This is a genomic window from Burkholderia sp. AU39826 (assembly GCF_020419965.1).
Lineage (GTDB): Bacteria > Pseudomonadota > Gammaproteobacteria > Burkholderiales > Burkholderiaceae > Burkholderia > Burkholderia semiarida.
In genome coordinates, this window is the sequence record NZ_JAIZQG010000005.1 from 170,730 (window position 1) to 283,815 (window position 113,086).

General features: G+C 68.9%; 99 protein-coding genes, 1 tRNA gene and 2 pseudogenes (2 of these 102 only partly in view). 52 read left to right on the forward strand and 50 right to left on the reverse strand.

The genetic code is table 11. The features are described from left to right. The 3 genes from LGM42_RS13410 to LGM42_RS13420 all read left to right on the forward strand — a co-directional run. On the forward strand, positions 1–839 hold the 3' portion of the coding sequence (locus LGM42_RS13410) for an MFS transporter (protein WP_226232421.1). 472 nt of this gene lie to the left of the window's left edge; only the last 839 of its 1,311 coding nucleotides appear in the window; its start codon lies off the left edge, out of view; it ends in the stop codon at positions 837–839. A 98-nt stretch (positions 840–937) separates the two neighbouring features. Beyond that, entirely contained in the window at positions 938–1,213 is a 276-nt protein-coding gene (locus LGM42_RS13415; protein ID WP_059580322.1) for a YlcI/YnfO family protein, read from the forward strand. Beyond that, positions 1,210–1,509, forward strand: coding sequence for a type II toxin-antitoxin system RelE/ParE family toxin (locus LGM42_RS13420; RefSeq protein WP_060967920.1), 300 nt, complete (start codon positions 1,210–1,212; stop codon positions 1,507–1,509). Before LGM42_RS13415 ends, LGM42_RS13420 begins: the two co-directional genes overlap by 4 nt. 40 nt (positions 1,510–1,549) lie before the next feature. Here the strand turns inward: LGM42_RS13420 and LGM42_RS13425 are convergent, their stop codons facing one another. After that, a complete protein-coding gene (locus LGM42_RS13425; protein ID WP_226232422.1) occupies positions 1,550–3,349 on the reverse strand; it encodes a sensor histidine kinase in 1,800 nt (599 codons plus the stop codon). Continuing rightward, positions 3,346–3,993, reverse strand: a complete 648-nt coding sequence (locus tag LGM42_RS13430; RefSeq protein WP_059580324.1) for a response regulator transcription factor — start codon at positions 3,991–3,993, stop codon at positions 3,346–3,348. The genes LGM42_RS13425 and LGM42_RS13430 overlap by 4 nt, the downstream gene beginning before the upstream one ends. 332 nt (positions 3,994–4,325) lie before the next feature. Between LGM42_RS13430 and LGM42_RS13435 the strand changes: the two genes are divergently transcribed. Both LGM42_RS13435 and LGM42_RS13440 read left to right on the forward strand, forming a co-directional pair. Next, positions 4,326–4,778 carry a hypothetical protein gene (locus LGM42_RS13435; protein ID WP_099317114.1) on the forward strand — a complete coding sequence of 151 codons (453 nt, stop codon included), beginning with the start codon at positions 4,326–4,328 and terminating at the stop codon, positions 4,776–4,778. Between the two features lie 122 nt (positions 4,779–4,900). Beyond that, positions 4,901–6,919 (forward strand): VTT domain-containing protein, encoded by a 2,019-nt coding sequence (locus LGM42_RS13440; protein WP_060315777.1) that lies wholly within the window; start codon positions 4,901–4,903, stop codon positions 6,917–6,919. Between the two features lie 24 nt (positions 6,920–6,943). Here LGM42_RS13440 and LGM42_RS13445 read toward each other — a convergent pair whose 3' ends face one another. Beyond that, a complete protein-coding gene (locus tag LGM42_RS13445) occupies positions 6,944–7,273 on the reverse strand; it encodes a DNA-binding protein (protein WP_006479699.1) in 330 nt (109 codons plus the stop codon). After that, positions 7,270–7,602, reverse strand: coding sequence for a type II toxin-antitoxin system RelE/ParE family toxin (locus LGM42_RS13450; protein ID WP_060315771.1), 333 nt, complete (start codon positions 7,600–7,602; stop codon positions 7,270–7,272). Before LGM42_RS13450 ends, LGM42_RS13445 begins: the two co-directional genes overlap by 4 nt. Positions 7,603–7,901: 299 nt before the next feature. Between LGM42_RS13450 and LGM42_RS13455 the strand changes: the two genes are divergently transcribed. After that, positions 7,902–8,411: a GNAT family N-acetyltransferase gene (locus LGM42_RS13455; protein WP_060315768.1), complete on the forward strand. Its 510-nt coding sequence runs from the start codon at positions 7,902–7,904 to the stop codon at positions 8,409–8,411. Between the two features lie 19 nt (positions 8,412–8,430). On the opposite strand, the gene LGM42_RS13460 is transcribed toward LGM42_RS13455, so the two are convergent. From LGM42_RS13460 to LGM42_RS13465, 3 genes are all read right to left on the reverse strand, one after another. Then, positions 8,431–9,384, reverse strand: coding sequence for a leucyl aminopeptidase (locus LGM42_RS13460; RefSeq protein ID WP_226232423.1), 954 nt, complete (start codon positions 9,382–9,384; stop codon positions 8,431–8,433). 58 nt (positions 9,385–9,442) lie between these two features. Continuing rightward, a complete protein-coding gene (locus LGM42_RS33035; protein ID WP_006479692.1) occupies positions 9,443–9,565 on the reverse strand; it encodes a hypothetical protein in 123 nt (40 codons plus the stop codon). A gap of 342 nt (positions 9,566–9,907) precedes the next feature. Beyond that, complete coding sequence (locus LGM42_RS13465; RefSeq protein ID WP_059580088.1) at positions 9,908–10,363, reverse strand: Lrp/AsnC family transcriptional regulator; 456 nt, start codon at positions 10,361–10,363, stop codon at positions 9,908–9,910. A 116-nt stretch (positions 10,364–10,479) separates the two neighbouring features. Between LGM42_RS13465 and LGM42_RS13470 the strand changes: the two genes are divergently transcribed. Next, positions 10,480–11,025, forward strand: coding sequence for an RBBP9/YdeN family alpha/beta hydrolase (locus LGM42_RS13470; RefSeq protein ID WP_226232424.1), 546 nt, complete (start codon positions 10,480–10,482; stop codon positions 11,023–11,025). A gap of 178 nt (positions 11,026–11,203) precedes the next feature. After that, on the forward strand, positions 11,204–12,463 hold the full coding sequence (locus LGM42_RS13475) for a YbfB/YjiJ family MFS transporter (RefSeq protein ID WP_226232425.1): 1,260 nt from the start codon (positions 11,204–11,206) through the stop codon (positions 12,461–12,463). Between the two features lie 11 nt (positions 12,464–12,474). Here the strand turns inward: LGM42_RS13475 and hpaC are convergent, their stop codons facing one another. Further along, the gene (gene hpaC, locus LGM42_RS13480; protein WP_059580098.1) at positions 12,475–13,020 is read right to left on the reverse strand and encodes a 4-hydroxyphenylacetate 3-monooxygenase, reductase component; all 546 of its coding nucleotides are present in this window, start codon (positions 13,018–13,020) and stop codon (positions 12,475–12,477) included. Positions 13,021–13,374: 354 nt separating this feature from the next. Here hpaC and LGM42_RS13485 point away from each other — a divergent pair, with 354 nt between their 5' ends. After that, on the forward strand, positions 13,375–14,007 hold the full coding sequence (locus LGM42_RS13485; RefSeq protein WP_060315760.1) for a response regulator transcription factor: 633 nt from the start codon (positions 13,375–13,377) through the stop codon (positions 14,005–14,007). A 12-nt stretch (positions 14,008–14,019) separates the two neighbouring features. Here LGM42_RS13485 and LGM42_RS13490 read toward each other — a convergent pair whose 3' ends face one another. From LGM42_RS13490 to LGM42_RS13510, 5 genes are all read right to left on the reverse strand, one after another. After that, positions 14,020–14,763, reverse strand: coding sequence for an SDR family NAD(P)-dependent oxidoreductase (locus LGM42_RS13490; RefSeq protein WP_060316172.1), 744 nt, complete (start codon positions 14,761–14,763; stop codon positions 14,020–14,022). Between the two features lie 59 nt (positions 14,764–14,822). Then, positions 14,823–15,947 carry an amidase gene (locus LGM42_RS13495; protein WP_226232426.1) on the reverse strand — a complete coding sequence of 375 codons (1,125 nt, stop codon included), beginning with the start codon at positions 15,945–15,947 and terminating at the stop codon, positions 14,823–14,825. A 31-nt stretch (positions 15,948–15,978) separates the two neighbouring features. Then, on the reverse strand, positions 15,979–16,500 hold the full coding sequence (locus tag LGM42_RS13500) for a nuclear transport factor 2 family protein (protein WP_226232427.1): 522 nt from the start codon (positions 16,498–16,500) through the stop codon (positions 15,979–15,981). 8 nt (positions 16,501–16,508) lie between these two features. After that, complete coding sequence (locus LGM42_RS13505) at positions 16,509–16,886, reverse strand: hypothetical protein (RefSeq protein WP_059580110.1); 378 nt, start codon at positions 16,884–16,886, stop codon at positions 16,509–16,511. Between the two features lie 101 nt (positions 16,887–16,987). Next, positions 16,988–18,181, reverse strand: coding sequence for an acyl-CoA dehydrogenase family protein (locus tag LGM42_RS13510; protein WP_226232428.1), 1,194 nt, complete (start codon positions 18,179–18,181; stop codon positions 16,988–16,990). 148 nt (positions 18,182–18,329) lie between these two features. Between LGM42_RS13510 and LGM42_RS13515 the strand changes: the two genes are divergently transcribed. Further along, positions 18,330–19,877, forward strand: coding sequence for a sensor histidine kinase (locus LGM42_RS13515; RefSeq protein ID WP_226232429.1), 1,548 nt, complete (start codon positions 18,330–18,332; stop codon positions 19,875–19,877). 50 nt (positions 19,878–19,927) lie between these two features. On the opposite strand, the gene LGM42_RS13520 is transcribed toward LGM42_RS13515, so the two are convergent. The 3 genes from LGM42_RS13520 to LGM42_RS13530 all read right to left on the reverse strand — a co-directional run bounded on the left by LGM42_RS13520 (position 19,928) and on the right by LGM42_RS13530 (position 22,163). Then, the gene (locus LGM42_RS13520) at positions 19,928–20,314 is read right to left on the reverse strand and encodes a 2-hydroxymuconate tautomerase family protein (protein ID WP_174429285.1); all 387 of its coding nucleotides are present in this window, start codon (positions 20,312–20,314) and stop codon (positions 19,928–19,930) included. Positions 20,315–20,379: 65 nt separating this feature from the next. Then, positions 20,380–20,883, reverse strand: coding sequence for an aromatic-ring-hydroxylating dioxygenase subunit beta (locus LGM42_RS13525; RefSeq protein ID WP_226232430.1), 504 nt, complete (start codon positions 20,881–20,883; stop codon positions 20,380–20,382). Next, positions 20,880–22,163, reverse strand: coding sequence for an aromatic ring-hydroxylating oxygenase subunit alpha (locus LGM42_RS13530; RefSeq protein WP_226232431.1), 1,284 nt, complete (start codon positions 22,161–22,163; stop codon positions 20,880–20,882). The genes LGM42_RS13525 and LGM42_RS13530 overlap by 4 nt, the downstream gene beginning before the upstream one ends. A gap of 140 nt (positions 22,164–22,303) precedes the next feature. On the opposite strand from LGM42_RS13530, the gene LGM42_RS13535 reads away from it, so the two are divergent. After that, positions 22,304–23,221 (forward strand): LysR family transcriptional regulator, encoded by a 918-nt coding sequence (locus LGM42_RS13535; protein WP_059640556.1) that lies wholly within the window; start codon positions 22,304–22,306, stop codon positions 23,219–23,221. 122 nt (positions 23,222–23,343) lie between these two features. Here the strand turns inward: LGM42_RS13535 and LGM42_RS13540 are convergent, their stop codons facing one another. Together LGM42_RS13540 and LGM42_RS13545 are read right to left on the reverse strand one after the other, a co-directional pair. Then, on the reverse strand, positions 23,344–24,324 hold the full coding sequence (locus LGM42_RS13540; protein ID WP_226232432.1) for a PDR/VanB family oxidoreductase: 981 nt from the start codon (positions 24,322–24,324) through the stop codon (positions 23,344–23,346). 214 nt (positions 24,325–24,538) lie between these two features. Beyond that, a complete protein-coding gene (locus LGM42_RS13545) occupies positions 24,539–25,942 on the reverse strand; it encodes a spinster family MFS transporter (protein ID WP_226232433.1) in 1,404 nt (467 codons plus the stop codon). A gap of 410 nt (positions 25,943–26,352) precedes the next feature. Between LGM42_RS13545 and LGM42_RS13550 the strand changes: the two genes are divergently transcribed. Continuing rightward, positions 26,353–27,471, forward strand: coding sequence for a porin (locus tag LGM42_RS13550; protein ID WP_226232434.1), 1,119 nt, complete (start codon positions 26,353–26,355; stop codon positions 27,469–27,471). 44 nt (positions 27,472–27,515) lie between these two features. Here LGM42_RS13550 and LGM42_RS13555 read toward each other — a convergent pair whose 3' ends face one another. Then, the gene (locus tag LGM42_RS13555) at positions 27,516–28,553 is read right to left on the reverse strand and encodes a LysR family transcriptional regulator (protein ID WP_226232435.1); all 1,038 of its coding nucleotides are present in this window, start codon (positions 28,551–28,553) and stop codon (positions 27,516–27,518) included. Beyond that, the gene (locus tag LGM42_RS13560; RefSeq protein ID WP_099317124.1) at positions 28,550–29,524 is read right to left on the reverse strand and encodes an AraC family transcriptional regulator; all 975 of its coding nucleotides are present in this window, start codon (positions 29,522–29,524) and stop codon (positions 28,550–28,552) included. The genes LGM42_RS13555 and LGM42_RS13560 overlap by 4 nt, the downstream gene beginning before the upstream one ends. Positions 29,525–29,673: 149 nt before the next feature. On the opposite strand from LGM42_RS13560, the gene LGM42_RS13565 reads away from it, so the two are divergent. Next, positions 29,674–30,780, forward strand: coding sequence for an NAD/NADP-dependent octopine/nopaline dehydrogenase family protein (locus LGM42_RS13565; protein WP_226232436.1), 1,107 nt, complete (start codon positions 29,674–29,676; stop codon positions 30,778–30,780). Beyond that, positions 30,777–31,787 carry a 3-hydroxybutyryl-CoA dehydrogenase gene (locus LGM42_RS13570; RefSeq protein WP_226232437.1) on the forward strand — a complete coding sequence of 337 codons (1,011 nt, stop codon included), beginning with the start codon at positions 30,777–30,779 and terminating at the stop codon, positions 31,785–31,787. The genes LGM42_RS13565 and LGM42_RS13570 overlap by 4 nt, the downstream gene beginning before the upstream one ends. Before the next feature lie 119 nt (positions 31,788–31,906). Here the strand turns inward: LGM42_RS13570 and LGM42_RS13575 are convergent, their stop codons facing one another. The 8 genes from LGM42_RS13575 to LGM42_RS13610 all read right to left on the reverse strand — a co-directional run bounded on the left by LGM42_RS13575 (position 31,907) and on the right by LGM42_RS13610 (position 40,259). Then, positions 31,907–33,244, reverse strand: a complete 1,338-nt coding sequence (locus LGM42_RS13575) for an MFS transporter (protein WP_060315706.1) — start codon at positions 33,242–33,244, stop codon at positions 31,907–31,909. A 169-nt stretch (positions 33,245–33,413) separates the two neighbouring features. Next, entirely contained in the window at positions 33,414–34,460 is a 1,047-nt protein-coding gene (locus LGM42_RS13580; RefSeq protein ID WP_124863837.1) for an ABC transporter substrate-binding protein, read from the reverse strand. Then, entirely contained in the window at positions 34,457–35,608 is a 1,152-nt protein-coding gene (locus tag LGM42_RS13585; protein WP_226232438.1) for an NAD(P)/FAD-dependent oxidoreductase, read from the reverse strand. Before LGM42_RS13585 ends, LGM42_RS13580 begins: the two co-directional genes overlap by 4 nt. Then, positions 35,601–37,043 (reverse strand): NAD(P)/FAD-dependent oxidoreductase, encoded by a 1,443-nt coding sequence (locus tag LGM42_RS13590; RefSeq protein WP_226232439.1) that lies wholly within the window; start codon positions 37,041–37,043, stop codon positions 35,601–35,603. Before LGM42_RS13590 ends, LGM42_RS13585 begins: the two co-directional genes overlap by 8 nt. Further along, positions 37,040–37,387: a (2Fe-2S)-binding protein gene (locus LGM42_RS13595; protein ID WP_059580162.1), complete on the reverse strand. Its 348-nt coding sequence runs from the start codon at positions 37,385–37,387 to the stop codon at positions 37,040–37,042. The genes LGM42_RS13590 and LGM42_RS13595 overlap by 4 nt, the downstream gene beginning before the upstream one ends. Next, the gene (locus LGM42_RS13600) at positions 37,387–38,181 is read right to left on the reverse strand and encodes an ABC transporter permease (RefSeq protein ID WP_059580164.1); all 795 of its coding nucleotides are present in this window, start codon (positions 38,179–38,181) and stop codon (positions 37,387–37,389) included. The genes LGM42_RS13595 and LGM42_RS13600 overlap by 1 nt, the downstream gene beginning before the upstream one ends. Continuing rightward, a complete protein-coding gene (locus LGM42_RS13605) occupies positions 38,178–39,176 on the reverse strand; it encodes an ABC transporter permease (protein WP_060315689.1) in 999 nt (332 codons plus the stop codon). Before LGM42_RS13605 ends, LGM42_RS13600 begins: the two co-directional genes overlap by 4 nt. Continuing rightward, the gene (locus tag LGM42_RS13610; protein WP_059580170.1) at positions 39,177–40,259 is read right to left on the reverse strand and encodes an ABC transporter ATP-binding protein; all 1,083 of its coding nucleotides are present in this window, start codon (positions 40,257–40,259) and stop codon (positions 39,177–39,179) included. Between the two features lie 294 nt (positions 40,260–40,553). Between LGM42_RS13610 and LGM42_RS13615 the strand changes: the two genes are divergently transcribed. From LGM42_RS13615 to LGM42_RS13630, 4 genes are all read left to right on the forward strand, one after another. Next, positions 40,554–41,459, forward strand: coding sequence for an IclR family transcriptional regulator (locus LGM42_RS13615; protein WP_059640271.1), 906 nt, complete (start codon positions 40,554–40,556; stop codon positions 41,457–41,459). Between the two features lie 227 nt (positions 41,460–41,686). Next, a complete protein-coding gene (locus LGM42_RS13620) occupies positions 41,687–42,433 on the forward strand; it encodes an SDR family oxidoreductase (protein WP_060315685.1) in 747 nt (248 codons plus the stop codon). A 141-nt stretch (positions 42,434–42,574) separates the two neighbouring features. Continuing rightward, a complete protein-coding gene (locus LGM42_RS13625) occupies positions 42,575–43,429 on the forward strand; it encodes a DJ-1/PfpI family protein (RefSeq protein WP_226232440.1) in 855 nt (284 codons plus the stop codon). A 67-nt stretch (positions 43,430–43,496) separates the two neighbouring features. Then, positions 43,497–43,970 carry a YybH family protein gene (locus LGM42_RS13630; RefSeq protein ID WP_226232441.1) on the forward strand — a complete coding sequence of 158 codons (474 nt, stop codon included), beginning with the start codon at positions 43,497–43,499 and terminating at the stop codon, positions 43,968–43,970. Between the two features lie 104 nt (positions 43,971–44,074). On the opposite strand, the gene LGM42_RS13635 is transcribed toward LGM42_RS13630, so the two are convergent. Then, entirely contained in the window at positions 44,075–45,022 is a 948-nt protein-coding gene (locus LGM42_RS13635; protein ID WP_059580180.1) for a GlxA family transcriptional regulator, read from the reverse strand. A gap of 376 nt (positions 45,023–45,398) precedes the next feature. Between LGM42_RS13635 and LGM42_RS13640 the strand changes: the two genes are divergently transcribed. Continuing rightward, the gene (locus LGM42_RS13640) at positions 45,399–45,782 is read left to right on the forward strand and encodes a hypothetical protein (protein WP_059580183.1); all 384 of its coding nucleotides are present in this window, start codon (positions 45,399–45,401) and stop codon (positions 45,780–45,782) included. Positions 45,783–45,949: 167 nt separating this feature from the next. Here the strand turns inward: LGM42_RS13640 and LGM42_RS13645 are convergent, their stop codons facing one another. Next, complete coding sequence (locus tag LGM42_RS13645; RefSeq protein ID WP_226232442.1) at positions 45,950–46,807, reverse strand: helix-turn-helix transcriptional regulator; 858 nt, start codon at positions 46,805–46,807, stop codon at positions 45,950–45,952. A 95-nt stretch (positions 46,808–46,902) separates the two neighbouring features. Here LGM42_RS13645 and LGM42_RS13650 point away from each other — a divergent pair, with 95 nt between their 5' ends. Further along, positions 46,903–47,796: an SDR family oxidoreductase gene (locus LGM42_RS13650; protein ID WP_060316169.1), complete on the forward strand. Its 894-nt coding sequence runs from the start codon at positions 46,903–46,905 to the stop codon at positions 47,794–47,796. 80 nt (positions 47,797–47,876) lie between these two features. Here the strand turns inward: LGM42_RS13650 and LGM42_RS13655 are convergent, their stop codons facing one another. Next, positions 47,877–49,256 carry an FAD-containing oxidoreductase gene (locus LGM42_RS13655; protein WP_226232443.1) on the reverse strand — a complete coding sequence of 460 codons (1,380 nt, stop codon included), beginning with the start codon at positions 49,254–49,256 and terminating at the stop codon, positions 47,877–47,879. Between the two features lie 179 nt (positions 49,257–49,435). After that, positions 49,436–50,014 (reverse strand): hypothetical protein, encoded by a 579-nt coding sequence (locus tag LGM42_RS13660; protein WP_226232444.1) that lies wholly within the window; start codon positions 50,012–50,014, stop codon positions 49,436–49,438. Positions 50,015–50,373: 359 nt separating this feature from the next. Here LGM42_RS13660 and LGM42_RS13665 point away from each other — a divergent pair, with 359 nt between their 5' ends. The 5 genes from LGM42_RS13665 (at position 50,374) to LGM42_RS13685 (ending at position 56,378) form a co-directional block, all read left to right on the forward strand. Beyond that, entirely contained in the window at positions 50,374–51,012 is a 639-nt protein-coding gene (locus tag LGM42_RS13665) for a LysE family translocator (protein WP_059580193.1), read from the forward strand. Between the two features lie 254 nt (positions 51,013–51,266). Beyond that, the gene (locus tag LGM42_RS13670) at positions 51,267–52,049 is read left to right on the forward strand and encodes a DUF3348 domain-containing protein (RefSeq protein ID WP_124863857.1); all 783 of its coding nucleotides are present in this window, start codon (positions 51,267–51,269) and stop codon (positions 52,047–52,049) included. Positions 52,050–52,059: 10 nt separating this feature from the next. Further along, positions 52,060–55,107 (forward strand): DUF802 domain-containing protein, encoded by a 3,048-nt coding sequence (locus LGM42_RS13675; RefSeq protein ID WP_226232445.1) that lies wholly within the window; start codon positions 52,060–52,062, stop codon positions 55,105–55,107. 3 nt (positions 55,108–55,110) lie between these two features. After that, positions 55,111–55,755 (forward strand): OmpA family protein, encoded by a 645-nt coding sequence (locus tag LGM42_RS13680; protein ID WP_059640250.1) that lies wholly within the window; start codon positions 55,111–55,113, stop codon positions 55,753–55,755. Then, positions 55,752–56,378: a DUF2894 domain-containing protein gene (locus tag LGM42_RS13685; RefSeq protein ID WP_226232446.1), complete on the forward strand. Its 627-nt coding sequence runs from the start codon at positions 55,752–55,754 to the stop codon at positions 56,376–56,378. The genes LGM42_RS13680 and LGM42_RS13685 overlap by 4 nt, the downstream gene beginning before the upstream one ends. A gap of 157 nt (positions 56,379–56,535) precedes the next feature. Here the strand turns inward: LGM42_RS13685 and LGM42_RS13690 are convergent, their stop codons facing one another. From LGM42_RS13690 to LGM42_RS33220, 3 genes are all read right to left on the reverse strand, one after another. Then, positions 56,536–57,186: a histone acetyltransferase gene (locus LGM42_RS13690; protein ID WP_226232447.1), complete on the reverse strand. Its 651-nt coding sequence runs from the start codon at positions 57,184–57,186 to the stop codon at positions 56,536–56,538. A 576-nt stretch (positions 57,187–57,762) separates the two neighbouring features. Beyond that, on the reverse strand, positions 57,763–59,046 hold the full coding sequence (locus tag LGM42_RS13695; protein ID WP_226232448.1) for an isoprenylcysteine carboxylmethyltransferase family protein: 1,284 nt from the start codon (positions 59,044–59,046) through the stop codon (positions 57,763–57,765). 127 nt (positions 59,047–59,173) lie between these two features. Continuing rightward, on the reverse strand, positions 59,174–60,448 hold the full coding sequence (locus LGM42_RS33220; RefSeq protein WP_226232449.1) for a collagen-like triple helix repeat-containing protein: 1,275 nt from the start codon (positions 60,446–60,448) through the stop codon (positions 59,174–59,176). Here LGM42_RS33220 and LGM42_RS33225 point away from each other — a divergent pair. Then, positions 60,342–61,361, forward strand: coding sequence for a highly repetitive protein (locus tag LGM42_RS33225; protein WP_226232481.1), 1,020 nt, complete (start codon positions 60,342–60,344; stop codon positions 61,359–61,361). The two genes, LGM42_RS33220 and LGM42_RS33225, sit on opposite strands and share 107 nt — an antisense overlap. A gap of 243 nt (positions 61,362–61,604) precedes the next feature. After that, the gene (locus LGM42_RS13710; RefSeq protein WP_059580213.1) at positions 61,605–62,003 is read left to right on the forward strand and encodes a carboxymuconolactone decarboxylase family protein; all 399 of its coding nucleotides are present in this window, start codon (positions 61,605–61,607) and stop codon (positions 62,001–62,003) included. Positions 62,004–62,066: 63 nt separating this feature from the next. On the opposite strand, the gene LGM42_RS13715 is transcribed toward LGM42_RS13710, so the two are convergent. The 3 genes from LGM42_RS13715 to LGM42_RS13725 are packed head-to-tail and all read right to left on the reverse strand — an operon-like array spanning position 62,067 to position 65,540. After that, a complete protein-coding gene (locus LGM42_RS13715) occupies positions 62,067–63,050 on the reverse strand; it encodes an alpha/beta fold hydrolase (protein ID WP_226232450.1) in 984 nt (327 codons plus the stop codon). Positions 63,051–63,057: 7 nt separating this feature from the next. Then, positions 63,058–64,641 carry a flavin-containing monooxygenase gene (locus tag LGM42_RS13720; RefSeq protein WP_226232451.1) on the reverse strand — a complete coding sequence of 528 codons (1,584 nt, stop codon included), beginning with the start codon at positions 64,639–64,641 and terminating at the stop codon, positions 63,058–63,060. After that, entirely contained in the window at positions 64,638–65,540 is a 903-nt protein-coding gene (locus LGM42_RS13725) for an SDR family NAD(P)-dependent oxidoreductase (protein WP_226232452.1), read from the reverse strand. Before LGM42_RS13725 ends, LGM42_RS13720 begins: the two co-directional genes overlap by 4 nt. A gap of 88 nt (positions 65,541–65,628) precedes the next feature. On the opposite strand from LGM42_RS13725, the gene LGM42_RS13730 reads away from it, so the two are divergent. The 3 genes from LGM42_RS13730 (at position 65,629) to LGM42_RS13740 (ending at position 66,974) form a co-directional block, all read left to right on the forward strand. Beyond that, complete coding sequence (locus LGM42_RS13730; protein WP_226232453.1) at positions 65,629–66,285, forward strand: TetR/AcrR family transcriptional regulator; 657 nt, start codon at positions 65,629–65,631, stop codon at positions 66,283–66,285. 90 nt (positions 66,286–66,375) lie between these two features. Beyond that, complete coding sequence (locus tag LGM42_RS13735) at positions 66,376–66,648, forward strand: type II toxin-antitoxin system Phd/YefM family antitoxin (RefSeq protein ID WP_050014516.1); 273 nt, start codon at positions 66,376–66,378, stop codon at positions 66,646–66,648. Further along, positions 66,645–66,974 (forward strand): type II toxin-antitoxin system RelE/ParE family toxin, encoded by a 330-nt coding sequence (locus tag LGM42_RS13740; RefSeq protein WP_050014473.1) that lies wholly within the window; start codon positions 66,645–66,647, stop codon positions 66,972–66,974. The genes LGM42_RS13735 and LGM42_RS13740 overlap by 4 nt, the downstream gene beginning before the upstream one ends. 24 nt (positions 66,975–66,998) lie before the next feature. Here the strand turns inward: LGM42_RS13740 and LGM42_RS13745 are convergent, their stop codons facing one another. After that, positions 66,999–67,958 (reverse strand): LysR family transcriptional regulator, encoded by a 960-nt coding sequence (locus LGM42_RS13745; RefSeq protein ID WP_226232454.1) that lies wholly within the window; start codon positions 67,956–67,958, stop codon positions 66,999–67,001. A 126-nt stretch (positions 67,959–68,084) separates the two neighbouring features. Between LGM42_RS13745 and LGM42_RS13750 the strand changes: the two genes are divergently transcribed. The 11 genes from LGM42_RS13750 to LGM42_RS13800 all read left to right on the forward strand — a co-directional run bounded on the left by LGM42_RS13750 (position 68,085) and on the right by LGM42_RS13800 (position 84,414). After that, positions 68,085–68,729: a glutathione S-transferase family protein gene (locus LGM42_RS13750; protein WP_059580227.1), complete on the forward strand. Its 645-nt coding sequence runs from the start codon at positions 68,085–68,087 to the stop codon at positions 68,727–68,729. A gap of 36 nt (positions 68,730–68,765) precedes the next feature. After that, entirely contained in the window at positions 68,766–70,838 is a 2,073-nt protein-coding gene (locus LGM42_RS13755; RefSeq protein ID WP_226232455.1) for a pyridoxamine 5'-phosphate oxidase family protein, read from the forward strand. A 121-nt stretch (positions 70,839–70,959) separates the two neighbouring features. Beyond that, complete coding sequence (locus LGM42_RS13760) at positions 70,960–71,163, forward strand: DUF2970 domain-containing protein (protein WP_006486164.1); 204 nt, start codon at positions 70,960–70,962, stop codon at positions 71,161–71,163. A gap of 610 nt (positions 71,164–71,773) precedes the next feature. Next, positions 71,774–73,999: a TonB-dependent siderophore receptor gene (locus tag LGM42_RS13765; RefSeq protein WP_226232456.1), complete on the forward strand. Its 2,226-nt coding sequence runs from the start codon at positions 71,774–71,776 to the stop codon at positions 73,997–73,999. A 59-nt stretch (positions 74,000–74,058) separates the two neighbouring features. Continuing rightward, positions 74,059–74,670, forward strand: a complete 612-nt coding sequence (pnuC, locus tag LGM42_RS13770; protein ID WP_226232457.1) for a nicotinamide riboside transporter PnuC — start codon at positions 74,059–74,061, stop codon at positions 74,668–74,670. A 35-nt stretch (positions 74,671–74,705) separates the two neighbouring features. Next, the gene (locus tag LGM42_RS13775; RefSeq protein WP_226232458.1) at positions 74,706–75,914 is read left to right on the forward strand and encodes a phosphotransferase enzyme family protein; all 1,209 of its coding nucleotides are present in this window, start codon (positions 74,706–74,708) and stop codon (positions 75,912–75,914) included. Between the two features lie 242 nt (positions 75,915–76,156). After that, positions 76,157–77,467 carry a TolC family protein gene (locus LGM42_RS13780; protein WP_226232459.1) on the forward strand — a complete coding sequence of 437 codons (1,311 nt, stop codon included), beginning with the start codon at positions 76,157–76,159 and terminating at the stop codon, positions 77,465–77,467. Between the two features lie 26 nt (positions 77,468–77,493). Further along, entirely contained in the window at positions 77,494–78,969 is a 1,476-nt protein-coding gene (locus LGM42_RS13785; protein WP_226232460.1) for an efflux RND transporter periplasmic adaptor subunit, read from the forward strand. Between the two features lie 128 nt (positions 78,970–79,097). After that, positions 79,098–82,310, forward strand: coding sequence for an efflux RND transporter permease subunit (locus LGM42_RS13790; protein WP_226232461.1), 3,213 nt, complete (start codon positions 79,098–79,100; stop codon positions 82,308–82,310). After that, complete coding sequence (gene irlR / locus LGM42_RS13795; protein ID WP_006490455.1) at positions 82,310–82,993, forward strand: heavy metal response regulator transcription factor IrlR; 684 nt, start codon at positions 82,310–82,312, stop codon at positions 82,991–82,993. The genes LGM42_RS13790 and irlR overlap by 1 nt, the downstream gene beginning before the upstream one ends. Continuing rightward, the gene (locus tag LGM42_RS13800) at positions 82,990–84,414 is read left to right on the forward strand and encodes a heavy metal sensor histidine kinase (RefSeq protein WP_226232462.1); all 1,425 of its coding nucleotides are present in this window, start codon (positions 82,990–82,992) and stop codon (positions 84,412–84,414) included. Before irlR ends, LGM42_RS13800 begins: the two co-directional genes overlap by 4 nt. Before the next feature lie 79 nt (positions 84,415–84,493). Here LGM42_RS13800 and LGM42_RS13805 read toward each other — a convergent pair whose 3' ends face one another. Continuing rightward, complete coding sequence (locus tag LGM42_RS13805) at positions 84,494–84,781, reverse strand: DUF4148 domain-containing protein (protein WP_060311576.1); 288 nt, start codon at positions 84,779–84,781, stop codon at positions 84,494–84,496. Positions 84,782–84,923: 142 nt separating this feature from the next. Between LGM42_RS13805 and LGM42_RS13810 the strand changes: the two genes are divergently transcribed. Together LGM42_RS13810 and LGM42_RS13815 are read left to right on the forward strand one after the other, a co-directional pair. Beyond that, a complete protein-coding gene (locus LGM42_RS13810) occupies positions 84,924–85,319 on the forward strand; it encodes a hypothetical protein (RefSeq protein WP_226232463.1) in 396 nt (131 codons plus the stop codon). 220 nt (positions 85,320–85,539) lie between these two features. After that, positions 85,540–86,043 carry a hypothetical protein gene (locus LGM42_RS13815; RefSeq protein WP_226232464.1) on the forward strand — a complete coding sequence of 168 codons (504 nt, stop codon included), beginning with the start codon at positions 85,540–85,542 and terminating at the stop codon, positions 86,041–86,043. Between the two features lie 22 nt (positions 86,044–86,065). Here the strand turns inward: LGM42_RS13815 and LGM42_RS13820 are convergent, their stop codons facing one another. The 7 genes and pseudogenes from LGM42_RS13820 to LGM42_RS13850 form a co-directional block, all read right to left on the reverse strand. Further along, on the reverse strand, positions 86,066–86,791 hold the full coding sequence (locus LGM42_RS13820; protein WP_226232465.1) for a hypothetical protein: 726 nt from the start codon (positions 86,789–86,791) through the stop codon (positions 86,066–86,068). Between the two features lie 163 nt (positions 86,792–86,954). Continuing rightward, positions 86,955–87,091, reverse strand: a pseudogene (locus LGM42_RS13825) (PLP-dependent transferase); the annotation flags it as partial. 88 nt (positions 87,092–87,179) lie between these two features. Beyond that, complete coding sequence (locus tag LGM42_RS13830) at positions 87,180–88,331, reverse strand: DUF1176 domain-containing protein (protein ID WP_226232466.1); 1,152 nt, start codon at positions 88,329–88,331, stop codon at positions 87,180–87,182. A 257-nt stretch (positions 88,332–88,588) separates the two neighbouring features. After that, positions 88,589–89,401 (reverse strand): nucleotidyltransferase domain-containing protein, encoded by an 813-nt coding sequence (locus tag LGM42_RS13835; RefSeq protein ID WP_226232467.1) that lies wholly within the window; start codon positions 89,399–89,401, stop codon positions 88,589–88,591. Positions 89,402–89,453: 52 nt separating this feature from the next. Next, positions 89,454–90,677: an RtcB family protein gene (locus tag LGM42_RS13840; protein WP_226232468.1), complete on the reverse strand. Its 1,224-nt coding sequence runs from the start codon at positions 90,675–90,677 to the stop codon at positions 89,454–89,456. A 62-nt stretch (positions 90,678–90,739) separates the two neighbouring features. Further along, on the reverse strand, positions 90,740–91,879 hold the full coding sequence (locus LGM42_RS13845; RefSeq protein WP_226232469.1) for a slipin family protein: 1,140 nt from the start codon (positions 91,877–91,879) through the stop codon (positions 90,740–90,742). A gap of 259 nt (positions 91,880–92,138) precedes the next feature. After that, positions 92,139–92,211 (reverse strand) — tRNA-Phe (locus tag LGM42_RS13850). A 338-nt stretch (positions 92,212–92,549) separates the two neighbouring features. On the opposite strand from LGM42_RS13850, the gene rtcR reads away from it, so the two are divergent. Further along, on the forward strand, positions 92,550–94,166 hold the full coding sequence (gene rtcR, locus LGM42_RS13855) for an RNA repair transcriptional activator RtcR (protein ID WP_226232470.1): 1,617 nt from the start codon (positions 92,550–92,552) through the stop codon (positions 94,164–94,166). Positions 94,167–94,209: 43 nt separating this feature from the next. On the opposite strand, the gene LGM42_RS13860 is transcribed toward rtcR, so the two are convergent. Both LGM42_RS13860 and LGM42_RS13865 read right to left on the reverse strand, forming a co-directional pair. Further along, on the reverse strand, positions 94,210–94,962 hold the full coding sequence (locus tag LGM42_RS13860; protein WP_124657298.1) for a class I SAM-dependent methyltransferase: 753 nt from the start codon (positions 94,960–94,962) through the stop codon (positions 94,210–94,212). 13 nt (positions 94,963–94,975) lie between these two features. After that, a complete protein-coding gene (locus tag LGM42_RS13865; RefSeq protein ID WP_059580281.1) occupies positions 94,976–95,602 on the reverse strand; it encodes a LysE family translocator in 627 nt (208 codons plus the stop codon). A gap of 164 nt (positions 95,603–95,766) precedes the next feature. Here LGM42_RS13865 and LGM42_RS13870 point away from each other — a divergent pair, with 164 nt between their 5' ends. The 4 genes and pseudogenes from LGM42_RS13870 to LGM42_RS13885 all read left to right on the forward strand — a co-directional run. Beyond that, on the forward strand, positions 95,767–96,567 hold the full coding sequence (locus tag LGM42_RS13870) for an AraC family transcriptional regulator (protein WP_060311554.1): 801 nt from the start codon (positions 95,767–95,769) through the stop codon (positions 96,565–96,567). Positions 96,568–96,683: 116 nt separating this feature from the next. Next, a complete protein-coding gene (locus LGM42_RS13875) occupies positions 96,684–97,103 on the forward strand; it encodes a hypothetical protein (RefSeq protein WP_060311551.1) in 420 nt (139 codons plus the stop codon). 103 nt (positions 97,104–97,206) lie between these two features. After that, positions 97,207–98,208: a LysR family transcriptional regulator gene (locus LGM42_RS13880; protein WP_060311549.1), complete on the forward strand. Its 1,002-nt coding sequence runs from the start codon at positions 97,207–97,209 to the stop codon at positions 98,206–98,208. A 393-nt stretch (positions 98,209–98,601) separates the two neighbouring features. Then, positions 98,602–98,926, forward strand: a pseudogene (locus tag LGM42_RS13885) (MFS transporter); the annotation flags it as partial. A 79-nt stretch (positions 98,927–99,005) separates the two neighbouring features. Here LGM42_RS13885 and LGM42_RS13890 read toward each other — a convergent pair. After that, complete coding sequence (locus tag LGM42_RS13890; RefSeq protein WP_226232471.1) at positions 99,006–99,521, reverse strand: shikimate kinase; 516 nt, start codon at positions 99,519–99,521, stop codon at positions 99,006–99,008. A 244-nt stretch (positions 99,522–99,765) separates the two neighbouring features. Here LGM42_RS13890 and LGM42_RS13895 point away from each other — a divergent pair, with 244 nt between their 5' ends. The 4 genes from LGM42_RS13895 to LGM42_RS13910 form a co-directional block, all read left to right on the forward strand. Further along, positions 99,766–101,904, forward strand: a complete 2,139-nt coding sequence (locus LGM42_RS13895) for a filamentous hemagglutinin N-terminal domain-containing protein (RefSeq protein WP_226232472.1) — start codon at positions 99,766–99,768, stop codon at positions 101,902–101,904. Beyond that, positions 101,904–103,715 (forward strand): ShlB/FhaC/HecB family hemolysin secretion/activation protein, encoded by a 1,812-nt coding sequence (locus tag LGM42_RS13900; protein ID WP_226232473.1) that lies wholly within the window; start codon positions 101,904–101,906, stop codon positions 103,713–103,715. The genes LGM42_RS13895 and LGM42_RS13900 overlap by 1 nt, the downstream gene beginning before the upstream one ends. An 11-nt stretch (positions 103,716–103,726) precedes the next feature. After that, positions 103,727–104,647: a peptidyl-prolyl cis-trans isomerase gene (locus LGM42_RS13905; protein ID WP_124860827.1), complete on the forward strand. Its 921-nt coding sequence runs from the start codon at positions 103,727–103,729 to the stop codon at positions 104,645–104,647. 163 nt (positions 104,648–104,810) lie between these two features. Then, positions 104,811–113,086 carry the 5' portion of a filamentous hemagglutinin N-terminal domain-containing protein gene (locus LGM42_RS13910; RefSeq protein ID WP_226232474.1) on the forward strand. 3,784 nt of this gene lie beyond the right edge of the window, so only the first 8,276 of its 12,060 coding nucleotides appear in the window; its start codon is at positions 104,811–104,813; its stop codon lies off the right edge, out of view.

A 113,086-nucleotide genomic window follows, 5' to 3' on the forward strand; every position in this document is an offset into this window, starting at 1 on the left:
CGCTGGCGAACATGCTCGGCTCGCTGGTCGGCGGCGTGTTGCTGAGCCTGAACGGCGTATGGGGGCTCGCGGGCTGGCAGTGGGTGTTCGTCGCGACGGGCATTCCGGCCGTGATCGTCGCGATCGTCGTGTTCCGCGTGCTGCCCGCGTCGTTCCGCGAAGCGCCGTTCCTCGACGAGCGCGAGAAGCAGATCGTCGCGGCCGCGCTGGAGCGCGAGAAGCCGGCGCAGGCCGAGCACGGGCAGCCGTGGAAGGCGCTGCTCGATCCGCGCGTGATGCTGTTCGCGGCAACCTACATGCTGATGTCGACGTCGCTGTACGGCGTCACGTACTGGCTGCCGACGCTCGTGAAATCGTTCGGCGTGTCGAGCGCGACGAACGGCTTTCTGAGCATGCTGCCGTGGGCGCTCGCGGTGGTGCTGCTGGTGTGGCTGCCGGCGAAGCTGCGCCGCGCGAAGAGCATCCTGCGCACGATCGCGATCGTCGCGGCGCTCGGTGCGCTCGGCTTCCTGCTGAGCCTCGTGCTGCCGTCGACGCCGCTGCGCTTCATCGCGCTGGTGCTCGGCGGCGCGTGCATCCCGTTGCTGTATCCGTGCTTCTGGTCGATGCCGCCGCGTTACTTCACCGGCGCGCGGGCGGCCGCGAGCGTCGCGGCGATCAACTCGATCGGCAACCTCGGCGGCTTCTTCAGCCAGAACCTGATGCCGTTCGCGGGCAAGATGACGGGCACCGCGTTCGGGCCAATGATCGTGCCGATCGTGTGCCTCGCGCTGCTCGGCGTCGGCGCGCTGGTCGCGTGGACGCGCTCGGAGCGGGGGATGGTGGCGGCACGGGCGTGAGCGTTCCGTCGACAGCTCGACTAGAACGAACGGTCGACTGTCGTCGATTCGGGCCGATGTGCTACCATGTATTACATATGTAATGCATGGAGGGTGCGATGAAAACGGCCACGATGCCCGCGCTGCGAGTCGATCCGCAGTTGCGCGAGGAAGCGGAATCAGTTCTTGCGGAAAACGAGACGCTGTCTGCGTTCATGGAGTCGGCGTTGCGTGATGGCATCGCTCGGCGACGCTTGCAGCGCGAGTTCGTCGCACGAGGTTTGGCGTCTCGCGACGAGGCGCGACGCACGGGCGAATACATCGATGCCGCCGACGTTCAGCGCGAGCTCGAGTCCATGCTGAAAGCGGCTCGTTCGAAGAAGGCGGCGGATTGAGTTACCAAGTCAGATATACGCGTGCGGCGCGCGAAGACTTGGTGCGACTGTATCGATATCTCGTCGAACGTGATGAGGAAGCGGCAGCGAGGGCGTTGGAAGCGATCGAACGAGGTGTGGCCATGTTGCGATTGTTTCCGTTTACCTGCCGCAAGCTGGATGGGAGCAATCCCTTCCTGCGTGAACTCATCGTTTCCTTCGGCACGTCAGGCTATGTGCTCCTGTTCGAGATCGAAAGTGCAGAACAAGTCACGGTCTTGGCCGTTCGGCATCAGCGCGAAGAGGACTACCACTGACCCCTCGCGGCAGCATCCCGCTACCGTTGCTTTGACCGCTTTAGCCTTGCGTCCGCAACGCGCCGGGTCCTTCATGCACAATCGCCGCATGCACGGACGCCACCGGAATATCCACCTCCACCGTCGTGCCTTCGCCGAGCGTCGTCGCGATCCGCAGCGTGCCGCCGACCAGATACGCGCGCTCGCGCAACCCCACCAGCCCGAACGAACTCGACTTGCGCGGCACCGCGGGATCGAACCCCGCGCCGTCGTCGCGTATCGTCAGCGCGATCGCTTCGCCGCCGCACACGAGCTCGACGGCCGCGTGCGTCGCGGCCGCGTGCCGCGCGACATTCGCGAGCGCTTCCTGCGCGATGCGGAACACGGCCGTCGCATACGGCTCGTCGAGTTGCAGCTCGGGCGGCTCGACGTGCAGCGAACAGGTAATCCCGTGACGGTGCCGGAAATCCTCCACGAGCCATTGCATCGCCGCCGCGAAGCCGAGATCGTCGAGCATCAGCGGGCGCAGGTCGGACGCGATGCGGCGCGTCGCAGCCACCGCGCCGCGTGCGAGCGTATGCATCGCCGCGATCTTGCGTGCGAGCGACGCGTCGTCCTGCGGCACGCGGTCGATCAGCCATTCGAGGTCGTTCTTCAGCGCCGCGAGTGACTGCGCCAGTTCGTCGTGCAGTTCGCGCGCGATGCGGCGCTGCTCGGCTTCGCGCGCGCTGGCGCTGATCGCCGCGATCTCGCGCAGCTCCTCGCGCGACGCCTGCAGCGCCCGCTCGGCACGCACGCGCTCCTCGACTTCGCGCCGCAGGTCGCGGTTCGACGCGCTCAGTTGCGCGGTGCGCGCGGCGACGCGCTGTTCGAGCCGTTCGTTCGCGTCGTTCAACTGCGCGCTTTTCTGCGCGACGAGCAGATGCTGGTAGCGGGCGCCGGCCAGTGCGCGTACCGTCTGCGCATGCAGCCGGCCGTTTTCGAACAGCATCGCGAACAGCACGACGCCCGATGCAACGAGACCGTACGCGCGCCCCGCATAGAAACCGAGATCGAAGCGCCCGTGGTTCAGCATCGACGACAGCGCGATGTCGAACAGCCACGCGACGAGCACCGTCATCACCCACAGGTCGAGCACGGAATGGCGCCGCCGCTGCCGCCACATCAGCATCAGCGCGACCAGGTTCAACCCCCAGACGGCCGTGATCGCTTTCGTCATCGTCGCGGTCATCCGGTTGCCGCTCATGATGCGCGGCAGCAGGTCGTGGCCGGCGGTCGCGAGCACCGCGAGCGCGACCGTCGCGCCGCCTGCGGCCGCGATGCAGAGGACGACCGGAATCGCCGCGCGACGCTGCGGGGCCGGGACCGCACGGCCGCGCGAGGTCGCGCGCAGCAATGCGTACGCGGCGACCGACAGCGGAAAGCCGCCATGCCAGAACAGGTACAGCCACGCGGTGGTCTGTTCGCCGGCGCCGAGCAGGCCGGTGGGCGCGAACAGGCCGGGGAAGGTCAGCATGTGCGTGCCGGCCATGAACGCCGTGAACAGGTAACCGCCCGCCAGCACGAGCAGCGGCTTCTCGCGCAGGATCGCGTACTGGCCGAGCAGCAGGCCGGCCGTCACCATGTCGTTGACGACGATCGCCGACTGGTACACGGGAATGAACGCCCAGCCCGGCGCGAGCGGGATCGCTGCGAACGGCGCGAGCGCGGCGAAGATCACGGCCGAGACGAGCACCGTCGCGAGCGCGAGCCGCCGCTCGCGTCGGCCCGGCGGCAGCGACGACATGAACAGGCGCGACGTATCCGGACCGTCGTCGTCCGACGGCGGCGGGGTGGGCGGGAGGGGGAAGGCGGCCGTCATGCGTCGTCGGTGCCGAGGTCGAGATCGTGGCGCACCGCGTAGCGGATCAGCGCGGCTTCGTGCGGCAGCGCCATCTTCTCGAGGATCCGCGTCTTGTACGTGCTGACCGTCTTCGCGCTCAGCGCGAGTTCGCACGCGATCTGCGTGACGGTCCGGCCCGTGACGATGCGGCGCATCACGTCGAGCTCGCGCGCGGACAGTCGCTCGTGCGGCAGGGCATGAGCCGGCGCCCGCAACGTGCGAGCGAGGCTTTCGGCCGCGGACGGGCTCACGTAGACGCCGCCCGCCGCCACCTTGCCGACGGCCTCGACGAGCTCGGCGGTTGCGCTGTCCTTCGTCAGATAGCCGATGGCGCCGGCCTTGAATGCGCGTGCCGCGTACTGCGTTTCCGCGTGCATCGTCAGCACGAGCGTGCGCAGCGACGGCGCCTGGCGCTTGACCAGCCGGATCAGCTCGATGCCGGTGGGGGCGGGCATCGACAGGTCGAGCAGCAGCACGTCGGCGGCGGCGCGCTCGGCCAGCGCGAGCGTGCCCGAGCCGTCGCTCGCCTCGCCGACGATCTCGAAACCGCCGGCCGTTTCCAGGATGTGACGCAGTCCGTCCCGCATGACTGCGTGATCGTCAGCCAGAATTACCCTGATCATCTTCCAGCGGTCCTCTTCGGGATGACGCCGCGCGCTGCTGTCGTTGCTGTCCGGGTGTTGCCGCGGCCGTTCTTCTGACCAATATATGCCCCCGAACCCGAAAACGGTACTCGTTCGCGAAATTTTCAGGATGGTGGGTCGCGAAATGCCCACTGACACGAAATAATTCACGCGGAATGGCACGGCGCCAGCCCGGGCGAATCAGGGTATTCCCGGAGGAATCGTGACGTCCGACGCGGCCCGGCGCGCCGTCGCCGCAACCGCCCCGCGAACCGTGCCGAATCGGGACTAAACTGGTGCGCGATGCCACTGCGCGAACCGGGGAGCCCGCGATGATCGACCTGGCCGATATCCTGCCGTCCGCGCTGCCCGCCGCGCTCGCCTGGGCCGAAGCCGAGGCGGCGAGCGGGCTCGCGCGGGGCGCGCCGCTGACGCCGGCGCAAGCCGACGATGCGCGCGCGGTGGGCGTCGTGCAGCCGGACCTCATTCGCGTGGTGGCGGTCGATCGCATGCCGTTTCCCGATACGCCAACGCTTGCCGAGATCGCCCGCGAGGCCGGGCTGCTGTCGCCCGGGACGATCGGCCTCACGCTCGGTCATGCGGTGTACGTGCTGCGCGGGCACGACACGCGCCGCCTGCTGACCCATGAATTCCGTCACGTACATCAATACGAGGCCGCCGGCTCGATCGGCGCGTTTCTTGCGCGCTACCTGCGCGAGATCGCGACGGTCGGCTACCACGATGCGCCGCTCGAGGCCGACGCGCGGCAGCACGAGTTCGATTGAGCCGCGACCCTGCCCCCTGAACCCCGCCGGCGGCGCGAGCGTGTACATGTTGCGATGAACGTATCCAATGCCCCTGCCGGCCCGGCGTTTGCACACCGGGCCGGCCCGCTCGGGAGTGTGCGATGAGCGACACGATCCATGCGTGGATCGGCGCGATCGGCGCGCATCCGCTGCTCGTGCTGGCCATCGTATTCGTGGCCGCGTGCGCCGAGGCGATCGCGCTGATCGGCACGGTCGTGCCGGCCGGCGCCGTGATGTTCGCGGCCGGCGCGCTGATCGGCGCGGGCGCGCTCGATGCATGGGCGACGATCGGCGTCGCGGCCGTCGGCGCGGTGATCGGCGACGGGATCAGCTACGAACTCGGGCGACGTTACCGCGGGATGATCCGCAACGCATGGGTGCGCTTCGGCTACGCGAGCGCGTACGCGCGCGGCGAGGAATTCGTGTTGCGTCACGGCATGAAGAGCATCGTGCTCGCGCGCTTTCTCGCGCCGGTGCGGGCGGTGGTGCCGGTCGTCGTCGGCTGCGCGACGCTGCCGCGCCGGTCGTTCTATCCGGTCAACGTGATCTCGGCACTCGTGTGGGCGCCCGTGCACGTCGCGCCCGGCATTCTGTTCGGCGCATCGGCCGCACTGGCCGCGGCGATCAGCGTGCGGGTCGCCGCCATCCTGCTGGTCGTGGCCGCGCTGGTCGCGCTGGTATGGATCGGCGTGCGCGTCGCGCTGCGGCGCGGCTGGCCGCTGCTGCGCCGTGCGCTCGCCGACGCCGTGCACGCAGGCGCGCACCGCTGGCCGCGGGTCGGCGCGCGATTGCACGGCGCGATCGCCCGCTTGCGCGCGTTGCCGGGCGCGGTGCCCGTGCTCGTGCTGCTGTTCATCGGCTGCGTGTGGCTGTTCGCGGGAATCGTGCGGGACGTCGTCGCGAACGACCCGCTGATGCATGCGGACATCGCGCTGTACGCGTTCCTGCAGAACCTGCGCACGCCGCCCGTCGACGCCGCGATGAGCGCGCTCGCCGTGCTGCACGGGCACGACACGGGGCTGATCGTCGCGGCCGCGTTTCTCGTCTGGCTGATGATCCATCGCTGCTGGCTGACGGCTGCATGGTGGCTCGCGACGGTCGGCGTCGCCGTCGTGCTCGTGCCGGTGTTCGGCGCGAGCGTGCCCGGCGCGACGCCGGCGAGCCTGCCGCCCGGCGCGCCGCACGTGCCGCTGCCCGATGCCGACGCCGCGTTCGCGATCCTCGCGAGCAGCGGCCTCGGCTGGGTGCTGACGCGCGACCGGCCCGCGCCGTGGCGCATTCCGGTCGTGACGGCGGTCGTGCTGTGGATCGTGCTCGGCGGTTTTGCGCGGCTGTACGTGGGCGATACCTGGTTGTCGGGTTTGCTGGGCGGCTGGAGCCTCGGGCTCGCGTGGTTCGCGTTGCTCGCCGGCGCCTACGCGTACTGGCGCGTGCGCGAGCACGTGCAGCCGAGAGGCGCGCTCGTCGCGATGGTGGTCGTGCTCGCGACGGCCGGCGTATGGACGGTTCCCGCGCAATGGCAGATCGATCGCGCATCGCGCCCGCATACCGGCGACGTGGTCGCGATGACGGTCGACCAGTGGCGGCGCGGCGGGTGGCAGCGCGTGCCGACGCGGCGCACCGAGATCGGCGGCGACCGCGAGGAGTATCTGCCGCTGCAATGGAGCGTGACGTCGGACACGCTCGACCGCCATCTCGCGCAGGCTGGCTGGCAGCGTGCGACGCCTTGGTCGCCGGCCACCGCGCTGCGTTGGCTGTTGCCGCAGGCGCCGGCCGACGCGCTGCCGGTGCTGCCGCGCTATACGCACGGCGAAAGCACGCGGCGCGTGTTCGTCCGCGTCGATCCGGCCCACCCGGACAGCCGCTTCGTGCTGCGGCTCTGGCGTTATCCGTACGTGCTGCAGGACGCGCTCGGCATGCGCCCGCTGTGGTACGGCGCGCTGTATCGCGAGATGTTGCGCCGGCCGGCGCGGCTGATGACGTTCGTGCGCACGACGACGATCGACGATGCGGCGGCGATCGCGCAAGCTTTGGCGGTCGAGCCGACGATCGAGCATCGCCCGGCGGGGATGACGGCCGCGCCGGGCGAGATGCTGCTCGTATGGATGGTCAGGCCGTGAGCGGGCAGGCGTGACGTGCGCCCGTTACGCGTGCGACGGCTGCGCGGGAACGACGGACAGGCGCAGGCCGACCGTCTTGAGCACCGCGAGCAGGGTCTTCAGCGTCGGGTTGCCGTTCGGGGACAGCGTGCGATACAGCGATTCGCGGCTGATGCCGGCCTCGGCCGCGACCGCGCCGAGCCCGCCGTACGCTTCCGCGACCGTGCGCAGCGCGAGCAGGCCGGCCGCGCGGTTGTCGGGGTCGTCGAGCGACTCCATTGCGACGCGCAGATAGGCCACCGCGAGTTCGCGGTCGGCGCCGAGTTCGGCGACTTCCGCGTCGTGGTGCGATACCGCGCCTTTGAGCTTGTTCATGTTTGCCTCCGTTTCCAGTTCGACCGGTGTTCCTTCGCGCGCCTGATGTCGTCGGGTTGGCTACCCTTGTCGCCGCCGGACAACAGCAGGATCAGCGCACCGCCGTACCGGCCGAAGTACACGCGATAGCCGGCACCGACGTGGATGCGCAGTTCGATCACGCCTTCGCCGACCGGTTCGCAATCGCCGAAATTGCCGGTCTGCACGCGGCGCAGGCGTTCGCGAATCCGTGCCTGCGCAAGCTTGTCGCGCACGGCGTTCAGCCATTCGGTGAAAGGCTCGCGACCGTCGTCGCACTGATAGCGAAGCAGTTCGAACCTGGAAATCATTGTAATTTATAAGCTACAAGAAAGCTGGCTGGAACGAGGCGGTCCGTATCGCGACGGCGCTGCGGTCGACACGCACGCGGTGTCTTCATGGCTCGAGGTTTCAGGCAGTGATGCCGGCTTCACGGACGAAGATCATTCTTTCATTCGGTTCGAGGCGTGGCGATTCGGCCGAATGGCCACGGTCGATGGTGTGATGAGGGGCGCGTATCGCAGCGCGGCGTTGCGCGCCGGCGAGCGTCGATGAATCGCGGTACGATCGCTGGCCTGCCTGTCGACATCACCCGCACGAGAGAACCCGCATGATCACGATCCGCCCGATGACCGACGACGATTTCGCACGCTTCTGGCCGACCTACCGCGCCATCGTCGCTGCTCAGGAAACCTACGCATTCGATCCGGAGCCGACGCCGGACGCGGCGCGCGCACAGTGGCTCGACGCGCCGCTCTGCACGTGGATCGCCGAGGAGGACGGCGTGCTGCTCGGCTCGTACTACCTGAAGGCGAACGCGGCCGGGCCGGGCAAGCACGTGTGCAACTGCGGCTACATGGTGAGCGAGGCCGCGCGCGGACGCGGCGTCGCGCGCCTGATGTGCGAACACTCGCAGCAGGTCGCACGCGAGCGCGGTTTCCTCGCGATGCAGTTCAATTCGGTGGTGGCGACGAACGAGGTCGCGGTCGCGCTGTGGCAGAAGCTCGGATTCGAGATCGTCGGCCGGCTGCCGCGCGCATACCGTCACGCGCGGCTCGGCTTCGTCGACTGCTTCGTGATGTTCAAATGGCTCGGCGACGCGGCGGCCGCCGAAGCCTGAGCCGGCAATCGCCGCCGCGTCAGACGGCGAACGCGCCGTCGAACACGATCCGCTCGTCGAGCGCGAGCGTGCCGCGCGCGAAGATCAGGTCGAGATGGTGGCTGCCGTTTTCGCCGCCGCCGAGCCCGAGATGCAGCCCGGGGTGGCGTTCCTCGAACCCCGCGTTGCGGCCGTACAGTCCGCGAATCCCGAGGTTCGTGCCGATGCCGAATTCCTCGATCCGCCGGTGATTCGCGTGCCGGTCGAGATAGGTCGAGAAATCGCGGCGGAAGCCTGCGTCGTCGGTGTCGAAATCGACGATCGTGCTGCGCTCGACGTGCAGCGTCGCGAGCCGCTCGGCCACCTTGTACTTGATCGCGAACGGCACGGTGCCGAGAAACGTGCCGCTGAACACGACCGAGCCGTTCAGGTCGGTCACGTGCGTCGCGATCTCGCCGGGCACGACGTCGAGATTGCCCATGCCGTCCACGCTCGTCCATTTCTGGTCCGGCGCGAGCGAGCCCGTCAGCGTGTTGCCGGCTTCGTCGATGAAGCGGATCTGCGACGCGCGCGCGGCCGCCTCGATCAGCCGGGCGTTGCGTGCGGCGATGTCGTCGAGCGATTCGGCGAACGCCTCGTCGAGATGCGGGCCGTAATCCTTGAATAAAACCGATTTGCTCCAGTGCTCGACGATCGCGGGGCGGATCGCGGCGAGGAACGGCGGCCCGCTCGGAGAAGGCGTCGGCAGGCACGACGAGTCGTACAGCAGCACGAACAGGTCGGCGTCGCCGAGTGCGGCGGCGATGTCGGCGGGTGGGGTGCTTTCGAGGCAGAGGGTGGTCGCGTCAAGCGAATCGGGCAGGGCGGAAAAGGCGCGCAACGCGATGTCGCGATTGCGGGCGTCGTAGCCGACCAGCAGTTTTCCCGATTCGCCGCGTGCCAGCTTGTCGCGCAGCGCCGGGTGAAAGCCGAGCGCGCGGTGCAGGTTCAGCATGCGTATCTCCGGAAGCGGCGGAAGGGCCGCGGCCCTTCCGCGAGAACGGGTGGCCCGCTCAGACCGGCCAGAGCGCGGTGCCGAACGGCACCACGGCGTCCTCGACCATCATGTCGACGGCCTCGGGGTGCGTGTCTTCCTGCATCCAGTCAAGCAATTCGATTTGCTGGGTTTCCTGCATGTCAATTCTCCTGTGGTGAACATGAGTGATTCAACATGAAAGCGCGGAAAAAACAATCCCGCTCCTCGTTCGATATTTTGTGAATGCCGGACGAGTGGCGTCGATATTAGTCGGATGAATTTACGAAAGCAATGCGTTGCAATGTTTTTAGCGGAAGCGTGCTAAACAAGGGTGTTTCCGGTTCAAATATTGGAAAAGACCGGATAAAACGTCCGGCGGGTCACGCATCTTTTTTTAGTGAATCGAATTCGGATCGCCGAAATGAATTCGATCATTTTTAATTTGGATTCAATTGCCGGAATTGCTGCGCTTTATGTCATTGACGAAGGCCGCATGCGAGCGTCATCCGAGCAACGCCTTGCCGATCGCCTTCGTCGGCTCGGAGCGCAGCACCAGCGAAGTCGTGACCGCGCCGAAGCGGGCAATCGCATCGATGAGGGTTTCGAGCTGGCCCGGTGTCGGCACCAGCACCTTCAGCAGAAAGCAATCCTCGCCGGTCATGCGATGGACTTCGATCACATGCGGCATCTCGGCAAACGTGCGCAGCGCCGGCTTGATGTGCTCGTGGGTCGTTTTCAGCCGGATGATGGCCATCATGCCCAAGCCCAGTGCCGCCGGATCGATCCGTGCGCCGTAGCCGGCGATGATGCCGCGTTCTTCCAGCCGCTTGACGCGCTCCGACGTCGCGGGCTGCGACAGCCCGATACGCCTGCCCACTTCCGACAGCGGCGTCCGCGCGTTCTCCTGCAGCGCTTCGAGGATCGCAAGATCCAGGCGATCGAGTGCTTCGTCCGGCATGACGGGCCTCCAGTACCGTTGATTCATCGGCATTCTGGCTCAATAACCGATGACTTGCCATTCCATGCCCACCGGCGCACCGCCACACTGCGGGCTTTGCGTTGACGGAGGGCGTGATGGAGCAAGCGATCGTGATCGTGCCGGGTATCGGTAATTCGGGACCGGATCATTGGCAGAGCCACTGGGAGGCGGCGTTGCCCGGCGCCGCGCGCATCGCGCCGGCTTCGTGGGAGGCACCCGACCTGGCCGACTGGACGGCGGCGCTGGACGCGGCCGTCGCGAACGCCGGGGCGCCGCCGCTCGTGGTTTGTCACTCGCTGGGTTGTCTGTTGTTCGCACATTGGCATGCCGCATCGGCGCGCGCGGTGCGCGGCGCGTTTCTCGTGGCCGTGCCCGACCCGCAAGGGCCGCGCTTTCCGGTTGCCGCCGCCGCGTTCGCGAACCTGCCGAAGCGTTCGTTCGGGCGCGTGCCGGTGCTGGCGATCGCGAGCGCGGACGATCCTTACGATCCATCCGGGCGCGCGCTCGAATGGGCAACGCAACAGGGCGCGACGCCGCTTCTGCTCGGCGCACGCGGCCATCTGAACGCGGCGTCCGGGTTGGGCGGATGGTCGGAAGGGCGCGCCCTGCTTGCGGCTTTTGCGGCCGGACTCGGGCGGTAGTGCGGGTCAGCGCCGGCCGACCTTCGGCTTATTCACGCCGTTGCGCCGGACCAACGGGAGCGGGCGCACCGGCCGTCGCGATTTTGCCGCGTGCGCGCGCCGGTTTCACGGCGGCTCCAGTATGATCGACCGATGGCGGCGGAAGCCCCGGAATCGAACAACGAAGGAGACACCCCCGATGCGTGCAGTGCCGCAACCGGAGCGTGCCGGCCCCTCGCGGCCGGACGCCGGCGCAACCGATCCGGGCCGCATGGCCGCGTGGCGGCTCGCGATCGGCCTGTCGCTCGGCAGCGCGATCGCGCTTGGCCTCGCACGCTTTTCGTACGCGCTGCTGCTGCCGCCGATGAAGGCCGATCTCGGCTGGACGTTCGCGCAGGCCGGCGCGCTGAACACGGCGAACGCGGCCGGCTACCTGATCGGCGCGCTGGCATTCCCGCTGCTGTCGCGGCGCTGGCGCGCGGGCACGCTGCTCGCGGCCGGCTGCGCGTTGACCGCCGTGCTGATGGCCGCGGGCGGGCTCACGTCGGACATGCACGCGCTGCTGGCGCAGCGGCTGGCAACGGGCGTCGGCAGCGCATCGATCTTCATCAGCGGCGGCGTGCTGGCCGCGCGGCTCGCATCCGCGTCGCCGCGCGACGCGGGGCTGCTGCTCGGCCTTTATTACGGCGGCACGGGATGGGGCATCGTCGCGTCGTCGCTGCTCGTGCCGGCCACGCTCGTGCCGCGCATGCACGGCTGGCAACCCGCGTGGTTCGCGCTCGCGACGGCATGCGTGCTGTTTTCGGCGGTGGCCGTGTCGGCGGCACGCCGCATCGAGCAGGCACATGCGGCACCGGTCACGCAGGCCGACGCCGACGGCGCGAAACCGGCGGTGACCGCGAGCCCGGCCCGCTTCGCGCTCGCGCTGGCCGGCTACGGCCTGTTCGGCGTCGGCTATATCGGCTACATGACGTTCATCGTCGCGCTGCTGCGCGGCGCGGGGATGAGCGGCACGGTGGTCGCCGCGTTCTACGTGATGCTCGGGATCGCGACCGTCGTGTCCGCGCGGTTGTGGTCGGGCTTGCTCGACCGGATGCGCGGCGGCCAGGCGCTCGCCGTGCTCAACGCGCTGCTCGGCGTCGCGACGCTGATGCCCGCGCTGTTCGTGCATCCGGCTGCCGCGTTCGCGTCGGGCTTGCTGTTCGGCGCGACGTTCCTGTCGGCGGTCGCGTCGACGACGGCCTTCGTGCGGCACAACCTGCCGCCCGACGGCTGGGCGAAGGGCATCAGCGCGTTCACGACGGTCTTCGCATTCGGGCAGATCGCGGGGCCGGTCGCGATCGGGTGGGTGTCGGACAGCGCGGGCCTTGCGCGCGGGCTCGTGTATTCGGCACTGACGCTGTTCGCGGGCGCCGCGCTCGCGGCCGGGCAGCGCGCGCTGCACAGCAGGTCCGCGTAGTCGCGCGAACGTCACCGCACACACGCGGCGCGCGACACGCGATGAAACGCACGGCTGAAGTAGATGAGGCTGTCGCCGTCGTCGCGCACGCGAATCGACGTCGCCTCGATGAACATCACCGAGTGCGAGCCGACTTCCTTCATCTCGGCGATCGTGCCCTGCAGGCTCGCGAGCGCATCGCGCAGCACCGGCACGTCCTGTTCGCCGCGATCCCATACGGGCAGCTGGAAGCGTTGTTCCATCGGCAGGTCGGTGAGCCCCGCGAAGTGTCGCGCGAGCAGTTCGTGCTCGGCCGGCAGCACGTTGATGCACACCTGACGGTTGCGCTCGAAGGTCGCGTGCATCGCGCTCGACCGGTTCAGGCACACGAGCAGCGTCGGCGGCGCATCGGTGACGGAACACACGGCGCTCGCGGTGATCCCGCAGCGGCCGTGCGGCCCCGCGGTGGTGATCACGTTGACGGCCGCGCCGAGGTGGGCCATCGCCTGGCGGAAGGCCTTCTGCGCGTCGGTCGGCTCGACGCGCGGCGGTCGCTGGATATCGGTCGTGGAAGACATGGGCGCTCCTGATTGGACGAAAGCGGCGAACCGCGCGGCGCTGCGAGGGCAGCGCCGGATCGCCGACGATGACCCAAGCGTACGTCGCGAAAAGGCGGCCGACCATTCGCACGATTGACGATCGGGATGGCGTTCCTGCCAACGCGTCTAAAGGTTCTACCTAGACGCGCGCCGCCGCGTGCAAAAAAAGCCGCGATTGTGCGTTCGCGCGGCACGTCCAGGGGTTTGCAGCGGGTTTTCGGCTCGTTATGATGTGCCGCACACCCCCAGCGAACGACGCTTGCGCCACGCCGGCCACCGGCGTTGCGCGCCGCGCGTGCGATACCGATACCGATATTCAGCGAGACCCCCGCGATGACGTCACCCGCACCGATCGTATACATCGTCGACGACGACAGCGGCATGCGGACGTCGCTCGCCTGGTTGCTCGAATCGGTCGGCATCGCGTCCGAGGGATTCGCGAGCGCCGCCGATTTTCTCGCGCGCTTCGACGTGAACCTGCCTGCGTGTCTCGTGCTCGACGTGCGGATGCCGGAGAAAAGCGGCTTCGACGTGCAGGCCGAACTGAACGCGCGCGGCGCGACGCTGCCGGTGATCTTCGTCAGCGGGCACGGCGACATTCCGATGTCGGTGCGCGCGCTGCAGAACGGGGCGATCGATTTCGTCGAGAAGCCGTACAACTCGCAGCAGATGCTCGAGCGCGTGCAGCGTGCGTTGCGGCTCGCGCAGCAGCGGCATGCGGTGAGCCAGCGCCACCGTGAACTGCGCCAGCGGCTCGATGCGCTGACCGCGCGCGAGAAGGAAGTGCTGCGCGGCGTCGTGGACGGCAAGGGCAGCAAGCAGATCGCATCCGATCTGTCGATCAGCGTGAAGACGGTCGACGTGCATCGCGCGAGCATCAAGGAGAAGCTCGGCGCGACGTCGATCGCCGCGCTCGTGCGCGACGTGATGGTCGTGTGGGGCGACGACGGGGAGTCGTCGCGATGAGGTTCGGCGCGTTCAGCGCATGTACAGCCCGCCGTTGATGTCCCAGCATGCGCCGTTCGCGAAATGCGCGTCGCCCGACGCGAGCAATACGGCTGCATCCGCAACGAAAGCGGCCGACCCGAGCTTGCCGCCCGGCAGGCTCGCGAGCACCTGACGCAGCTTGTCGGGCGCGACGCTTTCGTACACGATCGGCAGATCGAGCGGGCCCGGCGAGATCGCGTTGACGGTGACGCCCTGCGCGGCGAGATCGCGCGCGAACACCTTGGTCAGCGTCAGCGTGCCGCCTTTCGCGGCCGCATAGTGCGCGCCCGTGGCCGAGCCGCCGTTCTGCCCGGCGAGCGACGCGATGTTGACGATGCGGCCCGCGCCGCGCCGCGCGAAATACTGGCCGAACACCTGGCAGCCGAACAGCACGCTGCGCAGGTTCACGTCGATTACGTGGTCGAACTGCTCGGCCGTGATCTCCATCGCCGGCACGACCTTCGATGCGCCCGCGTTGTTGACGAGCACGTCGATCGCGCCCCAGCGCGCGACGAGCACATCGCGCGCCGCTTCGAAATCGCGTTTCGACGTGACGTCGAGCGGCAGCGCGATCGCGCGTTCGCCGCCCGGATCGAGCTCGCGCGCATGCGCATGAACGGCATCGGCCGCGATGTCGGCCAGCGCGACGCGGTAGCCGGCCGCATGGAAGCGTTCGGCGATGACGGCGCCGAGCCCGCGCGCGGCGCCGGTGACGAGGACGACTCGGTCTGACATGGTGTGGTGTTCCGTGGTTCGTGGGCGCACGCCGGTGAAGGCGGCCCCCGCATCGTGGTTCATGCGGCCAGCGCCGCTTCGAAGTGTGCCGCGATCGCGCAGACCCGTTCGTCCGCGCCCTTGCGCCCGACGATCTGCAAGCCGGCCTTCAATGGCGAACCGGCGAGCGGCAGCGGCAGGCTGAGCGCGGGATGGCCGCTCAGGTTGAACGGCCGGATCAGCGACGACATCGCGATCACCGATACGCCGTCGCGGGCCTGCTGCAGCGTGATCGGCAGCGCGGGCAGCGTCGGCAGCACCAGCACGTCCGCGTGTTCGAGCGCGGCATCGACCTGCGCGGCGAAGCGTGCGCGCACGGCCTCGGCTTCCTTCAATGCCGCAGGCGCGGTCGTTGCGGCCGCACGCAATCGTGCATCGAGATCGGCGCCGAGTTTGCCGGTCGCGACCAGATGGCCGAACGCGCGCGACGTTTCCCCGTTGATCACGGTGAGCCCCGCAGCGAACGCGGCCGGCATTGCATCGAGCACGACGGTGTGCGAGCGCAGGCCCGATGCACGAACGGCCGCGTCGAGCGCGGCGGCGATCGCCGGATCGGCTTCCACGGCGAGTCGAGCGACCGTGCAGCCTTCAACGGAGGCGGTCGCCTGCGCGCGATCGAAGCCCGGTGCGATCGCGGCCATCACATCGACGAGCGTGCGGATGTCGCGGGCGAACGGCCCGACGCAATCGAGCGTGGTTTCCGCAGGCGCGACGCCGCGCCGCGACACACGCCCGAACGTGGGCTTGAGCCCAGCCACGCCGCAGCAGGCGGCCGGCCCGCGAATCGAGCCGCCGGTATCGGTGCCGAGCGCCGCATCGACAGTGCGCAGCCCGACGAGCGACGCGGAGCCGCTCGACGAGCCGCCCGGAATGCGTGAGGCGTCCTGCGGATTGACGGGCGTGCCCGTGTAGTCGTTGATGCCGGTCATGCCGAACGCGAGCTCGTGCATGTTCGCCTTGCCGGCGATCTGCCAGCCGGCGTCGAGCAGCAGGCGGACCACGTCCGCGTGGCGTACGGCGGGCGGCGCGTCGGCGAGCGCGCGGCTCGCCGCGCGGGTCGGATGGCCAGCGATATCGATCGTGTCCTTGATCGCGATCGTCGGGCCCGGGCCGCCGAGCGTGAAAGTGTCGATGAAGCCTGTCATGGTCGGTATCGTGCGAAAGCGGCGGGAAACATCAGGACCGTGGCGCGGCGGCGAGCGGCCACGGGCCGTCGAGCACGCGTTCGGTGCGGAAATGGCGGATCAGCCAGGCGGAGCCGCTGGCGGCCGGCGCGAAATCGACGGTCAGCCGCGCGGCGATCAGCTCGGCCGAGCCGTCCGCGTAGCGCGACGCCTGCAGCATCACCCAGCGGCCGCGTGCGCTTGCATGGCCGGCGCCGATCTCGATCGACTCCGACGTCAGGAAGTGCAGATTCGCCGCGAAATGCGGATCGGGCGGCAGATAGCGGCCGAGCATCGCGACGATCGCGGCGGTGCCTTCGACGCGGCCGAATTTCTTTGCATACTGCGGGCCGATGCCTTCCCACACGGCGTCGGTCGTGAACAGTTCGGCCAGTGACGGGCCCGCGCCCGCATCGCCGGGTACGTCGCACAGCGCCATGTACCGCGTGATCGTCGCGCGCACCGCGCGCTCGGCGTCGAGCGCCGCGACGCGCCGCGCGAGCGAGTCGATCGCGGCGGGTGTCAGGTCGCTCATCGCGCGCCTCACGCCGCCGGCTTCGCGGCCGGCGGCACGCTCAGCGCGCGGCCGACGCGCGCCTCGATCTTGCCGTAGCGCCACAGGTTGTATTCGCCGACGGGCGTCGTGCGGTACAGGTTGCACACCGCGACCGCCGTGTCGAAATCGGCGACGTCGGCCATGATGTAGAACGTCCATGGCGCGCCGTCGGCCTGGCCGACCACGAGGCGGTCGTCGTCCATCACGCCGAGCACGCGCACGCCGGGCATCGCCTCGACGGCCGCGAGCATCGCGCCGTACGCCTGCCACACTTCGCCGATCCGCTCGCGCGGCAGGTCGAAGAAATTCTGCGACACGCCGCAGCAGAACAGCACGCGCAGCGGCAGCGGATTCGAATCGGACATATCGGGTTCTCCAGAGGAATCGGTTGGATGCATGATCCGGCCGGCGAGCGCGCTCCGGATCCGGTTTCATGCGTATGCATCGAGGTTGCGGTCGATGCCGGTCACAGATAGCCGGGAAACGGCGTGACGCCGGTGAACACCGCGCCCGCGCCGTCGAAGTTGCCTTCGCCGAGAAACGCGTGCTGCGTGACGACCATCGCATCGCGCAGCAGCCGCTGTAACGGATGCGTGCGATAGATCGCCGCCGTGCCGCCGAGGCGGTACGCGCGTTCGACGACGCTCGCGCCTTCGCGCGCGATCTGCGTGGCCGCGAGCCGCAGCAGGCTGACCTGGTCGGGCGTCACCGGATTGCCGGCAAGGATCGATTGCCACACGGTATCGGTCGCGTCGTAGAAGAACGCGCGTGCCGAGCGCAGTTGCGCTTCGGCCTTCGCGAGCTCGATGCGGAAGTACGCGCGATCGGCGAGACGCGGCGCGCCGGTCGTCGTCTGGCGGCCGCCCGACATCCGGTTCACGACGTCGAGCGCCGCGCGCGCGAGGCCGAGGTTGACGACGGCCAGCACCTGCGCCGCATACGCGACGGTCGGGTAGCGGTACAGCGGCTCGTCGACCGTCGCCTCGCCGCCGCGCACGAAGGTCCACGCCTCGGGCACGAAGCGGTCGTTCACGCGCAGGTCGTGGCTGCCGGTGCCCTGCATGCCGACCACGCTCCAGTTCTCGACGATCTCGACGTCGGCGGCGCGGAACACGGCCGTGCGCGGCTTGTTGGGCGCCGCGTCCCGCACGCCCGGCACGGCGATGCCGACGCCGAGCCAGTCGGCGCCCTTGCAGCCGCTCGCGAATTTCCACGTGCCGTCCACGCGCCAGCCGCCCGGAGCGTCCTGCGCGGGCTGCACCGGAAACAGGCCGCCCGCGAACACCTGATCGGGGCCGCTCGCGTACAGCTCGGCCTGCGTGTCGAGCGGCAGCGCGGCGAGGTAGACGTTCGCGGAGCCGAAGCTCGCGACCCACGCGGCCGAGCCGTCGGCGGTCGCGATCCGTTCGATCATGTCGAGGAACGCGGTCGGCGCGAGCGCGTCGCCGCCGAAGCGGCGCGGCGTGCCCGCGCGATAGATGCCGGCCTGCTTGAACAGCGCGATCACGTCGCGCGGCACGTGCGACAGCCGGTCGAATTCGTCGCGGCGGGCGGCGACGGTTTCGATCACCGCGTCGAGCGGCGACAACTGCCCGGCCGCGGGACGGGCCGCGGGCGGCGAAGGCGGCGCGGATTCGATGGCGAGGGCGGCTTGCGGCATGAAAGTCTCCTGGGGATGGGGGCGATGTCGGCGTCGGTTGCTGGAGCAAGACGATGCAACCAGTCTAGAAACGCCGAAAACACGCAGCAATTGGTGCGTTGGGCCGCCTGACCGGTGACGCTCCGTGCCGGCCTAAAGAAATCTTCAGATGCGATCGGCGCGCGCCGGTGCTATGTTGGGTTTCCCGTCGCGCGATGCGGCGCGCCTTTCTTCGAATCCGATCATGAGTTTTCCCGACGAAGACGATTTCCACCGGCTGCTCGACGCGCTGACCACGTGCGTGCTGCTGCACGACGCGCAGACCAAGGCGATCGTGTGGGCGAATCGCGCCGCGTGCATCGCGCTCGGTTTTTCCGTCGAGGAATTGCTGCCGCTGAAGGCGCCGGACATGACGCGCCCCGAGCCGAAGTACCGGCGCGAGATCGCGGTGAGCGCGTGGGATCGCGCGCTCGTCGACGGGCCGCAGGTGTACGAATGGTGTTATCGATCGCGTACGGGCGTCGACATGCTGTCCGAGGCCACCGCGACCTACGTGCCGCTGCGCGGGCGCGACGTCGTGATGGTGCAGTTTCGCGACATCAGCGCGGAAGAGGCGGTGCGCCAGCAATTGCGCCGCTACGAGGCGCGGCTGCGCGAGTTCATGCAGGATCTCGACGAAGGGATCGCGGTCGTGACGCCGCACGGCGGCGTGCAGTTCATCAGCGAGTCGGGCCGCCGCGTGCTCGGGCTCGCGCCCGGCGAACCGCTCGGCGAGGTGCTCGACTACTGCGCCGAAGCCGATCGCGACCGGCTCGTAGCGCAGTTGCGCGATGCACCGTCGGCGCATCCGTCCGCGCCGCAGCGCTACCGGATCGTGCGGCGCGACGGCTCGGCATGCTGGCTGCGCATCCTGTGCCGGCAGGTCGAGATCGAAGGCGATCTCGACGGGCTGCTCGTGCAGTTCCGCGACGTGAGCGACGAAGTCGCGATCGAGGACGCGCGGCGCGCCGAGGCGCGGATGCTCGAATACGCGGGCCGTTACAACGCGATGGGCGAGATGGCGACCGTGATCGCGCACGAGTTGAGCCAGCCGCTCGCGGCCGTGCGCAATTTCATCGAAGGCGCGCTGCGACGGCTGAACGGCAACGGCGCCGTCGACGACGCGATCTGGGGGCTGCGCAGCGCGGACCGACAGGCCGAGCACGCGGCGCTGATCATCAAGAGCGTGCGCGAGTTCATCGTGAAGCGCGAGCCGGTCGTCGCGCGGGCCGACCTGCGCGACATCCTCGCGGACGTCGCGTACTTCATCGAGCTGCGCGCGAAGGAGGCCGGCGTGACGGTCGCGATCGTGCAGGCCGACACACCGCTGCCGATCCGTTGCGAGCGCGTGCTGATCGGGCAGGTGATCCTGAATCTCGCGTTCAATGCGATCGAGGCATTCGCCAGTTGCGAGCGCGTGCCGCGCACGCTGACGCTCGGCACCGCGAACGTGGCCGGCCAGGCGGAGTTGCGTGCGGTCGACAATGGCCCGGGCATCGAGGCCGGCGCGCACGAGCGGCTGTTCGACGGCTTCTCGTCGTCGAAGGCCGGCGGCAACGGAATCGGGTTGTCGCTGTGCAAGAGCATCGTCACGCGCCACGGCGGGCGGATCGCCGCGAGCGCGGCCGCGGGCGGCGGGCTCGACTGCCGCGTCACGTTGCCGCTCGCCGATGGTTGAGCGCAACCGCGGCGGCGCGTCGTGGCGGGGCGGCGGCGCACGGCGCATCGTCAACGCCCCAGCGCCCGCGCGGTCTGGCCGCCGATGCCGAAGTCGGTGTTCGGAATGTCCTTGATGATCACGCGCGTCGCCTGCAGCGGCGCGTCGAGCACGTTCGCGCCCGCGTCGGACAGCGCGGCGATCAGCGCGCGCTTCTGCTCGTCGGTTCGGCCGGCGATCAGGATCGCGACGATCACCGGCAGCGACGGCGGCGCGCCGTCCGCGGCGCTGCGGCCGCCGAGGCCGATATGCGTCGCGGGCAGTTCGGTGAGCAGCACGCGCACCGATTCGATCGGTGCGCCGATCGCGTCGACGGTCGCACCGGTCAGTCTCGCGATCAGCTCGGCCTTGCGCGCATCGTCATGGCCGGCCGGCAGGAAAACTTCGAGTGTGGGCATGATGGCTCGGAAAGGTGAAGGTGACCGGTTCACCTTTGCGCGTGCAGCGGTGAACCGGCCACGGCTTACAGCAGGAAGCCGATCGCGCTGAGCGCTTCGGTCGAGTCGATCAGGCGCACGACCTTCTCCGCGATCCGCATCTCGCCGTCGGCATCGACGTGCAGTTTGTGCGTGACGTCGGCCGCGAACAGCGTCGCGGCACCGCGCTTGTACGCGACGACGACCTGCGCCGATTTCAGTTCGACGGTGTCGGCGCTGCCGCTTTCCAGCGTGAAGCGCGATACGGTGCGCACGGTGCGCGCCGCGTCGGTGGCCGACGCCGAATAGCCGGACACCATCCGCTGCACGCGCTTCTCGCGCATGTCGTGGTCGTCGAACACGTAGTTCAGCGTCGCCGCGAAATCGGTCGTGTCGGGATCGATCGGCACCACGTAGTGGCCGGCCGGGTCCCACAGGTCGAGCCATGCGCGATAGTCGCGGCGGTCGAGCATCTCGGCTTCGCGCCACACGAATTCGACCGCGCGGGCGAAGGTCTGCTCGGAAAAGAGGGCGTTGCGGTCGTCCATCACTGTTGCTCCATCATCTTGCGCCACTGCTGGTAGGCCTCGCGCATGCCGGTTTCGTCGGTCGCATGCGCGGTCTTTTCGCCGTTCGCGGCGGTAATTTCACGGTTCAGCCCGCGATTCACGAGGATCGGCACGTCGGGGCCCGCATGCGCGCCGCGCTGCACGCGCTCCCAGGCTTCCGCGTCGTCGGGGCTGCCGAAGCCGAACGGGCCCTGGAAGTGTTCGTGAATGCGCAGGCGCTCGCGGTTCGCTTCGTCGGGGCCGCCGTCCATCGCGAGCGCGACGTGGCGGATCTCGGTTTCGTTCGCGGAGATCGGCCGCAGCACGCGGAAGAACGCCATCGACAGCGCGAGGTTCGGGAACAGGTTCAGGTTGAAGCCGACGCCCATCAGCGAGCGCACGATGCGGCGCACTTCGTCCGGCGCGTGGCGCTCGGCGAGCTTCGCCGCGAGCGGCGCGAAGCGTTCGGGCAGCGGGGCGCCGTCGTCCGCGTCGAGATCGATCAGATCGGGCATCAGCACCGCGAGGCTGTGGCCGTTGCCGAGCGCGCGGCAGAACGCGTCCTCGCTCGTCATGAAGCGCGTGATCGCGGCGGCCGTTTCGTCGTCGATCGATTTCATCCACGACTTGTGCACGACCGGGAAGTGGTAGAGGTCGGTGGTGTTCTCGAGCTGGATCTTCCAGTTGCCCTTGAACCTGAACTTGTGCTCGCCGTTCGCCTTGATCGGGTAGCCGGCGCCCTGTTTCATGAACAGGTCGATCCACGGCTTCGCGCCGCCGAGGAAATCCTCGAGCGGCTCGATCGCGTCGTTGAAGCTCGCGAAGATCAACCCCTGGTACACGCCGACGCGCAGCTTCACGAGCGGCAGGTCGCCCTTGTCGCACACGCCTTCGTAGCCGTCGCCGTACGGCAGCGCGCGCAGCGTGCCGTCGAGCGCGTACGACCAGCTGTGATACGGGCACGTGAAGCCCTTCGCGTTGCCCTTGTGCGCTTCGCACACGGTCGCGCCGCGATGGCGGCAGCGGTTCTGCAGCACGTTGATCTCGCCGGTCTTGTCGCGCACGACGATCACCGGCTGGCGGCCGATCGTCGTCGTGATGAAGTCGCCCGGGTTCGGCAGTTCGCTTTCGTGCGCGACCCAGATCCAGGTGCGGTAGAAGATCCGGTCGAGCTCGGCTTCGAACAGCGCGGGGTCGTGGTACATCGCGGGCGCGATGCGGTCGGGCTGCGCGAGACCGTGCAACGCACGGGTGTCGATCGTCTGGTAGGCAATGTCGCTCATCGTCGTCGTGGGGAAAGAGTCGCGAAAATCGGGCCGCGCCGGGCGCAGCGTCCGGAGATCAGTCTCGTCTTCTGCTACATATCGGTCAAATTGATCTAAAATCGATGATCAAATAAATACGGCAAATGATGGAGGTCACGATGACATCGGTCGATCATCTCGATCTGAACCTGTTGCGCGTATTCCAGGCGATCGTCGAGGAACGCAGCCTGACGAAGGCCGGCGAGCGGCTTGCGCTGTCGCAGCCGGCCGTCAGCTATTCGCTCGGCCGGCTGCGCACGCTGTTCGACGATCCGCTGTTCGTGCGCACGCGCGCCGGCATGCAGCCGACGCCGGTCGCGCTGGAGCTCGCCGGCATCGTCGGCAAGGCGCTCGACATGGTGCGCGTCGCGCTGCGCTACGCGGAGCGCTTCGATCCGGCCACCAGCACGCGCACGTTCCGGCTGTCGCTGTCGGATGCGGGCGAGATGGCGTACCTGCCGGCGATCTGCCGGGCGCTGCGCGAGCGCGCGCCCCGCGTGACGCTCAGCGTGCAGCCGCTGCCGGTGGAGGAGATCGAGGAAGCGCTGCGCGCGAGCCGGCTCGACTTCGCGATCGGCAACCTGCCGGAGTTGATGCCGCGCACGCGTCATCAGGTGCTGTTCGAGGAAACCTACGTGTGCATGACGGGGCGCAGGCGCGGGCTGCCGACGGCCGCCGCGCTGAGTCTCGAGCAGTTCGTGCGCGCCGCGCACGTGAACGTGAAATCGGTCGAGCACAGCCACCACGCGCTCGACGATGCGTTGCGCGCGCAAGGCGTGGGCCGCAACATCGCGCTCGAGGTGCCGCACTTCGTCGCGCTGCCGAGCGTGCTGTCGGTCACCGATCTGTATGCGACGCTGCCGAAGCGGCTCGCGCGGATCCTGAACCGCGACAACGCGTTCCGGCTGTATGAGCTGCCGGTCACGCTGCCGCCCGCGCCGGTGACGATGCACTGGCACGAGCACTTCCACGAGGACGAGGGCAACGCATGGATGCGCGCGCTGCTCGCCGAGATCGTCGAGCGTTTCGACGAATGACGATCGGGCCGGTGCGAGATGGGCGGCGGCCGCGTGTCGCCGGCGCCGGCCTATCCCGACCTGCAGCGCATCGGTGCGTCAGCCGATCGGCAGATCGCGATGCGCCAGCGCGCCCCCGCGCATCAGAGATCGAGCACGAGCACGGGCGAGCGCGCACGCGACACGCAGCAGCAGATCACCGTGTTGCTCGCGCGCTCGGCCTTGCTCAGGCAGTGATCGCGATGATCGGGTTCGCCGTCGAGCACCGGCACCATGCAGGTGCCGCATACGCCTTCGCCGCATGACGTATCGACCTCGATGCCGATCTTCGCGAGTGCGTCGACGATCGACGTATCGGGTGCGACGCGCACCGATTGGCCGCTGCGTTGCAGGCGCACTTCGAAGCCCTCCGCCGCGGCGTCATCCGCGGCGGTGACGGCCGCCGACGGTTCCGCCGCGAAGCGTTCGAGATGAATCGCGTCTTCCGGAACGCGCGTGACCGCGGCGGCGACGACCGCATCCATGAACGGCCCGGGGCCGCACGTATAGACATGCGCGCTCGAGTCGATCGACTCCATGCAGCGGCCGAGTTCGGCCGCGAGCGTATCGGGCTCGACGCCGTAGTGGAACGTCACGTGCGATGCGAACGGCTCGGCCGACAATTCATCGACGAAGGCCGCGTGGTCGCGGCTGCGCGCGAAGTAATGCAACCGGTAGCGTGCGCCGCGCCGGTTCAGCGCATACGCCATCGACAGAAGCGGCGTGATGCCGATGCCGGCTGCGACCAGCACGTGCTCGCTCGCGGCATCGGTCAAGCGAAACAGGTTGCGCGGCGTGCCGATCGACAACTCGGCGCCGACGCTCACGTCGTCGTGCAGCGAACGCGAGCCGCCGCGCGAGTGCGTTTCCTTCTTCACCGCGAACAGGTAGCTGCGGCGCTCGTCGGGGTTGCCGCACAGCGAGTATTGCCGCGTGATGCCGGACGGCGCGGTGACGTCGATATGGGCGCCGGGTTCGTACGCGTCGAACGGCTGGCCGTCGACGCGCGAGATCCGGAAACAGCGGATGTCCTGCGCCGCGTCGATCAGCGCGTCGATCCGGACCTGGTGGCGGTTCGCTTGCATGGGAAATTCCGTGGGGTAGAGAAAAGCGGCGCGGCCGAGCCCGCGCCGGCATGCAATCGAGAATAGGGATGGGCATCGCATAAATCAAATCGATTAAAAATCGATGTTGGAATAAGCGGGATGGATGATGGTGGGCGTGCCGATTGTCGCCGGTCGGCGTGGCGGCGCTCGCGCGGCCGGTACACCGACCATGCGATCGGTGAACCGCGTGGCTTCAGCGAACGGCGATGACGTTGCCGCCGTCGACGGCCGCGTCAGCCGAAGCCGATGTCGCCGCATGACCGCGTTCGCGTTCGAGGCTGCGGCGATAGCGGCGGCACCCTGCGGCGAGCAGCAGCGCGGCCAGCGTGGCTGCCGCGACGTTGACGATCGACATCGAATGGCCGACCGCGGCCGGCGCGCCGAACACGCGATCGGTGAACAGCGCGACGACGGTCGTGCCGATCCCGAGCGCGATCAGGTTCGACACGAGCAGGAACAGCGCGGAGATCTGCGCGCGCATCTGGTTCGGCGCGAGCGTTTGCATCGCGGCGGTCGACGTCGGCATCGGGAACGATGCGAAGAACATCGCGACGACCAGCATCGCGAGCGACGCGGGCAGGCTGTCGATCTGCGTGAACAGCGTCGCGGGAATCACCATGCACGCGGCGCCGATCGCGCCGGCACGCATCGGCGCATCGCTTCGGCCGCGCCGCAGCAGCCAGTCGTTGAGCCAGCCGCCGCAGAACACGCCGGCCGTGTTCGCGGCCAGCAGCACGATGCCGAGCGTGTAGCCGGCTTCGACGGCCGTCATCCCGAAGTGGCGGATATAGAACGCGGGCGTCCAGCTCAGCAGGCAGTACAGCGTCATCGCATAGAACGAGAAGCCGAGGTAGTGGCACGCGAAGGTCGCGCGATGCGCGCCGACGAAGCGCAGCGAATCGCGCATCGACACGCGCCGCACGGCGCCCGAGCGATCCTGCGCGAGCCCCTTGCGCTGCGGATCGCGCACGGTCGCGGCGAACAGCAGCGCAACGAGGATCCCCGGCAGCCCGACGATCAGGAACGTGACCTGCCAGGCATGCACCTGCCCGACGATCGGCAGCGTGAACGCGCTCGCATGCTTGAGCAGCGCGATCACGTAGCCGCCGATCAGGAACGCGATGCCGCCGCCGATGAACGAGCCGAGCGAATACACGGCGATCGCGCGGCCGAGCTTCTCCTTCGGGAAGTAGTCGGCGAGCATCGAATACGCGCCGGGCGACAGCGCGGCCTCGCCGACACCGACGCCCATCCGCGCGACGAACATCTGCACGAAATGCTGGCTGAGCCCGCATGCGGCGGTCGCGACGCTCCACAGCGCGATGCCGAGCGAGATGATGCGCGGGCGCGCATAGCGGTCGGCGAGATACGCGACGGGCAGCCCCATCACCGCATAGAACAGCGAAAACGCGAAGCCGTTGAGCAGGCTGAACTGCGTATCGGACAGGTGCAGGTCGCGCTTGATCGGTTCGATCATCAGCACGAGGACCTGGCGGTCGACGAACGAAAAGATGTACGCGAGCATGCAGATGACGACGACATACCATTCGTACGTATAGCGCTTGCCGTCGGCAGCGCGGGCCGTGGATGCGGACATGCGGGTTCTCCAGGAGCGGGCGGTGGAAACGCGCGGCATCGGCCTCGCGGGCCGGGCGCCGTCGCGGCGCGAACGCGTGCGGGTGACACGATCGGTGACGCAGCGTAGTCGGCCAAATTCGGCCGCCATAGCCGGAGTGACAGCCGCGCCACACGGACATTTACCGACGCGGATAAAGAAAACACCGAGGCCTTGCTCGCGAGCCGCCCCGCAGCGTACGTGCGACGGGGCGCGCGCGCATCATGCGGCGCGTCTATAAGCGTTATAGAGCGCATTGCGTCGACGTCCGAAATTGTCGTTCCTAGACTCGGCCGGGTTTTGATCGGCGGCGTTCGCGTCTCAAGGCGAACGCGCTTCACACCGAGCGGCGCGATGCCGACAGGCGCCGCAACTTCTACGGGACGACGCAGATGAACCAACCGAACGGGCGGGCCGACCGGCTTGCCGTACTGCTTGCCGCGCTGCTCGCGTGCATGACGCTGCCGGCCGCCGCGCAATCGAGCGTGACGCTCTACGGCCGCATCGACACCGCGATCGAATACGCGAACGCCGGGCCGAACCACGTGACACGCATGGGCAGCGGCAACCTGTGGGCGTCGCAGTGGGGGCTGAAGGGTGTCGAGGATCTCGGCGGCGGCTACGCGACGATCTTCAAGCTCGAGGACGGCTTCAACGCGGCGAACGGTGCGTTGTCGAACAGCAGCGCGCTGTTCGGCCGCGAAGCGTGGGTCGGCATCACGGGGCCGTTCGGCGGCGTGCAGTTCGGCGAGCTCTACACGATCCTGCATACGACGCTCGTCACGTACAGCCTGCCCGGCCTCGGCGCGGGGCTCGCCTGGGGCAACGCGACCAACAACTTCGTCGGGCCCGCGTTCCTGCGCGTGCGCAACTCGATGCGCTACACGTCGCCGCGCTATGCGGGCTTCATGCTGCGCGCGATGGCCGCGCGCGGCGCCAATGGCGCGGCCGGGCAGCCGGCGACGCTCGGCGATACGTACGGCGCGGGCATCAACTACGTGCGCGGCGGGCTGTCGGTCGACGTCGACTACATGCAGCAGAAGTTCAGCCCGGTAGCCGCATCGACGCTCGGCAACACGAGCCCGGCCGCGAACGGCAGCTACGCGCTCGGCGCGATTTCGTACGACTTCAAGGTCGTGAAGGTGGCCGCGCTGTATATGCGCCATCGCGGCGGCCCCGATGTGGCGACCGCGGTCGACAGCCAGAGCGCGTATCCGCACAGCGACATCATGGAGCTCAGCGCGACGGTGCCGATCGGACGCGCGTCGCTGCTGCTGAGCGTCGGCCATTACCGGAAGGTCGCCGACAGCGACGGCAACGCCGATTCGTACGGCATCCGCTTCGACTATCCGCTGTCGAAGCGCACGGTGCTGTACACGGGCGCCGCGATGGTGCGCAACGGCGCGCATGCGCGCTTCGTCGTCAACGGCGCGGCGGGCGGCGGCGTCGCGGTCGCGAAGCCTGGCGCGACCGCGAGCTCGCTCGTCGCGGGCATCCTCACGTCGTTCTGAGCGTTTTGGCGGACCCGCGCCCTGGTGCGGGCCCGCTCGCGCCGCTACGCGCAGGCGGGCGGCTGCGGCGCGAGCCATGCGTCGAACGGCGCCTGCTCGCCGATATTGAACAGTTCGAGCAGCAGCGCGCGCAGCCAGCGATGGCCGGGGTCCGCGTCGAAGCGGCGATGCCAGTACGCGTTGACGGCCCACTCGCCGGCGCCGGCGACTTCGTACAGCACGCACGGCTGGCGCGCCGCGAACGTGATCGCGATCGTCTCCGGCAGGATCAGCGCATAGTCGCCGCCTTGCAGCAATGCCGGCACCACCATGAAATCGGGCAGCGCCGCGCGCACGCGCGGCATCAGTTCGTGCCGTTCGAGCAATTGCATCGATTGCGGATGCGACGTGATCGCGACGAAGCGCAGCGCGTCGGGCGCCGCGCCGTCGAGCACGAAATCGTCGGGCAGGCCGACGCGCCGGGCGGTGCGGCGCGGCATCAGCAGCACGCAGCGCTCGTGCAGCAGCGCGGTGCGCTGGAAATGGCTCGACGCATCGGCGAAATGGCCGAGCGCGAAGTCGATGCGCCCCGATTCGAGCGCGACGTTGAGCTGGCACTCGTCGACGTGCAGCGTCTCGATCACGGCGCCCGGCGCGCGCCGGTCGAACGCGGCGAGCAGCGTCGGCAGGAACGCGCTCGCCGCGAAATCGCTCATGTGCAGGCGGAACACGCGCTGCGTGCTGTCGGGCGCGAAGCGCGAGCCTTCGTCGAGCACGCCCTGCAGGATCGCGAGCGCCTTGTCGACCGAGATCGCGAGCCGTTGCGCGCGCGGGGTCGGCTCGACGCCGGTGCCGGTGCGCACGAACAGCGCGTCGCGGAACATCAGCCGCAGCCGGCCGAGCGCGTGGCTGACGGACGGCTGCGTGACGCCGAGCCGCAGCGCCGCGCGGCCGACGTTCCGCTCTTCATACACCGCGCGAAACGTCTTCAACAGGTTGAGATCGAGATCCTGCACGCGCAGGCCGTCGGGCGAGTCGCCGTCGTGCGGCGCGGCTTCGGGGCGGGCGGGGGCCGTCGCGCGGCCGGGAGTGGAGAGCGTCAACGTGTCTGCCTCGCGGTGACGGAAGGCGCGTGGCCGTAACGCCGCGCATATGCCTTCGCGAAATGGCCGAAGCCATGGATGCCGTGCGCGATCAGCACGTCGGTCACGCTGCGCGCGTCGCCGCGTTGCAGCGCCGCGTGCACGGCGGCGAGCCGGCGCTCGCGCACGTACGCGGCCGGCGTGGTGTGCAGGAACGCGCGGAACGCATGCTGCAGCGTGCGCGGCGCGACGCCCGCGACGGCCGCCAGCACGGCGAGCGCGAGCGGTTCGCCGAGGTGCGCATCGACGTGAGCGCACGCGCGCCGCACGTGCGCGGGCAGCGGTGGCGTGCCGCGCAGCAGCGCGTCGCTGTACGCGTGCGGCAGGTGCGTGAGCAGCAGCGACATCAGCCACGCGGTGAGGTCCGCGCCGAACACCGGCGACGCCGTGCCGATGCGCGGCTGCGCGCCGAGCCGGCACAGGTATTCGAAGGTCGACAGCACGAGCGCGGCGCCCGCGCCCGCGCCGCTCGTCGCGAGGTCGAATTGCAGCGGCCGCGTGAGCGGCGCGCGCAGCATGTCCTGCAACTTGCGTTCGAGCGCGCCGCGTTCGAGCCGCAGCACGAGATTGCGGCAATCGCGGCTCGTGCGCAGGCGGCTCGCGAGCGCGGGCGACGACACGGTCAGCGCGCCGGGGCCGGCGCGCGCGACGACGCTGCCGGCCTGCAGTTCGCACGCGCCCGCGAGCGTCAGCCGGAACAGGAAGTGATCGGCGTCGTCGCCGAAATCGATGCGCGTTTCACGGCCGTAGCAGAGTTCGAGCAGCGCGCCGTGATGCAGCGGCACCTCGTACAGCTCCGCATGAAACGGATCGCGGCCGGACGCGGCCATCCGATGCGGCCCGAGACGATGCGCGACCGCGCGTTCGACTTCGTCGGGCGCCTGCAGCGTGCCGAGCCGGTTCGGCGCATGACGGGAAAGGGCGATGTCCATTCCTAGACCTCGAAGCGGAGGCGGGCGTGCAGCGTCGTGCACGGCGCCGCGATTGCGTTGCGCGAACGGGCGCGTCGTTGCGCGTTTTGAAGCGACGCGGCGCAGGCGGCCGCGTAGTCTCGGACAGACTCGATCACCGGGAGAAAACGATGAAGGTATGTGTTCTGGGCGGCGGCCACGGCTGCCATGCGGCGGCCATCGACCTGCTCGAAAAAGGCCACGACGTGACGTGGTGGCGGCGCGACCGCGCGCCGCATGCGCGGCTGCGCGAGCTCGGCGTGCTGAACGTCACCGACTATCGCGGCAAGCGCACGGTGCCGCTCGGCGACGCGCCCGGCGCGATTCGCCTGACCGACGATCTCGCCGCCGCGTTGAGCGGCGCGCGGCTCGTCGTGGTGCCGCTGCCGGCCACGTCGCACGACGCGCTCGCCGCGCAGGTCGCGCCGCTGCTGGAGGACGGCCAGGTCGTGTTTTTGCCGCCCGGCACGTTCGGCAGCGTCGTGTTTGCCCGCGCGGCGGCCGATGCCGGCAATCGTGCGCGCGTCGCGTTCGCCGAAACGGGCACGCTGCCGTACCTCGTGCGCAAGCATGGCGACAACGACGTCGTGATCAGCGCGTACGCGACGCGCCTGCCGACCGGCGTGTGGCCGGCGAACGCGGCCGGCCGGGCGTTCGACGTGCTGCGTGCGGGCTATCCGTCGGTCGAGCCGGTCGAGGATGCGTTGTCCGGCGCGCTGATGAACGCGGGCCCGGTGATCCATCCGCCGCTGATCCTGATGAACGCCGGGCCGCTCGAACACTTCGACGCGTGGGACATCCACAACGAAGGCACGCAGCCGTCGATCCGCCGCGTGACGAGCGCGCTCGACGCCGAACGTATCGCGGTGCGCGAAGCGCTCGGCTACCGCGCGCCGCATTTTCCGCTCGCCGATCACTACGCGACCGAAGGCGACGAGTGGATGTACGGGCGCGGCGCGCACGGCAAGCTGACCGATAGCGGCGACTGGCGCGAGAAGATCGATCTGCGCACGCATCGCTACATGCTCGAGGACACCCGGCTCGGGCTGTCGTTCATCGTGTCGTGCGGGCGTTGGGCCGGCGTGCCGACGCCCGTCGCGCAGGGGCTGCTGAGCATCGCGAGCGCGGTGGCGGTGCGCGACCTGTACGCGGAAGGCCGCACGCTGGAACGGCTCGGGCTCGTGGCGCTGTCACGCGACGCGCTGCGCGTGCTGCTCGGCGCGGGGTACACGGCATGAAGGCGGCCGCGGAAGTGACGCGCATCCACGTGCTCGGCGCGGGGCGCATGGGGCAGGGCATCGCGCTCGTGTTCGCGTTCGCGGGCCTCGACGTGACGCTGATCGACTTCAAGCCGCGCGATGCGGCCGGCCGTCGCGCATTCGACGATCGCACGCGCGACGAGATCGCCCGGCCGCTGCATGCGCAGGTCGCGCTGGGCCGCATCGATGCCGCACAGGCGGATGCCGTCGTCGCGCGCGTCGCGATCGTCGCGCGGGACGGCGCGGCCGACGCGGTGCGCGATGCCGATATCGTGTTCGAAGCGCTGCCCGAAGTGCTCGATGCCAAGGCGGACGCGCTGCGCTGGCTCGGCGAACACGTCGATGCGCACGCAACGATCGCGTCCACCACGTCGACGTTCGTCGTCACCGAATTGCAGCGCTACGTCGCGCACCCGGCGCGGATGCTGAACGCACACTGGCTCAATCCCGCGCTGCTGATGCCGCTCGTCGAGGTCAGCCGCAGCGATGTAACGGATCGGTCCGTCGTCGACGCGCTCGCGGCGCTGCTCGAACGCGTGGGCAAGAAGCCGGTGATCTGCGGGCCGGCGCCCGGCTATATCGTGCCGCGCATCCAGGCGCTCGCGATGAACGAGGCCGCGCGGATGGTCGAGGAAGGCGTCGCAAGCGCGGAGGATATCGACACGGCCATCCGCACCGGCTTCGGCCCGCGCTTCGCGGTGCTCGGGCTGCTCGAATTCATCGACTGGGGCGGCTGCGACATCCTGTATTACGCGTCGGCGTACCTGGCCGGCGAGATCGGGCCGCGCTTCGCGCCGGCCGAGAGCGTCGTGCGCAACATGGAAGCCGGCCGCGACGGCGTGCGCACGGGCGCCGGCTTCCACGACTATGCGAACGTGGATGTACCCGCGTACATGCGCCGGCGGCTCGGCGAATTCGCGCGGCTGCTCGACCATCTCGGGCTGGCGCCGGCGTTCGACAGCGCGCGGCGCGGCCGGGACGCGTAGCCTCGACGTTGCGGCTGCGTGCGCTTGCGGCGCCGCGCCAGCGCGCACGTGGCGCCGTGAACCGGTGCGCCAATCGTTTACCGGCAACGCGGGTGCGGCGGCCGGCGCGGGCCGCGCGCTCATGCCGCGTCGCCGCGCGTGCCGGCCGCCGGTACGGCACGCGTCTCGCGCATCACGCACAGCGTCGCGACGGTCACGAGGCCGAGCGCGACGAGGAACAGCGATACGGGCCACGACGCGTGATAGCGCGCGAGCAGCGCGGTCGCGATCAGCGGCGACATCCCGCCCGCGAAGATCGACGCGACTTCATGGCCGAGCGCGACGCCCGAGTAACGCACTTCGGTGCTGAACAGCTCGCCGACGAGCGCCGGCAGCGTGCCGATCATCGCACCGTGGCTCACCGCCGTGCCGACCGTCAGCGCGAGCCACACGAGCGGCGTCACGCGCGTATCGAGCAGCCAGAAGAACGGAAACGCGCACGCGATCAGGCTCAGCGCGCCGATCAGGTACACGGGCTTGCGGCCGATCCGGTCGGACAGGCGACCCCACGCGAGCATTGCGCCCATCTCGACGATCATCGCGATCATCACGCCGGTCAGCATCGTGCCGCTCGGAATCCCGACGTACTTGCCGTAGACGAGCGAGAACGCGAGGAAGATGTACGCACCGCCGTTCTCGGCCACGCGCAGCCCCATCGCGAGCAGGATTTCCTTCGGATGGCGGCGGATGCACTCGACGATCGGCAAATGCGTGCGCGCACCGCGCTTGCCGGCCTGCTCGAAGTCGCGGCTTTCCGGCAGATGGCGGCGGATATAGATGCCGATCGCGAAGATCGCGATGCTCGCGAGGAACGGCAGCCGCCAGCCCCACGTGCGGAACATGTCGTCCGGCAGCGCCTGCGCGGCGAGAAACGCGGCCGACGACAGCACGAAGCCGCCGCCCACGCCGAGCTGGCTCCACGCCGCGTAATAGCCGCGCTGCTCGGGCGGCGCGTTCTCGCTGATCATCAGCACGCCGCCGCCCCATTCGCCGCCGGACGCGATGCCCTGCAGCAGCCGCAGCACGACGAGCGCGGCCGGCGCCCACAGGCCGACCTGCGCGTAGGTCGGCAGCAGGCCGATCGCGAAGGTCGATGCGCCCATGATCAGCAGCGTCCACACGAGCGACGCCTTGCGTCCGTAGCGATCGCCGACGTGGCCGAACACGATTCCGCCGAGCGGCCGCGCGACGAAACCGAGCGCGAATGCGGCGAACGCGGCGAGGCTGCCGGCCAGTGGCGATGCGCCGGGCGGAAAGAACACGTGGCCGAACACCAGCGCTGCGGCCGTGCCGTAGACGAAAAAGTCATACCATTCCATCGCGTTGCCGGCGACGGAGGCGATGACGATCCGGCGTAGTTGCCGGTCGGCGAGCGGCCGGGCGGCGCTCGGGGATTGCACGGTGTCGGTCGGGTACATGGCGGACTCTGAAGGGGAGGCGGGCGCGTGCCGTCTTTTGCAGCACTGCGGGCTAGTGTTGTCGGCCCCGCCGGCCCCGGTCAAATCCGCAGAAAAAGGGGAGTGTCATCACTCCGGTTGATGATGGTCGCCGCGCCCGTTGCTGCGTGCCACGCGCGCGGCGGGGCCCTCACCGCTCGATCTGCCGATTCCACCGCGTATCCCACTGCGCACGGCGTGCGTTGATCGCGGTCCAGTCGACCACCGTCACCTTGCGCACCAGATCGTCGACGTTGCCGAGGCTTTGCTGCATCGTGGCAGGCATCTTCGCGAGACGGTTGGTCGGAATCTGCTTGCCGGCCTCGGCCGCCTTCGTCTGCGCGGGCGCGGACAGCAAAAACTGCGCGAGCTTCTGCGCGAGTTGTGGATCGGGATTGTTCGCGACCACGCACAGGTCGACGAGCAGCAGCACCGGGCCTTCCTTCGGATTCGCATACGCAACGGGGATGCCCTTGTCCTGCAGGTCGCCGACGCCGGTCGGCGTCAGCGGGAACAGGCCGGCTTCGCCCGTCTGCACCATCTCCGAGATCTTCGCCGAGTTCGGGATGTACTCGACGACGTTCGGCCCGACCGTGCTCGCCCACTTGCTGAAGCCCGGCTCGACGTTCTGTTCGTTGCCGCCGAGCAGCCGGTTGATCGCGAGGAAGCCGTGCAGCCCGAACGTGCTGCTCGACGCCGACTGGAACACGACCTTGCCCTTGTATTTCGGATCGGCGAAATCCATCCACGACGTCGGCGGCGCCCAGCCTTTCTCGGTGAACAGCTTCTTGTTGTACGCGATGCCGGTCATCCCGAGCTGCACGCCCGCGCCGACGTCGTCCTTCATCCGCGCGAACGGGTACAACTCCTTCAATACCGGCGAATCGTCGAGTTTCTGGCATACGCCGAGGCTCACCGCGCGCGCCATCACGCCGTCGTCGAGGAACGCGACGTGGATCTGCGGTTTGTTGCGGTTCGCGAGCAACTTCGCGAGCACGTCCGACGACGTGCCGGGCACGATCACCACCTTCACGTTGTTGGCCTTCTCGAAGTCGGGCAGCACCTGGCTCGTATAGGCCTTTTCCATCGGCCCGCCGTTCATGCCGACGTAGATCGTCTTCGTTTGCGCGCACGCGGGCGCGCCGGCGCCTGCGATGCAAAGGGCGGCGGCCGCCGCGATCGTGCCGAGCAGTTTCATTTTTGGATCTCCTCTTGACGGAAAGGGGCGGTCGGCGCGGCTTGCGGGAAGAAGCGGCCGATCGAGAATGCGTCGAGTGGCGTGACGGTTTCGCCGGTCGTGACGAGATCGGCGAGTACTTCGCCGACTCCCGGCGCGAGCAGGAAGCCGCCGCCTGAAAAGCCGAATGCATGCAGCAGGTGCGGCGTCGTGCGGCTCGCGCCGATGATCGGGTTGTGGTCGGGCGTGCAGCCTTCGACGCCGCTCCACGTACGGATCAGCAGCGCGTCGCGCAGCGCGGGCAGCAGCGCGCACGCGTCGCGCATCACCGCGCGCGTCGTATCGACCGACGGCTGGCCGAATTCGCCGTCGCCGCGGCCGCGGCCGCCGCCGATCACGCAGTTGCCGCGCGCGACCTGGCGCGCGTACACGCCGCCGCCGTACACGCCGAGGTTGTGCGCGATGAACGGCGGCAGCGGTTCGGTCACCCACATGTTCGGGTAGATCGGCTCCATCGGCACGGCTTCGCCGAAGCGCTCGGCGATCGTGTTCGCCCATGCGCCGGCCGAATTGATCAGCCATGTCGCCGTGTGCGCGCGGCCGCCGGCCTGCACGTGAAAGCGCGTGCCGTCGTGGTGAACCTCGTCGACCGGGGTGTGCTCGAACACGTCCGCGCCCGCCGCGCGAGCCGCGCGCGCGAACGCGGGCGACACGAGGCGCGGGTTCGCATGGCCATCGGTCTCGCACAGCGAGCCGCCGAGCGCCGCGCGGCCGAGCCACGGGTAGCGGCGGCGGAACGCGTCGCCGCGTATCACCTGCAGCGGCAAGCCGTGTTCGCCGGCGAGAGCGGCGTACGCGTCGAGCGCGTCGAGATCGGCGCCGCTGCGCGCAAGCCGCAAGTGGCCGGACACGACGAATTCGCCGTCGATGCCGATCAGTTCGGGCAGGCGATCCCAGATACGCCGCGCGCGCAGCGCGAGCGGCAATTGCTCGGCCGGGCGGCCCTGGCAGCGCACACCGCCGTAGTTCACGCCGCTCGCCTGCGCACCGCAGTCGCGCCGCTCGAACAGCCCGACGCGCAAGCCGCGTCGCGTGAGCGCGAGTGCGGCCGACGCGCCGACGAGGCCGCCGCCGACGATCGCGACGTCGTAATGTCGACGCTCACTCATCGCGCGCCTCGTCGGGAATCGCCGCGACGTCGTCGCCCGCGAGCGCGGCCGAGATCGGGAACGGCTTCACCGGCGGTTGCGCACGCAACCGGCCGACGTCGGCGAGCGGAAGGCCGGTTTCGGCGGCCAGCACGAGCGCGGCCGCGTCGCCGCACATGCGGCCCTGGCAGCGACCCATGCCGACGCGCGTCAGCGCTTTCAGCCGGTTCATTTCGGTCGCTGCGCCCGCGCGAATGCAGCGGCGCAGCGTGCCCGCGTCGACTTCCTCGCAGCGGCACACGATCGTGTCGTCGGGGCAGCGCGCGGCTTGGTCGGCCGGCGGCGCGAATGCCGCTTCGAGGCCCACGCGGAACGAGCCGATGCGTGCGAGCGTGCGGTCGAGCGCCGCCGTGTCGGGTTTGCCGGACGGCGAGCGAGATGCGATGCCGGCATCGTCGAGCAACGCGAGCGCCGCACGTCGGCCCGACGCTTCGGCCGCGTCGGCGCCCGCGATGCCCGCGCCGTCGCCGGCGACGTAGATACCGCGCACCGACGTGCGCCCGGCTGCGTCGCGCTCCGGCAGCCATGCGCGATCGAGCGGGTCGAAGCCGAACCGGCAGCCGGCCAGATCGGCGAGCTGCGTTTCGGAACGCAGGCCGAAGCCGAGGCCGAGCGCATCGCAGTCGAGCACGCGCGGCGACGCGGTGCGCTCGTCGTCGCCGGCGGCGCGCCATGCGAGCCCCGTCACGTGTCGGGCGCCGAGCACGCGCTCGAGCGTGACGCCCGTTTCGATCGCGACGCCGTGCGCGCGCAGCCAGCCGATGGTGTAGAGCCCCTTCGCGAAGATCGACGGCATGCGCAGCAGCGCGGGCGCGGCGGCGGCCTGGCGGCGCAGCGGGCTCGTATCGAGCACGGCCGCGACCTGCGCGCCGGCCTTCGCATACTGGTAAGCGACGAGGTAAAGCAGCGGCCCCGTGCCCGCGAAAACGATGCGCCGGCCGATCGCGCAGCCCTGCGCCTTCAGCGCGACCTGTGCGCCGCCGAGCGTATAGACGCCCGCGAGCGTCCAGCCCGGCACGGGCAGCACGCGGTCGGTGGCGCCGCTCGCGACGATCAGGTGCGCGTACGGCACCGTCACTTCACGGCCGTCCTGCAGCGTGTCGACGCGGCCCGCGCCGCATGACCACGCCAGCGTGTTCGGCCGGTAGTCGACGTGCGGCAGCAGCGCGGCCATCGTCCGGTGCAGCGCGTCGGCCTTCGCGGCCTCGAAGCCGTACAGCGTGCGCTTGTCGCGCGCGAACGCGGCGCCGGCCGGCGGTTGACGATAGATCTGTCCGCCCCAGCGCGCGTTCTCGTCGATCACGACCGGCCGCAGTCCCGCGTCGACCAGTGCCTCGGCCGCGCGCACGCCGGCCGGCCCCGCGCCGACGATCACCGGCTGCAGCGCGGCGCTCATGCTGCGTCTCCGGCTGCGATCGGCCGGGCGATCGTGAGAATACGCATGCCTTCGACGATCGGCGTCGAGCATGCGCGCACGCGCGCGCCGGCCTCGGTGCGCACCCAGCAGTCCTGGCACGCGCCGATCAGGCAGAAGCCCGCGCGCGGCTGCCCGCTGAATTCGCTGATGCGCACGCGACGCTGCGCGACCAGAATCGCGGTGAGCACGGTGTCGCCAGCAAGCGCCTGCGCAGGGCGGCCGTCGAGCGTGAATGCGACGGACGCGCGCTCGCGTTCGGCGACGCGCACGAACTGCGCGCCGTCGTCCGCGATGTCGTTGGTACGGGAAACGGGAGTCGTCATCAATGTTGGCCGATCAGGATGCGGTTCAGGCCGTACACGCGATCGAGCAGCAGCATCGCGCCGGCGGTGATGAAGATGACGAGCGCCGACACCGACGCCATCATCGGGTCGATCGATTCGGTCGCGTACATGTACATGCGCACGGGCAGCGTGACCGTCTGCGGCGACGTGACGAAGATCGACATCGTCAGCTCGTCGAAGCTGTTGATGAACGCGAGCAGCCAGCCGCCCGTGATGCCGGGCACGATCATCGGCAGCGTGATGCGGCGGAAGGTCGTCCACGGGTCCGCGCCGAGCGAGCATGCGGCCTGCTCGATGCTGCGGTCGAGGCCCGCGACGGACGCGAGCACGAGCCGCATCACGAACGGCGTGATGACGATCATGTGCGCGAGCACGAGCCATGCGAACGAACCGGTCGCGCCGATCAGCGCGAAAAAGCGCAGCAGCGCGATGCCGAGCACGAGGCCGGGAATCACGAGCGGCGACAGCAGCAGCCCGTTGAGGAACGCGCGGCCCGGAAACGTCGCGCGGCCGATCGCGAGGCCGGCCGGCAACGCGATCGCGAGCGACAGCGTCGCCGACGCGAACGCGAGCTTCACGCTGTTGAGGAACGCGGTGACGAAGTCGGGATAGTCGAGGATCGCGCGGAACCAGCGCAGCGACACGCCGCGGGTCGGCAGCGTCAGCGTTTCGTCGGGCGTGAACGCGACGAGCACGACGATCACGAGCGGCGCGAGCACGAACAGGATCACGAGCGTGTGGAACGCCAGCGCAAAGGGGCCGTTCTTTCTCATCGGGAGGCGCCTCCGAGGCTGCGCGCGTAGCGGCGTTCGAGCACGCGGTAGTAGGTGAGCATCACGACGAGGTTCGCCGCGAGCAGCAGCACCGCGATCGTCGCGCCGAGCGGCCAGTTCAGCGAGCCGAGGAATTCGTCGTAGACGGCCGTGGCCGCGACCTTCAGGCGGCGCCCGCCGAGCAGGCCCGGAATCGCGAACGCGCTCGCCGACAGCCCGAACACCATCAGGCTGCCCGACAGCACGCCGGGCATCAGTTGCGGCACGACGATGCGGCGCAGCGTCGTGAACGGCGACGCGCCGAGCGACAACGCCGCGTGCTCGGTCTGCGGATCGAGCCGTTGCAGCGCGGTCCACACCGGGATCACCATGAACGGCAGCATCACGTGCACCAGCGCGATCACGATCGCGAAGGTCGTGTATTCGAGCTTGTACGGCCCGAGGCCGACGAGCGCGAGCGCCTGGTTCACGAGCCCGCTCGTGTTCAGCAGCATGCTCCAGCCGAACGCGCGCACGACCACCGACACGAGCAGCGGCGCGAGGATCGCGAGCAGGAACAGCGAGCGCCACGGGTCGCGCATTTTCGACAGCACGTAGGCTTCCGGCGTGCCGATCGCGACGCAGATCGCGGTGGTCAGCGCGGCAATGCCGAACGTGCGCGCGAAGATCGTGTGGAAGTACGACGAGCCGAGCACTTCCGCGTAGTTGCCGAACTGGAACGCGGCGGTGGGGCCGGTGGCCGGGTCGAAGCGGTAGAACGTCAGCACGAACGTCATCGCGAGCGGCACGAGCACGAGCGCGGCGAACAGCGCGAATGCAGGTGCGCACATCAGCCACAGCGGCGCATGCGCGCGCCAGCGCGCGCGCGGCGCGCCGCCGCCGACGGCACGGGGCGTCACCGCGTCCGCCGCGTCCGTGGCGGCCACGGTCGCGCCCGATTGCGCGAGCCCGGCCGGTGCGCCTTCGGTCGAGAGCGGGCGGGAAGGCTGTCGCATTCAGGCCTCCCGGCGCATCACGCGCACCGCGTCGCTGTGCCAGTCGATGCCGACCGGCGCGCCTTCCGCGAGCGGCTCCGCGCCTTCGTTCTGGCAGCACACGAGCACCTCGCCGAGCGCGCTGTCGACGCGGTACAGCCACTGGCTGCCGAGGAAGAAGCGGCTCGTGACGGTCGCCGCGAAGCGGCCGGCCTCGGGCGCGCACAGCCGCAGCTTTTCGGGGCGGATGCAGACCGATACCGCGTCGCCCACGCGCACGTCGCGCTCGCGCGGGGGCAGATGCGCGGTGCGGCCCGTCTCGGCGAGATCGTGCCCGAGGTCGATGCGGATCGCGTCGCCGTCGTGCGCGACGATCGTGCCGGGCAGCAGGTTCGCCTTGCCGATGAATTGCGACACGAAATGATTTTCGGGGCGCTCGTATGCGCGATACGGCGTATCGGTCTGCGTGATGCGGCCGGCTTCCATCACGACCACGCGGTCGCTGATCGACAGCGCTTCCGACTGATCGTGCGTGACCATGATCGTCGTCGTGCCGATCTTGCGCTGGATCGCGCGCAGCTCGAACTGCATGTCCTCGCGCAGCTTCGCGTCGAGGTTCGACATCGGCTCGTCGAGCAGCAGCACGGGCGGCTCGATCACGACCGCGCGCGCGATCGCCACGCGCTGCCGCTGGCCGCCGGACAATTCGCGCGGAAAGCGGTGCGCGAGCGCGTCGAGCCGCACGAGCGCCAGCGCCGCGCGAATGCGCTCCGCGCGCTCGGCCTTGTCGACGCCGCGCATGTCGAGGCCGAAGCCGACGTTCTCCGCGACGCTCATGTGCGGAAACAGCGCATAGCTCTGGAACACGATGCCGAGCCCGCGGCGGTTCGGCTTCAGGTGCGTGATGTCCTGCCCGTCGAGCGCGATGCGGCCGCGCGTGACGTCGACGAAGCCGGCGATCATCTGCAGCGTGGTGGTCTTGCCGCAGCCGGACGGCCCGAGCAGCGACACGAATTCGCCTTGCTCGACCGACAGGTTGACGTCCGCGACGGCGGTGAGCTCGCCGAAGGTTTTCGTCAGATCCGTAAGCGTGAGAAACGACATGGAGAGCTCCGGGTTCGCACACCGCATGGCCGGTGCGCCGATGACGCGGACTCTAGCCAGCCATATTTCGGCGCGTCAATTTCGAATTCTGCTGAACGGGATGAATTTCGGAAAAATTCCATTGAACGGAACGAATCGGAAAATCGCCTGCGAATCGTTCCGTTGTATGACGGGCGGCCGAGCCGTGAAATGCCCGCGTCAATCCCGTGCACACCCGGATGCCCGCGGATTTTCGGCCGGACGACAATGGCGGCTACCGTATTCCATTCACTGAAATCGTGGAGGAGAGCCGACATGCAGGAACCTCGTTCGCGCGGAACGTCGCCGTCCGCCCGCGCGCCGCGCCCGGACGAGCACGCCGCCGATGCGGCAGATCCCGTCGATTCAGCCGGTGCGCCCGGCACCGGCATGCTGCAGCGTGCGTTCGCGATCCTGCGCGCGCTGGCCGGCATGCAGCAGGACGGCGTGCGCGTCACGCATCTGGCGAAGGCCGTCGGCCTGACGCAGGGCACCGCGCACCGCATCCTGCAATCGTTGATCGCCGAAGGGATGGTCGAACAGGACGAGCAGTCGAAGCTGTACCGGCTGAGCGTCGACTTTTTCGCGCTCGCCGCGCAGGCCGGCAACCCGAGCAGCATGCGCACGCTGTGCCGTCCCGCGCTACTGCGGCTGTGCGCGAGCCTCGGCGAAACCATCTTCCTGCTGGTGAAGAGCGGCTTCGACGCCGTGTGTCTAGACCTGTGCGAAGGGCCGTTTCCGATCCGCTCGTTTACCGGCGATATCGGCGGGCGCATCGCGCTCGGCGTCGGGCAGGGCAGCCTTGCGATCCTCGCCTTCCTGCCCGAAGCCGAGCGCGAGGAGGTGATCCGCTTCAACGTGCCGCGCATCCGCGGCTACGGCGTGCTCGACGAGGTGTATCTGCGCACCGAGATCGAACGCGTGCGGCAACTCGGCTACGCGGGCCGCAACAGCGGCGTGCTCGACGGGATGGCCGGCGTCGCGGTACCGATTCTCGATCGCACCGGTTATCCGGTGGGTGCGCTGAGCGTCGGCACGCTCGCGTCGCGGCTCGGCGACGACCGGATGCCGATGGTCGTCGAACTGCTGCGACGCCAGGCCGACGCGATCGGCCCGCGCACCAATCCGTTCGACGCCGCGTTGCGGCGGCCGATGCACGGGCTGTCGGGGAAAACCGTCTAGCCGCGTCGCGCGTGGCCGTTTCATCGGCTTGCTCGGCCGAGGCGCCATGCCGTTCGCCGGTGCGGATCGAACGCCTCGAATGACGTTTTTCGAGGGTTATACGACCTTTGAGCCATCCGCGTCACGTTCCATACTGCACGTGAACGATCAAGCAGGAACCCGCACGCAAGCGCCATCGCGTGTCGCGTAGCCGGCCTGGTCAATCACGACACGAAAAGGAACGGAAGATGCGACTCAAAAATAAATCGGTGTTGATCACGGGCGGCACCAGCGGCATCGGTCTGGCCACCGCGAAGCTGTTCATGGCGGAAGGTGCGCGCGTCGCGGTGACGGGGCGCGACGAGGCCGCATTCGAGCGCGTGAAGGCGGAACTCGGCGAGCATGCGCTCGTGCTCAAGGGCGACGTCAGGTCGCTGGACGACATGCGCGCGATTGCCGCCGCGGCCGACGAGACGTTCGGCGGCCTCGATGTCGTGTTCGCCAACGCGGGCTGGGCGTTCCCGTCCGCCGTGAACGACATCGACGACACGCTCTACAACGACATCATGGACGTCAACGTCAAGGGTGTGGTGTTCACGCTTCAAGCAGCGCTGCCTTACCTGCGCGAAGGTTCGTCGGTGGTCCTCAATACCTCGTTCGTCGATCGGACCGGCAAGCACGGCATCTCGTTGACCGCGGCGGCAAAAGCCGCCGTGCGTTCGTTGGCCCGCAGCTGGTCGTACGAATTCCTCGACCGGAAAATCCGTTTCAACGCGATCGCACCCGGCCCGATCGATACGCCGCTGCTGTCCAGGTGGGGCAAGCCCGACGAATGGGTGCGCGAGCGCAAGGCCGAATTCGCGCACGCGATTCCGGTGGGCCGCATGGGCAAGGCCGACGACATCGCGTACGCGGCGCTCTATCTCGCCAGCGACGAATCCTCGTACGTCGTCGGTACCGAGCTGGTCGTCGACGGCGGTGCGTCGCAGCTTTAAGCCCGCGCTTCGCGATCGCCGGGCCCGGCATGTCACCCCGGCTCATCCTCATCCCGATTTCACGTCCGCCGCGGCGGTTCTTCGATCCGGCCCGGCGCGGTTGCGCGCGCTCATGGGCTGAAGTTGCAAGGAGCAATCATCTTGACCGACAGTAGCGATAACCATGCGTCCGCCGGGCCGCTCACGCGGGCAGGCCGTTCGCGCCGCGATGTCCTGAAGTTCGGCAGCGCGGCCACCCTCGGCGCCGTGCTGGGTGGCGGCGCGGTGCTCGGGCACGCCACGCCGGCGCCGGCGCCTGCGGGCAGTACGGGGCTGCTCGCGCCGAACGAGCCGCTCGATATCCTGATCGTCAATTACGACGGCGGCACGCTGCTCGACTTCGCGGGCCCCAGCGAGGTCTTCCACCGCTTGCCGAATACGAACGTGCGCTATGCGAGCCTCGACGGCGGCAGCGTGACGCTCGAATTCGGCGTCGTGTACGGCAAGACCGAACGGCTGGCCGATATCGACAGGACCGACGTGATCCTCGTGCCCGGCGGGTCGAATTTGTCGGTGCCGATGCGGCCGGCGTATCAGGCGCAGATCCGCCGTCTGGCGGAGAGCGCCAAACACGTGACGTCAGTATGCAACGGGTCGCTCGTGCTCGCCGCGACGGGCGCGCTCCAGGGCAAGCGCAGCGCCTGCCATTGGGCGTTCGTCAACAAGCTGGCCGAATATGGTGCGATTCCCGTTCCCGATCGCTTCGTCGAAGACGACAACGGCCGCTTCATGAGCGGCGGCGGCGTGACGGCGGGCATCGACTTCGCGCTGCGCGTGGCGGCGAAGCTGCGCGGCCAGCAGGCCGCCGAATACACGCAGCTCGTGATCGAATACGATCCCGATCCGCCGTTCCACGCCGGTCATCCGAGAGAGGCGCGGCCCGAACTCGTCGCGATGGTCGACAAGAAGCTGCCCGGTGCATCAAAGGGGCTCGCACGCATTCCCGGCGTGCGCTGAAACGCTTGCCGGCACCGCGAGCAGCGTTGCCGCCTCTTCAATTCAAACCCGATTCGGAAATCATTCGATGCGACGGATTCATCTTTGTACTGCCGCGCTTGCGGCGTGCGTGTCCTTTGTTTCATTCGCGGCGCCGGCTGTCGCCGCTGGTGCGCAACGCCTGCCCGAAGCGGCCATCAAGGCCGAAAACGCGCGATGGGCGGACGCCTTTGCGCGAGGGGATTACGACGCGATCGGCCGTCTCTATACCGACGACGGCGCGCTCTTGCCGCCGGGCGGCGACAAGGTCACGGGGCGCCGCGCGATCACCGAGTACTTCACCAACGGGTATGCCGGATCAAAACCCGGCACCGTGTCGTTCGACAACTACGAGTTCTACGGTAACGACCACGCCGTGACGGAAGTATCGGATGTGGAGGTTCGCGATCACGACGGAGTGCTGAAGATCCGCGCGAAGCAGACGCTCGTGTTCCTGAAGCAGGGCGGCACGTGGAAGCTGCATCGCGACATGTGGAACGCTTACCCGCCGGTCAAGGATTGACGGCGGCTATCGACGTCCGGCGAAATGGCGCGTTGGGTACCCACGCGCCAATCACCCATTGGCGAGACGTCGACCCGGCCGCGCGCTGACCGGCAGGCGGCCGATCAGCGCGCGGCGTTCGACCTGCTCTCGCGTCGAACCGCTTGCGGCGGGTGCCCGAGCAGCTTGATGAAGGCACGGCGCATCCGTTCCGGATCGGTGAATCCCACCGCCAGCGCGATCTGTTCGATCGGTTCGCTGCCGCTCTGCAGGCGCAGCCTTGCCGCTTCTACTCGTAGACGCTCGACCGCCCTCGCGGGCGTTTCCCCGGTTTCCCGGCGAAAGGCGCGCCCGAACTGTCGCACGCTCAAGCTCGCCGCATCGGCGAGCCGTTCGACCGGCAATGCTTCGGCTAGATGTTCGCGAGCGAAATTCAGTGCGATACGGATGCGATCCGATTCCGGCTCCATCTGCGACATCGCGGAGAATTGCGACTGCCCGCCGGGCCGCCGATACGGAACGACGAGAAGCCGCGACACCTCGCGCGCGATCTCCGCGCTCATGTCCCGTTCGATCATGCCGAGCGCGAGGTCGATGCCGGACGCGATGCCCGCCGACGTCCAGACGCGGCCGTCGACGACATAGATGCTGTCGCCGTCGACCCGTGTGCGAGGAAAGCGCGACTGCAATTGCGCGGCGTATCGCCAGTGCGTCGCCGCTCTCAACCCGTCCAGCGAGCCGGTTTCCGCAAGCAGGAATGCGCCGGTACACACGCTTGCCACTCGCGACGCCCTGGTGGCCAGCTTGCTGGCCGCGACGATATTCTCCGACGTTTGCATCGGCGCGATATCGCCGCCGACGAATACGACGGTGTCGAACGCGCGCCGTCCGATCGGCTTCGTGTCGATCGAAAGGCCGGTATTGCCGGGAATCGGGCCGCCGAATGGCGAGATGACGTGAAGATCGTATGGCGTGCGGCCGGCGGCCGTGGCCACCTGATTGAAGGCCGATAGCGGCCCGCCAAGATCGAGCGCGTCGTAGCCGCGGCAGACGAAAAATCCAATTCGATGCATGACGAAGCAATGAGTCGATAACCCCGGAATGGCGAATTTTACGGGGGAACCCTCGAATCATGTCATTTGGCTTGAAACGAGGGAAAAGCGTCCTTTACGTCTTCATCGATCGACTGTATGGGTTTGCGCCGCGCGGATGCGATGCCGACAGGAAGCAACGAACAGCGACGGTAGGTGAATGCCGGTTGATCTCGCGCAGCGGGCGTCCCGATCCGGGAAAAAGCACCGGTATTGCAGCGCAGCGAAAGACGGCGACGCCCGCCCGGTCGAGCCTCCGTCACGAACCGGAACCGCCGCCGCGGCCATCATGCGGATGCCGATGGTTGACCGCCGGCGGTCATGCTAGGATTTCCGTCAAACAACTCCGGAGACTGCGATGCCGTTCATCTGCGAAAACGTCGAATGTCGTGCCGTGCTGGCTCGCGGGCAGGTCAGGCACCATCAGGAGGGCGCGGGCTGGTGCTTCTACTGCCCCGACTGCAACACCCGAAACGAGTTGATGAATATCGGCACGGCCAGCGGTCCTGTCGAACTGGTTCAGCCGGAACGAGCGAGCCCGCCGCACAAGGTCGTCGCGACGGCACGGCCGCTGGACGACGGCCGCTACGCGGCGCAGTTGAGCGTTCAGCGAGCGCTCGCCGTGAAGGGCACGTACGCGGCCGAAGAGCACTGGGACGAGCTCGGCGTATTCGGCGACGCGCAGGAAGCCGTCGCGCATGCGAAGTCGTTCGCCACGGACCTGCTGCAGCGCGCCGCGTAATCGGCATTTTTCCGTGAATGAACAAGAGGCGTCGCGCATTCGTGCGCGACGCCTCTTTGCATTTTCCGCCTGCGTTTTTCAATCGCGGATATCGAACGCGAAGGACTGCTGCGCGATCCGTCGAACCATGCCGTCCCGAACCAGGCTCGCGAGAAGGCCATGCGTGGTCACGCAGCCGGCGCCTGTGCCGCGCGACCCCGTTCGCGGGCCGCGACGAGTTCCCGGATCCGCTCGCGGTCGGCCGGCGTCACCGGCGTGAAGGTCACGAGGCTCAGGTCCGGACTGCCGGTGACCGAGAACGCCGAATAGTCGAGCGCGATCCGGCCGACTTCCGGATGGCGGATCTCCTTCGTGCCTTCGTCGTGCGTTCGGATATCGTGGTCGCGCCACATCGCGTCGAATTCGGCGCTGGTCGCGCGCATCTCGTCGACGAACGCCTGCACGGCCCGCGTCGCGCCGCCGCGCGCGACGTCCGCACGAAACGCGCCGACCGCGAACCGCGCGACGCGCTCCCAGTTCGGCTGCGCATCGCGCACGCGCGCATCGACGAAGATCAGCCGCAGGATGTTGCGCGCGGCGGGCGGCAGCGTCGCATAGTCGGTCAGCGTCGCGGCCGCGGCGTCGTTCCATGCGACGACGTCCCACGTCGCGGTGCGGATGATCGCGGGGCTCGCGTCGAGCGAATCGAGCACGCGTTGCAGCCGCGGCGTCACGCTGGCCGGCGCGTGATAACGCACCTCGGGCGGATGGCCGACGCCGAGCAGGAACAGGTGTTCGCGTTCGGCGTCGTTGAGCAACAGCGCGCGGGCGAGTCGGTCGAGCACGTCGGCCGACGGTGCGCCGCCGCGCCCCTGTTCGAGCCACGTGTACCACGCGGCGCTCACGTGCGCGCGCTGCGCGACTTCCTCGCGCCGCAGGCCCGGCGTGCGGCGGCGCGTGGCCGGCAGCCCGAGCGCGGCCGGGTCGAGTTTTTCGCGGCGGTCCCGCAGGTACGCGCCGAGCAGGTTGTCGGGGGCGTCAGCCATATCCTGTTAGTTCGTTTACCGGTAAACCGTCACGGCTTCACCGCGAGCGGCGCTCGGCAGATAGTAAGCCTCCATTTCATCCGGAGGTGCTGAACATGCGTGTCTTTGTTACGGGAGCGTCGGGATTCGTCGGCTCGGCCGTCGTCGCCGAACTCTTGGCCGCCGGGCACTCGGTGCTCGGGCTCGCGCGGTCGGATGCAGCGGCGGCATCGGTTGCCGCGGCCGGCGCCGACGTCCATCGCGGGTCGCTCGAGGATCTCGAGAGCCTGACGCGCGGCGCCGACGCCGCCGACGCGGTGATCCACACGGGATTCAATCACGACTTCTCGCGCTTCGCGCAGAACTGCGAACTCGACCGCCGCGCGATCGAGACGATCGGCGCGGCGCTCGCCGGTTCGGCGCGGCCGCTGATCGTCACGTCGGGCCTCGCGCTCGTCGCGCCCGGCCGCGCGGCGACGGAGGACGATCCGCATGTGCCGGTGTCGGCGAACTATCCGCGTGCGTCCGAAGCGAGCGCGGTCGCGCTCGAAGCGCGCGGCGTGCACGTGTCGGTCGTCCGCCTGCCGCCGTCCGTGCACGGCGACGGCGACCACGCGTTCGTGCCGCGCCTGATTGCGTTCGCGCGGGAGAAAGGGGTGGCGGCGTACATCGGCGACGGCGCGAACCGCTGGCCGGCCGTGCACCGGCTCGACGCGGCGCGCGTGTACCGGCTCGCGATCGAGCGCGGCGCGGCCGGTGCGCGCTATCACGCGGTCGACGACACGGGCGTGCCGTTTCGCGAAATCGCGGAGGTGATCGGCCGCCGGCTGAACGTGCCGGTCGTCGCGAAGTCGGCGGCGGAAGCCGGCGAGCACTTCGGCTGGTTCGCGATGTTCGCGGGGATGGATGCGCCCGCAACGAGCGAGCGCACGCGGGCGTCGCTCGGTTGGGCGCCGACGCAGCCGGGGCTGCTGGCCGACATCGACCGGCCGGCGTATTTCGAAAGCTGACGAGCGTCGGGCGCCGCGCGTCATGCGCGGCTTGGGCCGTGACGAAAACGCGTACGTCGCGGCCGCCCGCCTGCCGTGCGTCATTCGACCGGATGCAGATCCTGCAGCAGCGTCGGCACCAGCTCCGATACGGTCGGGTGGATATGCATCGCGCGGCTGATCGTCGTGTACGGCGCGCCGGCGGTCATCACGTCGAGTATCCCGTGCACGACTTCGTCGCCGGTCACGCCGAGGATCGACGCGCCGAGGATCGCGTGGCTATCCGCGTCGACGATCACCTTCATGAAGCCCTGGCTTTCGCCTTTCTCGACCGCCCGGCCGACGCGCGTCATCGGGCGCGTGCCGACCAGCAGCCGGCGGCCCGTCTGCTTCGCTTCCTCGAGCGTCATGCCGACGCGGCCGAGCGGCGGATCGATGTACATCGCGTAGGCCATGATGCGGTCGGACACCTTGCGCGGATCGTCGTCGAGCAGGTTGGCCGCGACGATCTCGTAGTCGTTGTACGCGGTGTGCGTGAACGCGCCGCGCCCGTTGCAGTCGCCGAGCGCCCAGATGCCGGGCACGTTGGTGCGCAACTGATCGTCGACGGTGATGTAGCCGCGCGCGTCGGTATCGACGCCCGCGCGGTCGAGCCCGAGATCGTCGGTGTTCGGCACGCGCCCGACCGCGAGCAGCAGGTGCGAGCCCGCCACCTCGCGGCCGCCGCCCGCGCAGTCGAGGCCGACCACGATGGCGTCGCCGTCGCGGCGCGCGCTCAGGCAATTCGCGTCGAGCTGCACGTCGATCCCTTCTTTTTCGAGGATCTCGCGCACGGCCTGCGACACGTCCTCGTCCTCGCGGCGGATCAGGCGCGGGCCTTTCTCGACGATCGTGACCTTCGAGCCGAAGCGGCGGTACATCTGGCCGAATTCGAGCCCGACGTAGCTGCCGCCGACGATCACGAGATGGTCGGGCAGGAAGTCGACGTCCATCATCGTCGAGTTGGTCAGGTACGGCACCGAGTCGAGGCCCGGCATCGCGGGCACCTGCGCGCGTCCGCCGACGTTGATGAAGATGCGTTCGGCTTCGAGCACGTCATCGCCCACGCGCACCGCGTTCGCGCGTTCGAAGCGGGCATGACCCTGAAAGACGGTCGTGTTGTCGAGGCCGCGCACCCATTGCTCGACGCCGTGGTTCGAGCGGCCCGAGATCTGGTCCTTGCGCGCCTTCACGGCTTTCATGTCGACGGTGACGGGGCCGCCAATCGACACGCCGTATTCGCTGGCGCGTCGGGCGAGCTGCGCGGCGTATGCGCTCGCGATCAGCGTCTTGGTGGGGATGCAGCCGGTATTTACGCAGGTGCCGCCGAAGCGGCCGCGCTCGACGATCGCGACTTTCATGCCGGCGCCTGCGAGCCGCGCGGCGAGCGGCGGCCCGGCCTGGCCGGTGCCGATGACGATCGCATCGAAGTGTTGCGTCATGACGTCCTCCTGGGCGGGGACAACGGGGAAAGGGGCAGGCGCAAGCCGCATGCCGTGCCGGCGGTCGCGCGGGCGACGAGCGCCTATGGTAGACCTGTTGGCCCGGTGTCGCGAGCGTCGGGCGGGCGACGCGCCGTATTGAAAAACGGCGCCGCCGCGTGCGGCGCGGCGTGCGGCGTCTAGTCCTTGCGCTGCCACTGCCCGAACGACACCGGCCGGTGCGCGTCGGCGCGCGTGACGGTGACGTGGTCGGGCTGGTCGTCGAGCGGAAACGATTCGGTGACGATCCGGTTCGAAAACAGCCAGCCGTGCGTGCGCGGGTCGTAGCGGAACGTGATGTAGTCGGTCCAGTGCTGCCCGCACGCGACGGCGTTCTGCACGGTGAAATAGCGGCCCTTCACCGACAAGCCGTTGCCGGCCGCATCGTCGGGATCGAACGGGTCGCACTGGCCGCCTTCGTTCGCGCGCAGCACGACCTGGTCGTTGCGGGCGGCGAGCCGGTACGTGTGATCGGCCTGTTCCTCGTAGATCAGCAGCGGGCGCGGCGACGGCTGCTCGCGCGTGTCCACTGCACGATGCACGACGACGAGAAAGCTGTGCCGCCCGTTGTCGAGATCGGGGCCGGCCTGCGCGGTCAGCGGCTGGTAGCCGGGCGGCAGTTGTGCGGCGATCGATTTCGGCAGGGGGGCGGCGCGGGCGTTGAGCGAGAGGGCGGCGAACAGCGGGAGCAGCAGGGCGGAAAGGCGAAGGGCGCGCATGACGGGCGGTCCGGTCGAAAGGAGGAAAGGGAGATGAGTCGCGCGGCGCGTGACAGATCACGTCCGGACAACTCGCCGCCCGGCGCCGGATTTCCGGGCTCGTCGCTCGGGAAGGCGAGGCTGACGGTCGGGCTCGCGATGGACTCGCGAAAGATCGGATCGGCGACGGCGGCATCGTCGGGATAGCGGGCGGCGCGGATCTCGATCATGGGGCGGCGCGGGATCACGGGAAAGAGGGCCAGCATAGCAGCGCACAGCCGCTTTCGGCCATCCGCGAAGCGTGCCAGAATCGACCGCTCGACCGTCGGAAACGACACGCAGGCGCCGGCGCAGCGGCGTCGCTGACCAAGGAGACTTCGATGACCGCATCGGCTGCCGTACTCGCCATCCTGGCTGCGCTGTTTCTCGGCGCGATGATCCCGGGCCCGAGCTTCGTGCTGGTTGCCCGCAATTCGATCGGGCTGTCGCGCCGCGACGGGCTCGCCACCGCACTCGGCATGGGCATCGGCGGCATCGTGTTCGGCGGCGTCGCGCTGGCCGGGCTCTACACGCTGCTGCAGGCCGTCGAATGGCTGTACGTGGGCCTCAAGGTCGCGGGTGGCGCGTACCTGATCTACATGGCGTCGAAGATCTGGCGCGGCGCCGACCGACCGATCGCGATGGACGATCCGCAGGCGATGGCCGGCGGCAGCGCGCGCAAGTCGTTCTGGACCGGCCTCACGACCCAGCTCAGCAACCCGAAGACGGCGATCTGGTACGGCAGCATCTTCGCGGCGCTGCTTCCGCAGCATCCGCCGCTGTGGTGCTATCTCGTGCTGCCGCCGCTCGTGTTCGCGGTCGAATTCGGCTGGTACACGCTCGTCGCGCTGTGTTTCTCGACGCGCCGGCCGCGCGAGCTCTACCTGCGCGCGAAGAAGTGGGTCGACCGCATCGCGGCCGGCGCGATCACGCTGCTCGGGCTGCGGCTGATCCTGAATGCGCCGAAAGCGGGGATCTGAGCCCTTTCATTTCTGATCGGTACCGGCGCGAACCGGCGAGTCGGCCGGTTCGCAAACGTATGACTTCCTCGTGGCGCGGCCGCTCGCCGGCTGCCGCCGATCCTGCTTCCCCACCCGGCACCGCCGCCCGCCCAGCCTTGCGCGACGGGCGTTCGCATGGGTTGACCGGCGCGCCGAACGGCGCCGCTTCCCCGATTCTGGCGGTCGACTGCCCGACGACGTGTAAACTGCTGCCTTTTTTGACGGTTTGCAGCATGGTGCAAGCATCTCCGCGCCCGGCGTTGAGCGGTCCGACGCTCGTCCGGCTGCTCGCGCGCCTGGCCGATGCCGACGTCGCGGAATCCCGGCAGACGCTGTCCGACCGGCTGAGCCAGTGGCTCGGCTGGACCGACGCGATCACGCTGTCGTCCGCGCTGAATGCGAGCCCGCCGGGCGTCGCGGCCGGCGTGCGCGGCTACGACGCCGAGCGCGATTGCGCGCGCGTGCGCCACGATCTCGCGCAGGCGATCACGGCCGCCAGCCGGCCGCGGGCGCGGCGCCGGCCGGGCGATCCGCCGCCGCCGGCCGCCGACACGGCCGATTTCGCGGATTTTCGTCAACGTTATCTGACCCTGCAGCAGGACATGGAAACGGCGATCGGCCAGTTGCGCGGCCGCCTGCGCGTCGCGCTCGCCGCACGCTCGTCCGGGATGGCGCGGCTCGCGACGCTCGACACGATCATGGAGCGCGTGCTCGGCGCGCGCGAGCGCAGCCTGTTGTCGGCCGTGCCCGCGCTGCTCGGCACGCGCTTCGCGCGGCTGCGTGAAGCGGAGCGGCAAGCGCTGGCTGACGCCGAATCCGCGGCCGCACTCGACGCCGCCGCCCCATCCGCTCCGGCCGATGAAGGCCCGGTGGCCGATACCCCGACCGTCGCGGCGATCGTGCCCGGCGCATGGCTCGATACGTTTCGCGACGAGATGCAAAGCATCCTGCTTGCCGAACTCGAAGTCCGGTTTCAAACGGTAGACGGGCTGCTCGCGGCCCTTCGCACCTGCTAATCAACACGCTATGTCCAGAATTCGCCTTGATCTCGTTGTCTTCGTCGCCGGTCTGCTCGCAGTGGGCTGGATCGGTGCCGGCTATGTCGCATCGAACCCGCTGGCGGCGGCCGTCACGCTGCTGATTGGCGCGTGCTACGTCGCCGGCGCATGGGAGCTGCTGCGCTACCGGCAGGCGACCGCCACGCTGTCGCGCGCGGTCACCGGCCTGACCGAGCCGCCCGCGAAGCTCGATACGTGGCTCGACACGCTGCATCCGGGCCTGCGCGGCGCGGTGCGCGCCCGGGTCGAAGGCGCGCGCGTCGCGCTGCCGGGCCCGGCGCTCGCGCCTTACCTCGTCGGCCTGCTGGTGCTGCTCGGCATGCTCGGCACGCTGCTCGGGATGGTCGTCACGCTGAAGGGCACGGGCGCCGCGCTCGAGAGCGCGACCGATCTCGACGCGATCCGCGCGTCGCTGATCGCGCCGGTGAAAGGGCTCGGGTTCGCGTTCGGCACGTCGATCGCCGGCGTCGCGACGTCCGCGATGCTCGGGCTGCTGTCCGCGCTCGTGCGCCGCGAACGGATCGATGCGGCCCAGCAGCTCGACGCGAAGATCGCGACGACGCTGCGCGTGCATTCGTCCGCGCACCAGCGCGACGAATCGTTCCGGCTGCTGCAGCGCCAGGCCGACGTCATGCCGGCCCTGGTCGACCGGTTGCAGACGATGATGACGACGCTCGAAGCGCGCAGCGTGGCGTTGCACGATCGTCAGCTCGAAAGCCAGCAGGCGTTTTTCGACCGGACCGAGCGGGCGTACGCGGGCCTGGCGTCGAACGTCGGCGACGCGCTGAAGGAAAGCGCCGCCGAAAGCGCGCGCGTGGCCGGCGCCGCGTTGCAGCCGGTCGTCGCCGCGACGATGACGGGGCTCGCGCAGGAGATGGCCGCGCTGCGCGACACCGTGACGGGCGCGGTGCAGCGTCAGCTCGACGGGCTGACGGACGGCTTCGAGAAGACCACCGGCAACGTGACGGCTGTGTGGAACCGCGCGATCGACGAACAACGTCAGGCGGGCAACGCCGTCGCGCAGCAGTTGCAGACGACGCTCGGCCAGTTCACCGACACGTTCGCGCAGTGTTCGTCGGATTTGCTCGACGGCGTCGCGACGCGCCTCGAATCGACCGAAGGCCGCCTGTCGGACGCCTGGCGCGATGCGCTGGCGCGCCAGGAGCAGGCCGGCGAGGCGCTGGCCGGCCAGCATGCGCGTGCGCTCGGCGAAGCGGCCGCGACGTTCGAACGCCATTCGGCCGCGACGCTCGCCGCGATGCGCGAGTCGCACGCGGGTTTGCAGACGCAACTGGCCGCACGCGATGAAGAACGTCTCGTGGCGTGGAACGACTCGCTGGCGGCGATGGCCGCGAAGCTCGGCGACGAATGGCAGCGTGCGGGCGCGCATAGTGCCGGTCGTCAACAGGAAATCTGCGATGCACTCGCTCAGACGACGCGTGATCTGGCCGCACAGGCGTCGACGTTCGAACACCGCTCGAACGATCTGCTATCGACGATCCGCGAGTCGCACACGGGCTTGCAATCGCAACTGGCGGCGCGTGACGAAGAACGCCTCGCTGCGTGGAACGATTCACTGACCGCAATGGCCGCGAAGCTGGGCGAAGAGTGGCAGCGTGCTGGCGTGCACAGCGCCGGCCGTCAGCAGGAAATCTGCGACGCACTTGCACAAACGACGCGCGATCTGGCCGCACAGGCGTCGACGTTCGAACAACGCTCGACCGATCTGCTGTCGACGATCCGCGAGTCGCACACGGGCTTGCAATCGCAACTGGCGGCGCGTGACGAAGAGCGCCTCGCTGCGTGGAACGATTCGCTGGCCGCAATGGCCGCGAAGCTCGGCGAAGAATGGCAGCGTGCCGGCGTGCACAGCGCCGGCCGTCAGCAGGAAATCTGCGACGCCCTCGCACAAACGACGCGCGACCTTGCCGCACAGGCATCGGCGTTCGAACAACGCACGAACGATTTGCTATCGACGGTCCGCGAATCGCACACGGGCCTGCAATCGCAACTGGCTGCACGCGATGAAGAACGCCTGTCAGCGTGGAACGACTCACTGGCGGCAATGGCCGCGAAGCTCGGCGAAGAATGGCAGCGTGCCGGCGTGCACAGCGCCGGCCGTCAGCAGGAAATCTGCGACGCCCTCGCTCAAACGACGCGCGACCTCGCCGCACAGGCATCGACGTTCGAACAACGCACGAACGATCTGCTGTCGACGGTCCGCGAATCGCACACCGGCCTCCAATCGCAACTGGCCGCACGCGACGAAGAACGTCTCGCTGCATGGAACGATTCGCTCGCCGCGATGGCGGCCGCGCTGCGCGACGAATGGGCGCAGACGAGCGCGCAGGCCGCGGCGCGCCAGCAGGACATCTGCGACACGCTCGCCCGCACCGCGAACGACATCACCGCGCAGGCGCAGGTTCACGCGAGCGACACGATCAACGAAATCGCACGTCTCGTGCAGGCCGCGTCGGAGGCGCCGAAGGCCGCGGCGGACGTCGTCGCCGAGTTGCGCCAGCGCCTGTCCGACAGCATGGTGCGCGACACCGCGACGCTCGAGGAACGCAGCCGCCTGCTCGCGACGTTGGAGACGCTGCTCGGCGCGGTCAACCATGCATCGACCGAACAGCGTGCCGCGATCGACGCGCTCGTCAGCACGTCGGCCGATCTGCTCGATCGCGTTGGTGCGCGCTTCAACGACACCGTCGATGCCGAAACGCGCAAGCTCGATTCGGTGGCCGCGCAGGTCACGGCCGGCGCTGTCGAGGTGGCGAGCCTCGGCGACGCGTTCGGGATGGCCGTGCAGGTGTTCGGCGAATCGAACGACAAGCTGCTCGCGCATCTGCAGCGCATCGAGGCCGCGCTCGAGAAATCGCTCGCGCGCAGCGACGAACAGCTCGAGTACTACGTCGCGCAGGCGCGCGAGGTGATCGACCTGAGCGTGATGTCGCAAAAGCAGATCGTCGAAGACCTGCAGCAGCTCGCCGGCCGGCGGGCGCCCGTCGGAGCGTAACGCATGCACGACGAAATCGACGGCGGCGCGCAATCGGCGCCGGTATGGCCCGCGTTCGCCGACTTGATGTCGGTGCTGCTCGGCGCGTTCGTGCTGATCCTCGTCGGCGTGATCGGCATGCAGCTCCAGCTCACGTCGAAGCTCGAGGAAGCGGTGCGCGCGCGCCAGCTCGAGGCACGGCAGCGCAAGTCGCTCGAACAGGCGCTCGCCGGGCCGCTCGCGGCCGGCCGCGTGACGCTCGTGAACGGGCGCATCGGCATCAGCGGCAACGTGCTGTTCGCGCTGAATTCCGACCAGTTGCAGCCCGCTGGCCGCGACCTGCTGAAGACGCTCGCCAGCCCGCTGGCCACGTACCTGAAGACGCGCGACGAGATCCTGATGGTCAGCGGCTTCGCGGACGACCAGCAGGTGCACGCCGGCAACCGCCTGTTCGCGGACAACTGGGAACTGTCGGCCAAGCGCGCGTTGACGGTCACGCGCGCGCTGATCGATGCCGGCGTGCCGGCCTCGTCGGTGTTCGCGGCCGCGTTCGGCTCCGAACAGCCGGTCAGCTCGAATGCGGACGATGAAGGCCGCGCGAAGAACCGCCGCGTGGAGATCGCGCCGGTGCCGCGCAAGTCGGCGTCGAACGGAGGAAAGGCAAAGTGACGGGCGACGCGACGCGGGTACGCGCGACGCTCGATGCATGGCGCGAGCAGGGCGCCGACCGGCTCGATCCCGTGCGCTTTCATCGGATCGATGCGCTCGAACGGCGCGCGGCCGTGCTCGACGGCGCCGCGCGCGCGTTGCTCGACGCGCGGCTGGCGGCGCTGGTCGAAGGGTTCGCGGAGACCGTCGCGCGTGCGCGCGAATCCGAAGCGACGCGCATGACGGCGGAAGCTTCGCCGGGTGCGCCCGCGCGTGGCGCGCTTGCCGCGCTCGTCGAAGGGCTCGCGCGCGATGCTCGGGCCGACCGGCGCGGGCTCGATCCCGAACTGGTCGACTACTTCCGCGCGACGTGGTCGAAAGTCCGCACGGAGCAGCAGTATCGACAGTCGCTCGACCAGGTGCCGCGCAACGCGGGGCCGCTCAACTCGAACAGCCTCGTGCACCGCTCGCTCGCGACGATGCGCGAACTGTCGCCGGACTATCTGCAGCAATTCCTGTCGTACGTCGATGCGCTCGCATGGCTCGAGGATCTCGCCGGCGGCGGCGCGCAGCCCGAGAAGGAAGCGCCGCGCGCGAAGGCCGCCAAACCGGCGAAGAAGTCGGCGCGCGCCAAGGCGCGATAACGCCACGTCACGCCGCGCCGTGCCGCGCGCGGGCGGGCGGCGTGCGGATCGCCTACCGGTTCGGCGTTGGGGCGTCGATCGCCGCGCGTAGCGCGTGCAATGCTTCGACCCGTGCCGATATCGCGCGTGCGTTCGACGTCGGTGCGGGGATCGAGCGTCATCGAAGGGCGTTTCGATTGGCGGGTTGAGCCCGCGCGTCGCGCGGATCCGACGGATTATCGCATCGGCGTTCGGGCCATGTATCGCTCATCCCGGCCGCCTGCGCGAACGTGTCGAGCGCCCAGCCTTTCCCGAGCAACAGCCGCCGCGTGTGCAGCGCGCCGTGCACGTCGTCGGCAACGGTCTCGCCGAGATAACGCAGCGCGCGGCCTTCGACATCGACGAAACCATGCCGGTAGTCCTGCGCGAGCGCCGTCCACAGCCGCGCGGCGCCGACCGACTGGCGCGCGCCGCTGATCAGGCACAGGCCCGCGTCGAGCCCCCAGCGGTACAGCGTCGTCGCGAGGCCCTGGCGTTGCGCCGAGCTGCGCAGCCGTGTGTGCGGCGCGCGCAGGTAGCGGTCGGCGCGGCGCGGGATTTCGGGAAGCCGGTTGAACACCGTATAGCCGGCGAGCTGCCGGGCCGACGGATCCTCGACGTACAGGAAGTATTCGCCGTCCGCTTCGCGATGGCGCACGATCAGGCCCGAGCGGCCGAGCGCGACGCCCGGCAGCCCGTGCAGGCGATGCCCCGGCTGGTGGAGACGTTCATAAAGGGTGTCGAGTTCGTCGTCGATGTCGTGCTGGGAATGCTGTACGTCGATACGCATGGCAAAAGGCGCCCGTCCCGGGCGCATCGAGAAAGAAGTTCATGGCAACGGGGAAACGGAAATGAAAGCGGCCCCCGGGCTCGGCGAAGCGAGCCGGGGCCGCGAATCAGCTGGGGATGTGCTGGAAACCGGCGGCGATCGCGGCGAGGCCCGCGATGCAGAGTGCGAACAGGATCAGGACTTTGTGGATCACGCCTCTTTCCTCATGAACGCGCGGCGCCGAACGGGCGGCATCGCGGAGACGGTGAGCGGCGGGCACGGCCCGCGCGGCCGCCGCGCGGGGCGACGGTCGGGTGTCCGGCGACGGATCGTACGCGGACGGCCAGCACCATACGCGACGCGTCGGGAGCGGGCAATCGGACGGGTGGAGAAAAGCGACGAAAAGCGGAGAATCGCCGTGTTTCGCGACAATTGGCCGCATGGGGCGCGTTCAGACGTGCGGAGATCCACGCGAAAGCGCATCGTCGAGCGCTGGACGGCGCATGTGGAAAGTGTCGCGGCCTGTGCGAAGCCCGCGACCACTTGGCATCCGCGCGAGCAACCGGAGCGGCATGAACTGCCGCCCCGGCCGCGCCGTCACACCGCCTGCCGCCCGCCAAACGCGTGCCTGACCCGCGCGAACAAGCCGTGTTGCGCGATCCATTCGGCATACGCGCGATAGTCGGGATCGCGCATCAGGTGGCGCTCTTCCGTTTTCGCGCGCGTGTAGTAGATCAGGTTGACGGCGACGAGCCCGGCGCAGTGCATGAGCCCGATCTGCCAGCCGAGCGGCTCGACGAACGGCACCGACACCATCCAGTACGACAGGTTCTTCGTGATGTACGCGGGATGCTTCGTGAAGCGATACGGGCCCGACGTGATGATCCCGCGGTTGGTGAGGTTCGAGAACCGCAGTCCGAACGAGATCGTACACAGCGCGTAGGTCAGCAGCAGCAGGATGATCACCGTGCCCCAGATCACGCGCAGCGTCGGCGCCGACAGCAGCCAGTTGTCCCAGAACATCGAGCCTTCGTAGCGGATGTAGTTGTTCGAGATCAGCGACCAGAACGGCTGATAGCAGATCAGCGCGGCGACCCAGCCGAGCGTCGTCGGCTCGACGGTGCGCACGTGGCTGTCGAGGATGCGGAACGTGCACAGGTAGCCGACGGTGCCGAACATCAGGTCCATCGTGAACGACAGGTCGTACATGAACACGAAGGTCGCGATCGTCATCGGCGCATGCATCGCGTTCGCGAGCGACGCGCTCAGGTGATCGGCGTCCTTCGACAGGTAGACGGTCATCAGCGGCAGGAAAAACGCCTTCACGCCCCAGCCGGCCAGCATCTCGCGCACCGGCTTCCAGCTCGCGGGCCGCTCGCGGCGAAACAGGAAGCGGCCCCACAGCAGGTACGCGTCGTCGGTTTCGCGCTGGTGGCGGTCCATCCACGCGAAGTAGAACGGTGCGGCGACGATCACGTACGGCGCGAGCGAGCGGAGCAGCGACCAGAACGGCAGGTAGAACGCGCCGTGGTATTCGGGCAGCAGCCAGTAGAGGAGGCCGATGCCCGCGTAGATCGACGTCAGCGCGCCGAGCCGCGTCGCGACGCGCGCGACGCTCAGCGGCCGGACGACCTGCCGTGACAGCCCAGCGCTCGGACGCAGGTAGACGCGCGAGATGAAGAGTTCGTGCAGCGCGATCGTGCCGATGATCGCGAGGCTGGCGACGACCGCGCGTGTCGCCGCGTCGAGGGCAGGGTGGTCGCGCGTGATCCACAGCGCGAAGAGCCCGGCCGCGATGCCGAGCAGGCCGGCGCGGAATGGCGTGGCGGAACGGGGTGGGCGGTCCGGAGCGGCGACGATGCCGTCGAGCGTCGAGTTCATGATCGGATCCTCGTAGGGATGAGGGCCGGCGCCCCCGCTTGGCGGGTGACGCCGGCCGTCGGCCGGGCTGTTTATGGATGCGCGCCCGGCCATTGGCCTGTCGTTCTGATACGTGATGCGTCGAGGCTTACTTCTTGGTGCCGGCGCCGAGCAGACCGCCGAGCAGGTTGGTGACCGGCGACAGCAGGTTGCCGGTGCCGCTGGCGGCGCCGCCGCTCGTGCTGCCGGTCAGGCCGGTCACCACGGAGCCGCTGCCGCCCGGCGTCGTCACGGTGCCCGTCGCGCCGCCGGGGCTGACCGTGCCGACGGCGCCGGCCGCGCCGGCCGGCGTGCCCAGCGCACCCGTGAGCGTGCCGACCGGGCCGCTCGTCAGCACCCCGCCGAGCGTGCCGGACAGGTTGCCGCCCGGTGTCGTGACGGTGCCGGTGAGGCTCGCGCCGAGCGGCGTCAGCGAGTTGACGAGGTTGGTGACCGGCGCGAGCAGGCCGCCGAGACCCGCGCCGCTCGTGCCACTCGTCCCGCTGGTGCCGCTGGTGCCGCTCGAGCCGATGCTGCCGAGCGCACCCGTCACCGTGCCGAGCAGGCCGGTGATCGGAGCGAGCGGGCCGCCACTGGTACCGCTGGTGCCGCCCGACCCGCTCGAACTGCTGCCGCCGCCGAGTGCGCCCGTCAGCGAACCGAGCACGCCCGTGATCGGGGCGAGCGGATTGGTGCCGCTGCTGGAACTGCCGCTGGACAGCAGGCCGCCGGCCGACGCCACCGTGTTACCGAGCTGGGACACGCTGTTCCCGGCGCTCGTGCCGACCGGGTTGCCGGTTGCGCCGCCGACCTGCGAACCGGCCAGGCCGAGGCCGCTGCCGAGCGTGTTCAGCAGGCCGCTGAGCGGGGCGCCGAGCAACGTGGCGTTGCCGAGCGTTTGCGTGACACCCGGCGTCGTGACGCCGCCGGTCAGCGTGTTCGTGATCGGGTTGATCACGCTGCCGAGTTGCGTCTCGATTTGCTGCACCGGCGCGCTGTTCAGCGCCGTGTTCAGCGCCGATGCGGTCGAGTTGACCGCGGTGCCGACCGTGTTGACGAGACTGCCGACCAGGGTCGTCGCCGGCGCGAGCGGCGACAGCGGACCGGTGCCGAGGCTCGTCACGGCATTGCCGAGGCTGTTGACCGCACCGCCGGTGCCGGTCAGCAGGCCGGTGGTCGACGTGATCGTCGGGCCGAGCGGGTTCGGCGACACGCCGATCGAGCCCAGGCCGGCTGCGACGCCGTTGCCGAGCGATTGCACGCCGTTGCCGAGGCTGCTGACTGCATTGCCGACGCTGGTGGCCGTCGTCGGGTTCGTGCCGGGGATCTGCACGCCGCCGATCTGGGTGCCGCCGTTCACGACCGTCGTGCCGAGCGCCGTCACGAGGTTGCCGGATTTCTGGAGGACGTTGCCGAGCGGGGTGACGCTGGTGCCGGAGGTGCCGGAGGTGCCGGAAGTACCCGAGGTGCCGGAAGTACCCGAGGTGCCGGAAGTACCCGAGGTGCCGGAAGTGCCCGAAGTGCCCGAAGTGCCGGAAGTGCCGGAAGTGCCGGAAGTGCCGGAAGTGCCGGAAGTACCCGAGGTGCCGGAAGTACCCGACGTGCCGGAGGTGCCCGACGTGCCGGAGGTGCCCGACGTGCCGGAAGTGCCCGAAGTGCCCGACGTGCCCGACGTGCCGGAAGTGCCGGAAGTGCCCGACGTGCCGGAAGTACCCGAGGTGCCGGAGGTGCCCGAGGTACCGGAAGTACCCGAAGTGCCGGAAGTGCCGGAAGTGCCGGAAGTACCGGAAGTACCGGAAGTGCCGGAAGTGCCGGAAGTGCCGGAAGTGCCGGAAGTACCCGAAGTGCCGGAAGTACCCGAGGTGCCCGAAGTACCCGAAGTACCCGAAGTACCCGAAGTACCCGAAGTACCCGAAGTACCCGAAGTGCCCGAAGTGCCCGAAGTACCCGAAGTACCCGACGTGCCGGAAGTACCCGAAGTACCCGAACTCCCGCCGCCCGATGTCCCCGACGAGCCGCCGCCCGACGTACCCGAAGTCCCCGAACTGCCGCTCGTCCCGGACGTGCTCGGCTTGATCGTCGGCGGGGTCGTCGGTCCGTCGACCGAACCGCAGCCGTACAGCGCGAGCAGCGACGAGACGGCCATCGTTACCGTCGTCTTCTTGAAGAGAGTGTGCATGTTGGCCTCGACATTGGAAGTGTGTCCCAGGCCTTCACTGCAAATTCCGCGCCACGACAGGTTTCGCGAAACGGTGTCGCGATTTATTGCGGAAACCGCGAATATCGACGCGATTTAAACGGAGGAATGGCGGTTTCGCGCGACAGGCGCGTGCGGCGCGCGCACGTCGCGGCTGCGATGTTCCCGTCAGGCGCCGTAACGCGCTCCCGGATGTTACGTAGCGTTCGGCCGCCCGTTACGCGACCGGCCGCGAACCGAGCGCCGCATCTTTGACGAAACGCGCGCCTCGCCCGAACATGGCGCGACATCTTCCGGCCGCCGGCGACGCCGAAGCGGTCCCGACTCCAACCAGGACATCGACATGAGCGAACAGGACAGGGAATACGGCAAGGCGCGGCGGATCGACGTGATGGGCGAGGCGTTCGTCGAGCGCGCGATGCGCGACCTCGACGGATTTTCGCGCCCGTTGCAGGACTGGCTGAACGAGCATGCGTGGGGCAGCACGTGGCAGCGCGGCGGGATCGACCTGAAGACGCGCAGCCTGTGCACGTGCGCGATGCTGGCGGCGCTAGGCCGCGGCACGGAGCTGAAGGGCCATGTTCGCGGCGCGCTCAACAACGGCGCGAGCCTCGTCGAGATCCGCGAGGTATTGCTGCACAGCGCGTTGTACGCAGGGGCGCCTGCCGCGGTCGAGGCGTTTCGCAACGCGCGCGAGGTGATCGCCGATCTCGGGCTGTCGATACCCGACGACGGAGCCTGAACCCGATGCGGCGCCGGCTGCCCGGCACGGCATCGGAATCCGGCCCTGCGTCGCCGCCGCGACCTACGCGATGCGCACCGGCTGCGCGGCGACGTCGACCGGCGCGGCGGCGACTTCGAGCAACCAGTCGGCCGTCGCTTCGGGAAGCGTGACCGGCAGCATGTGCCCGCCTTCGACGACCTTCAGCCGCACGCGCGCCGATTTCTGCGCGAGCGCGTCGCCGTGCTCGCGCCAGTTCAGGATCGGATCGGCACGGCCGTACAGCACGTCGACCGGCAGCGCGAGTTCCGGATAGCGGCGCTCCATCGCGGGCAGATCGACGGGCGCCGACAGCAGGTCCGTCGCCGTCGCGTAGAACACGTGCGGGCGCATCCCGAGCAGGCCGCCGCCCTTGACCGGGAAGTCGCGCGGTACGTCCTCCGGCGCGAACACCTGGCGTACGGCCTTGCGCCCGGTCAGGATCGTCAGCGGAATCGCGAAGGTCCACGACACGAAACGGCGCACGAGCGGCGACGGCAGCATCAGCGGCTTGAACGGCGCGGGCGGTTCGGTCTGCTCGTGCGACAGCGGCGCGATCAGCGCGAGCCGGCTCACGCGGTCCGCATGGTTGAGGCCGACCGCGAGCGCGATCGCGCCGCCGAGCGAGTGGCCGACCAGCACCGGCTTGTCGAGTTTCAGCGCGTCGATGAACGCGGCGACCGTGCGGGCCTGCGCGAACACGTTCGCCTGCGAGGCCGCGCCGCGCAGCGAGCGGCCGGCGCCGGGCCGGTCGATCAGGATCACGCGATGCTGCTGCGCGAGCCGCGCGAGCGGCAGGTACGCGAAATTGCGCCATTGCCCCGCGAGCCCGTGGACGAACACGATCGGCGGGCCGTTGCCGTATTCGACGTAGTGGATGCGGTCGCCGTCGATGTCGACGAAGCGGCCTTCAGGCGGAAACGCGCGCGTCACGCGACGGGCCACGTAAGCGGAAAACAGCGCGAGCGCGGCGAGCACCGCGACGACGCCGAGCAGTACGTTCTGGATCAGATGGAGCGTAGGGGTCATGTCGGCCTCAGCGGGTTTCGAGTGCGGGTTCGGTAGCCGGCGCGGTGGCGGCCGGGCCGGTTGTGGCGCGGCGTTCGAAATGCATCGCGGAATCGGCGAGCGCGCTGAATTTCAGCGACGCGAGATCGAGCACGTAGTTCTGGTGGAACTTCCACGGCTTGCGGCGCCCCTGCTTCGGCAGGATGCCGGCCGCGCGCTGGATGTAGCCGGAGCTCAGGTTGACCGCCGGCACGTCGCCGAGGTCGCCGGCGCCGAGCCGCGGCACGCACGTGTCGTACCCGTTCGCGCGCATGTGGTTGAGCAGCCGGCACACGTAGCGCGCGATCAGCTCGGCCTTCAGCGTCCACGACGCATTCGTGTAGCCGAACGACGACGCGAGGTTCGGCACGTCGCTGTACATCATGCCCTTGTACGACACCGTCTCCGGCAAATCGACCACGCGGCCGTCGACCGTCACGCGCGCGCCGCCGAGCATCTTCACCTTCAGCCCGGTCGCGGTGACGATCACGTCCGCGTCGAGCTGCTGGCCGCTCTTCAGCCGGAGGCCGGTCGGCGTGAAGCGCTCGATCTCGTCGGTGACGATCGACGCGCGGCCCGCGCGGATCGCCTTGAACAGGTCGCCGTTCGGCACGAGGCACACGCGCTGGTCCCACGGCATGTAGCGCGGCGTCAGGTGCTTCGCGACGTCGAAGTCGGGGCCGAGCTGCTTGCGGGCCGCGCGGATGATGAACTTCTTCGTCTGCTCGGGCTTGCGGCGCGACACGTTGTACAGGTACATCGTGAGCAGTACGTTCTTCACGCGCACCAGCCGGTGCGCGAGCCGCGACGGCAGCACGCGGCGCAGCGCGTTCGCGATCCGGTCGCGCGCGGGCAGCGACACGATGTAGGTCGGCGAGCGCTGCAGCATCGTCACGTGCCGCGCGTCGGCCGCCATCGACGGCACGAGCGTCACGGCCGTCGCGCCGCTGCCGATCACGACCACGCGCCGGTTCGCGTACGACAGATCCTTCGGCCAGTGCTGCGGATGCACGAGCTTGCCCTCGAACGTGTCCATGCCGGCCCAGTCGGGCAGGTAGCCTGCGTCGTAGTCGTAGTAGCCGCTGCACATGAACAGGAAGCGGCAGGTGTAGACGAGCGTGTCGGTCGCGCCGTCCCGCGTGCGCTCGATGCGTACCGTCCAGCGCGCGCGGCTCGAATCCCAGTCGGCCGCGACGACCTTCCGGCCGTAGCGGATCGTCTTGTCGATGCCGTAGGTGCGCGCGGTGTCGCGGATGTAGTCGAGGATCGTCTGGCCGTCGGAGATCGCCTTGTCGCTGTGCCACGGGCGGAAGCTGTAGCCGAGCGTGAACATGTCGGAATCCGAACGAACGCCCGGATAGCGGAACAGGTCCCAGGTGCCGCCGATCGCGTCGCGCGCCTCGACGATCGCCACGCTCGCATGCGGGCAGCGCTGCTTCAGGTGATACGCGGCACCGATGCCGGACAGGCCTGCGCCGACGATCAGCACGTCGAGGTCGCGGTTTTCGTCACTGTCGCGGCGGGCGTCGGGGGCGGGCGGCGCGTCGCGCCGGTCGGTCGTCGTCGAGATCATGCGGGGTCCTGGGTCGGCGTGGTCGGGCGCGCGGCCGGAGCGTGCGCGCGTGCGAGGTTGCGGGTGCGGGCGCGGCGCACATGGCGCAGCATCAGCCACTGGTAACCGGCGCCGAGCAGCCGCGCGATCCGGTCGAGCCGGCGCGCGTCGGCGCCGACCAGCACGCGGCGCGCATTGCGCTCGACGCCTGCGAGGATCTGCCGCGCGGCCTCGTCGGCCGTCGTCGCGTTGATCAGGCGGTTGGCCTGGCGGCGATGGGTCGCTTCGTCCTGGCCCGTCAGCGCGTGGATGCTGGTGTCGACACGGCCAGCATCGACGATGCGCGTCGCGACGCCGCCCGGATGCACGCAGGTCGCGCTCACCGGCGCGCCGTCGAGTTCGAGTTCCATCCGCAGTGCCTCGGTGAAGCCGCGCACCGCGAACTTGGTCGCGTTGTATGCGCTTTGCGTGGGCATCGCGACGAGCCCGAACAGGCTCGACGTGTTGACGACGTGGCCGTCGCCCGACGCGCGCAGATGCGGCAGGAACGCCTGCGTGCCGTGTACGACGCCCCAGAAATTGATGCCGACGATCCATTCGAGATCGGCGAGACGCGCGGTCTCGGCGCTGGCGGCCAGCGACACGCCCGCATTGTTGAAGATCAGGTTGACCTTGCCGTGCTCGGCGCGCACGAAATCGGCCCACGCGAACATCGCGTCGCGGTCGGCGACGTCGAGCCGCCGCGTGCTCACGCGCACGCCGTGCCGTGCGCAGGCGGCCGCCGTGCCGGCGAGGCCGGCTTCGCTGACGTCGGCGAGCGCGACCTCGCAGCCGCGCCGCGCGAGTTCGACCGCGAGGCTGCGGCCCATGCCCGAACCGGCGCCGGTGATCGCGGCGACCTTGCCGGAAAATCCCTTCATCCGTCGTTCCTCCCGTTCCGCTTGCGCTATACCGGCGGCGCATCTATTGTGGTGTTGTTCGTCACCACTTTAGTTTTCGGGTGCCCTGATGTCAAATAGCGGAATGGAGAAAGCACTCGAAACGGAAAAAAGGGGCCGGGCGTATGGCGGCGTGGCGCCCGAGGTGCGGGCCGCCGAGCGGCGCGACGCGTTGATCCGCGCGGCGACGCGCGTGTTCGGCACGGTGGGTTTTCGCAAGGCGACCGTGCGGTCGATCTGCCAGGAAGCGAAGCTCAACGATCGCTATTTCTATGCGGCCTTCGACAGCACCGAGGATTTGCTGCGCTGCACCTACCTGCATCACGCGCAGCAGTTGCATGACGCGGTCGCGCAGGCGGTCGCCGCGCGCGGCGGCGATCTGCGGGAGCGCGTCGACGCGGGGCTCGCGGCGTTCTTCGCGTTTTTGCGCGACCCGTGCGCGGCGCGCGTGCTGCTGCTCGAGGTGATGGGCGTGAGCGCGGATACCGACATGACGTATCAGCGCATGCTGATCGACTTCGGCAAGCTGATCATGGCGATTGGCGCGCCGGGCGAGGCCGCGACGCCTGGCGAGCGCAGTGAGCAGCGGCTGATCGGGCTCGCGCTGGTGGGCGCAATGACGAACGTCGGCGCGGCGTGGCTGCTGACCGACTATCGCGATCCGGAGGCACTGATGATTTCCAGTTGCAGGAAGGTGCTGCTGGGGACGTTGCAGGCGCGCGACTAGGGACGCGCGGGAAAACGGGGCTCATTGGCCGGACGAGACCAAATTCGGACTATAATCAGTCTTGTTATGGACTGGCACAGGACGTGTTCCATGAAATTCTCTACCCAGGTCAAGCCCATCAGCTATCTCAAGAGCCACGCCGCCGATATCGTCAGGGACATCTCGGAAAGCCGCGAGCCGATGCTGATTACCCAGAACGGAGAGGCGAAGCTCGTTGTCATGGACGTCAAGTCGTATGAGGAGCATGAAGAGACGCTTGCGCTTCTTCGGCTGCTTGCACTCGGCAATCGGGAGATCGAGCAGGGCCACTTCCGTCCAGTCGAGGATGTCTTTGCGGACCTCGACAAGGACGACGATCAATGACACTGCGGGTTGTCGTTCTTCGTTCGGCGGAAGAAGATCTGAAGAGGTTGAAGCGCTATCTCGTATCGAATTTCGGTTCGGCTACCTGGCAAACGAGCTACCGGCAGATCAAGGACGCCATTGCATCGATTCGCGCTTTTCCGAATCACGGCAGGATTCCTGATGAACTCGCGAATATCAGCCTCGGTCAGTATCGCGAAGTCATTGCCGGAATGAACCGCATCATTTATGACGTGCGAGGCGACACCATTCACGTGCATATCGTTTGCGATACGCGCAGGGATCTGAAGTCCTTGCTGATGAGGCGGCTTGTGGTCGCTCATTGAGCGCGATCGCCATTCTTCCTCGTTTCACGATCCCGCCCTCCGTGGTTTCGAACTTGCGCGCCGCGTAATCGGTGCCGCCGCCGTCACCCCGAGCCTCGCCTTCATCGCATCGACAAACGCCCGCACCTTCGGCGAAGGCAGCCGCGTCGACGGATACACCGCATGGATCCCGGCCGGCGCCGTGCGCCAACCCGGCAGCAGCCGCACGAGCCGACCGGCCGCGACGTCGTCCGCGGTCGAGAAATCCGTCAGCAGCCCGAAGCCGCCGCCCGCGAGCACGATCGCGCGGCATGCGGTCGCGGTGTTCGACACGACCGGCGCGACGCAGCGCACCGACGCGCGGCCGCCCCGCACGTCATCGAGTTCGAGCGTATGCGGGCGCGGCAGCGACGACAACATCACGAACGGCAGCGCGGCGAGTGCATCGGGATCGCGCGGCAGCCCGTGTCGCGCGACGAACGCCGGGCTCGCGACCAGCCATTTCTCGTAGGTGCCGAGCTGCACCGCGCGATAGTTGGAATCGGCGAGACGGCCGATGCGGATCGCGACGTCGAGGTTGTCCGCGACGAGATCGACGACGCGGTCGTTCGCGACGAGTTCGACCGCGAGCGCCGGATGCCGGTCGCGCAGCGCGACCACGGCCGGCGCGACGACCAGCGCGCCGTAGTCGATGGGCACGCTCACGCGCAGCGTGCCGCGCAGCGGCCCGGCGTCGGACGACACCGCGTCGAGCGCGGCTTCGGTGGCGCGCACGATGTCGCGACACGCGTCGTAGAACACGCGTCCGGCGTCGGTCACGCTCAGCCGCCGCGTCGTGCGCACCAGCAGATTCGCGCCGACCTCGGATTCGAGGCGCTGCATGTGCGTGCTGACGACCGTCTTCGCAAGGCCGAGCCGCTCGGCCGCGGCCGTCAGCGAGCCGGCCTCCACCACCGCGACGAAGATCGCCAGCCGGTTCAGGTTCACGTCGCGCAGATCGGCCATCGTCGATTGTCCTATGCAAGCGGATAATGTTTCCGCGATTATCCGTCTTCTGGCGACGAACGGCGAGCGCTACGCTGGAGCCGTTCGTCGCCGATTCCCGGCGACGCGAGATTCCGGAGTGTTTCCATGTCTGCCGCCAGCAAGCCTGCCTCGCCGATCCGCGTTTATTCGTTCCTGTTGTCCGGGCACGCGCACCGTGTCCGGTTGTTCCTGTCGCTGCTCGGGTTGCCGTCGAAGACCATCGACGTCGATCTCGCGGCCGGCGCGCAACGCGAACCGGCGTTTCTCGCGTTGAATCCGCTCGGGCAGGTGCCGGTGATCGACGATGGCGGCACCGTGATCGCCGATTCGAACGCGATCCTCGTGTATCTCGCGAAGCGCTACGGCGACGCACACTGGCTGCCGGACGACGCGGTCGGCGCGGCCGTCGTGCAGCGCTGGCTGTCGTACGCGGCCGGCCCGATCGCGTCGGGCCCCGCGGCCGCGCGGCTCGTGACCGTGTTCGGCGCGCAACTCGACGCGGAAGCGGCCAAGCGTACGGCCGCGAAGGTGCTCGACGTGATCGATCGCGAGCTGGCCGGCAAGCCGTTCGCGGCCGGCGCGCAGCCGACGATCGCGGACGTCGCCGCGTACACGTACATCGCGCACGCACCGGAAGGCGGCGTGTCGCTCGAACCGTATCCGCACGTGCGCGCGTGGCTGGCGCGTATCGAGGCGCTGCCGGGTTTCGTCGCGATGCCGACGACGCGCGCGGGCCTGCTCGCCGCGTAACGCCTGCCGCCAACGCATCTGTCCACGGAGAACGAGATGAACGCGCCGACCGCCGTCGTACCGGGGTGGGAACTCGATACCGCGCCGTTTCACGCGGGCGAGCTTGCCGTGCAGCAGCGCGCAGGCGTGGCGGACGCGGCGGGCGCGGCCGGCCGGCGCGGGATCCGGCGCTTCATGCCGGACCAGCACCGGACGTTCTTCGCGCAACTGCCGTTCTTCGTGCTCGGCGGCGTCGATGCGCACGGCCAGCCGTGGGCGACGCTGCGGGCCGGTGCGCCGGGTTTCGTCACGTCGCCGGACGCGCGCACGCTGCGCATCGCGGCGCCCGCGCTGCCGGGCGATCCGCTCGCCGGCGCATGGCGCGCGGGCGCGCCGCTCGGCGGGCTCGGCATCGAATTCGATACGCGGCGGCGCAATCGCGTGAACGGCGTCGTGCGCGCGGTCGACGGCGATGCGCTGACGATCGCGGTCGAGCAGAGCTTCGGCAACTGCGCGAAATACATCCAGGGCCGCAAGCCGACTTTCGTCGCGCGGGAGGTCGGGGCCGCCGTCGCGCCCGACGTGTCGGATGCGCTGAGCGACGCGGATCGCGCGCTGCTCGCGCAGGCCGACACGTTCTTCGTCGCGAGCGCGAACACGTCGGCGCAGGCCGGTGCGGCGCGCGGCGCCGACGTGTCGCATCGCGGCGGGATGCCGGGCTTCGTGCGCGTCGACGATGCGCGCACGCTGACCACGCCGGATTTCAGCGGCAATCGGTTCTTCAACACGCTCGGCAACCTGCGGCACGATCCGGGCGCGGGGCTGCTGTTCATCGATTTCGAAAGCGGCGATTTGCTGTATGTCGCCGCGCACGCGGAGATCGTGTGGGACGGGCCGGTCGTCGCGTCGTTCGACGGCGCGCAGCGCGTCGTGCGGTTTCATGTGCGGGAAGTGCGGCGCGTACGGGCGGTCCTGCCGTTCCGGTGGTCGGCGGTCGAGCGTGCGCCGCAGTTCGCCGCGATGGCGGCGATGGCGGCGGCGTTGAGTCCGGCGCCGGCAACGGTCGGACCGGCGCTGTCCGCGGCCGCGCCGGTAAAGGCGCCCGCATGGCGGCCGCTGCGGATCGCGAAGATCGTCGACGAAGCGCGCGCGATCCGGTCGTTCCATTTCGAACCCGCGGATGGCGGCGCATTGCCTGCGTACGAAGCCGGGCAGCACCTGACGCTGCGCATCGCGCTGCCGGGCAGCGATGCACCGACGATCCGCAGCTACACGCTGTCCGACGCATCGGGCGGCGCGCATTACCGGATCACCGTGAAGCGGGAAGGACGCGCATCGGCGTGGCTGCACGACCACGCGCAGGCCGGCATGACGTTCGATGCGCAGATGCCGCGCGGCCGCTTCACGTTCGATCTCGCGAGCCCGCGGCCGGCCGTGCTCGTGTCGGCCGGTATCGGCATCACGCCGATGGTCGCGATGCTGCGCCGCGCACTGGCCGACGATACGCCGTCGCGCCGCATCGTGTTCGTGCACGGCGCGCGCGAAGCGGCCGACCGGCCGTTCGCCGCCGAACTGGCGCGCATCGCGGCCGCCGATGCACGCATGTCGCTTCACTGGTTCGACAGTCATCCTGACGAACGCTCGGCCGCGCGGGCCGGCCGGATCGACGTCGCGCAACTGAAGCGGCTCCTTTCGTTCGACGATTACGATTTCTACCTGTGCGGGCCGGCGGCGTTCATGCGCGACCTGTACGACGGGCTGCGCGCGCTGAACGTGCCGGACGAGCGCATCCGCTTCGAGGCATTCGGGCCGTCGAGCGTCTCGCGCAGGGCGACCCGCGCGGCTGCCACGCCCGCGGCGGCAGGCGTGCCGGTCGTATTTCGGCGCACGGGGCGCGAGGCCGCGTGGACGCCGGCCGACGGCACGCTGCTCGAATTCGCGGAAGGGCAGCGCGTGAGCGTGCCGTCCGAATGCCGCTCCGGTTCGTGCGGCACGTGCGCGACACGCGTGCTGTCCGGCGCGGTCGACTACGAGCGAGCGCCCGATGCGGCGATCGAACCCGGCTGCGCGCTGCCGTGTGTCGCGCGGCCCGCGCAAGGGGCCAGGGAGCCGCTCGTGCTCGACTGCTGACGCGTGTGCGACATGCCGCCGCAGACCGCCTGCTGCGCGAAAAGCGCGCGCAACTGCTTCTTTTTTCGGATGCCGTCCGGATCGACGATAGCGTCAACCGATTCGATGAAAGGAGCTCATCATGAAACTGCTCGGCATGGTCCGCCTGGTCCTGTGGAGTTTCTTCGGCGTGCGCAACAGCAAGGCGCACGCGACCGATCTCGCGAACGCCAACTTCACGCTGTTGCCGTTCGTCGCGATTTTGCTTGCGCTGCTGGTTGGCGCGGTGATTTACGGCGTCGTGCATCTGGTCGTCGATCCGACCGTGACGATGCAGGGCTTTTGAGCGAACGGCCGGCGAACCGGTAGCGGGCCGCCTTCTCCGCTCCGGTTTCAGGCCGCTCGACCGGCGCATACGACGCCGGCGCCGGAGGCCGGCACGCACGACGCGCATCGCGACCGCATTGCCGCCGTTGTCGCGCTGCCCGAGCCGCTTGTTCCCGTTCCCGCCTTTCCTGTCTCCTGTTCCCCGTTCCGCCCGGTTCCGCGGCCCTTCGCCCCGCCCGGGGTAAAATGCGCGCCACGCCGCGATGTCGCGCGAGCCCGGGCACGCCGCCGTTCCGTTGAACGGCCGGCGCCAGTGTCCGCCGCCCGCACCGGGGCGTTCGAAGCGTCCCCCGCATGACGACCGCGCGATGCAGCCGGCCTTCCGACCCGCCCTCGACGAACCTGTCGGCCGCTGCGTCGGTTCCCGGCGCGTCATCCGAATCCGATGTCCCATCCTGCGTGTTGCCGATCGGTCTGCCCGCTTGCGCGCTGTATCGTCCGGTTCGTCTGATGAATATCGTATCGACGCACGCGTCCGGCGACGGGCGCGGCGGCGTTCGCGGGCGCACGATTTGCAGCTTCGTAACGGTTTTCGACAGGGTCGAGTGGCGAGTTTTCCATCCAGAACAATGACGGTGAATAGAACAACAGCGGCACGCGCACGGCGGCGGCGCGCGACGGTCGGGCTCGGCGTCGGGCTCGGCGTCACGCTTTTCGCGGCGCAGGCCGCCGCGGCTCCGGGCGACACGCCCGCATCGGACGCGGCCGGCAGCGCGACGCTGCCGGCGATCACGGTGAGCGGCGAGCGCGGCCACCCGCTGCGGGCGCGCGAAGCGTCGGTCGCGGGGTTCGACGACGCGCCGCTGCGCGACACGCCCGCGTCGGTGAACGTCATCACGCGTGCGCTGATCGACGATCAGCAGGCGAAGCGCTTGAGCGACGTCTTGCGCAACGATGCGTCGGTCGTCAACGACTATGCGCCGGTCGGCTATTTCGAAGGCTTCGCGATCCGCGGCTTTCCGGTCGATCTCGCGAGCGCGATCCGGATCGACGGGCTGACGGTGTCCGGCGAGCAGAACGTGCCGCTCGAGAACAAGGAGCGCGTCGAGATCCTGAAAGGGCTCGCGGGCATCGACAGCGGCGTCGTCGCGCCGGGCGGCGTGATCAACTTCGTGACGAAGCGCTCCGCGAACGTCGCGAGCGTGACGGGTGGCGTCGACAGCCGCGGCTCGACGTCGGCGGCCGTCGATCTCGGCCGCCGCTTCGGCGCCGACCATCAGTTCGGGTTCCGGATCAATGCGGCGAAGGAGAACATGCACTCCTATATCGACGGCACGAACGGGCGGCGCACGTTCGGGTCGATCGCCGCCGACTGGGACATCAGCCCGCGCGCGAGCCTGCAGATCAACGCCGAATTCCAGCAGTGGATCCAGCGTTCCGCGCCCGGCTACCAGTTGCTCGGCGGCACCGTCGTGCCGTCGGTCAAGACGACGTCGAAAGCGCTCGGCACGCAGCCGTGGGCGAAACCGGTGACGACCGACGCGCTGAACCTGAACGCGCGTTTCGACTATCGGTTCAACGACGACTGGAAGGCGTACATCGCCGCCGGCCGCAGCCGCACGATGATCGACGACAACAGCGCGTTCGCGTACGGCTGTTCGTATGCGGCAAGCTGCGCGGCCGGTGCGACGTCGCCGTTCTTCTTCGGCGCGAACGGCGACTACGACGTGTACGACTTCCGCAGCCCCGGCGAATACCGGCGCAACGACGATCTGCGCGCGGTCACGACGGGCAAGTTCGCGACGGGGCCGCTGCGGCACGAGTTGACGCTCGGCGTAAGCGTGCAGCGCCGCGTCGTGAGCATGGCGGACGCCGTGTACGACTACGTGGGTAGCGAGAATATCTACGGGCCGGACCTGACGTTCCCGCCGTCGCCGAATTCGCCCGGGCCGTCGTATCCACGCCTCGATGCGTGGCAGTACGGCGTGTTCGGGCTCGACCGCATCAGCCTCGGCGAACACTGGCAGGTGCTCGCGGGCGGCAAGGAAGTGCTGCTGCGCCAGCGTAGCTGGAGCAGTCTCGACGGCGAGACGACGCACACCGACCGCTCGGTGTTCCTGCCGCAGGTCGCGCTCGTCTACAAACCGGTGAACGTGCTGTCGCTGTATGCGTCGTACAGCAAGGCGCTGTCGCTCGGCGACCAGGCGCCCGTGCGCGCGACCAACGCGTACGCGTTCCTGCCGCCCGTCGAATCGCACCAGATCGAAGTCGGCGCGAAATACGACTGGCTCGACCGGCTGAGCCTCACGGCCGCCGTGTTCTCGATCAGCAAGCCGTTCCAGTTCGCCGATCCCGACGCGTCGGGATCGTCCTACACGTTCGTGCAGCGCGGTACGCAGCGGCACCAGGGGATCGAACTCGGCGCGGCCGGGCGCGTGACCGAACGATTGGGGCTGACGGCCAGCGTCGCGGCGATTCGCGCCCGCGCATACGATTCGGGGTCGCCGGCCTACGAAGGGCACGAGATCATCAACGTGCCCGCGCTGCGCGCGTCGCTGTATGCGGACTACGCGGTGCCGGGCGTCGCGGGCCTGAACGTGCTCGGCGGCGTGGAGTACAGCGCGGCGCGCAACGCGAACGAGGAGGGCACCGCGCGCGTGCCGTCGTGGTTCGTGTTCAATCTCGGCGCGCGTTATACGACGAAGATCGGCGGCCATCGCACGGTGTTGCGCGTGTCGGTGGACAATCTGTTCAACAAGTTCTACTGGCGCGACGCAGGCGAGCAGCAGGGCGATGCGTACCTGTTCCCGGGTGCGCCGCGCACCGCGCGCGTGTCGTTGACCTATGATTTTTGATCGGCCGGAAACGGGCGCATGACGCGCGGCCCCGGCAGCCCACCAGGAGAGCACGGACGATGTCCCCACTCGAAATCGCCGGCGTGATCGTCAGCGCGCTCGCGATCTGGCTGACCGCGAAGCGGCGCATGCTGTGCTGGCCGGTCGGCCTTGCGTCGGTCGCGCTGTACGGCTGGATCTTCTTCGACGCGAAACTGTACTCGGACATGCTGCTGCAGGGCGCGTTCGCGGTGCTGCAGGTGTACGGCTGGCAGCGCTGGCTCGCGCAGCGGGCGAGCGAGGCCGACGGCAAGGCGGCGCCTGCCGGCGATGTCGCGCCAGTCACCGGCGTGCGCCCGATGCAAATGCTGCCCGACCTGGTCGCGGCCGTCGTCGGCAGCGCGCTGCTCGGCGGGATGATGGCGCGCTGGACCGATGCGGCGCTGCCGTTCGTCGACGCGTCGCTGACCGCGTTCAGCCTCGTCGCGCAATACTGGACCGCGCGGCGCTACATCGCGTCGTGGGGGCTGTGGATCGTCGTGAACGTCGTGTACGTCGGGATGTTCGTGTTCAAGGAGCTGTATCTGACGGCCGGGCTCTATGCGCTGTTCATCGGGCTGGCCGTGGTCGGCTGGCGCGACTGGAGCCGCACGGCCGCGATGCTGCGCGCGAGCGCGAGCCCGGCCGGCTGATTCGCAGCCGATTCAACCACGGAGCTACGTCGTTCATGTCATTTCCCCTCGAACCGGATGCGCCGGCATCGCGTGACGCCGCGCAGGCGCGCGAGGTCGCGCCGCCGCAGTTCGGCGTCGACGGCGAACAGGCCGAACGCGACTGGCCGCTGATCACGCACGACGAAGTCGCGGCCGTGCTCGCGCGGATCGATGGCGCCGGCGCGCCCGCGCGCCTCACGTGGCACAGCCCGCGGCCGTTCTCGGCGGCCGTGCTGGTGCGCACGACCGACGAGCGCGCGCTGTTCGTCAAGCGTCATCATGCGAGCCTGCGCGACGTCGCGGGGCTCGAGGAAGAGCATCGCTTCATCGCGCATCTGCGCGCACACGGCGTGCCGGTGGCGGACGTGCTCGCCGGTCGCGACGGCGCAACCGCGTTCGCATCCGGCGACTGGACGTATGAAGTGCACGTGGTCGCGCCGGGTGTCGACGCGTATCGCGGCGTGATGTCGTGGAAGCCGTTCACGCATCCTTCGCATGCGTATGCGGCCGGCCGCGCGCTCGCCGGGCTGCATCGCGCGTCGGCCGGCTACGATGCGCCGGCGCGGCCGGTTCGCCCGCTGCTGTCGAGTTTTCGCGTGTTGTCGTCGAGCGATCTTGTCGGTGCGCTCGAACGCTGGGTCACGGCGCAACCGTTGCTCGTCAGGGCGCTCGGCGCGCGCGACTGGCGTGGCGACGTGGCCGACGCGATCGGCCCGTATCACGCGCGCCTCGTGCCGCTGCTGCCTGCGTTGCCGCCCCTGTGGACGCATGGCGACTGGCATGCGTCGAACCTGCTGTGGACCGACGCCGGGCCCGGCGCGCAGGTGCGGACCGTGCTCGACTTCGGCTTGTCGGATCGTACTTGCGCCGTGATGGATCTCGCGCTCGCGATCGAGCGCAACACGGTCGACTGGATGGCGCCGGCCGATGCACGGCGCATCGAATACGAGCAGATCGACGCGCTGCTCGACGGCTACGAGTCGCTCGAACCGCTGAGCGACGACGCATACGCAGCGCTGGTCGCGCTGCTGCCGATCGTGCATACGGAGTTCGCGCTGTCGGAAGTCGCGTATTTCGGTTGTATCGTCAACGCGCCCGGTATCGTCGACGTGGCGTACGACGGTTATCTGATCGGGCACGCGAGGTGGTTCGGCGAACGCGACGGGCGGCAGTTGCTGGACTGGCTCGTGCAGCGGCGGCGGGGAAAGCAGCACGTCACCTGATTCGCGCGCGGGGCGTATGGCCTGCGCGTGTCGCATTTCCGAACCTCTGCATTCTTTCGTGCGGCCATCGTGCCGCGCGCTCACCGCATCTTCCTGATCGTCGAGAGGGGACGCCGTCCCCGCACGGCACCGCACGTCTGCGTACGGTTGCGCCCAACATGACGGAAATATCATCTTCGCCTCATGTTCGCACTGCGGCCGGTCCGTAGCATCGGTCGCAAACCGTTACCGCAGAACCGAACATGTTCAAGCTCACCCTCGCCGTGGCCGCCGTCTTCGCGATGGCCGCGACGGCTCATGCGCAGCCATCGCTGTCGCCTGGGCCGGCCACGGCTCCGGCTGCTGCCGCCCCGATCGGCGCACCGCCATCCGACGCACGTCCTGCGTCGTCATTGACGCTTGCCGACGCGCTCGCCGTCGCCGCCCGCAACAACCCGGCGCTGCGCGGCGCGCGCGCGGATGTCGATGCATCGGCCGGCGCGCTGATGCAGGCCGGCGCGCGGCCCAACCCCGAAGTGTCGTTCCTGCAGGAAGGTTTCAGCCGAGCGGAACGCACGTCGACCGCGCTGATCAACCAGACGATCGAACTCGGCGGCAAGCGTCGCGCACGGCTCGACGTCGCGTCGTACGGCAGCGAATCGGCCAGCGCGTCGCTCGACGAGCAGGGCGCGGCTGTGCGCGCCAACGTGATCGCAGCCTTCTACGGGCTGCTCGCCGCGCAGCGTCAGCTTCAGGTGACCGAGGAATCGGCCGCGATCGCCGCGCGCTCCGCGAATCTGGCGGCCCGTCGCGCGCAGGCCGGCAAGGTGTCGCCGGTCGAGGCGACCAAGGCCCGGGTGGCGGCGGCCGGCGTGCAGATCGAAGTCGTGACCGCGCGCGGCCGTGTCGACGTTGCGCGCGAGAAGCTGAACGCGGTGATGGGCGAAGCGCGCAACGCCCCGCTTGCGGTGTTCGGCGACCTCGAAGCCGTACCGTCGGTCGAGCCGCTGTCCGCGCTGACCGCGCGGCTCGACGATGCACCGCTCGCGCGAATCGCGCGTGCCGAAATGCTGCGCTCGAACGCGGCCGTGTCGTTGGAGCGCGCGCGCCGCATCCCGGACGTGACCGTCAGCGCGGGCGTGAAGCGTGTGACCACGGGGGGCGTGCCCGACAACCAGGCGGTGGTCGGCGTGTCGATCCCGATTCCGCTGTTCAACACGAACAAGGGCGCGCTGCTCGAGGCGACGCACAAGGCCGAGCGCGCGAACGCCGATCTCGACCGCGAACGCACGCGGCTGCGGCTCGAACTGACGCAGGCGTACGCGAATTTCGAGGCTGCCGAGCACGAGGCGCAGCGGCTGAAGTCCGACATCCTGCCGGCCGCGCGCGTCGCGCTCGACGCGATGTCGCGCGGCTACGAACTCGGCAAGTTCGGCTTCCTCGACGTGCTCGACGCGCAGCGCACGCTGTTCCAGGGGCAGTCGCAATACGTCCGTGCGCTCGCCGACGCGCATACGGCCCGTGCCGATATCGGCCGGCTCGTCGGCACGCCGCTCACGGTCCGCGCGCAATGAGCGCCCCTCTTGACTGAAGGATCACCATGTCACGCAGCAGAATCTTCATCATTGCGGCGGCCGTGCTCGGCGGCGCAGGAATCGTGATCGGCGCGCTCGCCGTCGCGCGGGGCGGGAGCGGCGCATCGGCGCCGACGGCCGCCGAATCCGCCCAGGCGGCCGACCGCGCCGGCGCGCACGGCGGTGTCGTGCTCAAGCGCGGCAAGCTGTCCGTCGAGATCGTGATGACGGAAAAGCCCGGCGATGCGCGGCTCGTCGTCTATCCGTTCGTCGACGGCAAGCCCGCGACCCACGGCGTGACCGTGTCCGGCACGCTGGTGCGGTACGACCGCACGCACGAGCCGCTGCGGTTCGACGCGGCCGGCCAGAAGTTCGTGTCCGCGCAGTCGATCGCGAAGCCGCACGTATTCGATGCGACGATCGACGTGAAGGCCGGCAACGACGCCGCAACGTTCCCGTTCGCGCGCGCCGACGGCGCGGTCGTGCTGACCGACGCGCAACTGGCGACGTCGAAGATCACGCTCGCGAAGGCCGGCCCCGCGCAGATCGCGACGCCGTTCCAGTTGCCGGGCGAGATCAAGTTCAACGAGGATCGCACCGCGCACGTGGTGCCGCGTGTGGCCGGCATCGTCGAACAGGTATCGGTGTCGCTCGGGCAGAACGTCGCGAAGGGGCAGGTGCTTACCGTGATCGCGAGCACCGATCTGGCGGACCGCCGCAGCGAACTGCTGACGGCCGAGCGCCGGTTATCGGGTGCGCGCGCAACCTACGAGCGTGAACGCACGCTGTGGCAGGAGCGCATCTCGGCCGAACAGGATTATCAGCAGGCGCAGGTGCAGTTGCGCGAGGCCGAGATCGCCGTGCAGAACGCGCGACAGAAGCTCGCCGCGCTGAACGCGCCGGCGGGCGCGGGCGTGGGCGCGCTGAACCGGTATGAACTGCGTGCGCCGTTCGCCGGCACGATCGTCGAGAAGCATGCGACGCCCGGCGAGGCGATCGCCGCCGATGCGAGCATGTTCGTGATCTCCGACCTGTCGACCGTGTGGGCCGAGATGGCCGTGCCGGCGCAGCGGCTGAACGACGTGCGCGTGGGCCGCGATGCGACCGTCAGCGCGACCGCGTTCGAATCGCGTTCGAGCGGCCCGATCGCGTATGTGGGTTCGCTGCTCGGCGAGCAGACGCGCACCGCGCCGGCGCGCGTCGTGCTGCCGAACCCCGACGGCGTGTGGCGCCCGGGGATGTTCGTGAACGTGTCGGTCGACGCGGGCCGCCAGGGCGTGCCGCTCGCGGTCGCGAGCGACGCGCTGCAGGACGTCGACGGCGCGCCGTCGGTGTTCGTGCGTTCGCCGAAGGGTTTCGTCGCACAGGCCGTCGAAACGGGGCGGCGCGACGAACGCGCGACCGAAGTGCTGAAGGGGCTCGAGCCGGGCCAGGAATACGCGGCGACGAACAGCTTCGTGTTGAAGGCCGAACTCGGCAAGGGGAGCGCGGAACATGAATGAGCAGCAATACGCGTGCGCCGTGGCGCGACTGGCGGCCCGTTATGCGGCGCGCTTTCCGATCCGCCGCCTGACCGGCCGCGCAGCGCGTCCGGCGCGTGCGACCGTACCCCGTTTCAAGGAATCCCGACATGTTTGAGCGCCTGATCCGCTTTGCGATCGCGCACCGCTGGCTCGTGATGCTGGCGATCGCGGCCGTGGCCGCGCTAGGCGTGTTCAGCTACCAGGGGCTGCCGATCGACGCGGTGCCCGACATCACGAACGTGCAGGTGCAGATCAACACGTCCGCGCCCGGCTACTCGCCGCTCGAGGCCGAGCAGCGCATCACCTATCCGGTCGAGACCGCGATGGCCGGGCTGCCCGGGCTCGAACAGACGCGTTCGATCTCGCGCTACGGGCTGTCGCAGGTCACCGTGATCTTCAAGGACGGCACCGACATCTACTTCGCGCGGCAGCTCGTCAACGAGCGCATCCAGGAAGCGAAGGACAAGCTGCCGGCCGGCGTCGCGCCCGCGATGGGCCCGACGTCGACGGGCCTCGGCGAGATCTACCTGTGGACCGTCGAAGCCGACGCCAATGCGCGCAAGCCCGACGGCACGCGCTACACGGCGGCCGACCTGCGCGAGCTGCAGGACTGGGTCGTGCGGCCGCAACTGCGCAACGTGCGCGGCGTGACCGAGGTCAACTCGATCGGCGGCTACGTGAAGGAGTATCGCGTCGCGCCGAATCCGGCGAAGCTGATGTCGTACGGACTGACGCTCGCCGACGTCGTGCGGGCGCTCGAGCGCAACAACGACAACGTCGGCGCCGGCTACATCGAAAAGCGCGGCGAGCAGTATCTCGTGCGCGTGCCGGGCCAGGCGCGCACCGTCGACGACATCGCGAACGTCGTGCTGACCAACGTCGGCGGCGTGCCGGTGCGGATGAAGGACGTCGGCGTCGTCGACGTCGGCCGCGAACTGCGCACCGGCGCCGCGACGTCGAACGGCGAGGAAGTCGTGCTCGGCACGGTGTTCATGTTGATGGGCGAGAACAGCCGGACGGTGTCGAAGGCCGTCGCCGCGAAGATGGAGGACGTGAACCGCACGCTGCCGGCCGGCGTGAAGGCGATTCCGGTGTACGACCGCACGGTGCTCGTCGAGAAGGCCGTCGCGACCGTGAAGAAGAACCTGCTCGAGGGCGCGGTGCTCGTGATCGCCGTGCTGTTCCTGTTCCTCGGCAACATCCGCGCGGCGCTGATCACCGCGCTCGTGATTCCGCTGTCGATGCTGATGACCTTCACGGGGATGGTCAACGCGAAGGTGAGCGCGAACCTGATGAGCCTCGGCGCGCTCGACTTCGGGATCATCGTCGACGGCGCGGTGGTGATCGTCGAGAACTGCGTGCGGCGGCTCGCGCATGCGCAGGCGGCGGCCGGGCGGCCGCTCACGCGCGACGAGCGTTTCGCCGAAGTGTTCGGCGCATCGCAGGAGGCGCGCCGCGCGCTGATCTTCGGGCAACTGATCATCATGGTCGTGTACCTGCCGATCTTTGCGCTGACCGGCGTCGAGGGCAAGATGTTCCACCCGATGGCGATCACGGTCGTGATGGCGCTCGCTGCCGCGATGGTGCTCACCGTCACGTTCATTCCGGCAGCCGTCGCGCTATTCATCGGCGAGCGGGTCGAGGAGAAGGAGAACCGGCTGATGCGCTGGGCGCGGCGTGCGTACGAACCGATGCTCGCTGCGTTCATGACGCGCCCGGCACGCGTGATGATCGGGGCGGGCGCGATCGTGCTCGCCACGCTCGGACTCGCCACGCGGCTCGGCAGCGAGTTCATCCCGAGTCTCAACGAAGGCGACCTGGCCGTCGCCGCATTGCGAATTCCCGGCACGAGCCTGTCGCAGTCGGTCGAGATGCAGAAGTCGATCGAAAAGACGCTGAAGGCGCGCTTCCCCGAGATCGAGCGCGTGTTCGCGCGCACCGGCACGGCCGAGATCGCGGCCGACCCGATGCCGCCGAACCTGTCGGACGGCTACATCATGCTGAAGCCGGCCGACACGTGGCCCGACCCGAAGAAGCCGCGCGAGCAGCTCGTGAGCGAGATCGAGGAAGCGCTCGCCGAGCTGCCGGGTAACGCCTACGAGTTCTCGCAGCCGATCCAGCTGCGCTTCAACGAACTGATCTCGGGCGTGCGCAGCGACGTCGCCGTGAAGATCTTCGGCGACGACATGGTCGTGCTGAACCAGACCGGCGAACAGATCGCGGCCGCGTTGCAGAAGGTGCCGGGTGCATCGGAGGTGAAGGTCGAGCAGACCACGGGCCTGCCGGTGCTGACCGTCAACCTCGACCGCGACAAGCTCGCGCGCTACGGCGTGAGCGTCGCCGACCTGCAGGATTCGGTGGCCGCGGCCGTCGGCGGGCAGAAGGCCGGCACGCTGTTCCAGGGCGATCGCCGCTTCGACATCGTCGTGCGGCTGCCCGACGAACTGCGCACCGACATCGAGGCGATCAAGCGGCTGCCGATCGCGCTGCCCGCGCCGACGGCCGGCGCCAGCGCGCCGCTCGCGGCGGCGCCGTACGTGCCGCTCGCGGAGCTCGCGACGATCGACGTGGCGCCCGGCCCGAACCAGATCAGCCGCGAGGACGGCAAGCGGCGGGTGGTCGTCAGCGCGAACGTGCGCGGGCGCGACGTCGGCTCGTTCGTCGCCGATGCGCGCGAGCAGTTGCAGCAGGACGTGCGCGTGCCGGCCGGCTACTGGGTGTCGTGGGGCGGGCAGTTCGAGCAGTTGCAAAGCGCGAGCGAGCGCCTGAAGCTCGTCGTGCCGCTCGCGCTGTTCATGGTGTTCGTGCTGCTGTTCGTGATGTTCAACAACGTGAAGGACGGCTTGCTCGTATTCACCGGCATTCCGTTCGCGCTGAGCGGCGGCGTCGTGTCGCTGTGGCTGCGCGGGATTCCGCTGTCGATCACGGCGGCGGTCGGCTTCATCGCGCTGTCCGGCGTGGCCGTGCTCAATGGTCTCGTGATGATCTCGTTCATCCGCAACCTGCGCGACGAAGGGATGCCGCTCGACGCCGCGGTGCGCGACGGCGCGCTCACGCGGCTGCGGCCCGTGCTGATGACCGCGCTGGTCGCGTCGCTCGGCTTCCTGCCGATGGCGTTCGCGACCGGTACCGGCGCCGAGGTGCAGCGCCCGCTCGCGACGGTCGTGATCGGCGGTATCCTGTCGTCCACCGCGCTGACGCTGCTGGTGCTGCCGGTGCTGTACCGTGTCAGCCACGCGGTGTCGTGGCGCGCGGCGTTGCGCGGCGGGTTCGGCGCGGGCATGATGCGCCGGCTGCGTTTCTTCAAGGGTAATGCGTGATGCGAATTCTGATTGTCGAGGATGAACCGAAGACGGGCGCGTATCTGCGCAAGGGGTTGACCGAGGCCGGCTACGTCGTCGACTGGGTCGAGGACGGCATCACGGGCCAGCATCAGGCCGAAACGGAGGAGTACGACCTGCTCGTGCTCGACGTGATGCTGCCCGGGCAGGACGGGTGGACATTGCTGCAGAACCTGCGGCGCAGCAAGTCGACGCCCGTACTGTTCCTCACCGCGCGCGACGACGTCGGCGATCGCGTGAAGGGGCTCGAGCTCGGCGCGGACGACTATCTCGCGAAGCCGTTCGACTTCGTCGAGCTGACCGCGCGCATCAAGTCGATCCTGCGGCGCGGCCAGCCGCGCGATTCGAACACGCTGCGCGTGGCCGATCTCGAACTCGACCTGACGCGCCGCAAGGCCACGCGGCAGGGCGACACGATCCTGCTGACCGCGAAGGAGTTCGCGCTGCTGTGGCTGCTGATGCGCCGCGAAGGCGAGATCCTGCCGCGCGCGACGATCGCGTCGCAAGTGTGGGACATGAACTTCAACAGCGACACGAACGTCGTCGATTCGGCGATCCGCCGGCTGCGCTCGAAGATCGACGACGCGTACGAACCGAAGTTGATCCACACGGTGCGCGGGATGGGCTACGTGCTCGAAGCGCGCGGCGGCGCGGCCGCATGATCGCGCGCCTGCTGCCGCGGACGCTGCGCGGCCGGCTGACCGCGCTGATCATCCTGTCGACGTCGGTCATCCTCGCGTCGAGCGGCGTCGCACTGTACGAAGCGCTGAGCAACCGCGTCGAAACGACGGCAGCCGAGCAGATGGCCGGCATTTCGGCCGCATTGGGGGCGCACCTGGCCGAGGCGCGCACGACGGCCGACGTCGCGCGCGACACCGACATCTGGATCGACCAGTTGCACGGTCACCCGAACATGGACCTCGCGATCTTCGATGCCGGCGGCGCGCGCGTCGTCGGCACGCCCGGCTTTCGCCCGTACGCGCCGCTGCTGTCGATGAACACCGGGCGCGTGCCGGTCGGCGTCGCGCCGCCGGGCGCACGGCACCAGTACCTGCTGACGGCCGTGCCGCTCGCCGGCGAGGGTGCGCCCGTGGTGCGCGTCGCCGTGCAGTACGATCGCAGCGCCGACGTGCTGCTGTTGCGCACGCATGCTTATACGATCGTCGTGATCGAGGTGTTCGGCGTGGTGCTCGCGGCCGCGATCGCGTACGGCATCGCGGCGCTCGGGCTGAGCCCGCTGCGGCGGTTCGCGGCGCGTGCCGAGCAAATGTCGACGAGCCGGCTCGCGCATCCGCTGCCGGAACTCGATACGTCCGGCGAGCTGAAGGAGCTCGAGCATGCGTTCAACGGGATGCTCGAACGGCTGAACGAATCGTTCACGCGGCTGAGCCAGTTCTCGTCGAATCTCGCGCACGACATGCGCACGCCGCTCACGAACCTGCAGGCGGCCGCGCAGGTCGTGCTGTCGCAACCGCGCGGTGCGGACGAATACCGGAACGTGATCGAGTCGAGCATCGACGAATACCAGCGATTGTCGCGGATGATCGAGGACATGCTGTTTCTCGCGCGTTCGGAACAGCCCGGCACGTCGATCAGTGTGCGGCGGCTGAATGCGGCGGAGGAGGCGGAGCGGGTGGCCGGCTATTACGAGCCGCTGGCGGAAGATGAAGGCGTGACCGTGAAGGTCGACGGCCACGCGTGGGTCGATGCGGATCTGACGCTGTACCAGCGTGCGTTGAGCAATCTGCTGTCGAATGCGCTGACGTACGCGCCGCGCGGCAGCGTCGTGACGATCGATTGCGTCGAGCAGGGCGGCGCGACGACGATCGCCGTGTCCGATACGGGGCCCGGCATTGCCGCGGAACATGTCGGGCGGATTTTCGAGCGCTTCTATCGCGTCGATCCGTCGCGGCACAATTCGGCGTCGGGCACGGGGCTCGGCCTCGCGATCGTCCGGTCGATCATGGACAATCACGGCGGCGAATGCGGCGTCGACAGCGAGCCGGGCCGCCGCACGACCTTCTGGCTGCGCTTTCCGCGAAGGCCGGCCGAACCGGAACGGCCGGCCGCCACTCGCACCTGACGGCGCGGGCGGCCACGCCCGCGCGTTCGCGGTGAGGCTGCCGCGCGCTGCGCGCTGCCGGCGCCCGTGCGGCCGCGCATCATTGCTTCGCGGCCAGGCTGTCGTGGTTGTCGGTCTGCGGCTTCTTCTCGCCGCCATGCACCGAGATCTCGTGCAGCTCCTTGTTGCGCGCGATGAGCTCGCCGGTCGGCGGGTACTGCGTCTTGCTGATCGGCACGATGCCGTCGTGCTGCGCCTGCTTCAGCTCGTTGACCACTTGCGTGCGTGACTTGCCCTGCGTTTGCGTCTGGGCGAATGCGGCCTGCGTGGCCATGCCGAGCGACAGCGTGGCGACGACGAACCATGCTGCGAGGTTTGCGCTTTTCATTGAATGCTCTCCTAGATCAGGGCCGCCGGGGTGGCGAACCATGGACCCAGTATGCGAAAGCAGCCATGCGTGATCGTGATCGCGAGATGAAAAATGCGTCAGATTGCGGGGCGCGAGCGGGCCCCGTGTGGACACACCCGACATGACGCAACCGTCATGTTCGCGTCATGGGTGCGATGAGCGGGAAGCGGAACATGAAGTCTGCCGTTGGCCGAGCGTGCCGGCGGCGTGCATGCCGGTCGCGATAGCGGCATCGATCGCGGGCGGCGCCGTTCAGCTCTTCATTCCGGACCGAAAATTGCATCGTCCCGTCATTCGCCTCGCCTTGACCGCAGCCTTGATCGTCCCGTTGTTCGCGGGCTGTGCGCCGACACGTTCCGACACTGCGACCACTGCCGCCGCAGTCGGCCGCAAACCCGTGCCGTCGGGCCCGATGCCCGGCGAGCAGGTCGACTATGCCGGGCATCGCTGCGGCAATCCGAACCTGTATGTGAAAACGCATCCGTGCGTGTACCCGCAGCGCAATTCGGTGCGTTGAGTGTCGGACGCGCGTAAAAAAACGGCCCGGCACTCGACGAGCCCGGGCCTAATGCGTGATCGTGCCGTGCGGCAGCGACCCGCTGCGTGGGTGGGAACGGGCTGGCCCGTGACGCGTTCGATGGTAGCGACGCGGCGCATCGCGAACCTGATCGCAACATGACATTTTTGTCAGCCGGCGCTGTGCCGGCCACCGCACTCCATACGAAGAGGAGCATACGATGCGTACTATCGCAAAAGGGATCGTGCTGGCGGCGTGTCTGATGTCGACGGCGGCAATGGCCGCAGGCTGGCCGGAACGTGCGCTGTCGCACGCATCGGCGCACGACGTTGGCAGCCGCGTGAACGAGCGGATGCGCTGCGAGTTGGCCGCCGTGCCGGCTGGCGCGTGGACCGCGACGTTCGCGCGCGGGCAATGCGAAGTCGCCAGCGGCCGGCTGACGTTCGTGCCGGCCGATGCCGGCGACGCGCCGACCGTCGCGGAGAAACGGATCGTGCTCGGCGACGTCCGTAGCGCGTCGCATCAGTCGCGCAAGCTCAAGGAACAACTGCAACTGACGACGCGCGACGAAGTGATCGCGGTGAACGTGCTGACCGACGACGGCAGCCGCAAGTCGCGCGAACATGCGCTCGACCTGTGGTCCGCGCTGCGCAACGAGGGCGTCACGCCGGTCAACGGCACACGTATCGTCAATACCTATCCGACCGGCGCGACGACGTGGTAACCGTCGCGCCATCGCGCGCGGCTTACCCGGCTTTCACCGATCCTTCGATCAGGAAGAACACGATGAACCCGATGAAGAACGAAGCCGTCGCGAACGGCGTTTCGGGCACCTCGTGCGCTTCGACCAGCAGTTCTTCGGTGACGAGGTACAGCAGCGCGACGGTACCCAGCCCCAGAAGGGCAGCATAGATATTCGCGGGCAGTCCGGCGAACGCCGCATTGCCGGCAACGGCCGCGACGCTCAGCAGCGCCGCGAGCACGACCGGTACGACGATCGACAGCATGCGGCCGATGCCGGCCGCGGCCAAGGCCGCGCTGACCGACAGCGCGAGGAACAGCACCTCGAGCGTCAGCGCGACGGTCAGGATGATCCCGCTTTCGTCGCTCGCGGAAAACGCGATGCCGAGCACGAGGCCGTCGACGACGAGGTCGATCGCGGTGACGATGATCAGGCTCACCGGCAAGCGCGCTTCCTCGAAACGTGTCTCGATCGCACCGGAGAGCGCGCGGATCGCAAGCATCAGCGCGATGCCGACCACGAAGCCGACGACAACCGGAAACAGCGCATGCGCACGGTCCTGCGGCAGCAATTCGAGCGCGGCGGCCGCGAACACGATGCCGCCGGTGAAATGCTGGATCGCGCTCGACGTTTTCGGGCCGGGCGCGCGCCACGCGGCCGCGAGGGCGCCAAAACAGGCCGCCAGCACGGGCGGTAACGTGAGCAGCGCAAGCTTCGCGGTTGGTGTCATGGGGCCTCTTGGCGGTTGGCGTGTCGCAACGCAGGGGGGGCGTTGCACGATCGTACGCGCCGGGCGTCGCCCCGGCATCAACCGGGGATTGAACACCTTGAAGCCGCTCCAGGGTCAAGCGGTTCGATGCGGGCGCACCGATAAGCCGGCGCGCCCGTTCCGCTCAAAGCTGCGCGAGCGCCTGGTCGAGATCGGCGAGCAGGTCGTCGATATGCTCGATGCCGATCGACAGCCGCACCGTTCCTCCTTCACGCCGGCCTCTGCGAGTTCGGCCGGCGATCGTTGACGGTGCGTGGCCGAACCGACGCCCATGACGACAGCCGTGCAGACGGTGGAACGGAAGGGCCGGGACGGATTCTTGATCGTCGGCGCCGCGTGACGTGACGCGTCAGTGCGAGCCGCCGGCCGCATCGGCCCGGCGATACAGGCGCGGCCACTGGTCCCGGAACAGGCCGTTGCAGGTGCTGTGCGTCGCAAGGCCGTCGAGTACGAAGCGCCGACCGTCGAAGACCCACGACGCGGTCGAGCCGCAATCGCCCGCGCTGCGCAGCCGGACCGTGCTCGACAGCGTCGCGCTCGCGGGATCGTAGCCGGCGTCGGTCAGTTCGTTCGCGAACGACGCAGCATCGAGACCCGCGCTCGCGTTCTCGCCGAAGTTCATCGCGGCCGGCGCGTAGGGGGCAGTGCGTCGCACGCGATACCACAGGTCGGTGTGGTTATACAGGCTACTTGTCTGGCACGGGATCGCGACGAGCGCCTCGTCGGACGAAATCGCGACGGCTCTCGACGCTTTCCTGCGATCGCTCGCCGACATTTCGTCTTCGACATCGGCCGCGCATTGCTTCACGTCGGCGCCGAATTTCGCGAGTACCGCGTCGACGAGCGGACGCTGTTCGGCGGCCGACAGATTCGACACGGGCGGCGGCGCGGGCGTGACCGCGGGCGGCAACGCGGGCGCGGCCGGTACCGACGACGCAGGCTTGAGGCCCGGGCGCAGCAACGCCGTGACCGTGCCGACGCGGCCCTGCGTGTCGTCGATCAGCAGCAGCGCGGCATTCAGTCCCGACAACGGCGTGCGAGCGGCGGGCGCCGATGCCGGATCGCCGAAGCTCAGCAGTTGCGCATTGCGCGCCGCGGCGAGCCACGCAGCCACCGTTGCCGGATCGTTGGTCCGGATCCGGAACGGGTGCGCCTGGTCGCCGGACTTGTCGCCGAACGCATGCCATTGCGCCGGCATCGCATCGAACGGCCGGCCATCGACGCGTGCGGTGCGCAAGTCGATCGGCGCCGATGCATAGAGATCGAGCGAGGGCTGCGCGTCCGGCCCGGCATCGCGCGTCACGCGCAGGATCAGGCCGGTGCGTGCATCGTCGATATCGTCGGCATGGCTTTCCGCGATACAGCGATTGCCGTTGTCGCAGACGACCGACCAGCTCTTGAATTCGCGCTCGACCGGCGGCCGCGCGAGCGGGCGAGCCTGGGCAACGATCGGGGAAACGGCGAGGAGGGCGGCGATGGCGAGCGAAAGGCGGTGCGACATGACGGTTCGTATCGACTGTGGATGGGCGCGCGGAAGACGTCGGGCTGCAAGCGCATCGTCAGCAGGCGGGCAGGTCGAAGGCTGCGGCGCATGCGGCGGCGCGCGTCACCGAACGGCATCGAGTATACCGCCGCAATGCGTTGCGATCGTGAAGACGACGCGTAGTGTGCGGGCACGACCGTTGCTCGCGTGCATGGGACGAGCAGGTGCGGATGCAAATACGGCGCGATGCCCGCAGGCGTCGCGCCGTTCGCCTTTCATCGATCATCGACCACGTCGCGCAGGAACGCGTCGAGCATCGCCACGTCGCCCCACGGCCGCTTGTATTCGCGATCGTGTTCGGCATCGGCGAGCATCGTCTCGACGAGCGCGTGGATCGCCGGCCGGCGCGGCCCGTATTCGCTCTCGTTCGCGCTCATCTTCAGCGCGAGCAACGCGTCGAGTTCCGCGCGTACCGCCGGCTCGTGCACGGTGCCGTCGACGAGATCCACGAAGCGCATCGGCGGCATCCCGAGCCCGGAGTCGATCCAGCGTACCGCGAGCAGCGGCCGCAGCACGTACAGGTACTTCTTGTAACGCACCGTGTCGCCTTGCAGGTAGCCGCGAAAGTTCTTCTTCGCCATCGCGAGGTAGTGATGACGCCCGCGCACCGGCGAGAAGAACGCCGACGCCAGCGACCTGAGCCGCGGCGCCCAGTGCGCGTCTTCGCGATACACGACGGGCGAGTCGAGCCATTCGAGCAGCGTCGGGTTCGAGCGGCGCAGCAGTTGGAGCGCCTTGCGCAGTTCCCAGCCGCTGACGTCGAGTTCGTCGTCAAGTGGCCGCTCGATCACGTCGCGCTGCGGTTCGACGCTCAGGTACCAGTCGCGCCGGTGTGCATACACGAAGCGCACGTCGTAGTCGCTGTCCGGCGACGCGAAGCCCCAGCCGCGGCTGCCCGATTCGCATGCGAACAGCACAGTCACGTCGTGGCGGCGCTCGACTTCCGCGAGTTCTGCCATCACGCGCGCCCGCACGGCCGGATCGACCGGGTGCGCGCTGCGCACGGGCGTCAATTGTTCCGTTTTCATCGTTGTTTCCCTTTTGTTGCGCGCGGCCGCCGGCCATCGGCCGCGCACCGCGCTATCCTTTCACGCACACCACCTGGCGCAGCGTATGCACGACTTCGACGAGGCTGCGCTGGGCCGCCATCACCGCGTCGATGTCCTTGTACGCCATCGGAATTTCATCGACGACGCCCGCGTCCTTCCGGCATTCGACGCCCTGCGTCGCCTTCGCCTGATCGTCGGCCGTGAAGCGGCGCTTCGCTTTGGTGCGGCTCATCGTCCGGCCCGCGCCGTGGCTGCACGAGCAGAAGCTTTCCGGATTGCCGAGCCCGCGCACGATGAAGCTCTTCGCGCCCATCGACCCCGGAATGATCCCGAGCTGCCCCTTCTGCGCGGACACCGCACCCTTGCGCGTGACGAGCACCTCTTCGCCGAAGTGGCGTTCGCGCTGCACGTAGTTGTGGTGGCAGTTCACCGCGTGCTCGTCGACCGAAAACGGCTTCGCGATCACGCCGCGCGCCGCGCCGATCACCGCGTCCATCATCGCCTGCCGGTTGCGCCGCGCGTAGTCCTGCGCCCAGCCGACGGCTTCGACGTAATCGTCGAAGTGCCGGCTGCCCTCGGTGAAATACGCGAGATTGCGGTCCGGCAGGTTCGCGATGTGCTGCCGCATGTCGGCCTGCGCGAGTTCGATGAACAGGCTGCCGATCGCATTGCCGACGCCGCGCGAGCCGCTGTGCAGCATGAACCACACGCGGTCCGCTTCGTCGATGCACACTTCGATGAAGTGGTTGCCGGTGCCGAGCGTGCCGAGATGCGCGTAGTGGTTCGTCTTTTCCAGCTTCGGATACTTGTCGACGATCCGCTGGAAGCCCGGTTGCAGCGACTTCCATGCTTCGGTCACGGCGGCCGGCGCGCGATCGCCCCATGCGCCCGGATCGCGGCGGCCCGGTGCGCGGCCGTGCGGCACCGCACGTTCGATCGCGCCGCGTAGCCCACCAAGCGAATCCGGCAGGTCGGACGCCGTCAGCGTCGTGCGCGCGGCCATCATCCCGCAGCCGATGTCGACGCCGACCGCGGCCGGGATGATCGCGCCCTTCGTCGGAATCACGCTGCCGATCGTCGAGCCCTTGCCGAGGTGCACGTCCGGCATCACCGCGACGTGGCCGAAGATGAACGGCATCTGTGCCGTGTTGCGCAGTTGCGCGCGCGCTTCCTCCTCGACGGCGACGCCTTGCGTCCACATCTTCACCGGCTTGCCGTTCGCCAGTTCCATTACCTGGTAATCCGTGTCTGTCATTTGCTTCACCTGATTCATTTCGGTATCCGGCGCGATACACGTGCATCGCGCCGGATCCTGCATTACGTGCCCTTGATGCTGACGAGTCCGTTCAGCACCTGATCGAGGCCGCCGAACACCGAGATGCGGTCGATCCGTTCCGCGACGCGCTCGAGCGTTTCCAGCTCCTTGAGCCGCAGCGCGGTCGGGTTTTCTTCCATCACCTTCGCGGTGTTCAGCAGCGAACGCGTGGCCGCCGTTTCCTCGCGGCGGCGAATCACGTTCGCCTGCGCGGACTTCTCGGCCGCGACCACCTGCGCGAGGATCGTCTTCATGTCGCCCGGCAGCACGATATCCTTCACGCCGACGCTGCGCACGTCCAGGCCCGAACCGTCGAGACGGGCGCGTACTTGCGCGATCACGACGTCGTCGAGCGACTGCTTGTCCTCCAGCAGCTCGTCGAGCGAGCGCGTGCCGACCGCCGAGCGCAGCGCGAACTGCAACTCGCGATACAGGTGTTCGACCGGCTTCTGCAACTGGCCGAACGCATGCAGCACGTCCGCATAGCGCCACGTCGCCGACAGGTTCAGCCGCAGCGCGACCTTGTCGCGCGTGAGGATTTCCTGCCCGCCGACTTCGATCGCCTGCACGCGCAGGTCGACCAGCTCGACCGCGACGTCGCGGTTGAAGCGCCAGAACGCCGACGTGCCCGCGTCCAGCAACCGCTCGATCTTGCCGTCGATCTTCAGTACACCGACGTGGTGCGCCGGCACCTGCGCCAGCAGCACGCCCGTCAGGCCCGCCACGCCGCGCGCACGCAGCGACGGTTGCGCGATGCGCTTCACGAGCGCGTCGGGCAGCATGCTGTGCCGCGCGAGATCGACACGTTCCAGCCGATGCGCGGTCAGGCCGCGCCAGTACAGCCGGCGCGTGCCCGGCGCGAGGATCTCGACGAGCACGTCGTCTTCGTAGCGCAGGCCCGCTTCATCGTCGGCGAGATCCATCGCGACGAAATACTGCGCGAGCACGTCCTGTGCGTCGTGACGCAGATAGTCGGCCAACGCTTCGTCGGCGAGCGGCGCGTCGAGATGCGCGGTCTGCACCGACAAACGCTTGAACGGATCGAAGGCCTTGAACACGCCCGGTTCCAGCACCTTCACGAAATCGCCCTCATTCATCAGTAGCGCGCGCTCGTTCTTTTTCACTACATGTCGCATCCACATATTCTTGTCCTTTTCTTCAATGGCCGCCGGGTGACGCGCATCGTGCGGATCGCGGTGCGACGCAATCGGGCGGGCGGCGCGCTGGCCTGCGGCGAAGCACAGGGCGACGCGTGTGGCATTGCGTCGTCGTGCGCCTTCGTGCGCTGGCCGTGCGGCCACCCGGCCGATCGCGCGGAACCGCAACCGGTCCGACGCGCGGCGGGCCTCGCGGCCCGCACCGGCGGGTACTGCTTTTCATACGAGACCGTCCTTGCGGACAGCGTTCGAGCGGGATTCGAACCCGCCACCGGCCGGCTTTCGCCGGCTGCTCCACCTGGCTGAGCTTCCGAACAATGGGCGCTCCGGGATTCGAACCCGGACGAAGCGTCCTGACGCGCGCCCGTTTGCCTTCGTCTGTCCATGGCGGCATGCGCTGCCGCGACGAACGAGGTTCGGCGGCGGCGCACCAGCAGGGCTTGTTGAACCCTGGCTCGTGGGCCAGCGGGACATCCGGCGTTCTTTATTGAGCGAGGAGCGTGCCAGCGGGCGTGCCCGGGCTTTGGAAATTTCTTAAATAATTGAAAATAAAAGGAATTTATTTATAGCGCGTGGCTGGGGATCGATGCCTTGCCCATCGGGTCATCACGAAAATCCGATACAATCGGATCGCTTCTTATCCTGTGAGATAAATATGCGAAAGACTGTCGCCATCGGGTTTCTCGGCACGGTGCTCGACCAGGGCGGCCGCGCGCCGCGCCGTTACCGCAAATGGCGGCCGACGATTTCGTTGTGCGAGCAGCCGGAGTTGCCGATCGATCGGTTGGAACTGCTGCATTCGCCGGACTACACGCGTCTCGCCAACCAGGTGCGGGACGATCTCGCGCGCGTGTCGCCGCACACCGACGTGCGGCTCACGCCGGTCACGATCCGCGATCCGTGGGATTTCGAGGAGGTCTACGCGACGCTGCACGACTACGCACGCGCATATCCGTTCGACCTCGAACACGAGGATTACCTGATCCACATCACGACCGGCACGCACGTCGCGCAGATCTGCTGGTTCCTGCTGGCGGAAGCGCGCTACCTGCCCGCGCGCCTCGTGCAGACGGGGCCGCCGCAGCGGACCGACGAAGGGCCGAGCGGGCCGGGCACGATCTCGGTGATCGATCTCGACCTGTCCCGCTACAACCGGATCGCGCAGCGCTTCACGCGCGAGCGCGACGAAACGGTGTCGTTCCTGAAGGCCGGCATCGCGACGCGCAACGCGCGCTTCAATGCGCTGATCGAGCAACTCGAGCGCGTGGCCGTGCGTTCGCGCGCGCCGATGCTGCTGGTCGGGCCGACGGGGGCCGGCAAGTCGTTTCTCGCGAAGCGCGTGTACGAGCTGAAGCGCGGCCGGCATCGGCTCGCGGGGCCGTTCATCGAGATCAACTGCGCGACGCTGCGCGGCGACGCGGCGATGTCGACGCTGTTCGGTCACGTGAAGGGCGCGTTCACCGGCGCGCAGTCGGCGCGGGCGGGGCTGCTGCGCGCTGCGAACGGCGGCCTGCTGTTTCTCGACGAGATCGGCGAACTCGGGCTCGACGAGCAGGCGATGCTGCTGAAGGCGATCGAGGAGAAGCGCTTCCTGCCGGTGGGCGCGGACGTCGAGGCGACCAGCGATTTCGAGCTGATCGCGGGCACCCATCGCGACCTGCGGCAGATGGTGGCGGCCGGGACGTTCCGCGAGGATCTCTATGCGCGGATCAACCTGTGGACCTACGAACTGCCGGGGCTCGCCGAGCGCCGCGAGGACATCGAGCCGAACCTCGAATTCGAGCTCGACCGTTTCGGCCGCGAGCAGGGCGAGCAGGTGCGGTTCAACGTGGAGGCGAAGCGGCGCTATCTCGCGTTCGCGACATCGCCGCGAGCGGCGTGGGCCGGCAATTTCCGCGAATTGTCGGCCTCGGTCACGCGGATGGCGACGCTGGCCGATGCCGGGCGGATTACCGAGGCGCTTGCCGAGCAGGAAGTCGAACGGCTGACGCGCACGTGGTCGTCGCCGGGCGGCGCGGGGGCGGCCGATGCATGCGTCGATGCGGTGTTCGGCGCGCGTGCGGCGGAACTCGACCTGTTCGACCGGGCGCAGCTCGAACGCGTGCTCGACGTGTGTCGGACGTCGGCGAGCCTGTCGGAAGCCGGGCGCACGCTGTTCGCGGTGTCGCGCCAGAGCAAGAAGCAGCCGAACGATGCCGACCGGCTGCGCAAGTATCTCGCGCGGTTCGGGCTCGATTGGGACGGTGTGCGGCGTGCGCTCGATCGCGCGTGATGACGCGTGGCGAACGAGGCGCATGATGTCTGCGCCGCGCCCGTTACGCGCGGCAGATCGCGATGATTTCCGCGCTGGTCGCTGCGTCGAACGGTGCGTGGTCCCAGTCGCCGCACCAGTCGGCCGACGCGAAACCGGCCGCCGTCACGTGCGCCTGCAGTTCAGGTTGCGAGATGAAACGCAGCCGGCTCGTATTCGTCAGCACCGTGTCGTCGCGGCGGAAGCGGTAGTGCGTGTCGAACGTCACGATCGCGTCGTCGATTGCACGCACCGCGTGATGGAGATCGACGATGCCGAATGCGTGCGATTCGACGCTGCGTGCCGACTGCACGGGCGTCCATGCTCGCCACGGTTCGGTGCGCGGGTTGCGGGTCTCGAACAGGAAGCGGCCGCCGTCGGCGAGCACGCGTCGCACGCCGCGCAGCGTCGCGTCGATATCGTCGTCGGTCAGCAGGCACTGAAACGCGTGCCCGGTCATCACGACCGCATCGAATCGCGCACCGGGCGGCAGGCCGTCGAGCGCGCACGCGAACCAGCGGACGGCGCCGGCGCCCGGCTGGCGTCGCGCGTAATCGATCATCGCCGGCGCGGGATCGATCGCGACGACGTCATGCCCGGCCGATGCGAGCCGTCGCGCGAACGTGCCGGTGCCGCAGCCGAGATCGAGAATGCGTTGCCGCGCTGCGCCGATTGCCGCGGCATAGAACGCGAAGTCCCGATCGCCCGCGTTGAACAGGTCGTACACCGCGACGAGGCGCGGGTCGGTGTAGAGCAGATCCGCGTCGGCGCGCGTCATGCGGTCGCGCCCATCAGCGCTGCTGCACGGCCACGCGCAGCCCGAGCGCGATGAAGATCGAGCCGATGATCCTGCCCTGCCAGCGCGTGAGCCACGTGAGCCGCTTCACGATGCGGCCGAGCGGGCGGATCGAGCACGCGATCAGCGTCGTGTAGAGCGAACTGAGCACGACGAAGATCAGCCCGAGCACCGCGAACTGCACGAACGTCGAGCCGCGTTCCGGATGCACGAATTGCGGCATGAACGCGAGAAAGAACAGCGCGGTTTTCGGATTCAGCACTTCGGCGGGAATCGCCTGCAAGTACGCGTTGAGCGGCGTGACGGCCGCCACCCGCGGCAGCGACGGATCGGACGGCTTCTCCAGCAGCGCACGCACGCCGAGATAGATCAGGTACGCGGCGCCGATCAGCTTCACGATGTTGAACGCGAGCGCCGACGTCATCAGCAGCGCGGACAGCCCGACGGCCGCGAACAGCGTATGCACGAAGTCGCCGCTCGCGACGCCGAGGCCGGTCAGGATGCCGGTCGTGCGCCCGCCCTGCACGGTGCGGCTCAGCACGAGCAGCACGGCGGGGCCGGGGATCAGGAACAGGCCCAGAACGACGGCCGTGAAGGTGGTCAGCGTGGTCAGGTCGAACATGGCGGCTCCGGCGGGTTGGCGCGGCGGCAAGGGGATCGGCGCATTGTATTCGGTTCGGCGCGCGGCCGCTGACGCCCCCGAACGGCGCGGCTGCGCCGGCGCCTTTCTGGTATAAGCACGACAGGACGCACCGGCGTCCGGCCTTTTTCACAGCCTATCGTTTCATGCGCGACCTTCCATCGATCACCGATCCCGCCGCGGACACCGACGTCGATCACGTGCCGCGTCCGCTCGTCGTGTTCGGCGGCTCCGTCGTCGAGCCCGAATGGCGGCTGGAGCGGCACAGCCATCGACAGGCGCAACTGCTCTACACGCTGACCGGCGTCGTCTATTGCGAGATCGACGGCGGCGTGTGGACCGCGCCGCCGCAATGCACGGTCTGGATTCCCGGCGATGTCGCGCATGCGGCGCGCGGCTCGGCCGGTGCGACCTTCTACGCGGTGCTGGTCGAACCCGACGCGGCGCTCGACTTGCCCAAGCGCTGCTGCACGCTGGGCATGTCGCCGCTGTTGCGCGAGCTGCTGCTGAAGGCGGCCAGTTTCCCGAACCTGTACGACGTCGACGGGCCGCAAGGGCGGCTGGTCGCGACGCTGCTCGACGAGCTCGTCGCGGCGCCGGTCGAGGACTTGTACCTGCCGATGCCGGCCGACCGCCGGCTGCGCAAGCTGATCGACCATCTGCTCGACGATCCGGCCGACAAGTCGCCGCTGCCCGAGCTCGCGCGGCGTGCGGGCATCAGCGAGCGCAGCCTGACGCGGCTCGCGACGAAGGAGCTCGGGATGAGCCTCGGCGACTGGCGCCGTCGGCTGCACGTCGCGCTGTCGCTGCGGATGCTGACGACTGGCCGCCGCGTGCACCAGATCGCGATCGATCTCGGCTACGAGAGCGCAAGCAGCTTCGTCACGATGTTCCGCAAGGCGACCGGCAAGCCGCCGACGCAATTCCTCACCGATCGGCAGCGCTGAACCGCCGGGCCGCACGCGCCCGTTTGGCCGGATTGAAAAAGCAGTTGGCCGGGACGAGAAATGACGGACGCGGTCTCGATCCATAAAATGAGAATCGTTCTCATCTGGAGGTCGACATGCAAATCGTCACGACTGAATTCCCGTTTGTCTGGCTGCGTTACAGCGGCTCGACCCACACCGATCCCGCCCGCTTGATTGCCGAACTCGACGCACTGCTCGCGCGCCGCGAACGCTTCGTTCTTCTGACCGACGATGCGCCGTCCGGCGACGATCGCGCCAATAACGATCACGAGATGCGCAAGCAGCTCGCGAAGTGGAGCAAGGCCAACCGTGCGCTGTCGCGCGAACGGATCCCCGGGATGATCGCGATCGAGCCCGATGCGGCGCGGCGCGTGGCGCTCAATGCCTTTTCGGGCGCCTTCGAGAAGGTCTGGGGTTATCCGCTGAACGCGGCGGCGAGCCGCGACGACGCGCTGGCGCTCGCGCAACGGCTGCTCGCCGAACCGGCGCCCGGCGTCGCGGCGGCAAACGCCTGACCCGGCGGCCGCGCCGGTCGCGCGGCTTGCGTCGACATCGACACGCACGCGCGGTGCGCGAACGCCCGCGCCGCGGCCTGTCGCAACCCCGTAGAGGTGTCCGGTGGACAATCCGATCCGCGCGATGCGCATCTTCACGCGCATCGTCGAAATGAACAGCTTTACCCGTGCCGCGCAGGCGCTCGGCATCTCGCGCGCCACCGCGACGCGCACCGTGCAGGAGCTCGAAGCGGCGCTCGGCATGCCGCTGCTGGTGCGCACGACGCGCGCGTTGCGGGCCACGCCCGAAGGCGACGCGTATTACCGGCGCTGCGTCAGCATCACCGCGGACGTCGACGAGCTCGAAGCCAGCATTCGCGGCGCCGCGGTGCATCCGAGCGGGCCGCTGCGCGTGGAATTGCCGGCGTCGGTGGCGGGCGCGATCGTGCTGCCGGCGCTCGGCGAATTCCATGTGCGGCATCCCGATCTCGAACTGATGCTCGCCGTGGCCGGGCGCGCGGGCGATCGCGTCGGCGACGCGACCGACTGCAGTATCCGGCTCGGTGCGCTGCCCGATTCGTCGCTCGTCGCGCGCCGGCTCGGCTCGCTCGAGCGCGTGACGTGCGCGAGCCCCGCGTATCTCGACCGCTTCGGCGTGCCGCGCACGCCCGACGATCTGGGCGGGCATCGCGCGGTAGGCGGGTCGCACGTCTTCGGCCAGCGTCCGGCCGAGCTCGAGTTCGCGGTGGACGACGCGGTGCGCAAGGTGCGGCTCGACGGTATCGTCGGCGTGGACGACGAGCAGGCGTATCTCGCCTGCGGCGTGCACGGCCTCGGGCTGATCCAGCCGACGCGCGTCGCCGCGCAGGCGCTGATCGACGCGGGGCGGTTGCGGGAAGTGCTGGCCCGCTGGCAGCCCGATGCGCTGGCCGTGTCGGTCGTCTACGTGAAGCGCCCGCATGTGTCGCCCGGCGTGCGCGCGTTCGTCGACTGGATTTCCGAGCGTTTCGTGCAGGCCGGACACGAGCAGGCAGGGCTGGCGGCGGCGGGGGCGGTGGGGTGGCGGCCGGCGCCGGGTGCAGTCGTTACCCCCGATCGCTACGGCGGGCTGGTGGCGGTGGCGTGACGGCGGGATGCGGACGGAAAATCCTCAAGCGCTTGCGAGGCGGAACGCGCTGGCCATCGATTCGATCCGTATCGAAGGATGTAAATATTTTGGCGATTTAGCCCGAAACTTGCCGGAATATTGTCCTCGTATGCCGGGTGAACGTCCGTGCGGCCATACCGCGCGAGCCGGAATCGTGCGCTGCCGGGCGCAGGTACCGACGCCCGGCGTCGCCTTCGGTCGCCTCAATTCTTCCTCGGGGAAACCGGCGGATCCGCGTGGACATCCGGTCGGCCGTATTCGCGTTCGCGACCGGGCCGACGAGCTTCTACGTGATGCGCTTTCTGCTCGGCATGGCCGAAGCCGGCTTTTTCCCCGGCATCATCCTGTGCGCGAGCCGATGGTTTTCGGCGAAGCACCGCGCTGCTGACCGTGCTCGCGCTGGTCGTCGTCAACGTCGGGATCAGCGCCGCGAAGGCGCCGCTGTGGGCGATGCCGAGCGCGTTCCTGTCGGGGGGCCGGTGCGGCGGCGGGCATCGCGATGATCAACTCGATCGGCAATCTCGGCGGCTTCGTCGGGCCATTCGCGATCGGCTGGCTCAAGCATGCGACGGGCGGGTATGCGGCGGGGCTGTATGTGGTTGCGGGGACGCTCGCGGTATCGGCGGTCGTCACGCTGATGCTGAGCCGCAAGGGGGCGCGCGAGCAGATCGTGTCGCGCGTACAGCAGCATCGTTGATGCGCGGCGCGCGTCCGCGGTCATGGATCCGTACGTCCATGCGGTGCGTCGACGACGGCGCGCGACCGAACCAGCCGCATCAACGGGCGGGCCGCGCCACGCGGCGCGCGATCTCCGTCGCGCACACGTCGGGCGACGCGTTCGACGTATCGATCACGCAATCGCTGAACCTGCGCGACGCATACCCTTCCCGATACATCTCGGCGATCCGTTGCCGCTCCCAGTCCGTCAGCGCACGCGTGCCGCGATTCGATGCCGCGACCGCTTCGGGCGGCGCGAGCGTGACGACGAACAATCGCGCATCGCGCGCAGCGCACGCCGTGCGCAGCCGCTCGAATTCCACTTCGCCGATCGGATAGGCGATCACGAGGTGGCGTTCGCGCGCTTGCGCGATCTGCGCGACGAGCCGCTCCAGCGCGATGGCCCATTGCACGTCGAACGGCGCGGATTCGGGCGCGTCGTGATCGTCGCCGTCGATGAAGCGCGCATCGGGCAGCACGCGTGCGAGTGCGCGACCGATCGTCGTCTTGCCGCTGTTGATCGGGCCGTTCAGGTGGATGACGGTGAGCGGCGTGTTCGTCGATGTAGGGGGCATGAGGAGCGAGATTGACTGAATGCTTTCATTGTGCCTCGATGCGAAATGAATTTGTAATATCCAGTCCGAACGAATTAGAAAAATTATTCGATAAAGCGCCCTAAAGAAAGTCGTGGCCGCGCCGTTACTCTTCCTCGGTATCTCAAAAAAGTATGACGAAAGCAGTACGACCACACGACCAAAAAACCGAGGGCGCACGGCCGGCGAAGCCGTGCGCGGGATCAGAATGGGATGCACCGATTCAATGGGGCGCGCAGGCACCGGGGGCTGGCGCGCGCTGTGCCTTTGCCTTGCCGTAACCGGACTGCTGCCGCATTGCGCCGCCGCCGCGGGGATCGTCCCGGACGGCGGCACGCCCACGAGCGTGTCGGTCGGGCCGAATGGCCGGCAGCTCGTCAATCTAGCGCCGGCGGTCGCCGGCGTATCGAGCAACACGTATTCGTCGTTCAACGTGACGACCGCCGGCGCGACGCTGAACAACGCCGGCATCAACGCGCGCACGATCGTCAACCAGGTGACGAGCACCAACCGCAGCCTGATCGAAGGCGAGATCGCCGTGGCGGGGCCGCGCGCGAACGTCGTGCTCGCGAACCCGAACGGCATCACGGTCAACGGCGGATCGTTCGTCAATACAGGGCACGTCGCGCTGTCCACCGGCAACGTGAGCTTCAACGACCTGCAGATCGCCCCCGGCGTGATCCAGCGCAACATCGTGCTCGATACGTCGACCGGCACGATCGTCGTCGGTCCGGGCGGCCTGGCGGGCGCGCTGATCGGGCTCGATCTGATCGCGAAGAACATCGTCGTCGACGGCGCGATCGACAACACGTTTTCGTCCGCGACGGCCGGCGTGCGCCTGCTGGCCGGACGCAGCCGTGCCGAGCTGAACACGGGGCTGTCGCCGAACGACAACGCGAACGACTGGCTCTCGCGTACCGCCACGACCCAGCCGGACACCGCATCGTCCTACGCGATCGACATCACTGCCGCAGGTAGCGTGACGAGCGGGCGCGTGCAGTTGATCGTCACGGACCGCGGCCCCGGCGTGCGCAGCGCCGGCGCGATGAATGCGTCGCTCGGGGATTTCACGCTGGCGTCGAACGGCAACGTCGAGATGTCCCATGCGAAGGTCGACGTCGCGCGAGATCTCGACGTGACCGTGCAGGGCGGCATCACGCTGACCGGCACCGACATGAAGGCGAAAGGCGGCCACGCGAACGTGTCGGCAGCCGATGCGATCGCATTGACGGGCAGCAGCCTGATGGCGTCGGGCAGCGTGAAGCTGAACGGCGCGGGCATCGCGCTGAATCACGACGATGCGATGAAGGGCGCGACCGTAGCATCGTCGCAAAGCGGCGTGGTGCTCAAGAGCGCGGCGGACATCGTGAATGTCGGGTCGCTCGTGCAAGGGCAGACCGCGATCGACGCTGACCCGGATTCGATGGGCGCGGTGACGCTGAACGCGGCGGGCCGCATCCTGAACGAGTCGTTGCCGCAGACGCGGCTCGGCATCCTGTTCGGCGTTCAGGGCGACGTGTCGCTGACCGCGGGCGCCGATGTCGTCAACCGGAATGCGCGGATCCTGTCGAACCAGAGCATTTCGATCGCCGCGGGCGGAGACCTGCAGAACATCGTCGACCACAGCACCGGCGTGCAGAACGGCGCGGTGGTCGGCTTTTCCGAGCAGGGCGGCCGCTTCCTGTTCTTCAAGCATCGTAGCGACGGCTTCACCGTCGACTATGGCGCGCTGGCCGATGCATCGAAACTCGCGTACATCACGGCCGACGCGGGCAACGTGACCGTGCGCGCCGCGAACGTGACGAATATCGGCGGATCGATCCTGTCGAATGGCGGCGCGATCGATATCGCCGCGCGCGAAAACATTCTCACGCAAGCCGTTTTCACCGGGCAGGCAGCGTACCGGCGCTCGTGCTTCGTGTTCTGCCGCGCGAGCGCATCGTCGAACGTGCAGGCGTTCGGCGGCGTGATCGAGGCCAAGGCCGACATCCAGCTGAAAGCCGGTACGCAGATCACGAACACGGGCGGAACCGTGCTCGCGCTCGGCGCGTTGACGCTCGACGCACCGAAAACGCTCGCGCAAGCCGTACCGGGCTACACGGTGGTCAACCGCGACCACGACCTGAAAGCGTGGTTCGGCAATCGCTGGGCGGCGATCTATGCAGCCGACACGGGCGGCGTGTTCACCGGGGGAACCGGCAAGGTGCGCCTGACCGGCGAGGCCGACATCGACGGCGGCGCGTACAGCGCGCCCGAAGGTGTGCTCGCGGCGCGCGGCATCGTGACGATCCGGCCGCCCCATCGCGATCTCGTGACGATCGGCAACCGCAATCACATGGGCCTCGTGTCGTGGTTCGGCCTGTGATGTCGCAGACGGACCACCGCATCGCCGCCGCGCTCGCGTTGACGCTCGGCGCGATGTCGCCGTGCGCGCACGCACAGCTCGCGGGCGCACCGCCGGGCCTCGGCGCGCTTCCGGCCGGGTTCGCGGTGCCGCGTGCGGAGCAGGATCCCGCGCAGCGCCTGCTGCAGGAGCAGCGCGACCGGCAGCGCCGCGACGAACTCGCGCAACCGCCGGCGCAGATCGCGGTGCCCGAGCAGCCGGCGATGCCCGACCTGCCGCCGGGCGCCGACGTCGACACGCTGCCGGACGTCGCGCCGACGTTCCCGATCGAGCGGATCGAATTCACCGGCGACGCGATCCTCGGGCAGCCCGAACTGGACCGTATCGCGGCGCCGTTCATCGGCAAGCAACTCGGGCGCAACCGGATCAACCTGCTGCTGCGCCGGCTGACCGAAGCGTTCATTTCGCGCGGTTACATCACGACGCGCGCGTACCTCGGGCCGCAGAATCTCGCGTCCGGCACGCTGAAGATCAACCTCGTCCCCGGTCGCGTGGCCGCGTTGACGTTGAACGGCAAGCCGCTGAGGCCGCGCGATCCCGACGAGAAGTGGTACGAAGTGCGCGGCGGCGGGCTGCTGACCGAAGCCGGCACCGCATGGGCGTTCGCGAGCACGCCGGGTGACGTGCTGCGCCTGCCCGACCTGGAGCAGGGCGTCGACCAGATCAACCGGTTGCGGCGCAATCAGGCCGAAATCCGGATTCTCCCCGGCGAAGCGCCGGGCGATTCGATCGTCGCGATCTCGAACCGCTATGGCGATCGTCTTCATTACGATTTCGGCATCGACAACTACGGCAGCTCGCAGACCGGCAGGACGCGCTATCGCGCCGGTGTCGAAGCCGACAACGTGATCGGACTGCAGGAATCGCTGTCGTTCAGCTACGTCGGGACGACCGACACGAACGCGGTCGTGTTGTCGGCGGCGGTGCCGTACGGGTATCAAACTTTCAGCTACACGGCGTCGATGTCCGAGTACCAGCAGGCGATCGGCGACGTCGCGCTGCTCGCCGGGCGCACGTTCAGCCAGATGCTCGGCTGGAACGACGTGCTGGTGCGGTCGCCGCGCGGGCGCATGAGCGTCGACGTCACGCTCAACAAGCTGCGCACCGAGCGCGACCTCAACGGCATTCCGTTGTCGCCGCAGAACCTGACGGTGCTGCGGGTCGCGCTGAACGGGCTGTCCCGCTTCGTCATGCGCGATCAGGGCGCGGCCGCGACCTGGGATGTCGGCGTGTCGCGGGGGCTGCCCTGGCTGGCGGCCAACCACGATGCGTCGGACATCGGCATCGACGATGCGCACAGCCAGTTCACCAAGCTCGATGCCACCGGCACGCTGCAGTTCACGCTGGGCAATCTCGCCGGTTCCCTGTGGGCGTATCGCGGCACGCTGCGCGCGCAGTACAGCCGCGTCGCGCTGTTCGGCAACGAGCAGATCTTTTTGGGCGGCATGGGTTCGGTCCGCGGGTTTACCGAAGGCGGGATCGCGGGCGACAGCGGCGCATTCGTGCGCAACGAGCTGGCCTGGCAGAACGTGCCGGCGTGGCACGACGCGCGCATCGAACCCTACGTGTTTCTGGACGGCGGCAAGACGCACCTGAACGCGCAGGGCGGCTGGCCGTCGCTCGTCGGCACGGGTGTCGGCACGCGCGCGCAATGGCGTTTGAAAGGCGGAACCCTGTCGGCCGAAGTGCTGGTCGGGCAGGCGCTCGCGCAACCGGCCGCACTCGGCAAGAAGGCCAGCGTGTTGCTGGCCACACTCAACTGGACCGACTGATGGAGAACTTCATGAATCGCCTGTCGAACGGTCGCGAGATCGCGATGCAATCCAACCTGTCGGCGCGTATTCGCAAGATCGGCGTCACGCTCGTCGCGGCGACGCTGTGCGCCGCTGTCGCTTCGCCCGCGTATGCGGTTCCCAAGGCGTCGAAGAAACCCGCCGATGCAGCCGCCGCGATGCCGGCCGATGCGATCGCGAGCGTGAACGGCGTGCCGATTCCGCAAGCGCAGGTCGACGAAGCCGTGCGCGCGTCGAAGGCGCCCGATACGCCGGCGCTGCGCGCGGCGCTGAAGAACCAGCTGATCGCGCGCGAGTTGTTTCGACAGGCGGCGCTCAAGCAGCACTACGACACGAAGCCGCAGGTCGTGGCCGCCGTCGAGCAGGCGAAGGCGCTCGCGATGACGCAGGCGTACCTGCGCGATCAGATCAAGCCGGCACCCGTCACGGACGCGGACGTCAAGGCGCGCTACGACGCGGTCGTCGCGACGCTCGGCGAGAACGAATACAAGCCGAGCGTGATTGCCGTCAACGACGCGGACACCGCCAGGCAGATCCTCGCGCGGCTCAAGAAAGGCGAGGACTTCGGCGGCCTCGCGCGACAGTTCAGCAAGGGGCCGGCCGCGGCGCAGGGTGGCGCGCTGAACTGGATCTCGTTCAAGACGCCGATCGAGGCAGGCCACACGCAGAACTGGCCGCAGCCGCTTGCCGAAGCGCTCGTGAAACTGCCGCAGGGCGGCATGACGCGCGAGCCCGTGCAGGTCGGCGATGCGTACTGGATCGTGCGGGCCGACGACAAGCGGCCGACGCAGGTGCCGCCGTTCGACCAGGCGAAAGACACGCTGCGCCAGCAACTCGAGCAGGTCGCGATGGAGAAGGCGACCGCGCAGGTCGTTGCGGATCTGATCCGCAACGCGCGGATCCAGCAGTAGGCGGCAAGCAGCAGGTAGCAAGCAGCACGTAGCAGCGTCGGGCAGCCACCCGGCGAACACGCACGCGATGCCGGGCGGGGAAACCCGGCATCGCGCGGCGCCACGGTCGGGGATCGGCTGACGGCGTCGTCGCGGGGCCATCGAACGAAGCGAACAACAGAAGATGAACACGTCCAAGCGTAAGACCTTGCAGCAGCTTGCCGCCGCCGGCGCGGCGCGAATCGGTGCGCGTGCGCGATCGGCGGCAGGTGCGCCGCGATGCTTCGCGGTCGAGCCGGCCGCGCGATCGTACCGCTGGTGGCAGCGTGCGACGAGCGCGCTCGTCGCATTGACGATGTTCATCGGGCCGATCACGGTCACCGTCGAGCAGTGCCGCGATGCGGCCGGCGTGCTCGGCGCGGGCAATCGCCGTGTCGACGACGACGCATGGCAGCGGTTGCTCGATCTCGCGTCGCTGCGCGTGCGATTCTCGATGCAGCTCGCGGCTGCCGCGCCGATCACGGACCCCACGGCGCCGATCTCGTTTCAGCCGGCCATCACGCAGTCGACCGGCGCGGGCGGCGGCGTGCCCGTCGTCAATATCACCGCGCCGAACGCGGCCGGCATTTCGCTGAACCAGTATCAGCAATTCAACATCGATCCGGTCGGGCTGATCCTGAACAACAGCCTGATGTCGGGCACGTCGCTGACGGGCGGCAACGTGCAGGCCAACCCGAACCTGAACGGCCGCACGGCGAGCGTGATCGTCAACCAGGTCACGTCGACCGGCAATGCCTACGCGAGCTTGCTGAACGGTCCGCTCGAAGTGTTCGGTGCACCCGCGGCCGTCGTGATCGCGAACCCGAACGGAATCACGACGCGCGGCACCGGCTTTACCAACACGATCGGCGTGACGTTGTCGACCGGCGCGCCGCAGTTCCTCAATGGCGTCGGCGGCAGCGCGACCGACTTCGCGAACGCGAAGGCGCTCGGCTACAACGTGACCGGCGGTCACCTGCAGATCGAAGGCAATGCCGGCGTCAACGGGCCCGGCGCGGGGATCGAGGGGACCGTGGGCACGATCGACCTGATCGGCGAGACGATCGGTATCAACGCGCCGCTCTATGCGGGCACGCGCATCAACGTGATCGCCGGGCGTCAGTTCGTGACGCCGGCCGCCGTCGATGCGTACGGCACCACGTACGGCACGGCGGCGAACGGCTCGGACAACTCCGCCGCGGCGATCAATGCCGCGAACGGCGGCGCGAATCGTTCGCTCGCCATCGACGCGACCGCGTTCGGCGCGATGACGGCGGGGCAGATCCAGGTCGTCAGCACCGCGGCGGGGATGGGCGTAAGGGCCGACGCGCAGCTCGCCGCGAATGCGGGCGACTTGCTGCTATCGGCGAACGGCGACGTGTCGGTCGCGGGTTCGGCCGCGCAGCAGCAGGCGACGGTTCATAGCGCCGGCAACGTGTCGATGACCGGTGCGCACATCGGGGTCGGCGGTTACGCGATCGATGCGAACGGCGACGTGACGTCGACGGGCTCGATTCAGTCCGGCGGCAAGCTGGCGGTGGCGGCAGGCGGCAACGTGAACGTCGCGAATGCACAGGCGCACGGCGACATGACGGTCGCCGGCGGCACGAACGTAACGCTCGGCGACGTACAGGGCGGCGGTGCGTTGGCCGTTACCGCACGCGGCACCGACGGCACGGGCGACGTCAACCTGAACGGCACGTCGGTCGTGACCGGCGCAACGACCGTGCTGGCGGCCCGCGACGTCAACGTGAACGGGCAGACGAACAGCGGCACGCTGCGCGCGACCGCGCAACGTGATGCGACGGTCAACGCGGCGCTGCAGACGTCCGGTGCGCTGGCGTTGACGGCGACGCAGGGCAACGTCGCCACGCATGCCGCGATGAAGAGCGGTGGCGATCTTGCGCTGACGTCCGGACAGGATACCGTCGTCGCGTCGCAGGCGACCGCGCAGAACGCGGTCAGCGTGCAGGCGGGGCGCGACCTGAGTGTAAGCGGTTCACTCGCGAGCGGAACCACGTTCGCCGCCGATATCGCGCGCGACGCGTCGATCGGCGGCTCGCTGATGGTCGGAACCGACGCGCGCGTGGACGCGGGGCGCAACGTCGACACGTCGGGCGTCGTGATCGTCCAGCGCAACGGGGCATTGAGCGCACGCAACGACATCACGGGAAGCGGCTCGATCGCGTTCGGTCAGACCGGCGCGCTGAATGCCGCACATGACGTCGCGCTGACCGACAAGCTGCTCGCCAATGGCCTGCAGGTCGACGCGGGCAACAGCGCGAGCCTCGCGACGGTCCAGGCGGGCGGCGCATTCGGTGTGACGGCGAGCGGCAGCGCCGGCGGCGGCGACGTCGTATTCAACGGCAACGCGGCCGCGCTCGGCGCCGCCGACGTGCACGCGTCGCGCGACGTCGTCGTGAACGGCACGCTCGCCGGCGGCGCGCAGGTCGCGCTTGCCGCGCAGCGCAACGTGATCGTCGGCGGCAGCGGCACCGTGCAGGCGGTCGGCGATCTGGCGATGACGGCGGCCAGCGGCAGCGTCGCGTCGGCCGGCACGTTGAACGGCGCGGGCGCGCTGACGGTGAAGGGCGCGCAGGATGTGTCGCTGACCGGCGCGACCACCGTCACCGGCGACGTGACCGCGACGGCCGGCCGGGATCTCACGATCGGCGGCGCGTTGGCGGGGCAGGGCGTCGCGACGCTCACGGCAGCGCGCGACATCATGGCCGGCGGCACCAGCGGCTTCGCGCAGGACACGGTGTTGAGCGCGGGGCGCGACATCGGCGTGACGGGTGCGTTCCAGGGGCGCGCCGTCTCGATGACGGCAGCCGGTTCGATCGCGCTGAACGACGTGCAGGCCAACGCGGGGCTTCAGCTCGCGACCCGCACGGGCGACGTTTCGATCGGCGGCAACGTGAATTCGCTGACGAACGGGGCGATCGACGCGGCGCGCGACGTGATCGTCAACGGCACGCTGCGCACGGCGAGCGGCCTCGTCATCGGCGGCGGCCGCAATACGTCGATCGGCGGGACGGTCCAGTCGAACGGCGACGTCGCGCTGACGAATGCGGCCGGCTCGCTGACCAGTACCGGCAATATCCAGTCGGGCGGCAATCTGTCGGTGATGGCCGCGCAGTCCGTGGATCTGGGCGCGCAATCGACGTCGTCGCTCGGCAACCTGACCGTGGACGCGGGCCGCGACCTGACGATGAACGGCTCCGTCGTCGCACAGGGCAACGGCACGCTGAACGCCGGCGGCGCGATAGGCGGCGCGGCCGCCATTGCGTTCGGGCTCGCGGCGAACGTCGGTTCCGGCGGCGATACGACTCTCACCGGTTCGCTGCGCGGCGGCAACGTGCGGACGACGGCGGGCGGTTCGGCCACGCTGCACGACGTGCAGGCGGCGTCGACGCTCGCGCTCGATGCGGCGAACGACCTGAGCGTGACCGGTGCGGTGACGGGCGGCGCGGACGTGGCGCTGGCCGCGGCGCGCAATATCGACATCGGCGGGTCGTTGCAGTCGGCCGGCAACACGTCGCTGCTCGCGACCGGCGGCAGCATTGGATCGACGGGGGCGATCGCGAGCAATGGCGCGTTCGACGCGCAGGCAGGCAGTGACATCAACCTCGGCGGCAACACGACCGTGTCGCGCGACACGACGCTCGCGGCCGGACGCGACGTCAACGTCAGCGGGTCGCTGGCCGGGCAGGGACAAGGCGTCATCAATGCGGCGCGCGACATCGTCGGCGCGGGCACGTTGACGTTCGGTCAGCAGGCGACGCTCGACGCCGGGCGCGACGTCGCGCAGCGCGGGCTGATCCAGGGGCAGTCGGTCAGCGTGACGGCGGCCGGCAACGCGGCCGTGAACAACGTCGAGTCGACCGGCACGATCGCGCTGCGCGCGAACGGTACGAACACCGCAACGGGCGCAGGCGATCTGCGCATCGACGGTTCGGTCGCCGCCGCGGGCGCGATCACGGCGTTCGCGCAGAACGATGTCGCGATCGGCGGCAAGGCCGCGAGCGGTTCGACGGTTGGTGTGACCGCGCAGCGGGACATCGCCGTGAGCGGCGCGATCGAGTCGGTCGGCGATACGGCGCTGGCCGCGCGGCAAGGCAGCCTCAACGCAACCGGCGGCATCAACAGCGGCGGCAAGCTCGATATTGCGACCGGCCTCGACCTGTCGCTCGGCGCGAGCACCAGCGCGATCGGCGACGCGACGCTGACGGCCGGCCGCGATGCCACGCTGAACGGCACGATGGTCGGACAGGCCAACGGCACGGTGACGGCCGCGCGCGACATCAACGGCGGCGGCAAGCAGGCGTTTGCCGCGACCGCGAACTATGCGGCGCAGCACGACGTCGCCCTGACCGGCGGCATGCAGGCGGCCGCGATCACGGTGACGGGCGGAAACAACGCGACGTTGCACGATGCGTCGTCGTCGACCACGTTGACGCTGACCGCAAACGGCAACGCCGGCGAAGGCGATGCGGGCGTCACGGGGGCGGCGTCCGCGCAGGGAGCGGCGAACGTGACGGGCGCGCGGGATGTGTCGATCAGCGGCACGCTCGGCAGCGGCGGAGCGCTTGCATTGGCAGCGCAACGCAACGTGGCGGTCGGCGGCGGCGTGGAGTCGAACGGCGATCTGACGGCAACCGCCGCGAACGGCAGCGTCGTGTTCACCGGGGCGACCACGACCGCGGGCGCGTTCAACGTCATGTCCGCGCTCGATACGCAGCTCGGCGGCCAGATCGCGGTGGCGAAGTCGACGAACGTGCAGGCTGGTCGTGATATCGCGTTGACGGGGGCGCTCGCGGGCCAACGCGACGGCACGCTGAGCGCGGGCCGCGACATCAACGGTGCGGGCTCGGCGGCATTCGCCCAGGCGACGACGCTCGAGGCCGCGCACGACGTCGCGCTGACGGGCGCGCTGCAAGCGGCGGCCATCAACGTGACGGGCGGCAACAATGCAGGACTCGGCACGATCCAGGCCGTCAGCGGTAATCTCGACGTCACGGCCAAGGGCGGTGCCGGCGGCGGCGATGTGACGATCGGCGGAGCGGCCACCGCGTTCGGCGCGATGCAGTTGCAAGCCGCGCGGGACACTTCCGTTGCGGGTGCAATCAACACCGGCGGCACGACGACGATCAATGCGGCGCGCAGTGTCGCGCTTTCGGCGGTCAATTCGGCCGGCGATCTCGCCGTAACCGCTTCGGGCGGCAACGCGAGCGCGACGAGCCTGGCGACGCAGGGCAACCTGAACGTCGTTGCGGCACAGGACATCGCGGTGACCGGGCAGAGTGTCGCGGGCGGCAATGCTTCGCTGAACGCGGGCCGCGACATGACGCTCGCAGGCGTTGGCGCGCAGCAAAGCGGCACGTTGACGGCGGGCGGCTCGGTGAATGCCGGCGCGATCGCGTTCGCGCACCAGGCGAACGTCAACGCGGGCGGCAATATTGCGGTAACGGGCAACGTTGCGACCAACGGCGATCTCGCGATGACCGCCGGCAACGACTTGTCGGCCGGCTCGGTTCAGGCGGGCGGCGCAATCGGATTGCAGGCGCAGGGCCGCAACGGCGCCGGCGACGTGATGGTGAACGGCGCGGTGACGTCGGGCACCGCGACGACGATTACGGCCGCGCGCGATGCGGGTATCGGTGCGGCGTCCAGCGGCGGTGCGCTGAACGTGACGGCGGGACGCGACCTCGGTGTCGCGGGCGCGATCCATTCGACCGGCGACGCGACGCTGACCGCGACGGCGGGCAATCTCGGCGTCGGCGGCGCGGTCGTGTCGACCGGCAATCTCCGGGCCAATGCGGGCGGCGGCCTCGCGCTGCTTTCCGGCGGGCTCGTGAACGGCGATACGACGTTGACGTCGGGCGGCGCGATGACGCTCGGCGGCGCGCTGTTCGGTCTCGGGGCCGCGACTATCGACGCGGGCGGTGCGCTCGGCGGCGACGCGGCACTGACGTACGGCAAGGACATCACCGTCCATGCCGGAAACAGCATCACGCTCGGCGCGATTCAGGGCGCCGGCAAATTGACGGCGGTGTCCGGCGGCGATATGTCGCTCGGTGCGACCACCGCGGTCGGCGACGTGTCGGCAAAGTCGACCGCCGGCAGCGTGTCGTTCGGCGGGTTGTTGCAGTCGGGCGGCAATGTCGTGGTACAGGCCGCGAACAACGTGTCGCTCGCGGGCGGCGTGGGTTCGATGGGGACCGTCGACATCAACGGCATCGGCGGCAACGTGTCGGTCGCGGGCGTGTCGGCGAACGGCGACGCGACGCTGCATGCGGGGCAAACCGTCGCGTTGACCGGCAACAGCATCGTGGCCGGGCAACTGGGTGTGTCCGGCGGCAACGTCACGCTGAGCGGTTCGGCCGTCGGATCGAAGAACGTAACCGTTTCCGCGCAGGGAACGGTCGATGCCGGCAATGCATCGCTCGTCGCATCGCAGAACCTGCAGGTGAACGGCTCGAACGTGACGCTCGGCAACGCGACGGTCGGCGGCGCGCTCACCGCGCAGGCGTCGAACCAGCTCACGCTGGCGAGCGGCAAGGCGGTGAACGTCGTCGGCAACGCGACGCTGGCTTCGCAGAACGGGCTGTACAACGCCGCGAACGTGCTGGCCGGATCGCTCAACGTGTCGGCGCCGAGCCTGACGAACGCGGCCGGTGCGTCGCTCGCGTCGATCGGAACGACGACGATCAATGCATCGAGCTTCGCGAACGCCGGACTGGTGAACGGGACGACGACGAACGTCACCGTCGGGGGCGCGCTGACGAACGTGGGCGGCTCGCTGATGGCGGTGAACGCGCTGAACGTCAATACCGGTACGCTGAACAACCAGAACGGGATCGTTTTTGCCGGCAACCCGAAGACCGCGACCGGTGCGACCGGCGACGTGTCGCTGACGATCAATGGCGGCAATGGCGCGTTCTACAACGCGGGCGGACAGTTGCTCGCGCAACGGAACATGGGGATCAGCGCGGTCAACATGGCGTTCGATCCGTCGCAGGGGACGATCAGCCAGGGCGGCAATCTGTCCATCACGGCCGGGTACGTGAGTGTCGGCGGCACGTGGAATTACGGCGGGCAGAGCGTTTCGCTGACGGGGCTGAACGGGATCACGAACGACGGCACGATCACCGGGACGTCGCCGTTGACACTGACGGCAGGCGGTAGCTTCGAGAATCACGGGCAGGTTACCGGGTCGGATGTGACGTTCAACGGCACGCTGAATAATGCGGCCGGGGCGGTGATGCATGCGGATAACGCGTTGACGTTGAACGGCGATACGACGAACCGCGGGACGGTCGAGGCAGGGAACGTTCTCAACGTCAATGGTGGCAACTACGACAACCAGGGCGCGACGACGCAGTCGAAGGGGGATGCGAATTTCAATCTCGGCGGTTCGCTGCTCAATACGGGGGGCTCGATATTCGCCGGGCGGAACATCGGCATTTCCGCTGCGCAGGTGATCAACGATCAGACTGCTCCGCAAGGGGCCGTCACGACGACCACGCAGATCAACGACCCGGCGCTCCTGATGTCAGGGTCGGTCGGCTGGGTGACGGTCGGCTACGAAGATGTCAAAAATGGAGACCATGGATACGTTCGGGCTGCGTACAAAGACCTGCCTGCGACGCTCGGTGGCCTGTTGGCGCCGACTGGCTCGACCACGAACACCAGTGGGTTATCGGCTTCCGATCCGGTCGCGACATCCGGCACGGTGACGTTCAATCAGTATCGCATCCTGACCGGTATCAACGACCACGGCGTTTCGCAGTATTCGAACTACTGGTTTATCGGAACGGCTCCGGATGCCGGTGCGCTCAAGTCGGCGACGTTCACGCTGCCCACTGTCTATCAGACGACGACGAATCAACAGGCAGGAACCTCGGGCGTCATTTCGGCGGGCGGTTCGATCACTTTGGCTGCTGGCACCCTGTCGAATCGGGGCGGGCAGATCGCGGCGCAAGGCAATATCTCGCTGAATGTTCAGTCGTTGAGCAATGGAGCGGTTGCGCCGACCACGACGGTAGCCAATTCAACGTACGTCGACCAGGCTCAATACACAGCCTTTCTGGGGCAGCTTGCTTCGCTCGGTTTGATTGGCGTGCAAGGTACGGGAAATCCGACCGGCGCATTCAATTGCGATTCGGGCAATTACTGTCAAGTTGGCGATCCTTACCTGCCGACCGCATTTCAAATCAACAAGAGCGCCGCCGCCCCCACCGCAACGGGTTCGCTTACGTTTACTACGCCGACGGGCATGATCGCGGCGGGCAACAACCTGACGATCGGCGGCGGAAATCTGACCAACGGGGGGCTGCTGTATGCCGGCAACAACGTTGGCATTACGTCCGGCACGCTGACCAACCAGGGCGGCAACCAACAGAACTACGCGAGCCAGGT

What these genes read in the sequence shown, in the direction of transcription:
- LGM42_RS13415 (WP_059580322.1), top strand. Translation starts at nt 938, where the DNA reads ATGAAAACGGCCACGATGCCCGCGCTGCGAGTCGATCCGCAGTTGCGC.
- LGM42_RS13425 (WP_226232422.1), bottom strand. Translation starts at nt 3,349, where the DNA reads ATGACGGCCGCCTTCCCCCTCCCGCCCACCCCGCCGCCGTCGGACGAC.
- LGM42_RS13430 (WP_059580324.1), bottom strand. Translation starts at nt 3,993, where the DNA reads ATGATCAGGGTAATTCTGGCTGACGATCACGCAGTCATGCGGGACGGA.
- LGM42_RS13435 (WP_099317114.1), top strand. Translation starts at nt 4,326, where the DNA reads ATGATCGACCTGGCCGATATCCTGCCGTCCGCGCTGCCCGCCGCGCTC.
- LGM42_RS13440 (WP_060315777.1), top strand. Translation starts at nt 4,901, where the DNA reads ATGAGCGACACGATCCATGCGTGGATCGGCGCGATCGGCGCGCATCCG.
- LGM42_RS13445 (WP_006479699.1), bottom strand. Translation starts at nt 7,273, where the DNA reads ATGAACAAGCTCAAAGGCGCGGTATCGCACCACGACGCGGAAGTCGCC.
- LGM42_RS13450 (WP_060315771.1), bottom strand. Translation starts at nt 7,602, where the DNA reads ATGATTTCCAGGTTCGAACTGCTTCGCTATCAGTGCGACGACGGTCGC.
- LGM42_RS13455 (WP_060315768.1), top strand. Translation starts at nt 7,902, where the DNA reads ATGATCACGATCCGCCCGATGACCGACGACGATTTCGCACGCTTCTGG.
- LGM42_RS13460 (WP_226232423.1), bottom strand. Translation starts at nt 9,384, where the DNA reads ATGCTGAACCTGCACCGCGCGCTCGGCTTTCACCCGGCGCTGCGCGAC.
- LGM42_RS33035 (WP_006479692.1), bottom strand. Translation starts at nt 9,565, where the DNA reads ATGCAGGAAACCCAGCAAATCGAATTGCTTGACTGGATGCAGGAAGAC.
- LGM42_RS13465 (WP_059580088.1), bottom strand. Translation starts at nt 10,363, where the DNA reads ATGCCGGACGAAGCACTCGATCGCCTGGATCTTGCGATCCTCGAAGCG.
- LGM42_RS13470 (WP_226232424.1), top strand. Translation starts at nt 10,480, where the DNA reads ATGGAGCAAGCGATCGTGATCGTGCCGGGTATCGGTAATTCGGGACCG.
- LGM42_RS13475 (WP_226232425.1), top strand. Translation starts at nt 11,204, where the DNA reads ATGCGTGCAGTGCCGCAACCGGAGCGTGCCGGCCCCTCGCGGCCGGAC.
- hpaC (WP_059580098.1), bottom strand. Translation starts at nt 13,020, where the DNA reads ATGTCTTCCACGACCGATATCCAGCGACCGCCGCGCGTCGAGCCGACC.
- LGM42_RS13485 (WP_060315760.1), top strand. Translation starts at nt 13,375, where the DNA reads ATGACGTCACCCGCACCGATCGTATACATCGTCGACGACGACAGCGGC.
- LGM42_RS13490 (WP_060316172.1), bottom strand. Translation starts at nt 14,763, where the DNA reads ATGTCAGACCGAGTCGTCCTCGTCACCGGCGCCGCGCGCGGGCTCGGC.
- LGM42_RS13495 (WP_226232426.1), bottom strand. Translation starts at nt 15,947, where the DNA reads ATGACAGGCTTCATCGACACTTTCACGCTCGGCGGCCCGGGCCCGACG.
- LGM42_RS13500 (WP_226232427.1), bottom strand. Translation starts at nt 16,500, where the DNA reads ATGAGCGACCTGACACCCGCCGCGATCGACTCGCTCGCGCGGCGCGTC.
- LGM42_RS13505 (WP_059580110.1), bottom strand. Translation starts at nt 16,886, where the DNA reads ATGTCCGATTCGAATCCGCTGCCGCTGCGCGTGCTGTTCTGCTGCGGC.
- LGM42_RS13510 (WP_226232428.1), bottom strand. Translation starts at nt 18,181, where the DNA reads ATGCCGCAAGCCGCCCTCGCCATCGAATCCGCGCCGCCTTCGCCGCCC.
- LGM42_RS13515 (WP_226232429.1), top strand. Translation starts at nt 18,330, where the DNA reads ATGCGATCGGCGCGCGCCGGTGCTATGTTGGGTTTCCCGTCGCGCGAT.
- LGM42_RS13520 (WP_174429285.1), bottom strand. Translation starts at nt 20,314, where the DNA reads ATGCCCACACTCGAAGTTTTCCTGCCGGCCGGCCATGACGATGCGCGC.
- LGM42_RS13530 (WP_226232431.1), bottom strand. Translation starts at nt 22,163, where the DNA reads ATGAGCGACATTGCCTACCAGACGATCGACACCCGTGCGTTGCACGGT.
- LGM42_RS13535 (WP_059640556.1), top strand. Translation starts at nt 22,304, where the DNA reads ATGACATCGGTCGATCATCTCGATCTGAACCTGTTGCGCGTATTCCAG.
- LGM42_RS13540 (WP_226232432.1), bottom strand. Translation starts at nt 24,324, where the DNA reads ATGCAAGCGAACCGCCACCAGGTCCGGATCGACGCGCTGATCGACGCG.
- LGM42_RS13545 (WP_226232433.1), bottom strand. Translation starts at nt 25,942, where the DNA reads ATGTCCGCATCCACGGCCCGCGCTGCCGACGGCAAGCGCTATACGTAC.
- LGM42_RS13550 (WP_226232434.1), top strand. Translation starts at nt 26,353, where the DNA reads ATGAACCAACCGAACGGGCGGGCCGACCGGCTTGCCGTACTGCTTGCC.
- LGM42_RS13560 (WP_099317124.1), bottom strand. Translation starts at nt 29,524, where the DNA reads ATGGACATCGCCCTTTCCCGTCATGCGCCGAACCGGCTCGGCACGCTG.
- LGM42_RS13565 (WP_226232436.1), top strand. Translation starts at nt 29,674, where the DNA reads ATGAAGGTATGTGTTCTGGGCGGCGGCCACGGCTGCCATGCGGCGGCC.
- LGM42_RS13570 (WP_226232437.1), top strand. Translation starts at nt 30,777, where the DNA reads ATGAAGGCGGCCGCGGAAGTGACGCGCATCCACGTGCTCGGCGCGGGG.
- LGM42_RS13575 (WP_060315706.1), bottom strand. Translation starts at nt 33,244, where the DNA reads ATGTACCCGACCGACACCGTGCAATCCCCGAGCGCCGCCCGGCCGCTC.
- LGM42_RS13580 (WP_124863837.1), bottom strand. Translation starts at nt 34,460, where the DNA reads ATGAAACTGCTCGGCACGATCGCGGCGGCCGCCGCCCTTTGCATCGCA.
- LGM42_RS13585 (WP_226232438.1), bottom strand. Translation starts at nt 35,608, where the DNA reads ATGAGTGAGCGTCGACATTACGACGTCGCGATCGTCGGCGGCGGCCTC.
- LGM42_RS13590 (WP_226232439.1), bottom strand. Translation starts at nt 37,043, where the DNA reads ATGAGCGCCGCGCTGCAGCCGGTGATCGTCGGCGCGGGGCCGGCCGGC.
- LGM42_RS13595 (WP_059580162.1), bottom strand. Translation starts at nt 37,387, where the DNA reads ATGACGACTCCCGTTTCCCGTACCAACGACATCGCGGACGACGGCGCG.
- LGM42_RS13600 (WP_059580164.1), bottom strand. Translation starts at nt 38,181, where the DNA reads ATGAGAAAGAACGGCCCCTTTGCGCTGGCGTTCCACACGCTCGTGATC.
- LGM42_RS13605 (WP_060315689.1), bottom strand. Translation starts at nt 39,176, where the DNA reads ATGCGACAGCCTTCCCGCCCGCTCTCGACCGAAGGCGCACCGGCCGGG.
- LGM42_RS13610 (WP_059580170.1), bottom strand. Translation starts at nt 40,259, where the DNA reads ATGTCGTTTCTCACGCTTACGGATCTGACGAAAACCTTCGGCGAGCTC.
- LGM42_RS13615 (WP_059640271.1), top strand. Translation starts at nt 40,554, where the DNA reads ATGCAGGAACCTCGTTCGCGCGGAACGTCGCCGTCCGCCCGCGCGCCG.
- LGM42_RS13620 (WP_060315685.1), top strand. Translation starts at nt 41,687, where the DNA reads ATGCGACTCAAAAATAAATCGGTGTTGATCACGGGCGGCACCAGCGGC.
- LGM42_RS13630 (WP_226232441.1), top strand. Translation starts at nt 43,497, where the DNA reads ATGCGACGGATTCATCTTTGTACTGCCGCGCTTGCGGCGTGCGTGTCC.
- LGM42_RS13635 (WP_059580180.1), bottom strand. Translation starts at nt 45,022, where the DNA reads ATGCATCGAATTGGATTTTTCGTCTGCCGCGGCTACGACGCGCTCGAT.
- LGM42_RS13640 (WP_059580183.1), top strand. Translation starts at nt 45,399, where the DNA reads ATGCCGTTCATCTGCGAAAACGTCGAATGTCGTGCCGTGCTGGCTCGC.
- LGM42_RS13645 (WP_226232442.1), bottom strand. Translation starts at nt 46,807, where the DNA reads ATGGCTGACGCCCCCGACAACCTGCTCGGCGCGTACCTGCGGGACCGC.
- LGM42_RS13650 (WP_060316169.1), top strand. Translation starts at nt 46,903, where the DNA reads ATGCGTGTCTTTGTTACGGGAGCGTCGGGATTCGTCGGCTCGGCCGTC.
- LGM42_RS13655 (WP_226232443.1), bottom strand. Translation starts at nt 49,256, where the DNA reads ATGACGCAACACTTCGATGCGATCGTCATCGGCACCGGCCAGGCCGGG.
- LGM42_RS13660 (WP_226232444.1), bottom strand. Translation starts at nt 50,014, where the DNA reads ATGCGCGCCCTTCGCCTTTCCGCCCTGCTGCTCCCGCTGTTCGCCGCC.
- LGM42_RS13665 (WP_059580193.1), top strand. Translation starts at nt 50,374, where the DNA reads ATGACCGCATCGGCTGCCGTACTCGCCATCCTGGCTGCGCTGTTTCTC.
- LGM42_RS13670 (WP_124863857.1), top strand. Translation starts at nt 51,267, where the DNA reads ATGGTGCAAGCATCTCCGCGCCCGGCGTTGAGCGGTCCGACGCTCGTC.
- LGM42_RS13675 (WP_226232445.1), top strand. Translation starts at nt 52,060, where the DNA reads ATGTCCAGAATTCGCCTTGATCTCGTTGTCTTCGTCGCCGGTCTGCTC.
- LGM42_RS13680 (WP_059640250.1), top strand. Translation starts at nt 55,111, where the DNA reads ATGCACGACGAAATCGACGGCGGCGCGCAATCGGCGCCGGTATGGCCC.
- LGM42_RS13690 (WP_226232447.1), bottom strand. Translation starts at nt 57,186, where the DNA reads ATGCGTATCGACGTACAGCATTCCCAGCACGACATCGACGACGAACTC.
- LGM42_RS13695 (WP_226232448.1), bottom strand. Translation starts at nt 59,046, where the DNA reads ATGAACTCGACGCTCGACGGCATCGTCGCCGCTCCGGACCGCCCACCC.
- LGM42_RS13710 (WP_059580213.1), top strand. Translation starts at nt 61,605, where the DNA reads ATGAGCGAACAGGACAGGGAATACGGCAAGGCGCGGCGGATCGACGTG.
- LGM42_RS13715 (WP_226232450.1), bottom strand. Translation starts at nt 63,050, where the DNA reads ATGACCCCTACGCTCCATCTGATCCAGAACGTACTGCTCGGCGTCGTC.
- LGM42_RS13720 (WP_226232451.1), bottom strand. Translation starts at nt 64,641, where the DNA reads ATGATCTCGACGACGACCGACCGGCGCGACGCGCCGCCCGCCCCCGAC.
- LGM42_RS13725 (WP_226232452.1), bottom strand. Translation starts at nt 65,540, where the DNA reads ATGAAGGGATTTTCCGGCAAGGTCGCCGCGATCACCGGCGCCGGTTCG.
- LGM42_RS13730 (WP_226232453.1), top strand. Translation starts at nt 65,629, where the DNA reads ATGTCAAATAGCGGAATGGAGAAAGCACTCGAAACGGAAAAAAGGGGC.
- LGM42_RS13735 (WP_050014516.1), top strand. Translation starts at nt 66,376, where the DNA reads ATGAAATTCTCTACCCAGGTCAAGCCCATCAGCTATCTCAAGAGCCAC.
- LGM42_RS13740 (WP_050014473.1), top strand. Translation starts at nt 66,645, where the DNA reads ATGACACTGCGGGTTGTCGTTCTTCGTTCGGCGGAAGAAGATCTGAAG.
- LGM42_RS13745 (WP_226232454.1), bottom strand. Translation starts at nt 67,958, where the DNA reads ATGGCCGATCTGCGCGACGTGAACCTGAACCGGCTGGCGATCTTCGTC.
- LGM42_RS13750 (WP_059580227.1), top strand. Translation starts at nt 68,085, where the DNA reads ATGTCTGCCGCCAGCAAGCCTGCCTCGCCGATCCGCGTTTATTCGTTC.
- LGM42_RS13755 (WP_226232455.1), top strand. Translation starts at nt 68,766, where the DNA reads ATGAACGCGCCGACCGCCGTCGTACCGGGGTGGGAACTCGATACCGCG.
- LGM42_RS13760 (WP_006486164.1), top strand. Translation starts at nt 70,960, where the DNA reads ATGAAACTGCTCGGCATGGTCCGCCTGGTCCTGTGGAGTTTCTTCGGC.
- LGM42_RS13765 (WP_226232456.1), top strand. Translation starts at nt 71,774, where the DNA reads ATGACGGTGAATAGAACAACAGCGGCACGCGCACGGCGGCGGCGCGCG.
- pnuC (WP_226232457.1), top strand. Translation starts at nt 74,059, where the DNA reads ATGTCCCCACTCGAAATCGCCGGCGTGATCGTCAGCGCGCTCGCGATC.
- LGM42_RS13775 (WP_226232458.1), top strand. Translation starts at nt 74,706, where the DNA reads ATGTCATTTCCCCTCGAACCGGATGCGCCGGCATCGCGTGACGCCGCG.
- LGM42_RS13780 (WP_226232459.1), top strand. Translation starts at nt 76,157, where the DNA reads ATGTTCAAGCTCACCCTCGCCGTGGCCGCCGTCTTCGCGATGGCCGCG.
- LGM42_RS13785 (WP_226232460.1), top strand. Translation starts at nt 77,494, where the DNA reads ATGTCACGCAGCAGAATCTTCATCATTGCGGCGGCCGTGCTCGGCGGC.
- LGM42_RS13790 (WP_226232461.1), top strand. Translation starts at nt 79,098, where the DNA reads ATGTTTGAGCGCCTGATCCGCTTTGCGATCGCGCACCGCTGGCTCGTG.
- irlR (WP_006490455.1), top strand. Translation starts at nt 82,310, where the DNA reads ATGCGAATTCTGATTGTCGAGGATGAACCGAAGACGGGCGCGTATCTG.
- LGM42_RS13800 (WP_226232462.1), top strand. Translation starts at nt 82,990, where the DNA reads ATGATCGCGCGCCTGCTGCCGCGGACGCTGCGCGGCCGGCTGACCGCG.
- LGM42_RS13805 (WP_060311576.1), bottom strand. Translation starts at nt 84,781, where the DNA reads ATGAAAAGCGCAAACCTCGCAGCATGGTTCGTCGTCGCCACGCTGTCG.
- LGM42_RS13810 (WP_226232463.1), top strand. Translation starts at nt 84,924, where the DNA reads ATGACGCAACCGTCATGTTCGCGTCATGGGTGCGATGAGCGGGAAGCG.
- LGM42_RS13815 (WP_226232464.1), top strand. Translation starts at nt 85,540, where the DNA reads ATGCGTACTATCGCAAAAGGGATCGTGCTGGCGGCGTGTCTGATGTCG.
- LGM42_RS13820 (WP_226232465.1), bottom strand. Translation starts at nt 86,791, where the DNA reads ATGACACCAACCGCGAAGCTTGCGCTGCTCACGTTACCGCCCGTGCTG.
- LGM42_RS13830 (WP_226232466.1), bottom strand. Translation starts at nt 88,331, where the DNA reads ATGTCGCACCGCCTTTCGCTCGCCATCGCCGCCCTCCTCGCCGTTTCC.
- LGM42_RS13835 (WP_226232467.1), bottom strand. Translation starts at nt 89,401, where the DNA reads ATGAAAACGGAACAATTGACGCCCGTGCGCAGCGCGCACCCGGTCGAT.
- LGM42_RS13840 (WP_226232468.1), bottom strand. Translation starts at nt 90,677, where the DNA reads ATGACAGACACGGATTACCAGGTAATGGAACTGGCGAACGGCAAGCCG.
- LGM42_RS13845 (WP_226232469.1), bottom strand. Translation starts at nt 91,879, where the DNA reads ATGTGGATGCGACATGTAGTGAAAAAGAACGAGCGCGCGCTACTGATG.
- rtcR (WP_226232470.1), top strand. Translation starts at nt 92,550, where the DNA reads ATGCGAAAGACTGTCGCCATCGGGTTTCTCGGCACGGTGCTCGACCAG.
- LGM42_RS13860 (WP_124657298.1), bottom strand. Translation starts at nt 94,962, where the DNA reads ATGACGCGCGCCGACGCGGATCTGCTCTACACCGACCCGCGCCTCGTC.
- LGM42_RS13865 (WP_059580281.1), bottom strand. Translation starts at nt 95,602, where the DNA reads ATGTTCGACCTGACCACGCTGACCACCTTCACGGCCGTCGTTCTGGGC.
- LGM42_RS13870 (WP_060311554.1), top strand. Translation starts at nt 95,767, where the DNA reads ATGCGCGACCTTCCATCGATCACCGATCCCGCCGCGGACACCGACGTC.
- LGM42_RS13875 (WP_060311551.1), top strand. Translation starts at nt 96,684, where the DNA reads ATGCAAATCGTCACGACTGAATTCCCGTTTGTCTGGCTGCGTTACAGC.
- LGM42_RS13890 (WP_226232471.1), bottom strand. Translation starts at nt 99,521, where the DNA reads ATGCCCCCTACATCGACGAACACGCCGCTCACCGTCATCCACCTGAAC.
- LGM42_RS13895 (WP_226232472.1), top strand. Translation starts at nt 99,766, where the DNA reads ATGGGGCGCGCAGGCACCGGGGGCTGGCGCGCGCTGTGCCTTTGCCTT.
- LGM42_RS13900 (WP_226232473.1), top strand. Translation starts at nt 101,904, where the DNA reads ATGTCGCAGACGGACCACCGCATCGCCGCCGCGCTCGCGTTGACGCTC.
- LGM42_RS13905 (WP_124860827.1), top strand. Translation starts at nt 103,727, where the DNA reads ATGAATCGCCTGTCGAACGGTCGCGAGATCGCGATGCAATCCAACCTG.